We start from the raw sequence: 113747 nt of genomic DNA on the forward strand, positions 1-113747 counted from the left end.
GAGGTGACGGCCTGGGTCTTGGAGATCTTCTTCGACTCCAGCCGGTCGCGCTCGAGCATGTTCTTGAAGTCCATGTTGCCGCCGACGTTGAGCTGGTAGGTGCGGTCGAGCACCACGCCCCGGTCCTCGAACAGCTTGGCCAGCACCCGGTGGGTGATGGTGGCGCCGACCTGGGACTTGATGTCGTCACCGACGATCGGAACGCCGGCCTCCTCGAACTTGGCAGCCCACTCAGGGGTGCCGGCGATGAACACCGGCAGCGCGTTGACGAAGGCGACCTTGGCGTCGATGGCGCACTGGGCGTAGAACTTCGCGGCCGCTTCCGAGCCCACCGGCAGGTAGCAGATCAGCACGTCGACGGCCTGGTCCTTGAGGACCTTGACCACGTCCACCGGCTCGTAGTCGGACTCTTCGATGGTCTCGCGGTAGTACTTGCCGAGGCCGTCGAGGGTGTGCCCGCGCAGCACCGGGACGTCCAGCGGGGGGACGTCGCAGAGCTTGATGGTGTTGTTCTCCGACGCCACGATGGCTTCAGAGAGGTCGCGGCCGACCTTCTTGGCGTCGACGTCGAAGGCGGCGACGAAGTCGATGTCGCTGACGTGGTAGTCGCCGAACTTGACGTGCATCAGCCCGGGAACCATGCCCGCGGGGTCTGCGTCGCGGTAGAAGTGCACGCCCTGCACCAGCGACGCGGCGCAGTTGCCGACGCCGATGATGGCGACGCGGATGCGACCGGCGGCCGACGTTGCGTTTTCCGAACCCATCGGGTTCCTCCTTGTTGTTGGTTGCTTCGCCTGGCTGGTACTCAACTCGGCGTGGCGGTAAGTCATGGGGCGGTGGGGCTAGTTCGGGCCCCGGCGCTCGGTCTCGATCAACTCGGTCAGCCACCGGACTTCCCGGTCCGCCGATTCGAGCCCGTGCTCCTGCAGCTGCAGGGTGTAGCGGTCCATTCGCTCCCGGGTCCGGGCGAGCGAGCTGCGCATGCCGTCGGCCTGCTCGGTCATCCGCTGCTTGCGACCTTCGAGGATCTGCAGCCGGATGTCGGAGCGGGTCTGGGCGAAGAAGGCCAGTCGGGCGCCGAAGCCCTCGTCGTCGTAGGCGTCGGGGCCGACCTCGGCCAGCAGCGCGGCGAAGTGCTCCTTGCCCTCGGCGGTCAACCGGTAGACCCGCTTGCCGCGCCGGGAGCGGGCGCTGAAGCCGCCGGCCGATTCATCCAGTGGCGCGTCCTCGTCGATCCAGCCGGCTTCCTGCAACCGCCGCAACGACGGGTACAGCGAACCGTAGGAGAACGCCCGGAACGCTCCCAGCAGGGTGGACAGCCGTTTGCGCAGTTCGTAGCCGTGCATCGGAGCTTCGTTGAGCAGGCCCAGGATGGGGAGTTCCAACATGGTCGCCGTCCTCCTCTCCGGGTCCGGGGAACGCGCTGGCAACCAGCGGTGTGAGCACCGGCGAGGTACACGCCGATATATCAAGACGATACATCAGATCGAGATATCCATTAACCTGAGCGGGATCTGACGCGCGGCGGGTCAGGCCCCCCGCCGCGGGGTTCGGGGGCTTTGGTGGGCCTTTGTCAGAGCTTGGATGTGAGGTAGGACGGCTCTGCTGTCGGCTCTGGCCCAGGAGGTCCCCGTACCCTCGGTGAGCGGGCCGTCAGTCGCACGCGCGACTGGCCGGCGCTGAAGCGGCCGAGGGCGCCTGGCTGGGGCGCCTGGCCGAGGTCCTCGGCTGAGGTTCCCGGCTGAGGTTCCCCGGTGGGGCGCCGATGAGACGTAGTGCTGAGTTGTCGACGTAGTGCTGAGTAGAGGAGTTCTTCGTGGCGGGTCCCTCCGCGCCCGGGCAGTCCCGGTCCGTTCCCGGTAAGGGCCCGGTCTCGTCCGCGGGCCAAGCGAGCCGTTGGAAGCAGCGCCGGGCGGCCAAGAAGCGCCGGCTGGCCAAGATGAGCCCCGGCAAGCGGGTGCTGCGCCGGATCGGCCTGCTGTTCACCTGGCTGCTCGGGGTGCTGGCGCTGCTGGGGACGCTGCTCGCGGTCAGCGTGTACGCGGTGGTCAAGGTGCCGACCGCCCAGCAGCTCAAGACCAACCAGGCCGCCATCGTGCAGTACGCCGACGGCTCGACCATGGCCACCATCGACGGCGGGGAGAACCGGATCATCGTGCCGCTGTCCAAGGTTCCGGTGCACGTGCGCGACGCGGTGCTGGCCGCCGAGGACCGCGGCTTCTACTCAGAGCCGGGAGTGTCGGTCAAGGGGACCGTGCGGGCGGCGGTCAACGACGTCCGGGGCGGGCCCGTCCAGGGCGGCTCCACCATCACCCAGCAGTACGTCAAGAACGCCTACCTCAACTCTGACCAGACCCTGAGCCGCAAGCTCAAGGAGCTGGTCATCGCGTTGAAGATCAGCCGCCAGTTCTCCAAGGACGAGATCCTGGAGAGCTACCTCAACACGATCTACTTCGGCCGGGGCGCCTACGGCATCGAAGCGGCGGCCCGAGCCTATTTCGGCGTCTCGATCGACAAGGTCGACCTCGCCCAGGGCGCCCTGCTGGCGACGGTGATCAAATCGCCGGAGTACTACGACCCCACGGTCACGCCCTCGGAGTCCAAGGACCGCTGGAAGTACGTGGTCGGCGGCATGGTCGAGACCGGCAAGCTGAGCCAGGCCAAGGCGGACAAGCTGAAGTTCCCGACCACCGTCAAGACCCGCAACACCAGCTCGGTGCTCGACGGCCCGCTCGGCCTGGTCTGGCGCCAGGTCAAGTCCGAACTGGCCGCCGACGGCGTCGACCCGGCCAGCATCAACCCCCGGGGTCTGCGGATTCAGACCACCATCGACCGCGGCGCCCAGGTGGCCGCCCAGGAAGCCATCAAACAGAACTACTCCAACCTGACGCCCAAGCAGCGCAACATGCGTCCGGCGCTGGTCGCCGTCAACCCTGACACCGGCGCGGTGATCGCCTACTACGGCGGGCGCAACGGAGGCGGGCTGGACTACGCCCAGGCCTGGCGCCCGCCCGGCTCCAGCTTCAAGCCCTACGTGACCGCCACCGCGCTCGCCCAGAACCTCAAGGGCGTCAGGCCCGCGTACACGATCCAGTCCGTCTTCGACGGCTCGTCGCCGCAGGTCATCGACAACCTGCCGTTCGCCAACGACCCGACGGACCCCGACTTCGGCCAGTACAGCCTGCGGGAGGCGACCACGCTCTCGCTGAACACGGTGTTCGGCAAGCTGACCTCGCTGGTGAAGCCGGAGAACGTCGTCAAGACCGCCCGGGCGATGGGCATCCCCGCCGTCGAGTCGGCGTCCGGGGCCAACCCTGGCGCGCCGACCCTGATGCGCAACGGCAACGCAGACAACTACGTCGGCATCGGCAACTACCCGGTGCGGATCATGGACCAGGCCGTCGGTTACGCCACGCTGGCCAATGGCGGCCTGTTCCGGCCGGCCTACTTCGTGGAGAAGATCACCGACAGCAAGGGCAACCTGGTCTACCAGCACAAGGACAACGCCAAGCGGGTGCTGGACAAGCGAGTCGCCAACGACACCACCCTGTCGATGCAGGAGGTGGCTCAGCGCTCGCAGATCCCGCTGGCCGACGGACGGCCTGTGGCCGCCAAGACCGGCACGGTGGGCATCCAGGACACCGGCGACTCCAGCGACGGCTGGACGGTCGGTTTCACCCCGCAGGTCAGCGCGGCCTCCTGGGTGGGCTCGGACAAGGTCGAGCCGATCTATGACGCCAACGGCAACTCCGAGTACGGCCGCGATCTGGCCGGCCGCACCTGGAGGGCGTTCATGGACGGCTACCTCAGCGGCAAGCCGGTGCAGCCGCTGGCCACCACCCAGCAGATCGGGATGCCCAGCGACCCAACGCCGTCGGCCACCACCGCCAGCGCCGCCCCGACGCCGTCGCCGACCGAGTCGAGCACGGCGCCGAGCACCAGCGCGGCGCCGAGCACCAGCGCGGCGCCCACCACCAGCGCGCCGCCCACCACCTCCGCGCCGCCGCCACCGCCGACGCCCAGCACCAGCTGCGGCCTGCCGGTCTGCCCGTCCTCCTCAGCCCCGGCGTCCAGCCAGCCGCCCGCACCGAGCGGCAGCCCCACCACCAAGGCAGCCGGCCCGGCCGCGGCGTCACCCGGCTCGACGTCCACGCCGACCAGACGTCCGTGATCGACAGGCGGGAGCTCCCGCCCGCGTGGGAGGAGGCCCTGCCGTCAAGGCAGGACCCGACCATCGCCCGGGCCAGCGCGCTGGTCGGCGGCCCGCTGGGACGCTATGCCCGCCTGGACCCGGGCTGGTGGTCGCCGCTGCGGGTGCTGCTGGCGCTGGGGGCGCTCACGCTGCTGCTGGGCTACGCCGAGAAGCTGCCGTGCGCCGACGGCCAGTGGGTGGCCTCTAAGCAGTACACCCACGCCTGCTACTCCGACGTCATCCCGCTCTGGGGGGCCGAGGGGTTGTCCTCGGGAGCGGTGCCCTACCGCGACCACGCCGTGGAGTACCCGGTGCTCACCGGCGGCTTCATGTGGGCGACCGGCGAGCTGACCCGGGCCTGGTCCACGCTGGCCGAGAGCGGCCTGGCGCCGGGCAGCAATCAGGGCCTGGTCTTCGGCGTGCTGACCTGCATCCTGCTGGCGATCTGCGGCCTGCTGACGATCGCCGCGACCGCGGCCGCCGCCGGCCCGCGCCGGCAGTGGGACGCCGCGATCCTGGCGCTCAGCCCGCTGCTGGTCTTTCACGCCTTCTCCAACTGGGACCTGCTGGCGATGGCGTTCGCCTCCGCAGCGCTGTGGGCCTGGGCTCGCGACCGGCCGGTCGCGGCCGGAGTGCTGATCGGGCTGGGCGCCGCGGCCAAGCTGTACCCGGCGCTGCTGTTCGTGCCGCTGTTCTTGCTGGCCTACCGCACCCGCACCTGGCGGCCGGTGCTGTGGGCCGCCGCGGCGGCGGCCGGCGCGTGGCTGGCGGTGAACCTGCCGGTGGCGCTGGCCTGGACCCCCGGCTGGAAGGAGTTCTACTCCTTCTCCGAATCCCGGCCGGCCGAGGCCAGCACGTTCTGGGCGATGCTCAAGCACTACTTCCCCAGCACCTTCGGCGCCCCCGCCGACTCCGGCTGGTCACCGCCTGGCCTGGCGGTGGCGCTGTTCCTGCTGGCCGCGCTGGCGGGAGTCGGCTGGCTGGCGCTGAGCGCCCCGGTCCGTCCGCGGCTGGCGCAGCTGGCCTTTCTGACCGCGACCGCCTTCCTGTTGACCACGAAGGTGTGGAGCCCGCAGTACTCGATCTGGCTGGTGCCGCTGCTGGCGCTGGCCCGGCCGCGCTGGCGCAGCGCGCTGATCTGGCAGGCCACCGAGATCGCGGTCTGGATCGCCACCCTGCTCTGGCTGCTCGGCGGCAGCGACCCCAACAAGGCGCTGCCCTACGAGGGGCTGACCTGGGTGCTGCTGATCCGCGACGCCACCCTGCTGGTGCTGGTGGCCCTGATCGTGCGTGACATCCGCCGCCCGGAGTCAGACGTGGTGCGCTCGGCGGACGAGCCGGACCCCGGGGCCGGGCTGTTCGCCGCCGCGCCGGCCGACCGGCTGATCGGCGCCCGGGCAGCCAGGCCGTAATCGGCTCGGCCAGTCCACGGGGCTTGGGTAACCTTGCCCTTCTCGGCTCGCTCACGCCGGAGGAACGCGTCCGCCGTGGGGTGAGCTGCCTCGATGTTTGGAGTCTTAGTGCTGCTGCGGATGTCCACGCTGTTCCTGCGCACCCTGCGCGATGACCCTGCCGACGCCGAGGTGCCCAGCCACCGGCTGCTGGTCCGCGCCGGTTACGTCCGGCGGGTCGCTCCGGGCATCTACTCCTGGCTGCCGCTGGGCATCGCGGTGCTGGCCAACATCGAGAAGGTCGTCCGCGAGGAGATGGCCTCGATCGGGTCGCAGGAAGTGCACTTTCCGGCGATGATCCCGCGGGAGATCTTCGAGGCCAGCGGGCGCTGGGCCGACTACGGCGACTCGCTGTTCCGGCTCAAGGACCGCAAGGGTGGGGACTACCTGCTCGGCCCGACCCACGAGGAGCTGTTCACGCTGCTGGTCAAGGGCGAGTACTCCTCCTACAAGGACTACCCGCTCTCGCTCTACCAGATCCAGACCAAGTACCGCGACGAGGCACGGCCGCGTGCCGGCGTGCTGCGCGGACGCGAGTTCATCATGAAGGACTCCTACTCCTTCGACCTGACCGACGAGGGGCTGCAGCAGGCCTACCAGGCTCACCGGGACGCCTACGAGCGGATCTTCAGCCGGCTGGGCTTTGACTACCGGATCGTCTTCGCGGTCTCCGGGGCGATGGGCGGCTCGGCCTCGGAGGAGTTCCTGGCCCCGACACCCTCGGGTGAGGACACCTTCGTGCAGTGCACCGGGTGTGACTACGCGGCCAACACCGAGGCGGTCGAGATCGCCGGGCCGCCCGCGCAGGACGGCAGTGCTTCTGACGGCTCCGTCTACCCGGCCAGCCTGGTGCTCGACACCCCGGACACCCCGACCATCGCGACGCTGGTGGACCGGCTGAACACCCTGGACTGGGCTGAGCACGGGCTGGAGCCGCAGCGGTTCAGCGCGGCCGACACCCTGAAGAACGTGGTGCTCAAGACCCGGCAGCCCGGCTCGGACCGCTGGGAGCTGCTGGTGGTGGGCGTGCCCGGCGACCGCGAGGTCGACATGAAGCGGCTGGCCGGCCAGCTGGAGCCGGTCGAGGTCGAGCAGGCCGACGAGAAGGACCTGGCCGCGGCGCCCGGGCTGGTCAAGGGCTACATCGGGCCGCAGCTGCTGGCCGAGCTGAAGGTGCGCTACCTGGTCGACCCGCTGGTGGTGTCGGGAAGCGCCTGGGTCACCGGGGCGAACGAGCACGGCAAGCACGCCGCCTTCGTGGTGCGCGGGCGGGACTTCGACCCGGCAGGCGAAGTGGGCGCGGTCGAGATCCGCGACGGTGACCGGTGCGCCCGCTGCGGCTCGCCGCTGGAGATCGCCCGCGGCATCGAGCTGGGCCACGTCTTCCAGCTCGGGCGCAAGTTCGCCGAGGCGTTCGGGCTGACGGCGCTGGGCCCGGAGGGCAAGCCGGTGACGATCACGATGGGCTCCTACGGGGTCGGCATCACCCGGGCCGTCGCCGCGCTGGCCGAGCAGACCCACGACGAGGCCGGACTGGTGTGGCCGAGGGTGGTGGCGCCGGCCGACGTGCAGGTGGTGCCCACCGGCAAGGACGTCGCCGCCGTGGCCGAGGCCGAGCGGATCGCCGCCGAGCTGGTGTCCCTGGGGGTGCGGGTGCTGCTCGATGACCGCAAGGCCTCGCCCGGTGTGAAGTTCAAGGACGCCGAGCTGCTCGGGGTGCCCACGATCCTGGTGGTCGGCCGAGGGTTGGACGACGGCGTGGTGGAGTTGCGCGACCGCAAGTCCGGCCAGCGGCGCGACGTGCCGGTGGGCGACGCGGTCAGCGCCGTGCACGCCGAGGTGTCGGGCAGCTAGCCGGCTCGGCCGGTGCTCAGCAGGGCCTCGTGCACAGCGGGGCCGGTGCTCAGCGGGGCTTGGCGCTCAGGCTGCCTTGCTGCGCAGGAAGCTGATGTCCTCGGCCTGACCGGCGGCCGGCGTCTCGACCAGGACGTCGCAGCCGGCGGCCCGCACGATGGCCGCGATCGCCTCGGGCTCGATGAACCCGGCGCCGATGTTGGCGTGCCGGTCAGCGCCGGAGTCGAAGGTGTCGCGGCTGTCGTTGGCGTGGATCAGGTCGATCCGGCCGGTGATCGCCTTGACCCGGTCGACGATGCCGGTCAGGTCCTCGCCTCCGGCGTGGGCGTGGCAGGTGTCGAGGCAGAAGCCGGGGTTGTACTCGCCGATCGCGTCCCACAACCGGGCGATCCGGTCCAGGTGCCGGGCGATCGCGGCGGCGCCGCCGGCGGTGTTCTCGATCAGGATCGGCAGCGGGAAACCGCCGCTGTCGGCCTGGTAGGCGAAGGTCTTGCGCCAGTTGTCGATGCCGACCGCCGGGTCGTCGTCGGCGCCGACGTGGCCGCCGTGCACGATCAGTCCCTTGGCGCCGATCGAGGCGGCCGCCGCGGCGTGCTGGGCCAGGATCTTGCGGCTCGGGACCCTGATCCGGTTGTTGGTGGTCGCCACGTTGATGACGTACGGGGCGTGCACGTAGACGGTCAGGTCGGTGGCCCGCAACGCCTCGGCATGCGGGTGCTCCTTGGGCGCCTTCCAGCCCTGCGGGTCGGCAAGGAAGAACTGGACCGCGGCGGCGTCGACCTGGGCGGCCGCGGCCAGCGGGTCGGTGGAGTCGACGTGCGCGCCGATGACGAGGGTGTCAGCCATGCCTGCCAGGTTACGTCCGGCCCTGAGATCACTCACCGTAGACCTTGTGACGACGGCGGGGTGACGATGGCGGGGTGACGATGGCGGGTTATCCCTTGCCGTCTCCGTCGAACACCACCGGATGCACCTGCAGGTCACACACCAGGGGCTGGGCGCCGTAGGACCTGGTCGCGGTGGTTCCCGGCGGCGTGCTCAGCAGCGTGGCCTCAGAGTGGCACCGCGATCCGCCGTGCTGCGCCGCGACCCACTCGATCACCGCCGATCCGGGCCTGTTGTAGAGCACTACCCGGGGTGCGCTGCCCTCTGAGGTGTACCCGCCCAAGGCGCCGGCCGGGGTCCGGGCAGCGTCGGCCAGCGGTTGGCCTGCCGCGTCGACGATCGCGGCGCCCGGATAGCCGGTGAGCGTGCAGGGTTCCTTGCCGTCGTTGACGTAGGTCAGCAGCATGCCGCGGGCGTCGCCGCTCTGGCTGGTCAACGGGGTGCTGGTCACCGTCAGCTGGTCACCGGTGCACTGGAGCAGTGTGTCGACCTGCGGGCCGGCCACGAAGCGGGACCGAGCGGTGCTCCAGGTGTAGTCCTGGCTGAACCGCAGGCTGCGGCAGCACAGCGCGTCATTCGGCGAGTAGCCCTTCTCTGCGAGGACGAGGTTCTGGCCCTCGCCGTTGATTGCAGTGACCATGATCGAGCGCCGGTCGCCGGGCTCATAGGCCAGCGTCTGCACCAGTCGCGGGCCGTCCGGGCTGTACCGGAAGACCTCGATCGGAAGCGGATGCGAGGCGTTGGTCATGCCGTTGCAGGTGACCGGCAGCAGCCACAGCGGCGCCGGCTCGCCCGGCACCGAGACCGCTCGAGCAGTCAGCCTGTCTGTCGTGCCGATCGTCAGTACCTCTGGGCACAGCCCGGGGGTGTGCGGCAGTGCGTTGACGTCCAGATTCCGGTACCAGTCCTGCGGCGCCGTCGAGCTGGGCGCCGGGTTGGGCGCGGCGTCGGCGGAAGCGGCCCCGGTGCTGGCCGGCGGGGGCTTGGCAGTGGAGCTGGGCGACGGTGACGTCGCGCTGGCGCTCGGGGTGGGTGAGTCCGACGTCGAGCTGACCGCGGGCGGGGTGCGGTCCGGGCCGTCCGAGCGCAGCAGCTTCGGCCCGGCCGTGACACCGAGGGTCACCAGCAGCACGGCGGCCGCGGCCAGCATCGGCACCAGCCAGGCCCGCAGGCCGCCCACGTGCTTGTCCTCCATGGTCAGGGCACGGGCCGCCTGCAGCACATGCGCCTTGACCGGCGCGGAGGCCGGCGCCAGGCGGGCCTGTGCCCGGAGTTCTTCGCGGACAGCGGTGTCGAGCTCGTCGGGCGTCATCGGGTGGCTCCCTGCTGATCGGAGTGGCCGTCGAGGCCGGTAAAGGCGGCGTCGCCGCGCAGCGTGCTGAGTGCCCGGCTGATCAGGCTGCGCACCGTGCCCACGCGGCAGCCCATCGCCTCGGCGACCTGGTCGTCGGACAGATCATGGAAGTAGCGCAGCACCACGGCGGCCCGCTGCCGGGCGGGCAGCGTGCTCAGCACCCGGCGCAACTGGTCGCGGTCATCGATCCGGTGCGCGAAGTCCGGCCCCGGCCGCCGCTCGGGCGCCCGGGCGGCGGTGAAGTCGGTGACCAGCTCAGAAGCCGACCCGCGCCGCTGCTGGTTGAGGTAGCGGTTGATGAGCGACCGGCGGACGTAGGCGATCGGCGACTGCGCCTGGGCCACCTTCGACCACTGCGGATACAGCGCCACCAGGGTGTCCTGCACCAACTCCTCGGCGGCCTGCCGGTCCCTGGTGAGCAGGTAGGCGGTGGCCAGCAGAGAGTCCGTGCAGTCCTGCACGAACTGCTCGAAGTGGGCTGCCGCCCGCGAAATGACCTTCATGCCCCTCAAGACAACTAAACCGATCGAAACATTGCGCGCTGAGTGAATCCGGTCGGCGTTCGGCTGAGGCCAGCGTGCGTGACCAATGGGCGCCTGCCTCGTTGAGTTCTTCGGACGGCGTGGTCGTGGCGCACCCGCTAGGATGGCGCTTTTCGGACGTTCAGGACGCTGCGCGGTCGCTGACCGCCTCAGGGTAGGGAGTGTTGATGAGCCTTCGTCGCATCGCCGGCTTTGCCGTCGCGGCGGTCGTGGCCTCCGGCGCCGGTCTGCTGCTGTCGGGCCCCAGTGGCGCCGTGACGCCTCCGACGCCGATCACCCTGAACCTCACCGGCATGTCCTCGACGTCCTGCCCGCTGCCGCTGAACGGGTCGATGGCGGTCGTGCCGAACACCACGGTGCTGCTGAAGAACGACCCGACCCTGGCCGCGCTGTCCACCGAGAGCGTCACCATCAAGCCGGCCCCGAACTCCCTCGACCCGGCCAGCTCCAAGGTCATCGCTGACATCCCGGACGCGGGCGCGCCGATCGCCTTCACCCGGGCCGCGACGTACAGCCTCAGCTGGCAGATCAGAAGCCTGGGCGGCACGCTGAGCAACACCCAGAAGGGCAAGCTGATCATCACCGGCAGCGTCAAGAACTGCGCGGTGGCGGTGCAGCTCCCGGTGCCGAGCCTGTCCGCCTCGGCGGTGCCCAGCGCTGTGACCAGTGGGATCAACGGCGCGATCGGCGGCGCGGTGAGCAGCGTCAACGGAGCGCTCGGACCGGTCAACAGCGCCCTGCCCACGCTTCCGACGGTCCCGGCGCTGCCGAGCGTCCCCGGCGCGCCGAGCCTGCCGGGCGTCAACCTGCCGGGCGCCAGCGCGCCGGCCGGCAACCAAGGCCCGGGCACCAACTACAAGCCGACCGGGCCGACGGTCGCCGACCGCACCGTGCCCGACGGCTACGGCAGTGGCAGCGGGCTCGGCGGCGTCTTCGTCCCGGCCACCGGCGACTCCGCCGCCGGCTCGGCCGACCGCGGCTCGATCGTCGCCGGACAGCAAACGGGCGTCAGCGACGGCCGGTCCTCCGCTGGCTCCGCCGCGCCGGCCAAGGCTGCCAGCTCGCCCCGGACCACCGAGCTCGCCTCAAGCCAGCCCCGATCCGCCCTCGGCGCGCTGCCCACCCTCGCGGTGATCTTGGCCATCCTGGCGTTGTCGGGCGCGACCGCCTTCTACGCCCGCACCTTCTTGCTGCAGCCGGTCACGGCCCAGGCGAAGGCCATCGCCAAGCACTGACCTCACCGGTCGCCGAGCGCGCCGGGTCAGGTAGTGCTGAGCCCGGCTGCTGCTGAGCCGGCCGATTTCCTTTCCCCGCAGGCCAGCCGGTAACCTGTCAAGGTTGCTGTCTGGGTGCAGAACGTCAGGTGTTCAGCGCCCCCGCGAACTGCCCCGCGCAGTTCCAACAGGCGGCTTCACCCTCCTGCCACGGAACGTCCGTGGCCGCAAAGTCCACAGGAGGCTGGGTTAATCCCATGCGCGATTACGAAGTCATGGTCATCCTCGACCCCGAGCTGGACGAGCGAACCATCGCTCCGTCCCTGGACACCTTCCTCTCCGTCATCAAAAAGGGTGGCGGAACGGTGGAGAAGGTCGACGTCTGGGGCAAGCGCCGGTTGTCGTTCGAGATCAACAAGAAGTCCGAGGGCATCTACGCCGTCATCGACATCAAGGCAGAGCCGGCGTCGGTGATCGAGCTCGACCGGCAGCTGAACCTCAACGAGTCAGTGCTGCGCACCAAGGTGCTGCGGCCGATTCCACAGAAGGCCAAGTCCAAGAAGGCTCAGGACAAGGCCCAGGCCAAGAAGCTCGAAGCCCGAAAGAGCGCCTGATGGCAGGCGAGACAGTCATCACCGTCGTGGGCAACCTGACGGCTGATCCCGAGCTGCGGTTCACGCCGTCCGGCGCGGCTGTCGCCTCGTTCACGGTGGCCTCCACGCCGCGCAACTTCGACAAGAACGCCAACGAGTGGAAGGACGGCGACGCGCTGTTCCTGCGCTGCTCGATCTGGCGTCAGGCGGCCGAGAACGTCGCCGAGTCGCTGCAGCGCGGCATGCGGGTGGTGGTGACCGGGCGGCTGAAGCAGCGCTCGTTCGAGACCCGCGAGGGCGAGAAGCGCACCGTCATCGAGCTTGACGTCGATGAGGTCGGCCCGTCGTTGAAGTACGCCACGGCCAAGGTGAACCGCACCCAGCGCGGCTCCTCCGGCGGTGGCTTCGGCGCCGACAACTCCGGCGGCGGCTCGGCTCCGGCCGATGACCCGTGGGCTTCGTCCGGACCGGCTGCCTCGTCCTCCGGCGGCTTCTCCGACGAACCGCCTTTCTAAACCTTCCTCACTGATCTCAAGACGGAGTATCCGAAGATGGCCAAGCCACCGTTACGCAAGCCCAAGAAGAAGTCCAACCCGCTCAAGACCTCGCGGATCGAGGCGATCGACTACAAGGACACCGCCCTGCTGCGCAAGTTCATCTCTGACCGCGGCAAGATCCGTGCCCGGCGAGTGACCGGCGTCAGCACCCAACAGCAGCGCGAGATCGCCAAGGCGGTCAAGAACGCCCGTGAGATGGCGCTGCTGCCCTACACCTCGACCGCACGCTAAGGGGCAGGACGGCTATGAAGATCATCCTGACTCGTGAGGTGACCGGCCTCGGCGTCCCCGGCGACATCGTCGAGGTGGCTGACGGCTACGGCCGCAACTACCTGGTGCCGCGCGGTGTGGCGATCAACTGGAGCAAGGGCGCGGAGAAGCAGATCACCCAGATCCGTCGCGCCCAGGACTCGCGGGAGATCCGCGGCCTCGACCACGCCAAAGAGATCAAGGCCCAGCTTGAGGGTCTGTCGGTCACGCTCAGGGCGCGTGCCGGCGACGGCGGCAAGTTGTTCGGCTCGGTGACCCAGTCCGACGTCGCCAACGCCGTCAAGGCCGCTGGTGGCCCCACGGTGGACAAGAAGCGGGTGCACCTGCCCGGGCACATCAAGACCACCGGGGCGCACACCGTGACCATCGAGCTGCACCCTGACGTGGTGGCCACCGTGCCGGTCACCGTCGCGCCTAACAAGTAGCAAGACGCGCTGCGTCGAGCTGACGCAGCGCTGCTACCCGAGTCGTCTCACGCTGGCCGCTGGGCTGCGAGCATGACGACTCGAAACCGCTTGTGCTGAAGACCCGGACCCGCCCACGTGCGGGCCGGGCCTTTGGCATGCCCGTCGTACGGACGCGGCGGAACTCACGCCGGCGCCGCTTTCGGTGGGTGGTCCGGATCGGTGGGCGGCTCGTCCACCCCCGGCTTGTTCGACTCGCCCCGCCTGTGGATATGTGATAGCCGAACGTAAGAGCCGCGTTACCGCATGAGCACAGTTCGGCCCAGTAGTAAACCCGACGCTCACAGTTGCCTGAGCGCTCACCTTCTTCAGAATTACTTTTCATCCACAGGCTGAGCACAACACAGCCCAGTAATCACGGGCCCTTCAGCCTTTTCCGCTGAGTTATTCACAGCTCTGTCCCCAGGTCGTGAACAACCGTGAGCGGCGTTGCCCACACGGTCCTCCACAGGTGTGTGCACAGGCTGTATTGCTCTACCGAGGTGGTGTCTCTAACGTCAGCGCGGGCTCGACGCAACAGCGCGTGACGGGCGTGCAAGCAAATTGTCAGACTCTGCCGGTACCAATTCCGTGTGGGGCTGACCACCTGCCCGACACGGGTTTGTAAACGATGGGTGACGGTGTGACTTCAGGTCCAGGGCTGCGTGCGATCGCGGGAGATCCGGACACTTCCGGCCCGAAGTTCGACCGCACCCCACCGCAGGACATCGAGGCTGAGCAGTCGGTGCTGGGCGGCATGCTGCTGTCCAAGGACGCCATCGCCGACGTGATCGAGGTGCTGCGCGGCGGCGACTTCTACCGGCCCGCCCACCAGTTGGTCTACGACGCGATCCTGGATCTGTACGGGCGCGGCGAGCCGGCCGACGCGGTCACCGTGGCCGCCGAGCTGACCCGTGGCGGCGTGATCGCCCGGGTCGGCGGTCATCAGTACCTGCACACCCTGATCTCGGGAGTGCCGACGGCGGCCAACGCCGGCTACTACGCCGAGATCGTGGCTGAGCGCTCGATCCTGCGCAGGCTGGTCGAGGCCGGCACCCGGATCGTCCAGATGGGTTACGGCGCGGCCAGCGGCGAGGGGATGGCCGGCACCGTCGACGACGTGGTCGACCGGGCCCAGGCCGAGATCTACGAGGTCACCGAGCGGCGCACCACCGAGGACTACGTCCGGATCGAGGACCTGCTCGAGGGCACCCTGGACGAGATGGACCGGATGACCTCCAACGGCGGGGTGGGCACCGGCATCCGGACCGGGTTCGAGCACCTGGACGAGATCACCCACGGCCTGCACCCGGGGCAGATGATCGTGGTGGCCGGCCGGCCCGGCTCGGGCAAGTCGACGCTGGCGATGGACTTCGCCCGGTCGGCGGCGATCAAGCAGCACGCCGCGACGGTGATCTTCTCCCTGGAGATGTCGAAGCAGGACATCATGATGCGGCTGTTCTCGGCCGAGGCTCGGGTCAAGCTCAACGACATCCGGTCCGGGCGGATGACCGACGAGGACTGGCGCAAGATCGCGCTGCGGTCCTCCGAGCTGGCCGAGGCGCCGCTGTTCATCGACGACTCGCCGAACCTGACCATGATGGAGATCCGGGCCAAGTCGCGCCGGCTCAAGCAGCGCCACGACCTGAAGCTGATCGTGATCGACTACATGCAGCTGATGACCTCGGGCAAGCGGGTGGAGTCGCGCCAGCAGGAGGTGTCGGAGTTCTCCCGGGCGATGAAGCTGATCGCCAAGGAGCTCGAGGTGCCGGTGGTGGCGCTGTCCCAGCTCAACCGCGGGCCCGAGCAGCGGACCGACAAGAAGCCGATGCTGTCTGACCTGCGCGAGTCCGGCTCGATCGAGCAGGACGCCGACGTGGTGCTGCTGGTGCACCGCGAGGACATGTACGAGCGCGAGTCACCGCGCGCCGGCGAGGCCGACATCATCATCGCCAAGCACCGCAACGGGCCGACCGGGCAGGCGACGGTGGCCTTCCAGGGCCACCTGTCCCGCTTCGTGGATATGCCGTCCTAATGTCTGCCCCGGGTTGTTCTTTAACGAGATCGGACCTTTGCCGCAACACGCTGAGAGGGGCCTTGTGACAGCCGAAAGTGACCTCCGCCGTTATCGCGACGAAGCGGTGCTCCCAGCCCTAGGACGGGGTGAGAACATCGACGCGGCGGGTCACACGCGGGCCATCAGGGTGGTGAGCGCGCGTAGGCCGGCTGATCGCTCGCGGACGTCGGTGGACTCGGCGAGGTCGAGAGCTACCACCGGCAGGCAGGCCCGGAAGGGCTGCTGCAGGTCGACGAGCGTCTCGACGTCCTCGGTCACACGCAGCGTCACGTTGCCGCCGCCATCGGCAACTAAGAAGAACTCGCGTTCCAGCTGCGACAGTTTCTCGGCGGTGATGTAGCCCTCGACCTGGCCGTCCCAGGTTCGGGTGGCCAGCCGTAGCGACCGGGCCAGTTGCTCGCCGCCGTCGCTGCTGTCGAGGGCCGAGGCGGCGGTGACGACGACGCGCTTGCCGACCGCGCGGACGTAGCTGTCCGAGACCCGCCAGCGGGTGATCCTGGCTCGCTTGCGGCTCATGCGCACTAGCGACTCGGCATCCAGATGGCGCAGGCGATTACGCAGGTGCGACAGCTGCGCTTGCTTCGATTCCGAGAGTCCGGTCGACAAGCCTTGGCGGTCATCGAGCAGCGCCATGGCCTGCCATACCGTGCTCGCCTTCCAGGTGCGACCGCGGGCGCTGCCGACGGTGGCGAGTCGGTGCACAGACGCCGAGTCGAGCAGCGCAGAACGGCCGACGACGCCTCGGGTGGCGATCTGGCCGGCCTGGACAAACCGCTGAACCTGCCGGACGCTGACCCCTAGGAGGACGGCTGCCTCAGCACTCGTCATTGTCTCGGCACTTGCGGTCATCATGTCTTATAGCGTCGCATGAGCGACGTTATCCGACAAGAAAAACCCCGCTTGGTCGGTCACCCCACCCTCACGACTCGCCAAGCGGCGGGTCAGTTCGCTCTGCCAGAATGCGCGCATGGCCTACACGATCCCGTTGAACCCGGACGAGCTGCTCACCACCACCCGGTCGGTGCGCAAACGGCTGGACCTGACCCGGCCGGTTCCGAGGGAGCTCATTCGGGACTGCCTGGAGGTGGCGCTGCAGGCGCCGTCGGGGTCAAACCGGCAGGACTGGCACTGGATCGTGGTGACCGACGCCGATCAGCGGCGCGCGGTCGGCGAGGTTTACCGCCGAGCCACCGAGGAATACCTGGCCTCCTCCGGCGCGGCCGGCAAGCTGTTCGCCCACGACCCGGCGCGGGCGGCGATTCAAAGCCGAGTGGGCGACAGCGTCGCCTACCTGGCCGAGCACATGTCCGAGGTGCCGGTGCTGGTGTTGCCTTGCATCCAAACCGCCTCGCTCGGCGAGGGCACCCAGGCCGGGCTCTGGGGGTCGCTGCTGCCGGCGGCCTGGAATTTCATGCTGGCCGCCCGCGCCCGCGGGCTCGGCACCGCCTGGACCTCCCTGCACCTCAACTACGAGCGCGAGGTCGCGACGATCCTCGGACTGCCCGACGACCTGCATCAGGGTGTGCTGATCCCCACCGCCTACTACACCGGCGCCAGCTTCCGGCCAGCCCCCCGGCAGCCGCTCGACGAGGTCCTGCACTGGGACCGTTGGTGATCCCACGCAGTGACTAGCCAGGCGACACTGCGCACCCGACGGCTCAGCCTCGTGCCGCTGGCCGAGGAGCACCTGGACTACGAGGTGGAACTCGACTCCGACCCCGAGGTGATGCGCTATCTCGGCAATGGCACGGCCCGCACCCGCGCCGACGTGCTGCGCTACCACCGTGCCCGGCTAGCCGCGGCTGAGCTGGTGCCAGGGCTGGGCTTCTGGGTCGGCTTGCACGACGGGGATTTCGTGGGCTGGTGGCTCCTCGAACCGCCGCAGCGCGCGGACCAGGGGCCGGTCGAGGGCCAGGCCGAGCTTGGCTACCGGCTGCTACGGCGGCACTGGCGGCAGGGCTTTGCCAGCGAAGGCGCTCGCGAGCTGCTCCGGCACGGCTTCACCGACCTGGGGCTGCGCCGGATCTTCGCCGAGACGATGGCAGTCAACGAAGCCTCCCGGGCGACCATGACCTCGATCGGGCTGCGGCACGTGCGCACCTTCCACGCCGACTGGGACGAGCCGATCCCCGGGGCCGAGCACGGCGAAGTCGAGTACGCGATCACCCGAGAGCAGTGGCAGGCATCGGCGTTGACGGAGACTCCCTGAAGGGGAGCTGAAACTATGGCGCACACAGCTCACACCCGCCGCTGGACGTGCAGCAGGTAGACAGCCCGGTCCAGTGGGTTGGCGTCGGTCCGCGGCCGGCTCGGAAAACCCTCAACCACTGCGTAGTGCGAGAAAGCCGATTCCAGCACGCCCTCGCCACCTGTCAGCCCGGGAAGGCGCTGCTGCAGCTCGTGCACCCGGGCGGCCGGGATAACACCAGTCAGCAGGTACGTCCTGCCGTGCGAAGAAGGCGCTGACGGAACCGCTCCCAGCTGGCCGAGCACCGGCAGCACCGCGCCATAGCTGGCCGTCGGCGCCTCCAGGGTGAAGGCGTGCACCGGCTCGCACACCCTGGTGCCCGCCTGCCGCAGCGCCTGCATCAGCACCAGTGGCGTCAGGTTCCGAAAGTCACCCGCCGTGCTCGACATGCTCTTGTCGAAGCTGCCGTGCATGTGGCTCTGCCGCGGCCAGTACCCGGTGTGCGTCAGCGTCACCACGCAATCGGGAACCTCCCAGCCGTACAGGCCCTGCCGCAGCGTCAGGCGCACGGTCTCCTCGATCGCGCGCATCAACGCGTACGGCATCGACCCGAGTTCCACCTCGAGCCGGTAGCGCACGCCGGCGCCGACCGCGGCCGGCTCGACCCGCAGGCCGACCGTCGCCAGGAACGGGTTCGGCGCGACATCGATGAACTCCACAGCCGCGCCGCTACCGACCAGGCGCTCGACGCAGATCACCCTCGTCTGGCGAAAGCACGCCTTGACGGCGAACTCCCTTTCCAACGTTGCTGATATGACTTGCTTCTGCACCTCGCCGTACAGCGACAGCGAGACCTCGCCGCGCAGCTCGTCCCGGCGCAACCCGATCAGCGGGTCCTGTTCGGCGAGCTGCGCGAGCGCGGCATACAGAGAACCCTTGTCAGCTGTATCTACCGGCTCTACCACGGTCTCCAGCGTCGGAGGCGCGAACTGCCGGGCGCCGGCTGAGGGTGCGGGCAGCCCGATCGGGTCGCCGATCCGCGCGCTGGACAACCCTCGCAGCTGGGCGATCTCACCGGCGACGGCGCAGCCCCGCGGCTCCACGCCGGCACTGGTGAAGACGCCGACGCCGGTGACCTTCTCTCGACGGCCACGCAGCTCCACCCGGTCGCGGACACCCAGCGAACCGGAGAACAGCCGGACGTAGGCGAGCTTCTCACCGGCCCGGCCGCGCTCGATCTTGAACACCGTTCCCGACAGCGGCCCGTCGGCGTGATCGTCAGCAGGGGGCAGCAGGCGGGCGATTCCGGCCAGCAGTTCGGGCACCCCTGCGCCGGTGATCGCTGAGCCGAAGAACACCGGGTGCGCCTGACCACGCCGAGTCCGGCCTGCGAGTGAGTGCAGCAACTGCTCGTGCGTGACGGCCGCCTCGTCCTGCAGGTAGGCGGCCACCAGCGCGTCGTCGTCGGAGCTCAGCAGATCGAGCAACCGCGCGGTGAAGGCATGGTCACCCTGGCCGTACGGTCGAAAGCCAGCCTCGCGGCTGCCGAGCCCGGTCACCGACCCCATCGCCACGATCCGCGGCGTCAGCCGGTCGGCGATGCCTGCCAGCACCGCGTCAGCGCGGGCGCCGCCGCGGTCGATCTTGTTGACGAAGATCAGGGTCGGCACCCGCAGCCGCCGCAGCGCGCGCATCAGCACCAAAGTCTGCGGCTGCACGCCCTCCACGGCCGAGACCACCAACACCGCTCCGTCGAGCACGCCGAGCACCCGCTCGACCTCGGCGATGAAGTCCGGATGCCCGGGCGTGTCCAACAGGTTGACGCCCACGTCACCGATCACGAAGGACGCGACAGCCGACCGGATGGTGATGCCGCGCTCGCGCTCCAGCGCCAGCGAGTCGGTCCGGGTGCTGCCGGCGTCCACGCTGCCGATCGCATCGAGCGCGCCGGTGTCGAACAGCAGCCGTTCGGTCAGGCTGGTCTTTCCGGCGTCAACATGCGCCACCACCCCAAGGTTCAGTCTCTTCACAAAGCGTCAGGCCCTCACGTCGGTCGACAGATGTCAGCTGGGTGGACGTGAGCGCTTGGCGCATCTGGTGCTCCTTGGGATGGGACCTCTGATCAGTGCAGCATCAGCCGGCGGATGAGGCAACCGAATTCTTGGCGCAGCGACTGCTGCTCGCCGGACCAGCGTGCCGCCGTCATCAGGCGCCTCGCGGATAGGCCCTCACACCGGTGGGCGAAACGTTCTATTCTTCAATCCAGCAAGTCCGGCCGGTAGGAAGGCAGAAGATGCACACTCAGGGGCTGGATTCGCTGCCGTATGACAAGCGACGGCTGCTGGTCATGGTTGACAATCCGTCTGAGTGGGCCGTGCCGCACCCAAGCACGACAAGTAGGGTTTTAAGTCGTGCCCTTCGTCTTTCCCCTTTGATTCTCGGGGGTTTCGGTGGCCTGGCGGTGGTCGCGTATGACGAGGTGCGCGATCGTCGGCTCGCGCGTCGTACCGCGTCCGCCAAGCTTGTGCTGAAGATCGACCGCGTCCTTGCGATGCAGTTGAGGTTTCCGCCTGGGCACCCACGGCCTGAGGTTGTCTACGCAGGCCATCCCGTCGACTGGCAGACCTACGTGCCGATGGCCGACATCCATCGGTTCCTTTTCGAGCACAAGGTGGCCGAAGCCCAGCGCTTACTCCGTAGTCTGGGCGCCACTCGCATAGTCGTCGAACACATTGAAGGCTGGGATCAGTCCGCTGGTGTCTCAGCCGACGTGGGCATACCCACGACTGCCACCCACGTCGATGTGGGGGCCTCGGCGCATCGACAAAAGGCCTACGGCACCCAGGTCATGTCGGTCATGGAGCTGACGCCTTCTGGACAACCCCGGGTGCCCGAAGGACTTGTCTGGATGTCTCATGAGCCCTTATGGCAGGAGGTCGCCGAGGCCCGCGTCAACTCGGGCCTCAAGTCATTCGCCCTTGATGTGCGCTCGACGGAGGACTACGGGATCGATGCCAAGGCCAAGGTTGCCCTGTTAGGGGCGGGGCTTGATCTAGGAGGCGAGTTCCGGGAGCACAAGACGACGACGTGGCGGCTTGCTGGCGAGTTCGGGTAGAGAACGAGCGTGGCGCGTTGGCATGAGACCACATCCACGCCTCGGCGCTGCCGGGTGCACGGCGGGTGGCCGCTGCCATGACCGGCGGTGAACCACTCATCAGGGACGCCCGCGAGTCTGACGCTCACGCCTGCGCGGCGATCTACCGGCCCTACGTCACCGACACCGCCATCTCGCTCGAGACCGACCCGCCGTCCCCGGCTGAGATGGCCGAGCGCATCGCCAGCGCCCAACGCAGTCACGCCTGGCTGGTCCTCGAAGATCGCGGTCGGGTGGTCGGGTTCGCCTATGGCGGGCCGTTCAACCCCCGGGCCGGCTACCGGTGGTCGTGCCAGGTCAGCGTCTACCTCGAACTCGGGCTACGTCGCACTGGCGCCGGCCGAGCCCTGTACGGGGCGCTGTTCACCCGGTTGGCCGATCGCGGCTACCGGATGCTGCTGGCCGGCATGACCCTGCCCAACGCCGCGAGCGAGGGCCTGCACCGCGCGCTGGGATTCGAGCCCGCCGGGATCTACCGGCGGGTCGGCCGGAAGCACGGCAGTTGGCACGACGTCGCCTGGGTGCAACGAGGGATCGGCGCCGAGGAGGAGCCACCCGCCGAGCCGCGGTGACCGACGTGCGCCGTGACGAACACGACCCGCTCTGCGAGAGGGGGTTCATCCCCTGACCGGTAGGGGAGTCAAGCGGTTGCGCGCCAGCTCTGCATACCCCCTACGAGTACGTCACCGGGCCGATCAGCTGTCTCCGGTAAGTACCCTCCTGAGGGTATGGACCGAGTGTGACCCTGGAGGCCCCGTGAAACGCACTCTGATCGCCGCCGCCGCGGGCGCCCTCTTGCTCACCGCGTGCGGCAGTGACCACTCCGGCGCCTCATCGGCTGACCATGAGGGACTGTCCGGGACGAGCACATCAGCCTCGGGCGGCGGCTCCGCGGCCGCAGCGCCGATCGGTAAGCCAGCCGCCGGCCCGCACAATATCGCCGATGTCAGCTTCGCCGCCGGGATGATCCCCCACCATGCAAGCGCCGTCACGATGTCAGACCAAGCCCTGACCAAGGCGACCCATCCCAAGGTGAAGGCCCTGGCCGCGGCGGTCAAGAAGGCGCAATCGCCAGAGATCGCGACGATGTCGGGCTGGCTGTCCGGTTGGGGACAACCCGTGCCCTCACCGACGATGGGAATGCAGCACGGCGACCGGCCAATGCCGGGGACGATGAGCGCCGGGAACACGGGGGCTCTGGAGAAGGCGACCGGCAGCGCGTTCGACAAGCTCTGGATCACCCAGATGATCACCCACCACAAGGGCGCCGTCTCCCTGGCGAAGAGCGAACTGACGCACGGGCAGAACCCTGAGGCCAAAGCACTCGCTCAGACGATCATCGACGCGCAGAGCAAGGAGATCGCTCAGCTGACTCAGGCGCTCACCACTATGAAGTAGGGGGTAGGGCTTCCTGTGCGCGTGCCAGTCGGCCGGCGACGGCAGCCCGGACACCCTGGATCTGCTCGCCGAGCCCCGGTGAGCGGCAGGTCGAGCCGCGGTGAGCGGCAGGTCGAGCCCGGTCTGCTTGGATCGGGTCGATCGGATCTTGAGAAGAAGGGCGACTGGTGGACTTCAGCCCTGTCGAACGCGCGCCGGAGGCCTTTCAGCAGTCGGTGACGGCCGACCAGGTCGTGGCGATGTGCCGCCGCGCGTTCGGCGCCGACGTCGGTGTCAGCGCCGCCGTCGAGCTCGGCCTCGGCGCCTACAACAGCACCTACCGGGTGGAGCTGGACGGCCGCGCGCCGGTCATCCTGCGGGTCGCGCCCGAGCCTGCCCGGCAGTTCCGCATCGAGCGCGAGCTGATGCGCAACGAGCACGCCACCGTCCCCTACCTCGCCGGCTTCGGCGAGCTGCTGCCGCGCACGCTGGCGGTCGACTTCACCCATCAGCTGCTCGGTCGTGACTACCTGTTCCAGACGCTGCTCGGCGGGGTGCCCGCGCCCGACGGGTTGGGTGGCTATCCACGTCCGGCGTGGGCGGGTTTCTATGGCCAGCTGGGCAGCATCGCCCGGGCTGTCCACGACGTGCGCGGCGAGCGGTTCGGCCCGGTCGCCGGCCCGGCGTACGACACCTGGAGCCAGGCGCTGATCGGTTACTTCACCGACGCGGCAGCCGACCTGGAAGACGCCGGCCTGGACGCCGAGGACGTGCGCCGGCTGGCCGGCGCGGCAGCCCGGCGCCACGCCGTGCTCGATGAGATCAGCGAGCCCCGGCTGCTGCACGGTGACCTGTGGACCGTCAACGTGCTGCTCGACCCGGCCGCCGCGGAGCCGACGATCACCGGCGTGGTGGACTGCGACCGGGGCTGGTGGGGCGACCCGCTTGCCGACTGGACGATCTATCGCGCGATCCAGCGAGAGGGCGCCGAGCGCGCGGCGTTCTTCAACGGTTACGGCCCACTGCCGGCCACCGCCGGCGACGAGCTGCGGGCGCGGTTCTATCTCGCCCGGCACCTGGTCGGCGTCCGGCTGGAACGCTTCCGGCTGGCCGAGCCAGGTGTGGCCGACACCTATGAGGACATGCGTGAGGTGCTCAGCACGCTGGAATGACCACCGCAGGCGGGACACCTCGCCTGTGCGGCTACCTTAAATCGAACACCTGTGCGATTCTAGGTGAGTGGTTGTCGAACCGTCGATCCTGCACGCCGACCTGGACTCGTTCTACGCCTCGGTCGAGCAGCGCGATGACCCACGGCTGCGCGGGCGGCCGGTGATCGTCGGCGGCGGGGTGGTGCTGGCGGCCAGCTACGAGGCCAAGGCCTTCGGCGTCCGGACCGCGATGGGCGGGCGGCAGGCGCGCCAGCTCTGCCCGCAGGCCATCGTGGTGCCGCCCCGGATGAGCGCGTACTCGGCTGCCAGCAAGGCGGTGTTCGCGGTCTTCCACGACACCACGCCGCTGGTGGAGCCGATGTCGATCGACGAGGCGTTTCTCGACGTTGGCGGCTTGCGCAAGATCGCCGGCCCCGCGCCTGAGATCGCGGCGGGCCTTCGGCGCGCGGTCCGCGACCGGGTCGGCCTGCCGATCACCGTCGGGGTCGCTCGCACCAAGTTCCTGGCCAAGGTCGCCAGCGCGGTCGCCAAGCCCGACGGCCTGCTGGTCGTGCCGGTCGAGGCAGAGCTGGCCTTTCTGCACCCGCTGCCGGTGCAACGGCTGTGGGGCGTCGGGCGGGTCACCACCGAGAAGCTGCGCGATCGCGGGATCTGCACGGTCGCCGAGCTGGCCGAGGTGGACGAGCGGTCGCTGATGGCGATGCTCGGACCGGCTTCCGGGCGCCATCTGCACGCGCTGGCCCACAACCGCGACCCCCGGCCGGTCACCATCGGGCGCCGGCGGCGTTCCATCGGCGCGCAGTGCGCGCTCGGCCGTCGACGGCTGTCACCCGCCGAGCTCGACGGCCGGCTGATCGTGCTGGTGGACCGGGTCTGCCGAAGGCTGCGAACGGCTGACCGGCTCTGCCGGACGGTGGTGCTGCGGCTGCGCTTCGACGACTTCAACCGCGTCACCCGATCCCACACCCTCGCCGCGGCCACCGATGACACCGCCGTGGTGCTGAGCGCGCTGCGCCGGTTGCTGCAGGCCAACTCCGGGCTGATCAGCGAGCAGGGCATCACGCTAATCGGCGTGACCCTGAGCAACCTCGACAACGCCGACGCCATCCAGTTGGAGCTGCCGTTCGAGCGCCGCAGCCCGCACGACCTGGACTCGGTGGTGGACCGGGTGCGGGACCGCTACGGCAGCTCGGCCATCACCCGCGGGGTGCTGCTCGACGTCGACCCGGGTCTCACGGTCCCGCTGCTACCCGACTAGGACTGCAGTCGACTCCCTCGGGTTGCGCCGCTTATCGATAACCCGGCGCGGTGCGCGGCCAGGGGCGCAGCTGCTCCAGCTGGGCGGCCAGGTTGAGCAGGCTGGCCTCGCCGCCCGGTCGGGTGACCAGCTGCACTGACAGCGGCAGGCCGCTGGGCGAGATTCCCGCGGGCACCGCCATCGCCGGCCAGCCGGCCAGGTTCCAGGGTGCGGCGAACGGGGCGTAGCGGGCGTTGGACGCCACATTGGCGACCCAGCTCCGAGCGCTCCAGGCGGTCGCCGGCAGCGGCGGTTGGGCAAGCATGGGGGTGATCAGCACATCGACCCGCTCGAAGTGCTTCTCTACCGCTCGCAGCCAGGACTGCCGGCCGCCGGGACGCGGTCCGCCGAGCGCCAGCACGGCCTTGCCCAGCTGCGCATGCCGGGCGACCCGGGTCTCCAGCCGCGACCGGTCGGCGAGCTCGCGGGCGTCCAGCTCGACGCCGGCGAACCAGCGCGCCATCGCGGCCGGCCCGGCCGCGCTCGGATAGCGCAGCGTGGCCTCGACCACCTGGTGGCCGATGGCGGCGAGTAGCGCGCCGCTGGCCCGGGCGGCGTCGGCGTAGTGCCCATCGACCCGGAGCCCGACAAGCGGCGGATTGACCGAGACGCCCACTCGCAGCGGCGGCTGATCGAGGTCCGGCACGGCCAGCTCCGGTCGGTCGGCCAGCACCGACAGCAGCAGCGCGCAGTCGGCGACGGTGGTGGCCAGCGGCCCGTTCTCGGCCATGCCGAACCAGGATCGGCCGCCGAGGTTCGCCGGGACCAGGCCAGACCCCGGCTTGATGCCGACCAGGCCGGTGCAGGCCGCCGGAATCCGGATCGAGCCCATCCCATCGTTGCCGTGCGCCACGGCGACCATCCCGGCCGCCACCGCCGCGGCGCTGCCGCCGGACGAGCCGCCAGGGCTGCGGTCCAGCCGCCAGGGGTTGCCGGTGATGCCGGCAGCCGAGTCGGTCGCGCCGAATACCGACAGCTCGGGAACGTTTGTCAGGCCGACCACGACCGCCCCGGCGGCCCGTAGCCTGCGCACCACCTCGTGGTCTGCCGGCTGGCGGTGGTCGCTGCTGCCGGCAGATCCGCCGCGCATCGCCTCGCCGGCCACCGCGACGTTGTCCTTGACGGCCAGCGGCACGCCCGCCAGCGGCATCCGCGCCCGGTCGGGGTGGGCGTCGACCTGCTCCGCCTCGGCCAGCGCCCGGTCCTGGCGAACGACCCGGAAGGCTCGGATGTCGGCGTCCCGTTCGGCGATGCGTGCCAGCGCGTGCTGGGTCGCGGCGCGCGCGGACAGCTCGCCCCGCCGCACGGCCGCCGCTGTCTGCACTGCCGTCGGGCACCTTGGGGTGGCGTGCCCTGGGGGCTGGCTCATCCAGGCATTATCGCCCCGATCGTCGGCTCCTGAGCTGGTAGCCCCTCGCGGCGTCGGGTCAGCGGTTATTCGCAGCCGACTCCGTCACCGTCACGGTCAAGGCCGTAGGGATCGCCTCCAGTCACCTGAACCGGCCCGCGCACATAGCGGGGCCCGTTTCCGGACCCGCTAGCGCAGTCGACGTCGCCCGAACCGGACGGGATGCACGGGCTGTACCCGGGCTCACAGGAAGCCGGCGCCGGAGGCGCTGCCTGCTGAGCGGCCGATCGCGACGCCTCAGCCGATCGCGACGCCTCAGCGGACCGCGATGCCGCGGCAGATCTAGAGGCGGCAGCGGAAGCAGCCTGCTGAGCCGCGGCTTTCGAGGCGGCAGCTGACCGGGATGCCGTAGCAGAGCGAGCGGCGGCGGCAGCTTTCGAGGCGACGGCAGCCAGTCGGGCTACGGCAGACTGCGACGCCAGGCCTGCAGCGGCTCGGCTCGCCGCGGCAGCTTCAGCCTGCGACGCACTCGAGTTCGCACTCGGAGACAGCGAGCTGGTCGCCGTCGACTGCGGCGACATGGTGTCTGAGGCTGACCGGGTCTCGGCGGACCCGCAACCGGCGAGGGCTCCGGCCAGCAGCACAAAGGCCCCGATGGCAGCCAGCCCCTTCGGCAGGGACGACTGGCGGACACCGTCACTAGCCCGGGAAAAAGTCACTATGCATGCATCCTTAGATAGTATTTAGCAACAACTTAACCTACGGTCATTGCGGGCACCGGGAATGGCCGGGACTGACAGCCGAAAGGTGACCTTCCCAACCGCCGGAAGCGCCGATAGGCAGGGCTGGCGACGTCGCCTGACCAGGCAGGTGCAGGGTCATAGGCCGTTGAGCAGAGGCGCGCCGGGGAGCCCCTCGGCGGGGGGTCAGGGATCCCAGCAGCGGCCATGCGACTGCGCGATGAAGTCTCAACGGTGACCGACTGCGGCGCCCGGGGCTGGTCTAATGACAGTCCACGACCCCCCGCAAAGGGTGGAAAGGACTGCTGGTGTCAGAGCGCTGGTACAAGGAAGCGGTCATCTACTGCGTCGAGGTCGACACCTATCAGGACTCCGACGGCGATGGCTGCGGTGACCTGCCAGGACTGACCAGCCGGCTGGACTACCTCGCCCGGCTCGGCGTGACCTGCCTGTGGCTGAACCCGATCCATCCCTCGCCCAAGCTCGACGGCGGCTATGACATCAGCGACTACTACGGCGTCCACCCGCAACTGGGCACCCTCGGCGACTTCGTGGAGCTGGCCACCCAGGCCCGCTCGCGGGGCATCCGGCTGGTGCTGGACCTGGTGGTCAACCACACCTCCGACCAGCATCCGTGGTTCCAGTCCGCGCGCAGCGACCCGAAGTCCGCCTACCGCGACTTCTACGTCTGGAGCAAGGACGAGCCGCCGGACCGCCGCCAGGGGATGGTGTTTCCCGGTGAGCAGACCGAGACCTGGACCATGGACGAGGCGGCCAAGCTCTGGTACTACCACCGGTTCTATGAGTTCCAGCCCGACCTGAACTGGGCGAACCCTGCCGTGCGCGCCGAGATCAAGAAGGTGATGGGCTTCTGGTTGCAGCTGGGCGCCTCCGGGTTCCGGATCGACGCCGCGCCGTTCGTGATCGAGCAGACCGTGCCCGGCGTCAACCCGGGCCCGATGGACTTCACCATCCTCGACGACTGGCGTCAGGACATCCAATGGCGCAACGGCGAAGCGGTGTTGCTGTGCGAGGCCAACGTCGACCCCGATGACCTGGCCAAGTACTGCGCGGCGGCGCCGGACGGGCCCAACGACCGCGCCCACCTGATGTTCGCCTTCGGCCTGAACGCCAAGCTGTGGTTGGCGCTGGCCCGCTGCGAGGCCGAGCCGTTGGTCGAGGCGCTGGGCAGCATGCCCAAGATCGCGGCGATGGCGCAGTGGGCGACCTTCCTGCGCAATCACGACGAGCTCGACCTGAGCAAGCTGACCGACGAGCAGCGAAACGACGTGATGGCGGCGTTCGCGCCCAAGCAGGACATGCGCCTCTACGGCCGTGGCATCCGCCGCAGGCTGGCCTCGATGATGAACGGCAACCGGCCCCGGATCGAGATGGCCTACTCGCTGCAGTTCAGCATGCCGGGCACCCCGGTGCTGCGCTACGGCGAAGAGATCGGCATGGGCGAGGACCTGAAGTTGCCGGGCCGGCAGGCGGTCCGCACGCCGATGCAGTGGGACGCCAGCCGGGGCGCCGGGTTCTCCACCGCCCCGGTCGCCGAGCTGGTGCGACCGGTGCAGACCCGGGGCGGGTACTCGGCCAAGCGGGTGAACGTGGAGTCCCAGCGGCTGGACCAGCAGTCGCTGCTGCGCTGGTTCGAGGAGCTGATCAGGGTGCTGCGTGAGTGCCCGGAGATCGGGGTGGGCGAGCCGAGCGTGCTCGACTGCCCGCTGCCGCGCTCGGTGCTGGCGCACCGGTTCGACGCGCCTGAGGGCGCGATCCTGCTGCTGCACAACCTCGCTGGAACACCGGTGACGCTGGATCTGAGCGGCCTGGACACCGGCAAGAAGCCGTACGAGGTCTTCGCCGACGGCCAGTACGAGCCGCCGGCGAAGAACCTGGCGCACCTGAAGCTCAATGCCTGGGGCTACCGCTGGATCCGGTTACGCCGCAGCGCCTGAGCTGTAGAGGTCAGCTGACGGCGCCGGCCAGACCGCTCTTGAGCGCGGAGGCGACCTTCACGACCCGACGGCCCTGGAACTCACCGGCGTTGCGGGCCGCGTCGTCCACCGGCAGGGCGCCCTGGCCCGAGACATGGCTGGTGCCGTAGGGGTTGCCGTCGACGAACTTCACCGGGTCGGTGTAGCCGGGGGGGACGATGATGCCTCCGAAGTGATAGAAGCTGTTGTACATCGCCAGCAGGGTGGACTCCTGGCCGCCGTGCGTGGTGCCGGTCGCGGTGAACCCGCTGTAGACCTTGTCGGCCAGCAGGCCCTGGGCCCACAGCCCGCCGAGGGTGTCGAGGAACTGCTTGAGCTGCGAGGTGACGTTGCCGAACCGGGTCGGCGAGCCGAAGATCACCGCGTCGGCCCACACGATGTCCTCGGCAGTGGCCACCGGCACGTCCTGGGTCTCGGCCGCGTGGCTGGCCCACCCGGCGTTCGCGGCGATGGCCTCCGCGGGCGCGAGTTCGGCGACCTTGAGCAGACGCACCTCGGCGCCGGCCTTCTCGGCGCCTTCGACGATCGACTTCGCAAGCTCGTAGACGGTGCCGGTCGAGGAGTAGTAGACGACGGCGACTTTGGTGGGTTCAGACATCAGAGGAGGCCTTTCGGGTTTCGTGGAACCTGTCGGTGCGGTCATATCCTTGAACGTTCAAGTTCACGCTAGAAGTCCTGACTTGAATAATCAAGTGAGGGCTAGGATGGTGGGATGCCTCACAGCACCGAGCCGGACGTCCAGACCCGCTGGCTGAGCCCCGACGAGCTGACAGCGTGGCGGGCGTTCTCCCGCATGATCGCCAAGCTGCAGTGGGAGCTGGAAAGTCACCTGCAGCAGACGGCCGAACTGAGCTTCGTGGAGTACCACGCGCTGGCGATGTTGTCCGAGCACGCCCGGCACACCATGCGGATGAGTGAGCTCGCCGACCTGACCAACGCCTCGCTGTCCCGGCTGTCACACCTGGTCAAGCGGCTGGAGCAGCGTGAGCTGGTGCGCCGGGAACCCGATCCGGACAACGGCCGGTACACCAACGCCATCCTCACCGAGAAGGGTCACGCGACGCTGGTCGCCGCCGCCCCGGCGCACGTGGCCAAGGTGCGTGCACTCGTGATCGACGCGCTGACCCCGGCCCAGCTACGCCACTTCGGCGCCGGCGCCGAACGGATCATCCGGCGGATCGACGACGCGAGCCCGCTCTCGGACCGGCCCCGCTCCAGGTGAGTGCCAAATGTGTGAGTGAGGCACCCGAACTGTCAGGTGGAACCCTCGTTGTCTATGGCTTCATGCCTAGCAGACGATAGACCGGGAAGGGCTGAGAGCAGGAGACACCGAACGCGGCGCAAACGTCAGGGATCTTGATGCGCTTCTTGGCGTCCGGCGCCGAGGTCTCGCGGGATACGACAGTCGCCTTGAGGACGTGCGCCCGCGCGATGAGGCGGAGGTCGGCAGAGTCCATGAACTCTGCCTTCGCCGCGTCGTTGTACGGACGGGCCGGGTCCGTCGCCCATTCGCCGATTTGTCTCACCGATGCCAGTGACTCGGCAGTATCAGGAAGCCAAAAAGAGGGGGGCATGGACTTCGCCCACTTGACCAGCTCGTCCTCCTTCTTTCCTCCCAGAATTTCGTCATACACGGCCTTCACCGACGCCAAGTCACCGTTGCCGTGCGCCTCCTTGAGCCACTCCCAAAAACCGGGCATTAGGTCGATTGGGTAGTAGGTGCGCTGGGCCTCCATGAAGGTGTTGGCGTCGAAAAGATGCATCACGCGACGCCGAGCTGGCGCGCGTACTCATCGAAGTTACTCAGCGACTTCATGCTCATGAGTCGCATGGCCTCGGCCAGCGTGGTACGGCCCTCAACGGCTTCGCCTATCAAAGCCTTGGACAACCGGTCTCCGACGCGGTAAGGCTGATTTCGGTAGTGATCGCCGCCGGAGGGCTTACGGCCCTCGGCAAGAGTGGCCAGGCGCGCGGCCTCGGCGTCGTAAATCGCGTCGAAGTCTCGGAACTGGGCAAGGTCGGCCCGGTGGATCGCTTGCAGTACAACGAGCGTCCCGCACTTGTAGACCCCGGCTAGGCGGTCTAAACGACGGTCCAACGGCAACGCGGCCACGCCGCCGTAGCGGCTGCGTAAATCTCGCTCTGGCACCAAGAATTCAGACGCGACAGCGTTGCACCACTGCTCTACGGACGTGCTGGGCTGCCTGCGCACGTCCTCGGCGCTGATTCCACTCGTGCCGCGCCAGACGTGCGCGTACTCATGAGCAAGCGTGAATATCTGTCCGTTGAGGGTCTGCGCCGCGTTCACGAACACAAGCGGCGCGAGCGGGTCCACGAGAGAGAAGCCGCGAAACTCATCCGCGTCCAGCGGCCGGTGCGTGTTGTTGCCCACCATGGACGCTGCCACAGTGAGGCCGCCCAACGCTTCAAACGCGCGCAGAAGATGCTTACGAATCTCGCCCCAGGAGCCGGTGCGTGCGTCTACCTGGAACTTCAGGCGGTCCCGCATGTCATCGGCCACTGTGGAAATTGGCTTGTCATCAGCGGAGCCGACTATTTCTAATGCGGGCAGCCCGTTTTCTTCCGCGTACGCGCGGTACCAGTCCTGCCGTCGGATGCTTTGGTGCAGCACTGCAAGAAGGGCGGTGCTCGGCTCGTCCCAGCCGCCGGTGTGACCTTCGCGGAAGTCCGCTATCGGTAGGCCAAGCTCGGGCGGCTTCCGTAGTAGCAGGTAGCCGAACGGGATCCCGGTGTACTTGGCGAACTGTTCTAATTGGGCTGGCGTCGGCCCGTGCTCGGAGTCGGTCCAGTCGTGCCACTTCGGAAACTTCTTGGTCAGGTCGTCAACATCGCGACCGGACCGTGTGACCGCCCAGTCGAGGACTGGCCGGGCGATGGCTACCCGCGTAGTCATCGCCGCCTCCTTGGTCTGGTTGTCGCCGTTCGTGACATCTTGCTATGCCCTGGAGCTGTTCCGCATCCCATCCTCGCGCGTCGCTTGTGATGCATGTAGTTGCAGGGACACCCGTGGGCCAGGTTCGGAGGACGTTCAGTCAGCGGCGGGGAACCAGCGCGCCGTGCCTCGCACCCGCAGTGCCACCTTGGCGCCGGCAGCGGGCGCGGCCGTGCCGGTGTGCCGCAGGCTGATCACGCTGGCGCGTGGCTCGTCCAGCCTGATCCGCAGCATCGTGTCGTGGCCGTAGTAGTCGACGTCCTCGACCACGCCCAGGACTGCCTCGTCATCACCGCCCGCCGACGAGTCGGTGAGCTCGATCTGCTCCGGCCGCAGCAGCACGGTGCCGGCGCCGTCTGCGTAGTCGGCTGCCGCCGGCTGGACCAGCACGCTGCCCAGCGCGCACTCGACCTTCGAGCCGGCCCGCACGCCCGCCAGGGTGACCGCGTCACCGACGAAGGCGGCCGTGGCCAGGTCCACCGGCGCCTCGTAGATCTGGCGCGGCGGCCCGACCTGGGTCAGCCGGCCGGCGCTCATCACGCCCACCTGATCGGCGAAGGACAGCGCCTCGGACTGGTCGTGGGTGACCAGCAGCGTGGTGACCCCCTGCTCGGCCAGCGCCTCGGCCACCGCGGCCCGGGTGCTGGCGCGCAGCCCGGCGTCCAGCGCGCTGAACGGCTCGTCCAGCAGCACCAGGCCCGGTCGCGGCGCCACCGCCCGCGCCAACGACACCCGCTGCTGCTGGCCGCCGGACAGCTGATCGGGCCTGCGGTCGGCGAAGTCCGGGTCGAGGCTGACCAATTCGAGCAGCTCGGTGATCCTGGCCCGCGACCGGCGCTCGTTGCGGGGCAGGCCGAAAGCGATGTTCTGCGCCACCGTCAGGTGGGGGAACAGCGCCCCGTCCTGCGCGACGTAGCCGAGGCCACGCCGGTGCGGGGGCACCCAGACGCCGTCGCCGCAGACCTGCCGGTCACCGATGAGCACCGAGCCCGGGTGGGGGCGCTCGAAGCCGGCGATCACCCGCAGCAGCGTCGTCTTGCCGCATCCGGACGGCCCGACGATCGCGGTGGTGCCGCCGTCGGCGATGTCGAGGTCGATGCCCTTGAGAACCGGCGTCGAGCCGTAGGAGCTGTGGACCTGGCGAACCGTGAGCGCGCTCACCGGCCGGCCATCCGGTGCGACTGGACCAGCAGGAACCACGACACCGGAAGGGAGAGCACGATCATCAGCATCGCGTACGGCGCGGCGGCGGCATAGTCGATCTCCGAGCTGAACGACCAGAACTGGGTGGCCAGCGTGCGGGTGCCGGTCGGCGCCAGCAGCAGCGTCGCGGTCAACTCGGTGACCACGGCCATGAACACCAGTGCCGCGCCGGCCGCCAGGGCCGGCGCGATCAGCGGCAGGGTGACCCGGCCGAACAACCGCAGCGGCGAGCTGCCCAGCGCCTTGGCCGCCTCTTCGAGCTCGGGCGGCGCCTGCTCGATGCCGGCCCGCAGGCTGACCATCGCCCGGGGCAGGAACAGCAGCGCGTAGGCCACCACGATCAGCAGGGTGCTCTGGTAGATCGGCCGGGCATAGCGGATCGCCACGGTCACGAAGGCCAGCGCCACGACGATGCCGGGCATCGCGCTGGCGAGGTAGGTGCAGCGCTCCATCAGGGTCGATCCCCAGCCTCGGTGGCGCACCGCCAGCCAGGCCACCGGCAGCGCGACCGCCGTCGTCAGCGCCGCGGCGTACAGGCCCAGGATGAGCGTGCTGAGCAGGGCCGGCAGCAGTTCCGGGGCAGTCCAGAGATCGCCGCCGCCGAGCACCAGCCAGCGTCCGACGCTCACGAACGGCACCCCGATGGCCGCGCCGCAGACCACCGCCGAGGCCAGCAGGGCCAGCGGCCCCGCTCGGCCCAGCCGGGTCCGCGGAGCCGGCCGCGCCGCGCCCGAGCCCAGCCGCGAGTAGCGGCCCCGGCCGCGCAACAGCACGTCCAGGGTCAGCAGCAGCAGGCACAGGCTGACCAGCACGGTGGCCAGCATGGTGGCCGCGGCGCCGTTGAAGGTGGACTCGTGCTGCTCCATGATCGCGGTCGTGAAAGTGGAGTAGCGAATCATTTGCAGCGCGCCGTACTCGGCCAGCAGGTGCAGCCCCACCAGCAGCGCGCCACCGAGGACGGCGGTGCGCAACTGCGGCAGCACCACTCGAACCAGCACCCGCGCCGAGGAGTGCCCCAGCGAGCGGGCCGACTCCTCCAGCGCCGGGTCCAGCCGCCGCAGCACCGCCGCGACCGGCAGGTACACGAACGGGAAGTAGGCGAACGTGGTGATCAGGGTCGCGCCGCTCAACCCCTCGATCGAGGGGTACAGCGACACCCAGCCGTAGCTGGTGACGAAGGCCGGGATGGCCAGCGGCATCGCGAACAGCACGGCCCACAGCCGGCGCAGCGGCAGGTCGGTCCGCTCGACCAACCAGGCGGCGGCCACCCCGATCAGCACGCTGCCGGTGACGGTGGTGGCCACCAGCGCCGCGGTGTGCCGCAGCAGCTCGCCGACCCGGGGCCGGACGATCAGCGCGTAGGCCTGGTCCCACCCGGTGGCCACGGTCTGCGCCAGGACGTAGCCGAGCGGGATCAGCGACACCGCCGCCACCACGAACGCCGCGATCAGCACCCCGACCGGGGCTCGGCGCCTGCCACGCGGCCCCCGCACGCTCAGCAGGCCCGGCCGGCCCCGACCGCCGCGACCGCCGCGACCGCGGACCGGCAGGCCAGGGCGCTGCTGATCCGCGGTCGCGGCGTAGGGTCGGGAAAGGGCGGTGGGCACGAGCAGATGCTAGAGAAGTCCGGCCTTGGTCATCATCTCGACGACCTCGGGGCCGTTGAGCTTGGCCTCGTCGATGTCCGGCTCCTCCAGCTCGGCCAGCGGCTTGAGCGCGGCATTGGCCGCGACATCGCTGCCGACCGGGTACTCGAACGAGGTGCCGGTCTGCAGGATCTGCTGCCCGGACTTGCCGGTGACGAACTTGAGGAACTTCTGCGCGGCCTCGGTGTTGTCGCTGGACTTCAGCACGCCGCCGCCGGACAGGCTCACGAAGGCGCCCGGGTCCTTGTCGCCGAAGTAGTGCAGCTTGGTGTTCTTGCTGTTCTCCTTGGTCTTGGACTGGTCGCTGGCCCAGTAGTAGTGATAGATGACGCCGCCGTCGATCTGGCCGGCGTTGACGGCCGTCATCACCGCGCGGTTGCCCTTGTAGGCCTTGAAGTTGGTCTTCATCGCCTCCAGCCAGGCCTGGGTGGCATCGGCGCCCTTGAGCTCGAGCATCGCGCTGACGATGGCCTGGTAGTCCGCGCCCGAGGGCGAGGCGCCCCACTTGCCCTTCCACTTCGGATCGGCCAGATCCATCATCGACTTCGGCAGCTGCGCCTCGGTCAGCTTGGCGGTGTTGTAGACGAACACCGTCGAACGGGCGGCGATGCCGACCCACTTGCCGGTGGAGGGCTGGTACTGCTTGGGCACCTGGGCCAGCGTGGCGGCGTCGACGTCGGCGAACAGGCCGGCGTTCTCCAGGATCGTCATGGCCGGGGAGTTCTCGGTGAGGAACACGTCGGCCGGAGTGGCGTCGCCCTCCTGCTTGATCTGGTTGGCCATGTCGAAGTCACTGCCGTTGCGCAGCTCGACCTTGATGCCGGACTCCTTGGTGAAGGCCTCGGCCCACTCCTTGGTCAGCGACTCGTGCTGGGCGTTGTAGACCGTGAGCGTGTCGTCGCCCCCGGCGTCGTTGCTGTCGGAGCCGCAGCCGGCCAGCACCAGGACCGTGGCGACCGCCGAGGCGACCAGCGCGACCTGCTTCGAACGTGACTTCATCGACTCCCCTTCGTGGTTAGGTAAGGCATACCTTACATAGCCGGGTGGCCAGGGTCCACGCGGTGACCGCCTCGATGCGACCCTCCCAGCTAGTTCGCCCGGTTTGCCGTCGTGTGCAACAAATCTCGCCCTCAGGCGTCCATAGCTCACTAGCGTTGCGAGCGAATGAGGTGGACCTCGATGGACTGGACCATGCTGGGCTTGAGCGCGTGATGGACTCGATCGCGAGCCGGCGGGACGGCGACCGGCGTGCGCCGGAGCCGGTGGTCGGCCGCGACTTCGACGAGCTCTACCGAACCCAGTGGTGGCCGATGATCCGGCTGGCCCAGGGCCTCGTCGATGACGTCAGCTCAGCCGAGGACGTGGTGCAGGACGCCTTCGCCGGGCTGTACCGCAGCTCGGGCGGGCTTGCGGAGCCGGGCGCGGCGGTGCGGTACCTGCGGGTGAGCGTCGTCAACGGCGCCCGGTCGGCGCTGCGCCGTCGCCGGACGGCCCGGACCTGGCTGGGGCAGGTGCGCCAGGACGAGCACGCGCCGTCGGCTGACGAGCCGGCGCTGCGAACGGCTGAGCAGGAGACGGCCCGCCGGGCGCTGGCCGCCCTGCCCAGCAGGCAACGCGAGGTGCTCACCCTGCGCTTTCTCGCCGACCTCAGCGACTCAGAGATCGCCGACGTGACCGGGATGTCAGCCGGAAACGTCCGCTCTGCCGCCAGCCGTGGCCTGGCCACCTTGCGCACCACTTTCGGAGGGCAGTCATGAACGACCTCGACACCACCATCAAGAACCTGATCAACTCGGCCGTCGACCACGAGCTGGCCGGCCACCGCTCGGCCCCGCCGCTGGACCTGCCGGCCTTGTCAGACCGCTCGCGCTCGGACCGCCCGCTCGCCCGGTGGGCCGCTCCGGTGCTGGCCGCCTCGGTCGCGGCGCTGCTGACGGTGGGCACGGTGCTGGCAATCGGTTCCGACCGGGACCGGCGTTCGAACCAGGCCGCGAACTCAGCCAGTCCGACGGCGTCGGCATCGCCGTCAGTCTCGATCTCGAAGTCCCTGAGCCCGGACCAGGAGAAAGCGGCGCGCGCCTACGCCGAGGCAGTGGCCGGCGCCCGCGAGGCGAGCGAGGTGGCCGGAGTCTCGGTCGGGCCGCTGCCACCTCGGGAGGCCGCCGGATTGAAGGACACCGGCCTGATCAGCGGCGGTATCCCCAGCAGCACCGAGCCGGAACCGGGCAAGATCTATTCCTTCACCCTGAGCTACCTGGCGGGCCCGAGCGATAACCCGCCAAGCGTCCTGACGACCGGGGTGCAAGACGTCGCCTCGGGCAGCTGCGCCCAGCCCTTCCTGGCGCGACCGGGCCACGCTTACCAGATTCGCTGCCAGGTGATGTTCATGACCCGCCTCATCGGCAAGGCAACGCTCACGCTGCGGACGCCGACCGGGACGACGGTGGGTTCGATGAATCTCACCGAGCCCGGCCTCTACGCCGATGCGGTCGCCAGCGCTCCGGAGGCGAGCAAGGTGGCGGGGGTCTCGGACCGGCCGGCCACTGCCGACGAGCGGCACCCTTGGGAAACGCTTGGGATACTGAAATCCGGTCCGGCCAAACCGGACCCGGGCCGGAGCTATCCGGTAACCCTGCTCTACATCCCGGCCTCTAACGCGCCTCCGGTGACGGTCCTGGCCATCAAGTTCGAGGACGTCGCGGTCGGCCGCTGCCCCGGCCCGTTTCGGACCCGGCCTGGTCACGCCTACCTCCTCCACTGCCAGGTGACCTATCGGGCAGGCGCCAAGGGCATGGCGTATTACGACCTGATCGGACCGCGCGGCGGGAACGCGACCGCCAGGTCGGGCGTCGGCCTCAGCCCTGCGTGAGCTGGCCGGCCAGTCCTCACCGCCCAGCTGGCCGGCTCGGTTCGCTAGTCGGCCGGGATGTCGACGGCGCGCAGCGCCAGTGCCATGAAGGCGTCGGCGCGGCGCTGGTCGCTGGTCCGGTGCTCGAAGCGTCCGTGCGACATGGCGTCGGCGTCCATCAGGATCAGCTCGGCCTCGACCCGCATCAGGGCGCGGATCAACGGGCAGTTCTCCGGCAGGTCCATGTTCAGCCGGACCACGCCGTCGGTGGCGGGTGAGAGCCTGGCTTCCACGAGTGCCGCGATGAGCTCGTCGCGTCGTTCTCCTGCCACGAGGTCGGCGCCGTAGTCCTTCATGCAGCCGAGCCTAGGCGGCGGGGGGTGCAAATAGCGGTTAATTGGCCAGCGACAGCCTCACCCGGAGGGCCGCAGCACCTCGGAAGCTCTCCGGCGGCCGGCTTGGTTACGAGGCGTGCAGGTTGGCGCAGCTGGGGAGCCCGAAGTCGTTGAGGTAGGTCACCAGGCTGCTGTTGTGGTTGGGCACATTCGCCATCTCGTAGGCGTCGTCCTGCACCTTCGCCGCGTCACCGGCGATGCTGTGGGCCACCATCTGATCGGCGATCGGCTTGACCGCGGCGTAGTCGGCCCGCTCCAGAGCGAGCCAGTTCTTCTCCAGCTCGGCCCGCTGCGCGGTTTGGGCGATCAGCCGCTCGGCGTGGGAGATCAACGACGGCACCAGCCGCATCGTCCCGGTGAGATTGAGCCTGATCGTGGCGAAGTCGGTCGTGCCGGCTGGCTTGGGCAGTGCCTGGCGCTGGGCGTCGATGGCCGAGCACACCGCGTTCATCTTGATCAGGAAGTCCGGCTTGGACAGCACCCCCTTCGGGGTGCCGGCCGACGTGGAGGCGAAGGCCGGCACGCTCGGGCCGATGACCCTGCTGCTTGGAGCCGAGGCCGAAGCGGAGGCCGACGCGGCCGGACTGGACGACGATCCGGCAGGCGCGGCCGCCTGGCCGGACGAACCGCCGCAGCCGGTCACCAGCACGCCGAGCAGGGCCAGCGGCGCGAGCCACCGTGCGGTCGGCCGGCGCCTGGCCAGGTCTGGATCTCTCACGACTCTCACCGGCCAATCATGCACCCGCCCGGTGAGGACCTAAGCTGGCAGCCGTCATGACTGCCGCCGGGTACGCCCTTTTCGACACCGCGATCGGCTGGTGCGCGCTCGGCTGGGCCGAGGCTGGGATCACCCAGGTGAGCCTGCCGGAGGCCAGCCCCGCCGCGACCCGCCGCCGGATCGCCGACCGGCTGCCCGGCGCCGTTGAGCAGCAGCCTCCGGCGTCGACGCGAGAGGTGATCCAGCGGATCACGGCGCTGTTCGACGGCTCAGGCGACGACCTGGCCGACGTGGAGCTGGACCTGTCCGGGGTCGGGGGCTTCCACCGCTCGGTTTATGAGGTGACGCGTGCCATCCTGCCCGGGACGACGCTGTCCTACGGGGCGATCGCGGCCGAGTTGCGGCTGCCGGGCGCGGCTCGCGCCGTCGGCCGGGCCCTGGGGCACAACCCCTGCCCGATCATCGTCCCCTGCCACCGGGTGCTGGCAGCCGACGGCTCGATGCACGGCTTCTCGGCCAACGGCGGGGTGGCCACCAAGCGGCGGATGCTGCAACTGGAAGGCGCGCTGCCGGCCGACGAGCCGACCCTGTTCTGAGCGCGCCCTCAGCCGAGCGAGATGAGCCGAGCGCCCTCAGCCGAGCCCTCAGCCGAGCGAGATGAGCCGGGGTGGTGGCGGCGAGCCGGGCGCGGCGTCTGAGGCGGGCGCGGCGTCTGAGGCGGGCTCGGTCACCGACGCAGACCAGGCCAGCAGGCCGGGCACATCGACGCGGTGCGGCGGCCGGTCGGCGTAGGCGGCGAGATTGGCCGCGCCCCGGGCGATCAGGGTCAGCGCGCCTACCCGGTTGCCCCGGGCGTGGTGGGTCAGTCCCACCGCCAGCTGCGCCAGCCCGCGCCACAGCTCGCGCTCAGCGTCCGGCGCGGCCTTCCAGGCGTCTTCGAGCACCTCGTGCGCCTCGAACGGCCGGCCGGCGTCCAGCAACCGCTGCGCCTGGGCCAGCGACTGCGCCGGGGACCGGAACGGGCTCTCCTGAAGCCGGGGCGCTGCCTCGGCGCCGTAACGCAGCGGCCTGCCCAGCGCGTCACGCGGCCGGGCGTTGCGCGGGCGACCCCGCTCGTCACGGTCACGGCTGGCAGGCCTGTCATCCTGCTCGCTCACCCTGGAATCCTGTCACGGATCCTCGCCGCCGCTCCAGCGAGCCGCGATTTTCTGAACTCATATATGAGATATCGTGACTGGCATGGTCGATGAAGTAGGCGCCGCGAAAGACTACGCCCGTCAGGTGGGAACGCTGATCCGCGACTCCCGGAAGAACCGTGGCTGGACGCAGGCCCAGCTGGCCGAGACGCTGGGCACCTCGCAAAGCGCGGTCAACCGGATCGAGCAGGGCAACCAGAACCTCAGCCTGGAGCTGCTGACCCGGATCAGCGAGGCGCTGGACTCCGAGATCGTCTCCATCGGCCGCTCCCGGCCGCCGCACCTGCGCGTCGAGGGCGGCCGGCAGCTGTCGGGCAGCATCGACGTCAAGACCAGCAAGAACGCCGGCGTCGGCCTGCTCTGCGCCTCGTTGCTCAACGAGGGCCGCACGGTGCTGCGCAAGGTGGCCCGGATCGAGGAGGTGCACCGGATCCTCGAGGTGCTCAACAGCATCGGGGTGCGCACCCGCTGGCTCAACGCCGACAACGACCTTGAGATCGTGCCGCCGGCCCGGCTGGACCTGGCGGGGATGAACCTCGAAGCCGCCCGCCGGACCCGCAGCATCATCATGTTCCTAGCGCCGCTGATGCACCACGAGAAATCCTTCGAGCTGCCCTACGCCGGTGGCTGCGCGCTGGGCACCAGGACCGTCGAGCCGCACATGACCGCGCTGCGGCCCTTCGGCGTGCAGGTCGAGGCCGCCGCGGGGGCCTACCGGGTCGAGGTCGACCCGTCGGTCGTGCCACTGAGGCCGATCGTGCTGACCGAGCGCGGTGACACCGTCACCGAGAACGCCCTGATGGCCGCCGCGCGACGGGTCGGCGTCACCGTGATCCGCAACGCCAGCCCCAACTACATGGTGCAGGACCTGTGCTTCTTCCTCATCGAGCTCGGCGTGCGGGTCGAGGGAGTCGGCACCACCACCCTCACCGTGCACGGTGTCCCCGAGATCCGGCGGGATGTGGACTACTCGCCGTCGGAGGACCCGATCGAGGCGATGAGCCTGGTGACGGCCGCGATCGTGACCGGCTCGGAGATCACCGTCAACCGGGTGCCGATCGAGTTCATGGAGATCGAGCTGGCGCTGCTGGAGGAGATGGGGCTGCGCCACGTCCGCAGTCCCGAGTACCCGGCCGCCAACGGCCGCACCCGGCTGATCGACCTGACCGTGCTGCCCTCCACCCTGCACGCGCCGCTGGACAAGATCCACCCGATGCCGTTTCCGGGCCTGAACATCGACAACCTGCCGTTCTTCGCGCTGATCGCCGCCACCGCGCAGGGCTCGACCCTGATCCACGACTGGGTCTATGACAACCGCGCGCTGTACCTCACCGAGCTGACCAAGCTCGGCGCGAAGGTGACCCTGATGGACCCGCACCGGATCTACGTCGAGGGCCCCACCCACTGGTCGGGCACCGAGGTGATCTGCCCGCCGGCCCTGCGTCCGGCCGTCGTGGTGCTGCTGGCGATGCTGGCGGCCAAGGGCACCTCGCTGCTGCGCAACGTCTACGTCATCGACCGGGGCTACGAGCAGTTGGCAGAGCGGCTGAACCTGCTCGGCGCCAGCATCCACACCTTCCGCGACGTCTGACCCGCCCGCCGCCGCCAACCGCCGGCGCAACCCCGGCGTCCGGCCGACGCCGCATCCGCCGGCCGACTGCGTTTTCGCGTCCGCGCGGCATCGGTGACAGGATCGGCCACGTGCTGCTGCCCATGTCACCGACCGATTCGGTGTTCCTGTCCGTGGAGTCACCGCAGACGCCGATGCACGTCGGCGGCCTGGAGTTGTTCGAGCCGGCCGCCGACCTCGGCAGCGCCACCGAGGTCTTCGAGCAGCTGAGTTCCGGCTACACCGCCGATGACGTGGCGCCGCTGTTCAAGAAGCGGGCCCGCCGCTCGCTGGCCAGCGCAGGCCAGTGGGCCTGGGAGGAGGACCGGCAGTTCGACCTGCGCCACCACGTCCGGCACAACTCATTGCCCCAGCCGGGCCGGGTGCTGGAGCTGCTGGCGCTGTGCTCCCGGCTGCACGGCACGCTGCTGGACCGGCAACGCCCGCTCTGGGAGCTGCATCTGATCGAGGGACTGGCCGACGGCCGGTTCGCGATCTACTTCAAGGTGCATCACGCGCTGCTGGACGGGGTGTCGGCGCAGCGGTTGCTGCAGCGGATCCTGACCAAGGACCCGGCCGCCCGCGACCTGCCACCACCGTGGGCCAACCGTCCCGCTCCGGCGCGGCCACCCGCGCAGCCGGAGGTCCCGACGCTGCCTGGGGCCGAAGAAGTGGTGGCCAACCTGTTGCGCGCCACCCGCGAGGTGGCAGCCGACGTGGCCGGCATCCCAGCCGCGCTGGCGCGCACCGTCAACCGGGGCCTGCAGGCCCAGAGCGCGCCGATCTCGTTCGCCGCGCCCCGGTCGATGCTCAACGTGCCGATCTCGGGCTCGCGCCGGTTCGCCGCCCAGTCCTGGCCGCTGGAGCGGATCCACCGGATCCGCCGGGGGGCCGGCTGCACCGTCAACGACGTGGTGCTCGCCGCCTGCTCGGGCGCGCTGCGAACCTACCTGAGCAGCTTCGACGCGCTACCGGAGTCACCGCTGATCGCGATGGTGCCGGTCGCGCTGCGGCGGCGGGACCGGCGGCAGGAGTCCGGCAACGCCGTCGGCGCGGTGATGTGCGACCTCGGCACCCAGTTGACCGAGCCCGCTGACCGGTTGAGCACGGTGCAGCGTTCGATGAGCCAGGGCAAGCAGGCGCTGGCGGAGATGACTCCGCTGCAGATCCTGGCGATGACCGGCCTGGGCATGAGCCCGCTGATGCTGCAGTCGGTTCCCGGTTACGCCGAGCTGCTCAGGCCGCCCTTCAACCTGATCATCTCCAACGTGCCGGGCCCGCGGACCCCGCTCTATCTCAACGGCGCCCGGCTGGCCGGCATCTACCCGCTGTCCATCCCCTATCACGGGCAGGCGCTGAACATCACCTGCACCAGCTACGCCGGTGAGATCTCCTTCGGCCTGACCGGCTGCCGGCGCACGATCCCGCACCTGCAGCGGATGCTCGGCTACCTCGAGGACGAGTTGACCGCGTTGGAGCGGACGGTCGGCTGAGCCCGGCCTCGCTCAGGAGTCGGTGGGCAGCCGAGACCAGATCTGGACGTCGGACCGGGCGCCCTGCTTGAAGTAGGTGGATCGCAGCACGCCCTCCAAGAGGTATCCGGCCCGGGTGGCGACCACCTGCGAGGCCACATTGGCCACGTCGATGAGCAGGGTGGCCCGCAGCGCCTGGCCCTCGGCGAAGGCCCACGCAGTCAGCTGCCGCAGCATCTCGGTGCCCACGCCCCGGCCCCGGGCGGCCGGGGCGACGAGGTAGCCCAGCTCCATCTCGCGGGCTTCGGCGTCGATGTGCGGGGCAAGGGCGACCCCGAGGAAGGTCCCGTCGGGCGCCACCGCCGCGAACGCCTGCCGGCTGCCGTCCTGCCGGCCGGCCTGGTAGCGGGCGTACCACTCGCGGGAGAAGCCCGGCGCCGGCGGATCAGGCAGCCGGGTGAACCTCAGCACGTCCGGGTCGTCGAGCAGTCCCTCGAAGTCGTCGAGGTGGGCTTCGGCCATCAGCTCCAGGCGTAGCTCGCTCACGCCGGGAATTGTGTCAGGCGTCGGGGTCGGCGATGAACTCCTGGAGCAGCGCGGCGAACCGCTCGGGCTCGGCCAGATGCGGAAAGTGCCCGGCCCGCTGGAAGATCTCGACCCGGCAACCGGGAAAGCCGGTTCGCGCGCTGAGGGCATGCCAGGACGGGATGATCCGGTCCTTGGCGCCCCAGACCAGCATCGTCGGCACGCTGGCGGCCATCGGCAGGTGGTCCCAGGCCGTCACGGTCTGCCCGCCGGGGTCGATGACCGATCGAAGGGTGGCCAGAAAGGCGCGCCGACCCTCGGCCTCGTCGAGGCAGCCCAGGCCCCGCCAAGCCTCGCTCACATCCGCGCTTGCCCTGACGCCCAGCCGGGCCAGCCCGCCGGCGAGCGTCGCGGTCCGCTGTCGCAGCCAGCGCGAGGTGATCACCGGCAGCACCAGCTCGGCGCCGGGTAGCGCGGCCGCTCGCAGCAGCGGGCTCAGCTCACGCCCGAGGCCGCCGCTGCTGACCAGCACCAGCCGTTTCACCCGTTCGGGAAACAGGTAACTGAACTGCATCGCGATGCCGCCGCCCAGGGAATGCCCGACCAACGTCACCTCTGCGACCTCGAGCCGGTCAAGCAGGTCGCGCAGGGTCGCGGCGTGGGCGCCGAGGGAGTAGTCGCCGACCGGTTTGGCCGAGGCGCCGTGGCCGAACAGGTCCGGCGCGATCAACCGGCGCTCGGCGGCCAGGGTCTGCATCAGATGCGCCCAGTGCTGGTGCGAGCCCAGCAGGCCGTGGACGAACAGCACGGCAGGCCCGGCGCCGACGTCGGCGTAGCTGAGCGGATGACCGTGCAGCTCAAGCGTGCGGGGCGTCACCGTGGTCATCGCCGGACCTCCTGCCGGAGCATGTTACTGATGCGTAACCTACGCTACCGTAGCTTTCTGGGGCGGGCAACGCGAGACCGGTGGCAAGTGCGGCTGCCTCTACTATCGGTTCTCATGGCCAGCATCGACGCCGCGTTTCTCGCACTGCCGACCTCAAGCCTCGCGGACGCGGCGCTCAGCCGGGCCCGCCAGCTCGGGGCTTCCCACGCCGACTTCCGGCTTGAGCGCGTCCGGGTGGCCTCGCTGGCACTGCGCGACGGCCAACTCGATTCCAGCTCCGATGACGAGAACCTAGGCCTGGCGGTCCGGGTCGTGCACGAGGGCGCCTGGGGTTTCGCCAGCGGCATCGACCGCACGCCCGAGGCCGCCGCCCGGCTGGCCGAGCAGGCGGTGGCCACCGCGAAGCTGAGCCGGGTGCTCAGCTCGGACCCCGTCGAACTGGCCGACGAGCCGGCGTACCCCGATGCCAGCTGGGTCTCTGCCTATGACCTCAACCCCTTCGAGGTCGCGCCGGCCGAGCGGCTCGCCAGGCTGGCGGAGCTGTCTGACCTGCTGCGCGGCGCGGCCGGGGTGGACCACGTCGACGCCAGCCTCATGCAGGTGCTGGAGAACAAGTTCTACGCAGACACCGCCGGCACCACGACCACCCAGCAACGGGTGCGGATGCACCCGCAGCTCACCGCGGTGCAGGTCGACCGGGCCAACGGCGGGTTCTCCTCGATGCGCACCCTGGCGCCGCCGGCCGGACGCGGCTGGGAGTACCTGACCGGCGCCGGCTGGGACTTCGAGGCCGAGCTGACCGAGCTGCCGGAGCTGCTGGCCGAGCACGTCAAGGCCCCCTCGGTGGCGCCGGGCCGCTACGACCTGGTGGTCGACCCGTCCAACCTGTGGCTGACCATCCACGAGTCGATCGGCCACGCCACCGAGCTGGACCGGGCGCTGGGGTACGAGGCGGCCTACGCCGGAACCTCCTTCGCCACCTTCGACAAGCTCGGCAGCCTGCGCTACGGCAGCCCGGTCATGAACGTGACCGGTGACCGCACCGTGCCGCACGGCCTGTCCAGCATCGGCTACGACGACGAGGGGGTGGCCACCGCGGACTTCGACATCATCTCCGACGGCGTCCTGGTCGGGTACCAGCTGAACCGGCAGATGGCGGCGGCCAAGGGGCTGGGCCGCTCCAACGGATGCGCCTTCGCCGACTCCCCGGGTCACATCCCGTTGCAGCGCATGGCGAACGTGTCGCTGCAGCCGAGCCCGGACTCCCGCTCCACCGAGGACCTGATCGGCGGCGTCGAGCGCGGCATCTACGTGGTGGGCGACAAGTCCTGGTCGATCGACATGCAGCGTTACAACTTCCAGTTCACCGGCCAGCGGTTCTTCAAGATCTCCAACGGCCGGCTGGCCGGTCAGCTGCGCGATGTGGCCTACCAGGCGAGCACCACCGAGTTCTGGGGCTCGATGGAGGCTGTCGGCGGCCGGCAGACCTACGTGCTGGGTGGCGCCTTCAACTGCGGCAAGGGCCAGCCCGGACAGGTGGCCGCGGTGTCCCACGGCTGCCCGTCGGCGCTGTTTCGCGATGTCAATGTTCTCAACACCGTGACCGAGGGCGGCCGATGATGACCAGCACCACCGAAGCCGGCGGGACCACCATCCAGCAGCTGGTCGAGCAGGCGCTGGCGCTGTCCAGCGTGTCCGGCTGCGTGGTGATCGGTGAGGAGCTGACCGGCGCGAACCTGCGCTGGGCGGGCAACAGCCTCACCACCAACGGCCAGACGCATTCGCGCAAGCTCACCGTCATCTCGATGGTGGACGGCGAGCAGGGCACCACGTCGGCAGCGGTGTCGCGGGCCATCGCCGACCCTGACGAGCTGGGCGCGTTGGTCGCGGCCAGCGAGGCGGCAGCCCGCGCCGCCTCACCCGCCGATGACGCGGCGCCGCTGATCGAGCCCTACCCCCACTCCGACGACTGGGACGCGCCCGCCACGGCCACCGGCATCGAGGTGTTCAGCGACTTCGCCCCGGCTCTGGGCCGGGCCTTCGCCGCCGCCGAGCAGGCCGACCGGCTGCTCTACGGATACGCCGAGCACCTGATGTCCTCGATCTTCCTGGCCTCCTCCACCGGCCTGCGCCGCCGGCACGACCAGCCCACCGGACGGCTGGAGATGAACGCCAAGTCCCGCGACCTGAGCCGGTCGGCCTGGGCCGGCGCGCAGACCCGGGACTGGAGCGACATCGACGTCGAGGCGATGAACGCGGACCTGGCCAAGCGGCTGGACTGGTCGGCGACCCGGATCGACCTGCCGGCGGGCAGGTACGAGACGTTGCTGCCGCCCACGGCAGTGGCCGATTTGATGATCTACCTGTACTGGACCGCCACCGCGCGCGACGCCGAGGAGGGACGCAGCGTCTTCGCGGCCAGCGACGGCAAGACCCGGCTCGGCGAGGCGCTGGCGCCGCTGGGGATCACCCTGCGCTCGGACCCCGCCGAACCAGGCATGCCCTCCCTCCCGTTCCAGGTCGTCACCGAGGGCGGCGAGGAGTCGGTCTTCGACAACGGGGCGCCGGTGGCGGCCACCCGCTGGATCGACGGCGGCGTGCTGAGCAACCTGCAGCGCACCCGCAACTGGGCCGAGCGCACCGGTCAGCCTCACGTGCCCTTCGTAGACAACCTGATCATGCAAGGCCCCGACGACGCCGACGCCAAGTCCCTGGACGAGCTGATCGCCGGCACTGAGCGCGGCCTGCTGCTGACCTGTCTCTGGTACATCCGGACCGTCGATCCGCAGACCCTGCTGGTGACCGGCCTCACCCGGGACGGGGTGTACCTGATCGAGGACGGCAAGGTCCGCGGCGTGGTGAACAACTTCAGGTTCAACGAATCCCCGGTCGACCTGCTGAGCCGGATCGTCGAAGTGGGCCGCACCGAGAAGACCCTGCCCCGCGAGTGGGGCGATTACTTCACCCGGACCGCCATGCCGGCCGTACGGGTACGGGACTTCAACCTCTCCACTGTGAGCCAGGCCTCATAGGCGGCACTGTGACCTGGGCCATGGTCGGCTGGGTAGCAGAACGTTGAAACGCCCGTATTAACGGGGGTATGGCTGCGGTTGCCTCGCGACCGTGCGGCTTGTGATCGGTGACGCAGGGTTCTGGACGGGCTTGTAAGCGCTCCCGCCTATTACCCTCCGAACATGCCTGTAGGGACTGTGGCGCGAATCCGTCGCCCGTCCGCGGCACCGGCCAGTCACCGTCGACTGACAAGGGAGTTCTCATCATGACGAGCACCGTCGTCCGCCTGGATACCGCCCCCACCGACCACTCCGGCCTGCTGCGCTGGGTACGAGAGACCGCTGAGCTGACCGAGCCCGACCAGATCGTGTGGTGCGACGGCTCGACCGAGGAGTGGAATCGGCTCACCGAGCAGCTCGTCGCGGCCGGCACCCTGATCCGGCTCGACGACGCCAAGAAGCCCAACTCCTTTTACGCCGCATCTGACCCCTCCGACGTCGCCCGGGTCGAGGACCGCACTTTCATCTGCTCGAAGGATCCTGCCGACTGCGGTCCCACCAACAACTGGATGGACCCCGACGACATGAAGGCGCTGCTGACCGAGCGGTTCCGGGGCTCGATGCGCGGTCGCACGATGTACGTCATCCCGTACTGCATGGGCCCCCTGACCGCCGACAAGCCGATGCTCGGCGTCGAGCTCACCGACTCGGCCTACGTGGTCGTCTCGATGCACATCATGACCCGGATGGGCTCCAAGGCCCTGGACCTGTTCGTCAAGGACGGGGTGGACCAGCCCTACGTCGCCGGCCTGCACTCACTCGGCGCGCCGCTGCTGGGACCCGACGCCGTCGACATCGCCTGGCCCTCCAACGAGACCAAGTACATCGTGCACTTTCCCGAGGACCGGCTGATCTGGTCCTACGGCTCGGGTTACGGCGGCAACGCCCTGCTGGGCAAGAAATGCCATTCGCTGCGGATCGCCTCGGCGCAGGCGCGGGGCGAGGGCTGGCTGGCCGAGCACATGCTGATCTTGAAGCTGACCAGCCCGCAGCAGAAGTCCTACTACATCGCCGCGGCGTTTCCCTCCGCGTGCGGCAAGACCAACCTGGCGATGCTCGATCCGACGCTGCCCGGCTGGAAGGTCGAGACCATCGGCGACGACATCGCCTGGATCCGGTTCGGCGAGGACGGCCGGATGTACGCGGTCAACCCTGAGAACGGCTTCTTCGGAGTGGCGCCGGGCACCGACTGGCACACCAACCCCAACGCGATGCGCACCATCGCCAAGGGCAACTCGCTGTTCACCAACGTCGCGCTCACCGACGACGGCGACATCTGGTGGGAAGGCATGGGCGAGCCGCCGGCGCACCTGACCGACTGGAAGGGCCGGGACTGGGCGCCGGACTCGGCCGAGGCGGCTTCGCACCCCAACTCCCGCTACTGCACGCCGATCGAGCAGTGCGACACCAAGGCCGCTGAGTGGGATGACCCGCAGGGCGTCCCGCTGGACGCGATCTTCTTCGGTGGCCGGCGGCGGGACACCATCCCGCTGGTGACCGAGGCCCGCGACTGGCAGCACGGCGTGTTCATGGGCGCCACCCTCTCTTCAGAGACCACCGCGGCCGCCGCCGGCAAGGTCGGCGTGGTCCGCCGGGACCCGATGGCCATGCTGCCCTTCATCGGCTACCACGCCGGGGACTACTTCGCGCACTGGATCGAGCTCGGCAAGAGCGCCGACGCCGTCAAGCTGCCCAAGATCTTCTATGTCAACTGGTTCCGCCGGGACGCCGACGGCGGGTTCTTGTGGCCCGGGTTCGGTGAGAACATCCGGGTGCTGAAGTGGGCGATCGAGCGGATCGAGGGCAGGGCCGCCGCCGTGGACACCCCCATCGGCCGGGTCCCCGCGCCCGACGCCCTCGATGTCGAGGGCCTTGAGCTGAGCCAGGACGAGCTGAGCCAGGCGCTGGCCGTCGATCCCGAGCAGTGGCGCGCTGAGATCCCGGCGATCGAGGAGTGGTTCGACAAGATCGGTGACAAGGTGCCGTCTTCGCTGCGTGACGAACTGGCCTCGCTCAAGCTCCGGCTGGGCTGAGCCCCGCACACGACTGGGCTTGAACCCCGCACACGAGGCAGACAGCAAACGCCCGAGGAGCCGACTGGCTCCTCGGGCGTTGCTGTCTGCTGTCTTACCGCGATCGGTCTGCTGTCTGACGTCCGGCAGAACCTCGGACAGGACTACGGGCAGGACTACGGGCGCTGCGGGAAGATCCCCTCCAGCGCGATGATGAAGGTGACGGTCAGGTAGGGCGGCATGTTGTTGTGCGGCTGGCTGCCACCGGTCGGCAGCACGGTTTGTGAGTTCATCAACATGTCGGGTTGCTGGCTCGAGTACAGGTTCTCGCCCACCCGGCCCTTAAGTGACTGTGCCCAGGTGGCGTTGGCAGGCGACGTGCTGGTGCCACTGTCGTCGAAGGCCAGGGCGGTGTGGGTGTGCAGCGGCATCTCGGAATTGATGAGGGTCACCGTCGAGGAGCCGCCCATCTCACCGAGCGTGCGTGGCGACAGCCCCGGGCCCTGGCCCTGCTGCATCGGGGCACTGCCCTGCAGGTTGGGCAACCCGAAGGTGACCCGGCCGTCGCCACCGTAGGTGACGCCCAGCAGCGCGAACAGCGCGGTGTTCTGCGAGATCGACATCAGCTGGCCGTTGCACAGCGCCCAGCCCCTGGGTGCGAAATTGCCGCCGAAGATCCTGATCTCGGCGAGGAATGGGTCAGTCACGGTCGCGCTCCGTCTCTAGTTCCGGCTCGGAAAGATGCCCACTAGGGCGATGACGTAGTTCAGCACCAGATAGGGCGCCTGGTTCTCGTGCGGCTGGCTGCTCCCGGTGTTGGCCACCGCCGCCGGGTTCATCGGCGTGTTCGGGGCGGGTGCGAAGGCTGCTGAGGGCGCGGTGGCCCAAATCGCGGCGGCCGGGCTGACACCGGGGTTCGATGCCGAGGAACGGGAGACTGCCGGGTGCACGTGGGCCGGCATCTCGTTGATCGTCAGGGTGTGCGCCACTTCGCCGGCGGCCTGGCCGACGTTGTAGGCGCCCTGGTTGACGCCCTGGTGCACCGGCATCCGGCCCTGCAGGTTGGGCAAGGCGAAGTTTGTCTGGCCGTTGCCGCCGTACATGGTGCCCAGGATCGAGAACAGCGCCTGGTTCTGGTTGATCGGCAGCAGTTGGCCGTTGCAGAACGCCCAGCCCCTGGGCGGGTAGGTGAACGAGATCAGCTTGATCTCGCCGATGTAGGGATCACTCATTGCGGTTCGCTCCGTCTCGAGGTCAGTTCGGGGGCGGGTAGATGCCCTCGGTCGCGATGATGAAATTGATCGCGAGGAAGGGCGGCATGTTCTCGTGCGGCTGATTGCCGCCGGACGGGCTCAGCGCGTTCGGCGCCATCGCCGCCGCGGGTGGCATGGGGCTGTAGTTCATGTTGGCGTAACTGGCCCAGAAGTTGTTGTTCGGCGACTGGCTGGAGGCGACTGCGGCGGCGACGGGCTGGTGGGTGTGGATAGGCAGCTGATTGCGGTTCAGGGTCACCGTCTCCGCGCCACCGGTCTGGCCCAGCGGGAAACCGCTGCCCACGTGGATCGGGATCCGGGACTGCAGGTTGGGCAGGGCGAAGCTCTGCTGGCCGTCGCCGCCGTAGGTGGTGCCGATCAGGTTGAACAGCGCGTCGTAGTCCGAGATGGGAAGCGTCTGGCCTTGGCAGAGCAGCCAGCCGACCGGCGCGAAATTACCGCCGAACATCCGGATCTCGCCGATGTAGGGATCACTCATGGCGCATTCTCATTCCTCCGTCAGTTGGTTGAAGACCGCGTGGAACTCCACGCCATCCGGTGTCTCACGTACGGGGACCAGGAAGACCGGTCTCGGGCCGAAGTCCTCGGCGCTGAGCAGGTAGGTGCCCTGCTCGCGCGGCGCGTTCGGGCCGGCCCGGAACAGCAGGCTGAATGACTGCGGCCCGCGGCGCTCGCACTCCAGCAGGACGCTCTCGATCACGTCCTGCTCACCGAAGCGCATCGTGAAGGACTGCCCCACCCGAGCGTGGTAGTCCTCGAACTCCTCGCTCGGCGGCTGGCTCATCGCGCGTCGGCTTGCTGCTTGATCGCGGCGTGCGGGGCAGTCACGGTGGCGTCGGGTGAGAATCTCAGCTCCAGGTAGCCATTGCCGAGGTCTCCGGGCTCCTTGGCCGCGTCGACGTTGGCGGGCACGAAGCCGAACTCGCGGTACAGCGCGATGGCCGGGGTGTTGGCGTGCCAGACCGAGAGTCCGACGCTCTTTCCGACAGCCGTGGCCCGCGCGAAGACGCGGCCGAGCACTGCTCGGGCCACGCCCTTGCGCCGGTGCTCGGCCAACACGGCGATGTCGAGCACCCGAAGCGCTTCGGTGTTCTCACTGAGCCAGCAGCTTCCGAACGCGACTTCGTCGCCGCCGTCGGGGTAGATCAGGTACTCAGCCGCGCCGGGATAAGCGCGGTACTGGGCTTGCCGGGCCTGGAACTGCATCTGGATCAGGCTGGCGTGGGCGCCGGGGTCAAGGCCCAGGCGGTCGTAGTCCGCGCAGTGCGCCTCGGTGAAGATTCGCAGGAGCAACGCCGCGTCCGAAGTCTGGGTAGGCCGCAGTGTGATGGTCAAATCCGCCACTAAGTCGCCTCATCGCTTAGGAAAGCGCGCGACCCGAGTGTCTTGGGCACCAGCGCCTCCTCGGTCTCTGATTCGGCTGGATGCGCGCCAGCTCGGGATCACCTACAAAAACTTGTAGTGATGCAAGCAGCTTTATAACACAAAGATCACCCTGTTTTGGGATTTTTATGTACCGTTTTGCCCAAAAATGCTAGTCTACGGTGTTAAAGTTCTGTGGCAAACCGGGTTACTTATTCCCCCGTATCTAGATACAGTTCGATCGCCCGTTGACATTTGCAGACGCATGCGTTACCGAGCGTGGTCGACCACCTCCATTTCATATTTGCAGCGAGGTAACACTCGCTACGGGGCACCGAAGGACATTTCATGCCGCACATCCGCTCGTCATCGTTTCCTGTCCTACTCGCACGCGCGGGTGTGGCGCTGGCATTGGCAGTGTCCGGTCAGGCGGTGTTCATGCCGACCGCCTCGGCCGCCACCCTGACTGTCACCTCGACGGCGGACGTGGCCACCAACTTCGGCGCCTGCGGCAACCCGGCCCAGACCACCTCGAGTGGAAGCCTGCGCGAGGCGGTCTGCGCGGCCAACAACGCCGGCGCCACCTCCTCCACGATCACCGTGGCGGCAGGCACGTACACCCTCGCCAACGGCGAGCTGCAGATGGGCAAGGTGTCCGGTAGCAACATCACCCTCACCGGCGCCGGCGCGGGCAGCACGGTCATCGACGGCAACAACGCGAGCCGGGTGTTCAACCTGGACCCGACCATCGTCGGCGGGGTGACCACCAGCATCTCCGGCGTCACCATCACCAACGGCGCCGTCACCACCTTCGGCGGGGCGGGCATCATCGCCGGGTCCGGAAACGCGGCCAACCGCGACACCCTGACGATCAGCAACTCCACGATCAGCAACAACGACGTCAACTCCGCGACCACCAACAAGTACGGCGGCGGCCTGCAGTTCTTCGGCGGCTCGCTGACCATCACCAACTCGACCTTCAGCGGCAACACCAGCGGGAGCAGCTCGGGTTCGGCCGTGGCGTACGCGAATCAGGACACCGCCTCCGGGGAGCAGCTGACCGTCTCCGGCGTCACCTTCAGCGGCAACAGCACCAACGCCTCCGTCGCCAACATCAACGTCGGTGGCGCGCTGCACCTCTCCGGTGTCTCCACTGCTCCCGCGAGGACCGTGACCAACAGCCGGTTCATCAACAACACGGTGGCCGGCAGCGGCACCGGCATCGCCCAGGGCGGCGGCATTTTCTCCGAGGGTGGCAGCCTCACCGTCACCGAGTCGACCTTCACCGGCAACTCCGTCACCGGCGGCGCCAACCGCTTCGGTGGCGGGATCTCGGTCATCGGCGGCACGGCCCAGGTGCACCACAGCCGGTTCACCGGAAACGTCGCCACCAACGGCTCTGGCGCGTCCCTGGGCGTCGCCAGCGGCGCCACCCTGAACGCCACCGACAACTGGTGGGGCTGCAACACCGGCCCGGGCACCGCGGGCTGTGACACCGCAGCCGGCAGCCCGACCGTCTCGCCGCGGCTGGTGCTGAGTGCGACCGCCAGCCCGTCCACCGTGGTCGGCCCGAACGCCACCTCGACCATCACCGCCGCGCTCACCCAGAACTCGGTCGGCTCGGCGATCGGCGCCGCCAACCTGGACGCCTTCGCCGGCCTGCCGATCGGCTGGAGTGACCCGTTGCCCAGCGGCGCCACCCTGGCGGCGGCGTCCTCGAACCTGAGTTCAGGTTCGACCAGCACCACCTACAACTCTCAGGCCAGCAGCGGTCCCGGTCACGTGCTCGCCACCCTGGACAACGGCACCGCGACCGCAACCGTCACCGTGAACCGGACGCCGGCCATCACCAGCGCCAACACGGCCGCCTTCACCGTCGGCACGGCCGGCTCGTTCACGGTGACCACCAGCGGCTACCCGGCGCCCGCGATCGGCCGGACCGGCACGCTGCCGGCCGGCATGACCTTCGTCGACAACGGCAACGGCACCGCGACCCTGTCGGGAACCCCGACCGCCGGCGGGTCCTTCCCGCTCAGCCTGACCGCGAGCAACGGGGTGAACCCGAACGCCACCCAGACGCTGACCGTCACCGTCAGCCAGGCGCCGGCCTTCACCAGCGCCAACACCGCCACCTTCACGACCGGCACGGCCGGATCGTTCACGATCACCACCACTGCCACCGCGTACCCGACGCCGGTCACGATCACCAAGACGGGCACCCTGCCGACCGGCCTGAGCTTCACCGACAACGGCAACGGCACGGCGACCCTGTCCGGCACGCCGGCCGCCGGGACCGGCGGGGCGTACTCGCTCAACCTGACCGCCTCCAACGGGGTCAACCCGAACGGCACCCAGACGCTGACGGTCAACGTCAACCAGGCGCCAGCGGTCACCACCAACCCCTCGGACCAGTCGGTCAACCCGGGCGCCTCGGTGAGCTTCACCGCCGCGGCGTCGGGCTTCCCGGCCCCGACGGTGCAGTGGCAGCGTTCGGTCGGCGGCGGCAGCTTCGCTGACATCGCCGGCGCGACCAGCCCCACCTACACCTTCACGGCGGCGGCCGGTGACAACGGCAATCAGTACCGGGCGGTGTTCACCAACTTGGTGAGCTCGGCGACCTCCACCGCGGCAAACCTGACGGTGTCCAGCGCGCCGACCATCAGCAGCGCCAACAGCACCTCGTTCGCGGTGGGGACGGCGGGCTCGTTCACCGTCACCACCAGCGGGTTCCCGAACCCGACGCTGACCACCACCGGCACCCTGCCGGCGTGGCTGAGCTTCACCGACAACGGCGACGGCACCGGCGCCCTGGCCGGCACCCCGCCGACCGGTAGCGGCGGCAACTACAGCTTCACCATCAACGCCGACAACGGCACCGCCCCATCGGACAGCCAGGCGTTCACCCTGACGGTGACCGAGTCGCCAACCATCACCAGCGCCGATCACGCCAGCTTCCAGGCCGGCACGGCAGGCAGCTTCCTGGTGACCACGGCGGCCGGCTTCCCGGTGGCGACCACGCTGAGCAAGACCGGCACGCTGCCGAGCGGCGTGACGTTCACCGACAACGGCAACGGCACGGCGAGCCTGGCGGGGACCCCGGCCGCCGGCACGGCTGGCAGTTACCCGATCACGATCAAGGCCAGCAACGGCGCCAGCCCGGACGCGAGCCAGAGCTTCACGCTGACGGTGGTGGAGTCGCCGGTGATCACCAGCGCCGACCACGCCACCTTCACAGTGGGCACGCCCGGGTCGTTCTCGGTCACCACCTCCGGCGGCGCGGGAACCACGGTGTCCTACACCGGCACGCTGCCCTCCGGGGTGAGCTTCACCCCGTCCGGTAGCGGCGCGAGCATCGCGGGCACCCCGGCCGCGGGCACCGGCGGCACGTACCCGATCACCATCACCGCCAGCGACGGCGTCACACCCGACAGCACCCAGAACTTCACGCTGACGGTCAACCAGCCGCCGGTGATCACCAGCGCCGACCACGACAGCTTCAGCCTGGGCGTGGCGGGCTCGTTCACGGTGACCACGGCTCCGGGAGTTCCGGCCGCCACGACGATCACCAAGACCGGGGCGTTGCCGGCCGGTGTCACCTTCACCGACAACGGCGACGGCACCGCCACCCTGGCCGGCACCCCGACCGCGGCCGGGTCCTTCCCGATCACTATCACCGCCAGCAACGGCGTCGCCCCGAATGACACTCAGTCGTTCACGCTGACGGTCAACCAGGCGCCGGACATCACCAGCGCCGACCACACCACGTTCGCGGTGGGCACGGCGGGCAGCTTCACGGTGACCACCAGTCCGGCCGCCGACACGGTGACCAAGACCGCCGGGACCCTGCCGGCCGGTGTGAGCTTCACCGACAACGGCGACGGCACGGCCACCCTGGCCGGCACGCCGGCGGCCGGGACCGGCGGGACGTACGCCCTGTCGTTCAAGGCGACTAACGCGACCGGGTTCAGCACCCAGTCCTTCACCCTCACGGTGAACGAGCTGGCCGGCATCACCAGCGCTGACCACGCTGCCTTCGTGATCGGCACGGCCGGCAGCTTCACGGTGACCACCACGGCCGGGTACCCGACGGCGACCACGATCACCAAGACCGGCGCCCTGCCGACAGGGGTGAGCTTCACCGACAACGGCGACGGCACGGCCACCCTGGCCGGCACGCCGGCTGCCGGGACCGACGGCAGCTACCCGCTGACGATCACCGCGACCAACGCGGCCGGCGCCCGCCAGCAGTCCTTCACCCTCACCGTGTCGCCGGCGAACGCCTCGCCGGTGATCACCAGCGCCGACCACGCCACGTTCACTTACGGCGTCGCGGGCAGCTTCACGGTGACCACCACGGCCGGGTACCCGACGGCCACCACGATCACCAAGACCGGCGCGTTGCCGGCCGGGGTGAGCTTCACCGACAACGGTGACGGCACCGCCACGATCGCCGGCGCCCCGACCGTGGCCGGAAGCTTCGCGATCACCATCACGGCCAGCAACGGGGCCAGCACCGACGCGACCCAGTCGTTCACGCTGACGGTCACCAAGAAGCCGGTCATCACCAGCGGCAACGCGACCACGTTCGCGATCGGCACGGCGGGCGCCTTCACGGTGACCACCACGGCCGGCTACCCGACACCGACGACGCTGTCGGCGACCGGGACGCTGCCCTCGGGCGTGACGTTCACCGACAACGGCGATGGCACCGCCACGCTGGCCGGCACGCCGGCGGCCGGCACGACCGGCAGCTACCCGCTGACCATCGGCGCCAGCAACACCGCCGGCACCACCCAGCAGGCGTTCACCCTGACGGTGCAGCCGGCGAACTCCTCGCCGGTGATCACCAGCGCCGACCACGCCACCTTCACCAAGGGCGCGGCGGGCAGCTTCACGGTGACCACCACGGCCGGCTACCCGACGGCCACCACGATCACCAAGACCGGCACGCTGCCGGCCGGGGTGAGCTTCACCGACAACGGCAACGGGACTGCCACGATCGCCGGCACCCCGACGGTCGCGGGCGCGTTCACTATCACCATCACGGCCAGCAACGGGGCCACGGCTAACGCCACCCAGAGCTGGACGCTGACCGTCAACGCGCCGCCGGTGATCACCAGCGCCAACACCGTCACGTTCACCTCAGACGTCGCGGGGCAGAGCTTCACGGTCACCACGACCGCCGGGTACCCGACCGCCACCACCATCACCGAGACCGGCGCCCTGCCGGCCGGGATGACCTTCACCGACAACGGCAACGGCACCGCGACCATCGCCGGAACCCCGTCGGTGACCGCCAGCGCCAACTACCCGCTGGTCATCACGGCCAGCAACGGCATCTCACCCAACGCCACCCAGAACTTCACGCTCAAGGTGACCAAGGTGGCCGCGGTCGCGCTGCCGGCCTCCAAGCCGAAGCCGGCCGGCAAGCTGGGCGGCGTGCCGTCGAAGATCTACGTCAACCAGGTGATCACGGTTACCGGCACCGGCTACAAGCCGGGGGCGCCGATCGAGCTCGGCTGGTACTACAGCAGCAGCGGCAAGGCAATGAAGCTGACGGTGCTCGCCCGGGGATTCGCCAACGCTGCCGGCAACTTCAGCATCACCCTCACGGTGCCCAACAACACCGGCTCCAAGACGATGATGTCGGCTGGCCTCGGTTCGGACGGCAAGGCGCGATACCTGAGCGCCGAGACGGTGGTCAACCCGCCCTTGGGCACTAGCACCGGAACGACCAACCCGATCCTCGGCACGAGCACTGGCGGCGGGGGACTGACTGGCGGCGGGGGCTCAACTGGTGGCGGCGGGCTAGCTGGTGGCGGGGGGCTGGCCAACACCGGCCTGGGCGTCAATCAGCGTGCCTCGGCTGCCTCAGCGGGGGCGCTGGCGCTGACCGGACTCGCGCTGATGTTCTTCAGCCGTCGCCGCCGCACCGAGGACAAGTAGAGACGCAGCGAGGACAGGTAGCACTGAGCCGAGGCTGAACCAGCCTGGCTGAGCCGGTGATCGACCCGGCCCCGTGACCACACGGGGCCGGGTCGATCGCCGTTGGGTGGTCGAGCCGTGGTGTCGAGGGGCCTAGTCGATGGTGGGCGCCCATCGCCGCACGGTGGAAAGCCGCACGGTGGAAAAGCCGCACGGCAGCAAGCCGCACGGCGGAAAATAAGTTGCGGGCAGGTCTAGCGTTGACAAATCGTGAGTGACGATCCGCTACTGCTGGCCGAACGACGGCACCTGATCGAGTCACTGGCCTGCCTGGAGCAGATGCGTGAGGCGGCCGACCGGATAGCCGACTACGGCGTGGACGCCCTGGCCAGTGAGAGTCTGGGCCGGCTGCGTGCCGACCGGTTGCTGCAGCTGTCGGCTGACAGCGCCGCGCCCCTGTTCTTCGGCCGCACCGACCGTGACGCCGACAGCCAGCACCCGGCCGGCGAGGTGTTCCACATCGGCCGCCGGCACATCCGCGACAGCTCCGGCGATCCGATGGTGATCGACTGGCGGGCGCCGATCGCCCGGCCGTTCTACCGGGCCAGCACCGCTGACCGCCAGGGCGTCCGGCTGCGGCGGCGGTTCGGCTTCGCCGACGGCGACCTGACCTCCTTCGAGGACGAGCACCTGGACGCCGGTGAGGAGCTGGGGCTGGCCTCGGACCTGCTGCGCGGTGAGATCGAGCGGCCGCGGGTCGGTCCGATGCGCGACATCGTGGCCACCATCCAGCCCGATCAGGACGAGCTGGTGCGCGCCGACCTGGACACGTCGCTGTGCATTCAGGGCGCCCCCGGCACCGGCAAGACCGCGGTGGGGCTGCACCGGGCGGCCTACCTGCTCTACAGCTACCCGGAGCGGCTGCGCCGGTCAGGGGTGCTGGTGGTGGGGCCGAACTCGGCGTTCCTGCGTTACATCGCCCAGGTGCTGCCTGCCCTGGGCGAGAACGGCATCCAGCAGAGCACCGTCGACCAGCTGGTCTCTGACCTGCCGGCACGCGGCAGCGAGCCGGTGCCGGTCGCGATCCTCAAAGGCGACGCCCGGATGGCCGAGCTGCTGCGGCGAGCGGTGTTCAGCCACATCGCCAAGCCGACAGAGGACGTGGTGCCGATCGTGGGCACCCGTCGGCACCGGATCGCGGTGGAGCGGCTGCGTCGCTATGTCGATGACGCGCGCCGGAGCATGGCCGCAGGCGAGCTCCGCTGGGACAGCGCCCGTGAGCGGCTGCGGCAGCTGCTGGCTCAGGACGTCCGGCGCCAGCGCGAGGACGCCGGTGGCGCGCCCTCGGACGCCGAGACGGCCAAGGTGGCCCGCAGCGTCGCAGTCCGGGAGTTCCTCGACTCGGTGTGGCCGGCGCTGGACCCGCGCGCCGTGCTGGTGAGGCTCTACACCGAGGGAGAGTTCGCCCGCCGCTGCGCCGGCGGCCAGTTCAGCGCCGAGGAGCTGGACCTGCTCAGCTGGGCCGCGGCAGCTCAGCCGGCGCCGGTCAGGCAGCCGGCCAAGCGGACGAGGGCCGCCGACTACGCCAGGTTCACACCGGCTGACCTGGTGTTGCTCGACGAGCTGGCCGGGCTGATCACCGGCGTCGACGGCTACGTCCATGTCGTGGTCGACGAGGCTCAGGATCTGTCCCCGATGCAGTGCCGGGCGGTGGCTCGCCGGTGCCCGCTCGGCTCGCTGACCGTGCTGGGCGACCAGGCTCAGACCACCGCGCCCTGGGCAGCCGGCTCCTGGCCGGCGGCGCTGGCCCACCTGGGCCACCCGGCGGCTCAGATCAAGCCGCTGACGATTGGCTACCGGGTGCCCGCCGAGGTGCTGCAGGTCGCCAACCGGTTGCTGCCGCACATCGCCGCTGACGTGCCGCCCGCGTCCTCGATCCGGGCCGGTGACCAGGCGTTGAGCTACGGCGCCGACCTGGTCGAGGCGCTGCGACGCTGTCTGGCTGCCGAGGGGTCGATCGCGGTGATCGCGCCCGACGCCCGGGTGGCCGGGGTGCTGGCCGAGCTGGCCGCGGCCGGCGTTCGGGCCGCCGCGGTGGACCAGGAGGCCGCGGGCCGGGTCACGGTGGTCCCGGCGACGGCGGCCAAGGGCCTGGAGTTCGACTCGGTGGTGCTGCTGGAGCCAGCCGAGATCGTGGCCGCCGAGCCGAGCCGGCTGGCCGGCCTGCGCCGGCTCTACGTCTGCTGGACCAGGGCGGTGTCGCGGCTGGCCGTCGTGCACAGCCAGCCACTGCCGGCGGAGCTGGCCGGCTGAGCGCGCCGCTGGACCTGCGCGCCCGGCTCAGCCCTGGGTGATGTAGCTCTCAAGCTGGCCCTGGGCCTGCTCGAGGTCGGCGATCCTGGCCGCCACCACGTCGCCGATCGTGACGATGCCCGACAGCTCGCCCTCGGTGAGCACCGGCATGTGGCGGATGCGCCGCTCGGTCATCGCCGCGGCGATGTCGTCCACCTTGTCCGTCGGGCCGCAGCTGATCACCGAGGTGGTCATCAGCTCCGAGACCGACAGGTCCAGCACCTGGCCGCCGGTCTGGTGCAGCCGGCGCACCACGTCGCGCTCGGAGACGATGCCGACCGTCTGGCCGTCCTCGACCACGATCAGCGCTCCGATCTTGTGCTCGGCCAGGCTGGCCACAAGTTCGGTCACCGTCGCGTCGGCGGAGATGGTGACGACGGTCGAACCTTTGCGCCGCAAGATATCGGAGATGAGCATCTGGCCTCCTGGTTGGTCGCTGGTTGGCCCCCGAGCACAGACGCTAGTGCAGTGCTGCCAGCCTCGAAAGTCTCCACCAGCCCCGCGCCTGGCAGACCTGACCTACCCCGGGCACGGAATTCACCGCCATCGCGCGTCGGTGTTACCGTCCGGTAGCCAGAGCGGCCCACAGCTGCGGGTAGTTCATGCGACTATGAGGCACGCAGTCACCACGGGTGCTCGCCATCCTTGAGCTCGCCCGGGGCCAGACTCGCCAGAAAATAACATCATTGCGCCTGGCAGAGCCGCCTCAGCCAGGCCAGGCAAGCCAGACGGCACCCGCGGTGATCCCGCGGCCGGTGCTCGAGACGCGAGGAGACCTGATGTCGCTGCATGGAGGCGTCCCCCCGGAGCCGGACCTGGTCCAGCTCCTGACTCCCGAAGGCGTCCGGGTGGAGCATCCGGACTTTCCGCTTTCCATCACCGACGACGAGATCACCTCGCTGTACCGCGACCTGGTGCTGGTCCGCCGCTTCGACGCCGAGGCCACCGCGCTGCAGCGGCAGGGTGAGCTGGGACTGTGGGCGTCCTGCCTCGGCCAGGAAGCCGCCCAGGTCGGCGCCGGACGGGCGCTGCGCACCCAGGACATGGCGTTTCCGACCTACCGCGAGCACGGGGTGGCCTGGTGCCGCGATGTCGACCCGGTGACCCTGCTGGGAATGTTCCGGGGGGTCAGCCTCGGCGGCTGGAACCCGAACGAGAACAACTTCAACCTCTACACGATCGTGCTGGGCGCTCAGACCCTGCACGCGGTCGGCTATGCGATGGGCGTGGCCCGCGACGGCGCGGTGGGCTCGGGCGAGCCTGACCGCGACACCGCCGTGATGGCCTTCTTCGGTGACGGAGCCTCCAGCCAGGGCGACGTGAACGAGGCCTTCATCTGGGCGGCGGCGGGAAACCTGCCGGTGGTGTTCTACTGCCAGAACAACCAGTGGGCGATCTCGGAGGCCGTCGAGCGCCAGAGCCGGGTGCCGCTGTTCCAGCGCGCCTCCGGTTTCGGCTTTCCAGGCATCCGGATCGACGGCAACGACGTGCTGGCCTGCCTGGCGGTCAGCCGGCTAGCGCTGGACGAGGCGCGCTCGGGCCAGGGCCCGACGCTGATCGAGGCCTACACCTACCGCATGGGCGCGCACACCACCTCCGACGACCCGACTCGCTACCGGCTGACCGACGAGCTGGAGACCTGGCGGCTGCGCGACCCGGTCGAGCGGGTGCGTGCCTACCTGGTGCGCGAGGCGGGCATCGGCCAGGACTTCTTCGACGGCCTGGACGCCGAGTCAGAGGCGCTGGCGGAGCGGATCCGCGAGGCTTGCCGCACGCTGGAGGACCCCGGTCCGCTGTCACCGTTCGACCATGTCTACGCGGAGCAGACCGATGAGCTGGCAGAGCAGCGGGCCGGCTACGCCGAGTACCTGAACTCCTTCGAGGAGGCCCGATGAGCGAGCATCGCAGCGAAGCGAGGAGCGGAGCGAGTTCAGCGATGAGCGCTCGCGCGAAGAGCCAGAGACGCATGAGCGAGCATCGCAGCGGAGCGAGGAGCGGAGCGAGTTCAGCGATGAGCGCTCGCGCGAAGAGCGAGGAGGCCCGATGAGCACCATGAGCATGGCCGCGGCGCTGAACGCGGCGCTGCGCAACCGGATGGAAGCCGACCCCAAGGTGCTGGTGATGGGGCTGGACGTCGGCAAGCTCGGCGGCGTCTTCCGGATCACCGACGGCCTGCAGAAGGACTTCGGCGAGGACCGGGTGATCGACGCGCCGCTCGGCGAGTCCGGCATCCTGGGCTCGGCGGTCGGGCTGGCGATCCGCGGCTACCGGCCGGTCTGTGAGATCCAGTTCGACGGCTTCGTCTACCCGGCCTTCGACCAGATCGTCTGTCAGCTGGCCAAGTTCCACAACCGGTCCCTCGGCCAGGTGAAGATGCCGATCACCGTCCGGATCCCCTACGGAGGCGGGATCGGGGCGGTGGAGCACCACTCGGAGTCCCCGGAGGCCTATTTCGCCCACACCGCCGGGTTGAAGGTGGTGACCTGCTCCAACCCCTCGGACGCCTACTGGATGCTGCGCCAGTCCATCGAGTGCGATGACCCGGTGATCTTCTTCGAGCCCAAGCGCCGGTACTGGGCCAAGGGCGAGGTCGACACCGACGCCACGCCCGCGGCGCTGCACAAGGCGCACGTGATCCGTCCCGGGCGCGACGCCACGCTGGTCGCCTACGGTCCGATGGTCGCCACCGCGCTGGACGCCGCCCGCGCCGCTGCCCAGGACGGTTCAGAACTCGAGGTCATCGACCTGCGCTCGCTGTCGCCGCTGGACACCGACACCGTGGTGCAGTCGGTGCAGAAGACCGGCCGGCTGGTCATAGTGCACGAGGCCTCGGTGACCCTGGGCATGGGCGCTGAGGTCGCGGCCCGGGTGCAGGAGCGGGCCTTCTTCTCACTCGAGGCGCCGATCCTGCGGGTCGGCGGCTTCGACACCCCGTACCCGGCCAGCCGCATCGAAGAGGAGTGGCTGCCCGACGTCGACCGTATCCTCGACGCCGTCGACCGCGCCCTGGCCTACTAGCGCGCCTGCCGTACCGCGCCAGACAAGCCGCACGAGCCCCACAGAGCCGACACCGCTCACTGAGCTGATTCCAGGAGAGACCGCAATCGTGGCTGAGCTGAAGCAATTCAAACTTCCCGACGTAGGGGAAGGGTTGACCGAGGCCGACATCCTGCGCTGGGACGTCAAGGTCGGCGATCCGGTGGTCGTCAACCAGGTGCTGGTCGAGGTCGAGACCGCCAAGGCAGCGGTGGAGCTGCCCTCGCCCTATGCCGGCGTGGTGCACGAGATCCACTTTGAAGAGGGCGTCACCGTCGATGTCGGCCAGCCGATCATCACTCTCAAGGTGGGCAGCGGAGAGCTGACCGGCGGGCCGGCCGGCAGCAGCCAGCCGCCTCCGGCCGTCCCCGAGACTCCAGTCGGTGGAGGCGCTGAGGACCTGATTCCGACGCCGCCACCGGACGGCGGTGTCGACGGCACCGCCTCCAACGGCGCAGGCGCCGCAGCCGGCGGTGAGCGGCAGGCCGTGCTGGTGGGCTACGGCGTCTCCGGTGAGCGCGGCCGGCGGCGCAAGCGCGAGCAGCCTTCGGCCGCGGTGCCGGCGCCCACAGCCAACGAGGCGTTCAACCTGACTCCGGGCACGGGCGCGGCGACCGCCGTCCTCAGCCCGCACCGCGGGGTGCTGGCCAAGCCGCCGGTCCGCAAGCTCGCCAAGACCTTGGGCGTCGACCTCGGCGCCGTGGTGGCGACCGGCCCGAACGGCACCATCACGCGCGCCGACGTCGAGCAGGCCGTCAGCACCCCCGTCGCGGCCATCGCCGTGCCGGCCCGCGACGCTGAGACCCGCATCCCGATCAAGGGTGTGCGCAAGCACACCGCCGCCGCGATGGTCGCCTCCGCGTTCACCGCGCCGCACGTCACCGAGTTCGTCACCGTCGACGTCAGCGAGATGATGGACCTGCGCAAGCGGATCGGCGCCCGGCCCGAGTTCGCCGGCGTCAAGGTCTCGCCGCTGCTGTTCGTCGCCCGAGCGGTGCTGTGGGCCGCCAAGCGAACTCCGATCATCAACTCCACCTGGGACGAGGCAGCCGGGGAGATCGTGATCAAGCACTACGTCAATCTGGGCATCGCGGCGGCCACCGAGCGGGGCCTGATCGTGCCCAACATCAAGGGCGCGGAGTCGATGTCACTGCTGGAGCTGGCTCAGGCGATGGGCACGCTCACCGACACCGCCCGGGCCGGCAAGACCTCACCGGCCGACATGAGCGGCGGCACCTTCACCATCACCAACATCGGGGTGTTCGGCATAGACACCGGCACTCCGATCCTGAACCCCGGCGAGGCCGCGATCCTGGCCTTCGGCGCGATCCGCCGGCAGCCGTGGGTGGTGGGCGCCGGAGACGACGAGCGCATCGAGCCGCGCTGGGTCACCCAGCTGGCGATCTCGTTCGACCACCGCTCGGTGGACGGCCAGCAGGGCTCGCAATTCCTCGCCGACGTCGCGGCGGTGCTGCGCGACCCCGGCCTGGCACTGCTCTAGGCCAATGCGGCCTCGATAGCCGCGACCACCTCGGCGGACTCCGGCGTGGTGGCCGGGGCGAACCGGGCCACCACCTGTCCGGACGGGTCGATCAGGAACTTCTCGAAGTTCCACCGGATGTCCCCGGTGTAGCCCTCGGCGTCGGGCACGTCGACGAGTTCGGCGTACAGCGGGTGCCGTTGCGGGCCGTTGACCTGGACCTTCTCGGTCAGCGGAAAGGTGACTCCGTACGTGGTGGAGCAGAACTGCGCGATCTGCTCGCTGCTGCCCGGCTCCTGGCCGTTGAACTGGTTGCACGGCACTCCCAGGACGGTGAAGCCTCGGTCTGCGAACTGACGCTGCAACCACTCCAAGCCCTCGTACTGCGGAGTGAGCCCGCACTGAGAGGCGACGTTGACAACCAGGGTGGTGACGCCGGGTTGGGGCGCGAGGGTGGCCGCGCTGTCGGCGCCGGTTGCCTGCGGGGCGATCAACGGGGCTATCTGCACATCTGAGATCGACATGCGGGCCAGCCTAGCCAGCGCGGGCCCAGCCCCGGCCCACGCCTGTCTCAGGCGGCTGCCGGTAGGCGCCCAGCCCGCCGGCGGAATATCTGGCCGAGCTAATGGCGTTAGGCATAACGTGGTCAGCAGGTTGGATCTGTTAAGAGAATCTGATATGCTGGTTAACAGATCGAGGCAGCACGGCCCAGCTGGACGAACGAAGCTTGACGTACGATCGCCCGCCCAGCCAGCCCCGATGAAGACAGCGACGTCACTCATCAGGCCGCAAGGCAGTAGGGAGCTCGAAATGGACATCAAGCGGAAGTTCCGTGCACGGCGGGCATACCGGCAGTACGAGCGCGCGCTAGTGAGCGCGTCGCCGGCGATGCGCAGCGAACTGCTGGCGATGGCAGCACACCAGAACTACCACGGCCAGCAGAAGTCCTACAGCGCCTGAGCGCTCAGGCCGCGCCAGCCGCAGCCGCCAGGACACCAGGCCCGTCCGGTCATCCTCACCGATGCCGGACGGGCCTTCGCCGTCTGGCCGGCAGGTTGCTCTCCTAGCGGCTCAGACCAGCCGGCTCAGACCAGCCGGCTCAGACCAGCACGGCGGGGTCGCCCGCGCGCACGGTCCCGCCTCGCAGCACGTCGACCGTCATCCCGAGCATCAGCTGGTGCTGGTCGCCCAGCAGCTTCAGGATCCGGCCGTCCGGGCCGAGCGCGCCCTGGGCCATATCCACCATCACGCAGCGCACCATGCCGGCGTCAAGCCGGAGGACGACATCCTCACCGAGGCGCAGTTCGCGACCGTCCCAGTCGTCCTCGACGAAACCGGCGCCCGGCACGTCCAGCACCACGTTGGGGCGAAACCGGTCCACGTCGACGGGCTCACCGAGCAACTGTGAGAGTGCGCGCAGGGCGGCGGTGGTGATCAGGTGCAGCCCCGAGTCGTCGAAGTGCGGCACGTCTGTCTCGCGGCCCAGCCGCAGTGGCCGGCGCAGCGCGTCGCTGAGCAACTCGGCGGCCTGCGGGTCATCGGCTGAGAACCGCTGCCCGGTCGGCGACTCGATCAGTGGGACCGGCCCGTCCAGGGTGGCTTGGTAGCCGAGCAGGCCGTCGACCCGGCGAAACCGCCGGCTGGTCTTGCCGCTGCCGAGGCCGCCGTCGGGCGTGTAGACCGCCCACTGCCGGTCACCGACGATGCCCCGGCCGTCGATTTCCGCAGTCGTCAGCCGCTCACCGCGCATCGACTTCACCGGATATCGGGCCAGTAGCGAGACGGCGCCGACCTGGCCGGTCGTTGGTCGCATCCGCATATGGTGCCATCTCGGGCTCGACTGTGGTTCCAGCGGCGGGCGCGGCAGACTGTACCGGTGACGACGGCCAGACAAGCGCGGGTGCGGGCTCCGGAGTTTCCCTCGGGCAGCTGGTTCAACGTGGGCGCGCCGTTGAGCCTGAAACAGCTGCGCGGCAAGATCGTGCTGCTGGACTTCTGGACGTTCTGCTGCGCCAACTGCCTGCATGTGATCGAGGAGTTGCACACCCTGGAACGGGATTTCGGCGACGAGCTGGTCATCATCGGCGTGCACTCGCCCAAATTCGAGCACGAGAAGTCCGACCACGCGGTGGCTGCGGCGACCGAGCGCTACGGGGTGGCGCACCCGGTGTTCAACGATCCCGAGCTGCACCTGTGGCAGCAGTACGCGGTCCGAGCCTGGCCGACGCTGGTGCTGATCGATCCGGACGGCTACGTCGTGGCCCAGGCCGCCGGCGAGGGCCAGGCCAGCGGGCTCGCCCTGATCGTCGAGGAGCTGATCGCGCGTTACGACGCGGCCGGCGCGCTGCGCCGCGGCGACAACCCCTACCGCCCTGCCGAGCCCAGCCCCGGCGCGCTGCGGTTTCCGGCCAAAGCGATCCGGCTGGGCGGCGCAACGCCGGACGGCAGGTTGCTGATCGCTGACAGCGGGCACCATCAACTGGTCGAGACCGAGCTGGACGGCGCCACCGTGCGGCGCCGCATCGGCTCAGGCGAACGGGGCAAGGGCGGCCAGCGGTTGGCCGAGCCGAACGGGCTCACCCAACTGCCCGCCGACGTGGCCGCCGAGGTGGGGTTCGACATCGTGGTGGCCGACACCGCCAACCATCAGCTGCGCGGCGTCCGGTCAGCCGACGGCAGCATCACCCACACCGTGGACCTGGCCGCAGGCCTCGCCGGGACCACCACCGTGACCGGCCCGGTGCCGGCGGTGCTGTCGCCCTGGGACGTGGCCTGGTGGCCTGCGATCGGTCAGGTGGCGATCGCCGCCGCGGGGGTGCACCTGCTACTCGGCTGGCAGCCGCGCACCGGGGTTCTGAGCATCCTGGCCGGAACCACCGTCGAAGGCCTGAAGGACGGTCCGGCGGCCGACGGCTGGCTGGCTCAGCCGTCCGGGCTGGCCGTGCAGGGGGACAAGCTCTGGTTCGCCGACTCGGAGAACTCCGCGCTGCGCTACCTGGACACCGACGGCCGGCTGCACACCGTCGTCGGCGAGGGGCTGTTCGACTTCGGCCACCGCGACGGCCCGGCGGGCCAGGCCCGATTGCAGCACCCGTTGGGGCTGGCCGTCCTCGACGACGGCTCGATCGCGATCGCCGACACCTACAACGGCGCGATCCGCCGCTACGACCCGGCCACCGACCTGCTCAGCACGCTGGCAGGAGAGCTGGCCGAGCCCTCCGGGCTCGTGATGGTGGACGGCGAGCTGGTGGTGGTCGAGTCCGGCGCCCACCAGCTGGTACGGCCGGTCACCGCCGGCCAGCTGAGCCAGGTGCTCGGCGCCGCGCTGCAGACCCGCCGCCCGGTCACGGAGCTGGCCGCCGGCAAGCTCGAGTTGACGGTGGAGTTCACGCCGCCGCCGGGCCGCAAGCTCGACGATCGGTACGGCCCCTCGACGCAGCTGACGGTCAGCGCCTCACCGCCGGAGCTGCTGTCCGACGGCGCCGGTTCGACGATCGAGCTGGCGCGGACGCTGGTGCTGACCGGCCCGCCCGGTCGCGAGGGCGTCCTGCACATCACCGCGCAGGCCGCCTCGTGTGACTCTGACCCTGCCGTCGAGCACCCGGCCTGCCACCTGGCCCGGCAGGACTGGGGGGTTCCCATCCGGTTGAGCCAGGACGGCAGCGCGCAGCTGCACTTGCCGCTCCTGGGCTAGCGAGGCCGGGTTAGCCGCCGGCGAGCCTCGCCGGGCCAGCAGCCGTCTCACGGTGGTGCTCTGGCGCCTGTGATCGCCTTCACCGCGGTTTCTCTGCGACGCCGGCAAGCGGCTGACAGCCAGGCAACGCCTGAGAAGGCAGCGGGGAGACACGGCGGCGAAACTGACAGATCAGATGACCGGCACCCATTAGGGCACGAATCACTTGCGGCGCCTACTCGCCAGTAATACTCTTACGCTACTGACCAGTAACAAGGAGAAGCACCGCAATGGGCCACTACAAGAGCAACCTCCGTGACATCGAGTTCAACCTGTTCGAGGTGCTCGGCACCGGCGAGCGGCTGGGCGTAGGACCGTTCACCGAGATTGACGCCGACACCGCCCGCGGAATCCTCTCCGAGGTCCGCACGCTCGCCGAGGGCCCGCTGGCCGAGTCCTACGTCGACTCCGACCGCAACCCGCCGGTGTTCGACCCGGCGACCAACACGGTGACGATGCCCGAGTCGTTCAAGAAGTCCTACGCCGTCTGGCAGGACGCCGAATGGTGGCGGCTGGAGACCCTGCCCTCGTTGGGCGGCACCCTGGCGCCCCGGTCGCTGGTCTGGTCGATCGCCGAGATGGCGCTGGGCGCCAACCCGGCGATCTGGATGTTCAACTGCGGCCCGGCCTTCGCCAACATCGTCGACCAGGTGGGCACCCCCGAGCAGCGCAAGATCGGCCAGCTGATGATCGACAAGCGCTGGGGCGCGACCATGGTGCTGACCGAGCCGGACGCCGGTTCCGACGTCGGCGCCGGCCGTTCCAAGGCCATCAAGCAGGACGACGGCACCTGGCACATCGAGGGCGTCAAGCGCTTCATCACCTCGGCCGAGCATGACATGGCCGACAACATCATCCATTACGTGCTGGCTCGCCCGGAGGGCGCCGGCCCCGGCACCAAGGGCCTGTCGTTGTTCATCGTGCCCAAGTACGACTTCGACTGGGACACCGGTGAGCTCGGCGCCCGCAACGGGGCGGTGGTCACCAACGTCGAGCACAAGATGGGCCTGAAGGCCTCCACCACCTGCGAGGTCACCTTCGGCGAGCGGACGCCGGCCAAGGGTTGGCTGCTCGGCGAGGTGCACGACGGCATCGCCCAGATGTTCAAGATCATCGAGCACGCACGGATGATGGTCGGCACCAAGGCCTACTCCGAGCTGTCCGCCGGTTACCTGGCGGCCCTGGACTATGCCAAGACCCGGGTCCAGTCCGCTGACCTGACACGGGCCAACGACAAGACCGCGCCGCGGGTGACGATCATCCACCACCCCGACGTCCGCCGGCAGTTGATGCTGCAGAAGGCCTACGCCGAGGGGCTGCGAGCGCTCGCGCTCTACACCGCCAGCGTCCAGGACCGAATCCAGGTCGCGGAGTACCAGCAAGCGCTCAGCGCCGGCGCCTCGCCGGACAGCTCAGCGGACAGCGTGCCCGCCGGCGGGCTGGCCGACGGCACCGGCGGGCAGCCGCAGCGCTCGTCGAGGCAGGCGACCAGCACCGACGAGCGGCTCAACGACCTGCTGCTGCCCATCGTCAAGGGAGTCGGCTCCGAGCGCTCCTACGAGCAGCTGGGCCAGGCGCTGCAGGTGTTCGGAGGGTCGGGTTTCCTGCAGGACTACCCGCTGGAGCAGTACATCCGGGACAACAAGATCGACTCGCTGTATGAGGGCACCACCGCGATCCAGGGCCAGGACTTCTTCTTCCGCAAGATCGTGCGGGACAAGGGGGTCGGCCTGGGCGCGCTGTCGACCGAGATCCAGGGTCTGCTGGACTCGATCGCCGGCGAGGGCCGGCTCAAGGTCGAGCGTGAGGCCGTCGGCCAGGCGCTGACCGAGGTGGGCTCCATGGTCGCGGCGATGATCGCTCAGCTGACCTCGGCGCAGGACGACATCCGCAACCTCTACAAGGTCGGGCTCAACACCACCCGGCTGCTGATGTCGTGCGGCGACCTGGCGATCGGCTGGCTGCTGCTGCGCCATGCCCACGTCGCCCTGGGCAAGCTGGACGGCAACGGGGTGAGCGCCTCGGACAAGTCCTTCTACGAGGGCAAGCTGGCGGTCGCCCGGTTCTTCGCCACCACCGTGCTGCCCGAGCTGACGGCCCGGCGCAAGGTGGTCGAGGCCACCGACAACGCGATCATGGACGTCTCGGAGGACGCCTTCTAGCCGGCGTCGCGGCCTGCGTCGGCGAGGCTGCCGGCAGCGGCGCGCGGTTTATTAGGGTGAGCGGATGACGGTCGGCGCGGCGAACTGGATCCCACTGCAGGGGGCGGTCAACGCCCGTGACGTCGGTGGGCTGCCCACCGCCGACGGCAGTGCTGTCCGGCCCGGGGTGCTGATCCGCTCGGCCAGCCTGGGGCACCTCACCGACGCCGATGTCAGGCATCTCGTCGGCGACCTCGGGGTGCGCCGGGTGGTGGACCTGCGCACCGATGTCGAGGTCGGCCGGGACGGGCCGGGGGCGCTGCACGCCCTGCCGGACGTGGTGGTGCACCACCTGTCGTTGTATCCCGACACCGTTGACACCGTCGACGTCGCTGAGCTGCCGACGGGCCCCCTGGCTCAGACGCCCAATCCCACGCTGCCCTGGCAGGGCGAGCGGTTCGCCGCCGAGCACGGCCCGGTGGTCGCTGCCTACCTGCGGTATCTGGAGCAGCGGCCGGACTCGATCGTGGCGGCGCTGCGTGCGATCGCCGAACCCGCCGGCGCCACACTGGTGCACTGCGCCGCGGGCAAGGACCGCACCGGTGTCGTGGTGGCGCTGGCCCTCACCGTGGCCGGAGTCCCCCGCGAGGTGATCGCCGCCGACTACGCCCACACCCAGTCCCAGATCGCGGCGATCGTGGACCACTTGGCCCGCAGCGACCTCTACGGCTTCGAGGTCGGGCAGCCTGACCGCATCCCGCCGGCCTCGGCCTCGGTGATGATGGCGGTGCTCCAGGCGATCGACACCGACCTCGGCGGGGTGCTGGCCTGGCTGGCTCGGCACGGTTGGACCGAGGACGACACCGAGCGGCTGCGCGGCAAGCTGCTCGACGGCGACCGCTGATCGGACCGTCACGGCCCCGGCAGAACCTGCTGATCATCCGGGGCCCGGGGCAGCGCTAGCCTCGAAGGCATGCGACTGCGTGTGTTCACCGAACCCCAGCAAGGCGCGGACTACGAGGACTTGCTGCGGGTGGCCCAGGCGGCTGAGTCACTCGGGTTCGACGGCTTCTTCCGCTCAGACCACTACCTGAGCATGGGAGACGCGACCGGGCTGCCCGGTCCGTCCGACGCCTGGACGACGCTGGCCGGCCTGGCTCGCGAGACCAGCCGGATCCGGCTGGGCACCCTGGTCAGCCCGGCCACCTTTCGGCTGCCGGGACCGCTGGCCATCACCGTCGCCCAGGTCGATCAGATGAGCGGCGGCCGGGTGGAGCTGGGTTTCGGGGCAGGCTGGTTCTCCGCCGAGCACACCGCCTACGGCATCGCCTTTCCCGACGTGAGCACCCGCTATGACCTCTTCGCCGAGCAGCTGGCCATCATCGACGGCCTCTGGCAGACGCCGACCGGTCAGCGGTTCGACTTCGCCGGCGAGCACTACCGGTTGCAGGACTCACCGGCCCTGCCCAAGCCGGTGCAGCAGCCCAGGGTGCCGATCATCCTCGGTGGCGCGGGGAAGAGGCGCTCGGCGGCGCTGGCCGCTGCCCACGCCGATGAGTACAACAGCGCCTTCGCGCCTGTGAATGAGAGCGGCCAGGTCTTCGACCGGGTCCGGACGGCGGTCGCCGAAGCAGGCCGGCCCGCGGACTCGATGACGTACTCAGTGGCCCAGATCGTCTGCGTGGGCCGCACCGACGCCGAGCTGCGGCGCCGGGCTGAGGCGCTGGGACGCGACCTGGACGAGCTGCGCGCCAACGGGCTGGCCGGCAGCCCGGCCGAGGTGGTCGACAAGCTCGGCGAGTTCGCCGGCGTCGGGGCCAGCCGGGCGTACCTGCAGCTGATGGACCTGACCGACTCCGACCAGTTGGAGCTGATCGCCGCCGAGGTCGCCCCGCAGCTGTGAGCGCCCCGCAGCGGTGAGCGCCCCGCAGCGGTGAGCACCCTGCAGCCACAGGCCTACCAGCGCCTCGGCTTCAGATCAGGACGCGGAGCCGGATCGTCTCGGGCATCGCGCGGATCTGGTTCACGATGGCCTGAGTGGTGCCGCTGACGCTGTCGGTGACCAGGTAGCCGACGTCGCCGCGGGTGCCCAGCAGCTGAGCCTCGATGTTGACCTCGTGCTCGGCCAGGATGCCGTTGACCCGAGCCAGCACACCCGGCACGTTGCGGTGCAGGTGCACCAGCCGCAGGGTGTCCTTGCGGCGGGGCAGCCCCAGGCCGGGCAGGTTCACCGACAGCGCGGTGGAGCCCTCGCTGACGAAGTCGAGGAACTTGGCCGCGACGAACTGGCCGATGTCCTTCTGGGCCTCTTCGGTGGACCCGCCGATGTGCGGGGTCAGGATCACGTTCGGCAGCCCGCGCAGCTCGGAGACGAACTCATCGCCGCGGCCCTTGGGCTCGATCGGAAAGACGTCCACCGCCGCGCCGGCGACATGGCCGCTCTCGATGGCGTGGCGCAGCGCCGCGTAGTCGACGACGAAGCCCCGCGACAGGTTGAGGAAGAGGCTGCCCTCGCGCATGGCGGCGAACTCCGCCGCGCCGAAGATCTGCTTGTTCTCCGGCCGGCCGTCGACGTGCAGGGTCACGACGTCGGAGTCCTGCAGCAACTGCTTGAGGCTGCCGCAGCGGTGGGCGTTGCCCAGCGCGAGCCGGTCGGCGGTGTCGTAGAACAGCACCCGCATGCCGAGGTTCTCGGCCAACACCGACAGCTGGGTGCCGATGTTGCCGTAGCCGACGATGCCCAGGGTGCGGCCGCGGACCTCGTGCGCGCCGTCGGCGGACTTGTCCCAGACGCCGGAGTGCATCAGCTCGTTCTTCTCGGTCAGCCGCCGGGTCAGGGCGATCAGCTCGGCGATCGCCAGCTCGACCACGCTGCGGGTGTTGGAGAACGGGGCGTTGAACACCGTCACGCCGTGCTCGGTGGCTGACAGCAGGTCGATCTGGTTGGTCCCGATGCAGAAGGCGCCGACGGCCAGCAGGTTCGGCGCCGCGCTGAGCACCTTGTCGGTGACCTGGGTCTTGGACCGCAGGCCGAGCAGGTGCACGTCGCCGATCGCGTCGATCAGCTCTGCCTCGTCCAGCGCCCGGTCCAGGCTGGTGACCTCGTAGCCGGCCGACTGCAGCCGCTGGACTGCCTGGGGATGGATCTGCTCGAGCAGCAGTACGCGGATGGGGTTGGCGTGCACGTGTCACCTTCTTGGAAAACGCCGGAGCTGCGGCGCGCGCCAGGCTGCATGGCTGACCGGTCTTTCACCGGACCTGAGGAACGTGGGGTCAGCCGGCTTCGGGGCTGCGCAACTGTGGGCAGAGGGATGGGGTGAGCAGTCGCGGCGGGCGGCGTTGCCCGCCGAGGCGTGAGTCTAGTCGCCGGCCGCGGGCTGGGCCCAGCCTCGCGCCCGAGGGCCGAAGAGGCTGAAGTTTGGCGGCGCTGAGGAAGGCCGCCGAGCGCCTCGGGTGGATATGGTGGGATCTAGCCCGGCGCCGGCGCGAATCCGCTGGCGGCGCCGAGCGGAGCTCCGGGTGGGGACATGACGCAGACACGCTGGCTCAACGCCGACGAGCAGGTCGCCTGGCGGTCATTCGTGGACGGTTTCCGCGCCCTGATCGACGTCCTGGACCGGCAGCTGCAGGCCGACAGCAACCTGCCGCACACCTACTTCGAGATCCTGGTGCCGCTCTCGGAGGCCGAGGGCCGGACGTTGCGGATGAGCGAGCTCGCCGACGCGGCCCGATCCTCGCGCAGCCGGCTCTCCCATGCGGTCGCCCGGCTGGAGGAGCGCGGCTGGGTACGCAGGCTCAACTGCCCGACCGACCGGCGAGGCCAGCTGGCGCAGCTCACCGACGAGGGCTTCGCCATCGTCGAGGCCGCCGCCCCCGGTCACGTCGAGGCGGTCCGCAGGTACCTCATCGACCGGCTCACCCCCGAGCAGCTCAAAGTGATGGGCGAGATCGGCGAGGTGCTGCTGACCAGCACCGGTGAGAGCGACCTGCCGCCCCGACCGGGCTGAGGCGGGGCCGCGGCAGCTCGCCGTCACGACACGATCATGGAGTATCGGTCAATCTCGCAGCTGGCCTAGAGAACCGGATACGGTCCAAGCCATGGATCCGGTGCGCAACCCCTACGCTCCCGGAGCAGGCCAGCGACCGCCCGAACTGGCGGGCCGCGACGCTGAGCTGCTCGCTTTCGACGTGGTGCTGGAACGGGTTTCCCACGGCCGGGCCGAGCGCTCTATCGTGCTGACCGGATTGCGCGGCGTGGGCAAGACCGTCCTGCTCAATGCCCTGCGCTCAGCCGCCGTACGGGCCGGCTGGGGCACTGGAAAGCTCGAGGCGCGGCCGGAGCAGTCGTTGCGCCGGCCGCTGGCCGCCGCGCTGCACGTGGCGGTCCGCGAGCTGGGCGGTGGGCACCCGGGCGCCACCGAGCACGTCCTGGGGGTGCTGCGGTCCTTCGCGCAGAAGGACTCGCCCGGCGCGAAGCTGCGCGAGCGGTGGCAGCCCGGCATCGAGGCCGCGGCGGTGCCCGGCCGGGCGGACTCCGGTGACATCGAGATCGACCTCGTCGAGTTGTTTAGCGATGTGGCGGGACTGGCCGCCGACGCCGGCCGGGGCATCGCCGTCTTCATCGACGAGATGCAGGACCTGGCCGCCGAGGACGTCTCGGCGCTGTGCGCGGCCTGCCACGAGCTGAGCCAGAACGGGCTGCCGCTGGTGGTGGTGGGCGCCGGCCTGCCGCACCTGCCGGCGGTGCTGTCGGCCAGCAAGTCCTACAGCGAGCGGCTGTTCCGCTATGCCCGCATCGACCGGCTGGACCGCGCCGCGGCCGACCGGGCGCTGCAATCACCGGCCCGGGACGAGGGGGCGGACTTCACCGGAGAGGGCCTGGCCGCCATGTATGAGATCACCGCCGGCTACCCCTACTTCATCCAGGCCTACGGAAAGGCGGTGTGGGACGTCGCGCCGGGCTCGCCGATCACCGCCGCCGACGTCAGGGTCGCCGCGCCGGAGGCCGAGGCCGAGCTCGCCGTCGGCTTCTTCGGTTCCCGTTTCGAGCGGGCCACCCCGGCCGAGCGGGAGTACCTGCACGGCATGGCCGCGACCGCGTCGGCCGATCAGGGCGCCGCCGCCTCGCACGTCGAGCCCGAGTCGGTGCCGACCGCGGCGGTGGCGGAGTACCTCGGCCGCAAACCGCAGTCACTGTCCCCGGCTCGGGACGCGCTGCTGAAGAAGGGCTTGATCTACTCAGGCGCCCGGGGGCAGATCGCCTTCACGGTGCCGCACTTCGGCCGTTATCTGCGCGCCCAACACCTCGACTGAGCTGACCCGGCACGGGGCATGAGGCGTGAGTGAGCGATAGCTTGCCCTCTCTAAGCGTCTATAGGGTTGGCTAGGTATGTATTCAGCAGGTGCTAGTCGATGTTAGCCGCAGCTAGCCCGGGTCAGCCCCAAGGTGGAGTTGTAGCCGGCTGGTCACGCCTCGGTTGCAGTTCGAACCCAGGGCTTCTGCCCGGCGGTCGCCGGCCCGAATCTGAGAAGGTGACACTCAGCGCCGGCCACTGGCGAGCCCGTCGCGTGCCCGGTGCGGGTGCGGCGGTCAGCCCGCATGGGTCGCCGGCTGCGCATGGGTCCCGAGCTGCGCATGGATCCCGAGCTGCGCATGGGTCGCCAGCTGCGCATGGGTCGCCAGCTGCGCATGGGTCGCAAGCCGCGCATGGGTCGCGAGCTGCGCAGCCCGACCCGGTAGGCGCCTCGGCTCGCCAGCAGCGCCGCCATGCCCGGGCCGACCGGGCCGGCGTCGCCGCCGCGGTCAGCGATCGCTTTCTGGACGTGATCGTGATGGTCTCGGTCCTGGTGTTCGTGGTGCTGGTGATGGGCTTCGGCCTGCTCGTCCTGCAGAGCGCGCTGCAGCGCTGACCCGGACCCCGGTGAGACCCGCGCCGGTCCATCTCTCACCGGGGCTCTGTCAGGATGGCGGCTACCAGCTTTGCCCCGCGGTAGGCCGCTACCGCCGAACGAGGTGAGACTTCGTGGTTCAGCCGCCTTACGGTGGGATTCCGCCCGTCAGTCCGTACTACCGCGCGATGGCGCCCAAGCCCGGCTGCATCCCGCTACGTCCCCTGGACGTCGGCGAGGTCCTCGGCGGCGCTGTCGAGGCGATCCGGCGTAACGCCCGCACCGTGCTCGGGCTGTCGGCGGTCGCCGCGGTCGCTCAGGCGCTGATCGGGCTGTTCGTCCAGCGCTATGCCAACCTGCAAGGCGGCCGGGCGATCGATCAGAGTGACCCGGCCAACCCTCAGGTGTACTGGGGCCAGCTCGGCAAGGTGCTGGCCAGCACGCTGGGGTTGTCGCTGCTGAGCAGCGTCTTCGCCGCCGTGCTCACCGGCATGATCGTCGTGGTGGTGACCGAGGACGTCGTCGGACGCAAGGCCAGCCTTGAGCTGGTGTGGTCGAAGGTGCGTTCCCGCATCTGGCGGTTGGTCACGCTGTCGCTGCTGGTCGGCGTGCTGGCGGCTGTCGGGTTGGTGCTGTGCCTGGCGCCCGGGATCTGGCTGTGGGGCATCTGGGCGGTCGCGGTGCCGGCGCTGATCATCGAGAACCGTGGCATCGGGCAGGCGCTGCGACGATCGCAGAACCTGGTCCGCGGCACGTTCTGGCGAGTCTGGGGGATCCGGGCGTTGGGCTTCGGCATCACCCTGGCGCTGGGCGGGGTGCTCAGCGCGGTGGCCGGCGCCACCGCCGCCGCGATCACCGGAGATCGACCGGCCGGCCTGCTGGGAGCCGGCGCCGGCTCGCTGTCCTGGACCTACCTGCTGATCTCGGCGATCGGCACTGCCCTGGCGGTGACCCTCACCGCGCCGTTTCAGGCCAGCATCGACTCGCTGCTGTACGTGGATCTGCGGATGCGCAAGGAGCAGCTGGCGGTTGATCTGCAGCAGGCCGCAGCCGGCGTCCAGCAGCCCCCGCGGCACTACGGATAGCCCTCAGGCGCAGAGGCGGCGCGCGAAAGTGAGGGCTTGGCCGTTCGGGCGCAGCCGTGTCCCGGTTGACGCGGGACCGACCCGGACGTTAGCGTCCGCGATGCGTGATGGCGTGCGGAAGCCGGTGAGATCCCGGCACGGTCGCGCCACTGTGAGTCGGCCACCCATGTGGCCGGCGAGTCAGGTTGCTTCGCCATCACGACGCCCCAACTGACAAGGGACGCAGAATCCCTGAAGGAGGCACTACATGAGCAGCACTTCCACCTCGCCCACCGCCACCGCCACCCCGGTCGTCGTACCGGTCAGCGTGGCCGCGCTATGGATGGTCGGCGCCCTGTTCCTGGCACTGGCGATGTACTTCCTGATCGGCGTCGACCAGGGCGCGGTCTCGGTGTTCGGCCAGAACAGCAACATCCACGAGTTCGTGCATGACGCTCGTCACCTGTTCGGGTTCCCCTGCCACTGAGCCTCTGCGCCGCAGAGCCTCTGAGCTGCAGACAACTCGACATGGAAAAGGACCTCATCGGCCGCGGTGCCCTCTGCGGCGCGATAGCGGGGTTGCTGGCCTTTCTGTTCGGCCGCGTCTTCGCCGAGCCGCACATCCAGAAGGCCATCGATTACGAGGCCGGCCGTCACGCTGCCCAGGAACTGCTCGACAAGGCCGCTGAGGAGCACAGCCACTCAGAGCTCTTCGGCCGCGCCATCCAGGCCAACGTCGGCATGGGTGTCGGCATGATCGCCTTCGGCATCGGCATGGGCGTGCTGTTCGCGCTCGTCTACGCCATCTGCCTCGGCCGGGTCGGCCGGCTGGGACCGCGCCCGTTGGCGCTGCTGGTCGCCGCGGCCGGCTTCGTCGGGCTCTACCTGGCGCCGTTCCTGCGCTACCCCGCCAACCCGCCCGCGGTCGGCCAGGCCGAGACCATCAGGGAACGCACCAGCATGTACCTGCTGATGGTGTTGTGCTCGGTGGTGTCGCTGGCCCTTGCCGTCTGGCTCGGCCAGCGGCTGAGGACGCGCTTGGGCAACTGGAACGCCAGCCTGCTGGCCGGCGCGGCGTTCGTCGTCGTGATCGGCGTCGTGATGGCGGTGCTGCCGTCCTTCGGCCAGCCCGGCTCGGCGTACGAGACGCCCCTGCCGCTCACCGACGCCACGGGCGCGATCCGCTACCCCGGCTTTCCCGCTGACGTGCTGTTCTACTTCCGGCTCTACTCCGTCGCCGGACAGGTGGTGCTGTGGGCGGCGATCGGCCTGCTGTTCGCGCCGATGGCCGACCGGCTGCTCAGCCCGGTCATGGTCGGGGCCGACCACGCCGGCGCGGGGGGTTCAGACGTGCTCGGCCGCAGGCCTCGCTGACCGGCCAACCCCGGCGGCCGGCGGTGACCGACGGCGCCCTCCTGACCGAGCTGGCCGGGCTCGGGCCGTTCTTCGCCCTCGGCTGGCACCCGGCGGGTTCTGCGCCCAGCGACGGCTGGCGCCCGCTGGAAGAGCTGCTGCGGCAGCCCGGCGTGCTGGGGACCCGGGTCGCGGCAACGCGCGCCGCGCTCGCTGAGGCCAGCGGGCAGCCACCGGGTGACGTGGAGCTACGAGTCGCGGCCTCGATGACCCAGCTGGGGCTGGCCGCTCGGCTGGTCTGCCCGGCGCTGGGGGCAGCCGCGCTCACCGGCCGGCCGCCGAGGATCGACCCGGCTCGGATGCGATGGCGACCGGGTCCTGGCGGCGCTGTCGCCCTCTCGATCTCCGACGGCGCCCTTCTGCCTACGAGCAGCGCCGCGGCGGACCCAGCGGCGCTTGCCGGCGCGCTGGCCGACTCGGTGCTGAATGGCCCGGTGCGCGCGCTGGTCCAGACCAGCGCGCAGTTCGGGGTGTCGCCGCAGGTGCTCTGGGGCAACGTGGCCTCGGTGGTCAACGGAGCGCGAGCCCTGATCGGCGTCGCCGCGCCGGGCTTGAGCGGACCTGCCGAGCAGATCGTCAGCGGCCTGCTGGCTCGGCCACCGCTGCACGGCAGGCATCAGGGCAGCGCAGCGGCTGGGTTTCGCCGCCGCAGCTGCTGCCTGGTGTACCGGCTGGTGGCAGCTGCGGCGCCGGTGTGCGGCGACTGCGTGTTGACCCGAGGACCGACGCGGGCCGACCGGGGAGCGACGCGGGCCGACCGGAAAGCGACGCCTGCCGACCGGGGACCGGGCGCCTCGACCGATTGGAGCGGGTGACGGGAATCGAACCCGCGCCGTCTGCTTGGGAAGCAGAAACTCTGCCATTGAGCTACACCCGCGTGCGCCACCGGCGCAACCGCCTCATCATGGTAGCGAACGGAGTTCTCCACTCCAGCCGGTCCAGGCCTGGTCAGCCCGTGCGGCTGAACTGCATCCAGTCCGCGTCGGTGTCGGGAGCGAACAGCACACCCGGGCCGCAGTCGAAGACCCGCTCGATGGCTCGGGCTGTCCCGAGTGAGCAGGTGGTGCGCCGGCCGGTGAACAGGTGGTTCACCGTGGCATGGCCGAGGCCGGCGGCACGGGCCAATTGCCGCTCGGAAAGGCCCGCGGCATCCAGGAAATCAATCAGCGTCTGACGACTACGAAGCTGCATGGGTTCTCACCTCGACCACGCGCCGCAACGCTAAGACCCACCTATTCGTCATGTTGTCTTCCCCCTCGTGCAGCTGGCTCGGCGGTGACATCGGAGATGGCGACCGCAGAGTTGGATGTGTTCCATGCTGGAAAGTCCTGGCCGTCCAGTGACAGCCTGACTAGGCAGTTCGTCTACCGGCGTCTATACTGTCTATAGTCGCCAGCGACCCGCGACGTGATACTAATCAGGACATCTCGGCACAAGCAAGAGCTGTTCTTTGGAAAGCGGTCCCTCTACGCTGTCGCTTGCTGTGTCGATCACCGTCGAAGGAACCCGCCGCTATTGAGCACGCTGTCTGAGTACCTCAACGAGCACCTACCAGCCGGGTGGCAGAAGCCGCAGTTGGTAGAGGCTCTCAGCGGCACGCTCGACCGGGCGACGGTCTACCGGTACCTGGCTGGAAGCCATCCGAGAAGTCCGGCGGAGTCAGTGCTGGAGGCGTTTGCCGCAGTGCTTCCCGGGGTGTCGGTGGTAGAGCTGCGAGCCGCGGCGAACCTGTCGACCGGCGCCGAGGAGCCGTGGGTGCCGCCGGTCGAGGCCAACCGGCTCAACTACGCGCAGCGGCGAGCGCTGGAGACGTTCATCAAGGCGACGGTGGGACCGGTCGATGACACCGACGAGCCGGCGGACCACGAGTCGGTGGACCCCGGGCCGGCGGATGCGCAGCCACCGCTGGCCGTGCGCCCCAGCGCCCCGGCGTTGACCGAGCAGGAGCGAGCAGAGGTGGGCAGCTACATCCGCCGGCTGCGTGCCTCGGGCCGTAAGGATCTGGCCGACCGGGTGGCGGCGTCGCTGGCGGCCAACCCGGCTGTGGAGGCCAGCGAGGTCGCCAGGCGCCCGGCTGACGCCTGACGTCGCGAGCCCGTTCACCGGTTCGGTACTGTCCGCGCCATGCTGTTGAGCGATCGAGACATCCGGGCTGAGGTCCAGGCAGACCGCTTGCGGTTGCAGCCATGGGATCCCGAGCTTGTCCAGCCGTCCTCGATCGACGTCCGGCTGGATCGCTACTTCCGGGTCTTCAACAACTCCCAGTACACCCACATCGACCCCGCCCTGCAGCAGGATGAGTTGACCTCCCTGGTGGAGCCGGCCGGCGACGAGCCGTTCGTGCTGCATCCCGGCGAGTTCGTGCTCGGCTCCACGCTCGAGGTCGTGACCCTGCCCGACGACCTGGCCAGCCGCCTGGAGGGCAAGTCCTCACTCGGCAGGCTCGGCCTGATCACCCATGCCACCGCGGGCTTCATCGACCCGGGGTTCTCCGGTCACATCACGCTGGAGCTGTCGAACGTCGCCAACCTGCCGATCACCTTGTGGCCCGGCATGAAGATCGGCCAGCTGTGCGTGTTCCGGTTGTCCTCGCCGGCCGAGCATCCCTACGGCAGTGAGCGCTACGGCTCGCGCTACCAGGGCCAGCGAGGGCCGACGCCGAGCCGGTCCTATCGCAACTTCACCCGGTGGCCCACGTCCTGATCAGCTGAGCTCGTCTCGGGAGCGGGGCTGAGACCGGGGCGGCTAGCCTCGTCCGGACCGGACCGTGAAGTCCTGCTGCCACCGGTCAGCCAGCGTCAGGTCCCCGCGCAGGGCCACGTCGTCATCGCCGGCCCGGTTCCAGATCCACTGGTAGAGGTCGCTGGCCAGGCCGAACACGGTCAGGTCGGCGCCGTCCACGGCAGCCGGCCGGCAGCTCAGCAGGTCCGGGCCGACGCTCAGCGTCCAGGACGCGTTGGAATCCAGCGGGGTCAGTGAGATCGTCCGGTCTTGGGACAGGCCGCTTCGGTCGAAGCGGGTGGCCTGGCCGGTGAGCAGCTCGTCGATGCCGTCGGCCGCGAACTCCGGCTCGAAGCCCTCGACGCCGAAACCGGCCGCCAGCTGGGCGTCGACCCGGTGGATGGCCGTCTCGTGCGCCATCCGGCGGGCCCAGAACAGCTTGCCCGACGGCGCCGGCGCCATGGTCCAGACCGCCGCGGAGGCCGACGTCGCCCGCAGCCGGCTCACCACCTCGCGCAAGCCGGCGTCATAGACCTCGAACAGCTCCTCCTCGGCCGGCGCGCTGAACTCGAAGGCCTCAGGCCGGCCACCGCACAGGACCGAGTTCGCCCAGCCGTACACCCTGATGACGTGCGCCAGCAGCTGGGCAACGCTCCAGCCGGGGCAGGACGGCACACCGGCGCTCAACGCCGACTGGCGGGCCGAGTCCCGCAGCAGCCGGCCCTGCCGCTCCAGCTCATCGAGGTAGTGCTCGAAGCCCAACACTCAGCTGAGCCGGTGCATCCAGCCGTGCGGGTCAGGAGCCTTTCCGGTCTGCAGGTCTAGCAGCGTCTTGCGCAACCGCATGCTCACCGGTCCCGCCCCGCCGTCGCCGACCGTCCACTCCGACTCGGCGCTCTTGACGTGACCGACCGGTGTGATCACCGCGGCGGTGCCGCAGGCGAAGACCTCGGTCAGCTCGCCGCTGACGTTGCCGGCCTGCCAGTCCTCGACCGAGATGACGGCCTCGTCCGTGCCGTAACCCAGGTCCCGGGCCACCGTGAGCAGCGACTCCCGAGTGATGCCCGGCAGCAGCGTGCCGGTCAGCTTCGGTGTCACCAGCCGGGCGTCGGCGCCGCTGCCGTAGACGAAGTACAGGTTCATGCCGCCCATCTCTTCGACGTAGCGGTGCTCCACGGCGTCGAGCCAGACGACCTGGTCACAGCCCTGCTGGGCGGCCTGGGCCTGGGCCACCAGCGATGCGGCGTAGTTGCCGGCGCACTTGGCGTCGCCGGTGCCGCCCGGGGCGGCCCGGCTGTACTCGGTCGACAACCAGACAGTCACCGGCTGCACGCCGCGCGCGAAGTAGGGCCCGACGGGCGAGGCGATCAGCAGGTAGGAGTAGGTGTTGGCGGCCCGGACACCCAGCGCGGCCTCGGTGGCGATCATGAACGGGCGCAGGTACAGCGACGCCTCCGGGCCGTCGCCGACCCAGGCCTGGTCGATGTCCACCAATGCCTGAACGGACTCCAGAAACAGCTCGGCCGGCAGTTCCGGCATCGCCAGCCGGGCGGCCGAGCGGGCGAACCTGGCGGCGTTGGCCTCAGGGCGGAAGGTCGCGATCGAGCCGTCCGGCTGGCGGTAGGCCTTGAGCCCCTCGAAGATCAGCTGCCCGTAGTGCAAGGCGCTGGTGGCCGGGTCAAGGGACAGCGGGCCGTAGGGCAGCACCTCGCCAGGACCCCAGCCGGCCTCCGCCGTCCAGTCGATCTTGACCATGTGATCGGTGCGGAACCGGCCGAAACCGGGGTCAGCCAACGCAGCAGCCCGGTCGGCGTCGGAGAGCGGGTTCGGGTTGCGATGCACGGTGAAGGCCATGGTTCGTCATCCTAATAACCCAGCAGCATGGCGTCACGCCAACGGATGCTCTCGGCCCCGTGGGCAGCGGGCCGGTCAGCCAGGCAGCCCGCCGACAGCGCTTGGCAACGTGGCGGTGAGCGCCCGCGGCGACTGCTGCGCTGCGCGCGGGTGTGGCCGAGGTCCTAGGCTGGCGGTCATGATCGGCCCAGAGACCGTGGCGGAGCCAGCGGCGCTGCCCCGACAGGTGGCGGTCCTGATCATCGGAGCGGGCTTTGCCGGACTGGCCAGCGCCATCAAGTTGGCAGCCAGCGGAGAGCAGGACTTCTTGTGCGTCGACCGGGGGCCTGAGGTGGGTGGCACCTGGCGCGACAACACCTATCCGGGCGCGGCCTGCGACGTGCCGTCCCAGCTGTACTCCTTCTCCTTCGCGTTGAACCCGGACTGGACGCGGTCGTTCTCGACGCAGCCGGAGATCCAGGACTACCTGCGTGAAGTCGCCCGCGACTCCGGCGTCACGGACCGCTTCCGGTTCGGGGTGGAGGTTCTCGCCGCCTCCTGGGACTCCGAATGCGCGCTGTGGCGGGTCGAGACCTCCGCCGGCCCGGTCGCGGCCAACCTGCTGGTGTCAGCCGCCGGGGCGCTGTCGGAGCCGAAGCTGCCCGAGGTGCCCGGCCTTGAGGACTTCGGCGCAGCGGTGTTCCACTCGGCCCGGTGGGACCACGGCCAGTCGCTGGCCGGCAAGCGGGTGGCGGTGATCGGCACCGGGGCCTCGGCGATCCAGATCGTGCCGGCCATCGCCGGCCAGGTGGCCCAGCTGCAGGTGTACCAGCGGACCGCGCCGTGGGTGCTGCCTCGCCACGACCGCGAGTACCGGCGGCTGGAGAGGTCGGCGATGCGCCGCGTTCCCGGTCTTCAGCGACTGCTGCGAAACCTGGTCTACCTCGGCAGGGAAGCCACCGTGCCGATGTTCATCGCCGCGCCGAAGCTCGCCTCGCTGGTGAGCAGGTCCGCCACCGCCAACATCAACCGCGCGATCGCCGACCCGGTGCTGCGCGAGAAGGTGCGCCCGCACTTCGCCTTGGGGTGCAAGCGGGTGCTGATCTCCAACGACTGGTACCCGGCGCTGGCCCGCGACAACGTCGAGCTGATCACCGAGCCGATCTCACACCTCACCCGCGACACCATCGTGACCGCGGACTCGACGGCGCGCGAGGTCGACGTGCTGATCGTGGCCACCGGATTCCAGGCCACCGAGCAGCCGATCGCCGACCTGATCAAGGGCAGGGACGGCCAGACGCTGGGCCAGGCCTGGTCCGAACGCGGCGTCCAGGGCTACAAGGGCGCCACCGTGCACGGCTTTCCCAATCTCTTCTTCGTGGTCGGGCCCAACACCGGCTTGGGTCACTCGTCCATGGTGTACATGATCGAGTCGCAGGTGGCCTACCTGGTGGACGCCTGGCGGCAGATGCGCCGGCACGGCCTGGCCACCGTGGAGCCGCTCGCTGCCGCCGAGCAGGCCTGGAACGCCGACCTGCAGCGGCGGATGCGTCGGACGGTCTGGAGCACCGGCGGGTGCCGCAGCTGGTACCTCGACGCCCACGGCCGCAACGTCGCGCTGTGGCCCCGGACCACCTACAAGTTCCGCCGGCTCACCTCGTCCTTCGATCTGGGGGCCTACCGCAGCACCGCACTCGCCGACCGGCCGGAGCCGGCGAGCATCCCATGACCCGACTGGCGGGCAAGGTGGTGGTGATCACCGGCGCGGGGTCCGGCATCGGCCGGGCGCTGGCGCTGGCGGCGGCCGGCCGCGGCGCCCGACTGGCGCTGTCGGACATCGACCAAGCCGGCCTGTCTGAGACGGTCCGGCTGCTCGGTGGCGCCACAGCGCGGGCGGACCGGCTCGACGTCCGGGACCGGGCGGCGATGTCGGCGTACGCGGCGTCGGTGGCCGCGGAATTCGGACAGGTCAACGTGGTCGTCAACAACGCCGGCGTCGCTTTGACCGGTGGGGTGCTCGAGGTGGCCTATTCGGACTTCGAGTGGGTCATGGACGTCGACTTCTGGGGCGTGGTGAACGGCACCAGGGAGTTCCTGCCCTACCTGATCGCCGGCGGGGACGGCTACCTGGTGAACGTGTCGAGCCTGTTCGGACTGCTCAGCGTGCCGGGTCAGAGCGCCTACAACGCCGCGAAGTTCGCGGTTCGCGGCTTCACCGAGTCGGTGCGCCAGGAGATGCTGGTCGCCGGGCACCCGGTTCGGGTCTCGTGCGCGCACCCCGGCGGGGTCAGGACGTCGATCGCCCGCAACGGCAGGGTCGCGCCGGGCCGGGACCAGGCGGCGCTGGCCGACTTCTTCGACCGCAGGCTGGCCCGCACCAGCGCAGGCAAGGCGGCCGAGGTGATCCTGGCCGGAATGCTGGCAGGCAAGCCGCGGATCATGGTCGGCGCGGACGCCAGGGTGCTCGACGCGCTGGTCAGGGTGCTGGGCGCCCGCTACCAGCGGCTGGTGGCCAGGGCGGTCGCCCGCGTCGCCCCGTACAGCGAACCTGCCCCGCTCACGCCTGGGACGAGCACTGCCCAGGGCGGCGCATCGGCAGATGGCTGATGCCGTCCTCGAGGTACTGCGGGCCGGCCGGCTCGAAGCCGAACCGCTGATACCAGCCTGCCAGCGGCGACTGCGCGTCCAGCACTACCTCGATCCCGGCCGGCAGGTCAGCCGACGCGGCGTCGGAGTCCAGAACCTCCAGCGCCCGGCGCAGCAACAGGCTGGCGACTCCGCTCGCCCTGGCCTGCCGGGCAGTGGCGACCCGGCCGATCCGGGCGGTGGCCCGGTCCTCGCGCAGGATTCGCAGGGTGGCCACGACCGCTGCCCCCTCGGCCGCCCATAGCCAGCGGGCGCCTGGCTCCAGGTCCCGGCCGTCCAACTCGGGATACGGGCACTGCTGCTCCACCACGAAGACGTCGACCCGCAGCTGAAGGATCCGGTAGAGGGTGGCGGCGTCAAGGTCAGACGGCGCGGCCAGGCGCAGCTCAAGGCTCACGCAGCTCAGCGTAGTCAGCGGCCGCTGCCGTTCGAGCCGAGCCCGAACACAACCCTGACACTTCTCTGCTTCCGGGCGAACCTTGACGCGCCACCGTTGACAGGGTCCACTCATGGCAGCTTTCGACAGGGAGATCACATGCTGAAGAAGATCGTGTTCGCGACCTCGGCTGCGGCCCTGGTGCTCGGAGCCGGCACTGCCGCGCTGGCCACCTCGGGCAGCGCCGGTTCGCCCAGCGCTTCGACCTCGTCCAGCGCTTCGACCTCGTCCAGCGCTCCGAACTCGTCCAGCGCCGGGCCGGGCGCCGCCGCGCCGGGCGTGGCAGCTCGCGCGAAGGCGCGCAAGCCCGCGCTCCGGGCGCTCGGCCGGTCACTGCACGCCGAGTGGGTGACCCGCGATCGCGACAACGAGAACGCCTTCGTCACCCATCACGCGATTCGGGGCGAGGTCACCGCGGTCTCGGCCACCGCGGTCACCGTGAAGGCCCTGGACGGCTTCACCCAGACCTACGCGATCACCAGCGACACCAAGGTGCGCCTTCGGAAGAACCTCCAGGGCCAGAGCCAGGGCCAGGGCAAGGGTCAGGGCCAGGGCCAGGGCAATGGCGGCGCTGCCGGGACGATCAGCGACGTGCGGGTCGGCGACAAGGTCGCCGTCACCGGCGTCGGAACCAGCAGCCTGACCGCCACGCACGTCGTGGCCGCAACGAAGTAGGGCCTGCCGGTCCGAGTCAGACCAGCCAGGGCAGAAGTGCGTCTCTGGAGTAGCTCAGCCCACCGGCAGCCGCACCGTGAAGCGGGCTCCGCCCTCCGGGGCGCGGCCCGCTTCGATGCTGGCGCCTAGCCGGTCGACCAGGCCGGCGACGATGGCCAGGCCGAGCCCGGTGCCGACCCGGCGCACTCCCCGGTACCGCTGGTAAAGCGCCGAGCGCTCAAAGGCGACCGCGAAGTCGGCCTCGGCCAAGCCGGGGCCGCCGTCGCGCACCTCTGCCACCACCACCGGTCGGCCGTCGGCGGCCTGCTCCACCCGCGCCGCCAGCACGATCGGGGCACCGGCCGGGGTGACGCGCAGCGCGTTCTCCAGCAGTCCGTCGAGCACCTGCCGCAGCCGCGCCGGATCCGTTCTGACGGTGCCCTGACCTGGCTGGTCGGTCGTGTCCAGGTGAAGCTCGAACCCGACGCCGACCGCCGCGCAACGCCCGGACCAGACCTGGCCGGCGGCCCGGCACAGCTCCAGCACATCGACGTCGAGAAGGTCGATGCGGAACTCCTGGGCGTCCAGCCGGGCCAGATCCAGCAGATCGGCCACCAGCCGGTCCAGCCGCAGTGACTCGGTGAGCACGATCGAGCCCACCTCGGCGGCCTGCTCGGGCGCCACCACCCCCTCGGCCAGCGATTCGGCGTAGCCGGTGATCGCGGTGAGCGGCGTGCGAAGCTCGTGCGACACCGAGAGCAGGAACTCCCGTTGACGAGCCTCGGAGTGCGACAGCGCGGTGGCCAACGAGTTCAGCGCCGCCCCCACCTCGGCCACCTCGGCAGGACCCTCAGCCAGCACTGCCACGTCACGATGCCCCTGGGCCAGCGCGTGAGCGGCCTCGGCGGTCCGGCGCAGCGGCCGGGAGATCCGGACCGCCACCAGCAACCCCAGCAGAACGGCGATGCCCACCGCGACCAGAAGCGCCCAGACGATCTGCCGGACGGTCCGGTCAGCAGCCGCGTTCGCCTCCGAACGTCGCTGCGCCAGCGCGATCCCACCCACCCGGGTGCCCCGTGCCTCGATCAGCACCCGTTGGCCCTGGATTCGCCGCTCGGCCGACAGCGAGCCGCTGGCCAGCACGGTGCGGACGTCGGCGTCACTGAGCGCCACCCGCAGCAGCGGGCTGTTGGTGGTCACGGCGCCGGCGCTGTCGATCGACGCCGACTGGATGCCCAGGCTTCGCAGGCTGACGCGGGCTCGGGCCTGGCTGTTCCGGGCGTTAGGACCCTGATCGGCCACCACACGGGCCACGTCGGCGAGGTTGCCCAAGGTGGTGCGGGCAGCGGCCGTGGTCGAGCGGTGCACCAGGTTGATCGCCAGCACCCCCGCCAGCAGCGCGGTGATCACCGCTACCCCGACCGCCAGTGCGGAGATGCGCTGGGCAAGTGTGGTGGGCGGCAGCCTCATCAGGCTCCGGCCTGACCCGGCGCCCGGTTCGGCTCGACGGCGTAGCCGACCCCGCGCACGGTCCGGATCGGACTCGCCTCGCGCAGCTTGGCGCGGACTTGGGCGATGTGCACGTCAACGGTGCGCGCCCCGGCGATGGCGGAGTAGCCCCACACCTCGCTGAGCAGCTGGTCGCGCCCGAACACCCGGCCGGGCCGGCGCATCAGATAGGCCAAAAGGTCGAACTCGGTGGCGGTCAGGCTGATCTCGTGGTCACCGGCGTGCACTCGTCGCTCGACCGGGTCCAGCCGGATCGAGCCGACCTGCAGTGTCGCCGGAGCCTCGGTGACTCGTTGGGTCCGGCGCAGCACCGTCGCCACCCGGGCCACCAGCTCGCGGGGCGAGAACGGCTTGGTGACGTAGTCATCGGCGCCCAGTTCCAATCCGACGATCCGGTCCACCTCGTCGTCACGGGCGGTCACGAACAGCACCGGCGTCCAGTCCTGAGCGGCCCGCAGCCGCCGGCAGACCTCGATGCCGTCGATTCCGGGCAACCCGACGTCCAGGATCACCGCCGCCGGGCTGTGCCGGCTGATGGCGGCCAGCCCGGCCTCGCCGTCGCGTTCGAGCCGGACGGCGAAGCCGGCCGCGACCAGGTTCAGCCGGATGAGCTCGGCGATAGCCGGCTCGTCCTCGATCACCAGGATCAGCCCGCGGGCGGGCGCGTCGGTCGGCACAGCGGAACTGTACGAGGCCGGGGCCTCGCCCAGGTCACTCGCAGATCAGGATCAGGTACGAGCCGGCGGGATCGCCGATCAGGCGTCGGCTGCCGGCTGGACCGGATCGAGCACGACGACCGGGATCGGCCGGTCGGTCTTGGTCTGGTACTCCTCATACGCCGGCCAGATCTGGCACATCATCTTCCACAGCTCCGGCTTCTCCGACTCATCGGCCGTCCGGGCGATGGCGACGAGGTCCTCGGCGCCGACCTGCAGCGCGACCTCCGGGTTCTCGGCCAGGTTCAGGTACCAGGCCGGGTGGTTGTCAGCCCCGCCGCTGGAGGCGACCACGACGTAGGACGAGCCGGACGTGCCGTAGATCAGGGCGGTGCGGCGCAGCTTGCCGCTCTTGCGGCCCTTGGTGGTGAGCAGCAGGGTCGGCACCCCGTGCCAGTGGTGCCCTTCCTCGCCGTCGGTCTCCACGTAACGCTGGATGTGCTCGGAGACCCAACCCTCGGGACTGTCGTAGACGTGCGCGTCGTCAGTGGTCATGAGTCCACCGTACAAAGTCACCGCACCTTGGTGAAGAACTGGCCGGCCAGCGGAACGGCCCCGGTGGTCGAGCTCTCGCCGCCGTAGATGAACACCGCGACGGCCAGGTCGCCTCGAACGCCGGCGAACCAGGAGTGGCTCTTGGGCGGGTTGTCGGTTCCGAACTCCGCGGTGCCGGTCTTGCCCCGGAGCTGGCCGGGCAGCTCGTTCAGAGCGTGCGCGGTGGCGCCCGGCATGGCGACGACGGCCCGCATCAGCTCGTTGAGCTGGGTGCTCACCCTCGCGTCCAGCGCCGGTCCGGCAGTGGCCTGCTGGCCGGCCACCAGAGACGGCCCGACTCCGACGCCCGAGGCGGCGGCGCCTGCCATCGAGGCCATCAGCAGCGGGCTGACCAGCACCTTGCCCTGGCCGATCGCCTCGGCGGCCTGCTCCGTTCCGGCGGCGGTGGCCGGCATCGATCCCGAGAACGCCGGCACCGGCAGCTTCCAGTCGCCTCCCAGCCCGAGAGCGCCGGCCGTCTCGGCCAGGGCGCCGGGCGCCAGCTTCATCCCGAAGTCGATCGCGGTGGTGTTGCAGGAGTAGCCGAACGCCGCGCTCAGCGGGATCCGGCCGTGCTCGGACTTGTCGTGGTTCTGAAAGGTCCGACCGTTGACCGTGACGGTGGGCGGGCAGTCCACGGCGGTGCTTGCGGCCAGGGAGGGATCGGCCTGCAACGCCGCGGCGTAGGTGGCGATCTTGAACGTCGAACCGGGTGGGTACTGCCCGGTCAGCGCGATGTCGCCAGGTGCGTCGGCGCTGTTGGCGACCGCCAGGATCTTGCCGGTCGACGGTTGCAGCGCCACGATCGACGCCGGTCGCGACACCGTGTCCAGGGTGGCGTCAGCGGCTGACTGGAGGCGGGAGTCCAGCGTCAGCCGGACCGGCTTGCCGGCCACCGGCGGGGTCACCGTGCCGAGCTTGGCGCCCAGCGTCGCGTGGGCGTCGCTGGCGGCGTGGACGTCGACGCCGGGGACGCCGCGCAGTTGCGGGTCCAGCGCTCGCTGCAGCCCGGACAGCCCTACCTCGTCGCCGGCGCGGACCTGCCCCTGCGAGCCCTCGACGATCTCTGCGGTGGCCGTTCCCACGCTGCCCAGCAGCGGCCGCGCGAAGTCCGAGGTGGGCGGCAGCAGCCGGGTTCCGGACTGGAACTGGGTGCCGGGCAGGTCGAAGATCTGGGCCTTGACCTGCTCGTAGGCAGGCCGGCGCAGGGTGATGATCGGCACGAACTGGTCCTTGCCCGCCGCGGTCACGGCGCTGGTCACCTCGCCGGCGGTGGTCTGCAACGCCGGCACCGCGGCCAGCCGGCTGGCCAGGGCGCCCAGATCGCCGACGCCGGCCGGATTGACGCCCACGGTGACCACCGCGGTCGGCTTGAACAGCGCGGCGCCGCTGCTGTCCTGCAGCGCGGCCCGGGCTGGCTGGCTGCGCTTGAGCGCCAGGTGCGAGCCGTTGGCAAGTCGCGGATGGATGGCGCCGGCAGACCAGCTCACCCGCCAACCCTGCGCCTGCTTCACCATCGGCAGCGTCCCGGTGTACCTCCACGGGGTGGTCAAGCCGGGTAGCTGCCAGCTGGCGTCATAGCTGGCGGTGGCCGATTCCGGCTGCCGGTCGGTGAGGCCGGTGACGCGCAGGCTGCCTCGAAGCCCACTGCCGCCGTCCGCCAGGCCGGCCAGGCTCCTGGTGATCGCGGCGGTCGCGGCGGCGGCGTCGGTGGTGCGCTGGCCGGCGGTGGCGCTGTCAGCGGCGCCGAGGGCATCCAGGTAGGCCTGCGCCGCCTGCTGCTCCGCGGGAGGTTTCTTCGACTGGCTGCAGGCGGTCAGCCCCAGGGCGGCGACGAGGAGCGCGGCCAGGCCCGCTGACCATCTCAGCCGGGCACTGCGACTTCTCAGCCGGGCACTGCGACTTCTCAGCCGCCGCGGGCCATTGCGAGTGCGCGTGAGCATGACCTTGATTCAACCAAGTCGGCCGAGTGCTCGCCGCGTCCGGGCCGAGCGAGGCCCAGCCGGACGACTACGGTAGCCGGGTGACAGGGATCGGCGCCGCCGCGGTCGTAGCGCTCGCCGGCGTGGCCGCCGGAACGATGAACACCGTGGTGGGTTCAGGCACGCTGATCACCTTTCCGGTGCTGCTCTCTCTCGGCGTGCCGCCAGTGACCGCCAACGTCAGCAACACCATCGGACTGGTGCCCGGGACCTTCAGCGGCGCCTACGGTTACCGCCGCGAGCTGACCGGCCAGCGGGATCGGCTGCTGCGGCTGGGCTCGGCGTCGCTGATCGGCGGGATCGCCGGAGCGCTGCTGCTGCTGGTGCTGCCTGCCAGCGTGTTCCGGGCGGTGGTGCCGATCCTGATCGTGCTGGCGGTGGCGCTGGTGATCGCCCAACCCCGCTTGTCCCGGCGCTTCGTGGGACAGGCGCACGAGGGATCACATGGCCGGCATCCGGTCCTGTTGTGGGTGCTGGTGCTGCTGACCGGGGTGTACGGGGGATATTTCGGCGCCGCTCAGGGGGTGCTGCTGGTCGCGACGATGGGCGCCCTGCTCGACCGCGACCTGCAGCGGGTCAATGGGCTGAAGAACGTCCTGTCCGGCGTGGTGAACGCGGTCGCGGGATTGCTGTTCGTGCTGCTGGCCGACCCGAACTGGGTGTACGTGGCCCTGATCGCGGTCGGCTCCACGATCGGCGGGCAGCTCGGGGCAGCGGTCGGGCGGCGGCTGTCGCCGACCGTGCTGCGCGCGGTGATCGTGGTGGTCGGGTTGGCCGCCCTGACCAAGTTCCTCTTCTTCCCCTGAGCCCTTTCGCGCGGAGACCCCTGCCAAGCCATAGTGCGGCCCGAAACCGCGGCTGCGAGCAGCGATACCGCGGATTCGGGCCGCACTATGGCCGCAGGCCTCAGGCCTCAGTCGGCCGGCACGGCCTCCGGCTGGCCGGCCAGAGCCGGCCGTCCCATCGACTGCTGCAGGATCTGGGCGACGTCGAGCACCTGGACGTGGTCAGAGGCCGTGCCGTCGGCCTTCTTGCTGGTCACCGCGTCAGAGAGCATCACCATGCAGAACGGGCAGGCGGTCGAGATCAGGTCGGGGTCAAGGCCCAGCGCCTCGTCGGTGCGCTCGACGTTGATCCGCTTGCCGATCTTCTCCTCCATCCAGAACCGCGCGCCGCCGGCGCCGCAGCAGAAGCCGCGGTCCTTGCACCGGTGCATCTCCTCCGAACGCAGCTGCGGGATGGCGCCGAGGACCTCGCGCGGCGGGGTGTAGACCTTGTTGTGCCGGCCCAGGTAGCACGGGTCGTGGTAGGTGACCTTCTTGTCGACCGGCTCGACGGGGGTGAGCCGGCCGTCCTCGACCAGCTTGGCCAGCAGTTGGGTGTGGTGCACCACCTCGTACTCGCCGCCGATCTGCGGGTACTCGTTGGCGATGGTGTTGAAGCAGTGCGGGCAGGTGGCCACGATCTTCAGCGGCCGGCCCTCAGGCTTGATCGAGTTCAGCTTCTCGACGTTCTCCGCGCCCAGCATCTGGAACACGAACTCGTTGCCGAGCCGGCGGGCCGAGTCGCCGGTGCAGGTCTCGTCCGAGCCGAGGATGGCGAACTCGACCCCGGCCACGTTGAGCAGCTCGGCGAAGGCCTTGGTGACCTTCTTGGAACGGTCCTCCAGCGCGCCGGCGCAGCCGACCCAGAACAGGTACTCGACCTCGTCGGGCAGCGGCTGGCCCGGGGAGACCCGGCGGACGTCGAAGCCCAGGCCTTCGGTCCACTCCTCGCGGTTCTTGGCGGGCAGTCCCCACGGGTTGCCCTTGTTCTCCAGGTTGCGCAGCATCGTGCCGGCCTCGGACGGGAACGAGGACTCGATCAGCACCTGGTAGCGGCGCATGTCGACGATGTGGTCGATGTGCTCGATGTCGACCGGGCACTGCTCGACGCACGCCCCGCAGGTGGTGCAGGACCACAGCACGTCCGGATCGATCACGCCGTGCGAGGCCAGGTCGCCGACCAGCGGCCGGGTGGCCTGCTCGATGCCCGACCCCTGCACCCGGGGATAGCCTGCCTCGGGCACATGGGTGCCGTGCGAGCCGCCCTCAGCGGCGGGGGTGGAGAAGTTCGGCACCGCGTCGTCGGGGACCGCCTTGCCGCCGATCAGGTACGGGGCCTTGGCGAACAGGTGGTCGCGCAGGTCCATGATCACCAGCTTGGGCGACAACGGCTTGCCGGTGTTCCAGGCCGGGCACTGCGACTGGCAGCGGCCGCACTCGGTGCAGGTCGCGAAGTCCAGGTAGGCCTTCCAGCTGAAGTCCTCGACCTTGCCCTTGCCGAACACGGTGTCCTCGGACAGGTTCTCGGCGTCGAGGAAGTCGATGGTCTTGCCCTGGGCGTCGGTGACCGGCGGCAGCGCCCCGAGCGCCAAGGGCTGCCGCTTGAAGTACACGTTGATCGGGGCGGTGGCGATGTGCAGGTGCTTGGAGTAGGTGACGATGATCAGGAAGACCAGGACGACCGCCACCTGCGCCAGCAGGAAGATGGTCGCCAGGCCGGCGTTGTACTCGCCCTCGCCCAGGGCCTTGGCGGTCAGGTAGGAGGCGAAGGTCCACTTGGACTCCCCGAACGGGAACTCGCCGGCGTTCATCTGGGCGCCGCGCAGCAGGAACAGCGTCAGGATGACCAGCGTGATCATGCCCAGGATCACCCAGGCCGGGCCGGTGTGCGAGCCGTAGAAGCGGGAGTCGCGCTGCTTGTGCTTGGGGGCGTTGCGAAGGCGCAGCACCGCGAAGGTGGCCAGTCCGGCCAGCACGGCGACGGCGAAGAAGTCCTCGAGAAAGCCCAGGACCTGCCACTTGCCGATCAGCGGGATGTGGAAGTCGCGGTCGATCAGCAGCGCGCCGTAGGCCTCGAGGATGGTCAGGTTCAGGATCAGGAAGCCCCAGAACGTGAAGAAGTGCGCCAGGCCGGGGACGGACCACTTGAGCAGCCGGGTCTGGCCCAGCACCTCCTCGGCGTCGTTGGCGGCGCGGCCGATGGCGTTCTTGCCTCGTCCGGGAGCGGCTGTGCCGGAACGGATGAGCTTCACCAGCCACAGGACCCGCCAGCCCGCGATCACCGCGGTCGCCGCGGTCATGAGCACGGTCAGGATGATGCGCAGTGCCACTGCGGCCTCCAGCGTCGGTCGACTCTTGCGTCGTCAAGGCGTGACGAGGCAAGAATACTCAGGGTTACCAACGGGTAACCAAGGCCGCCGGTCACCGACTAGGTCACATCGGCCCGTCGCATCCGCCTGCCGCTGCCTCACCGGGCGGTTGGAACCGGCGCGCCGCTCTCATCCAGAGGCAGCTGGTATTCCAGCTCGCTCAGCTGGGGGTCGCTGGGCAGGGGTCTCACCGCCGCGGTGGCGACAAAGCCCAATCGCTCGTAGAGCCCGATCGCGGCCGCGTTTCCCGGGGTGACCCACGCGCTCAGCCGCCGGCGATGACTGGCTCGGGCCCAATCGAGGACGGCTGAGACGAGCGCTTTGCCGACCGCCAGCTCACGGTGCTCCGGATCGACCCACAGCGCGACCAACTCGGCCTCGGCGCCGTCCTCGCGGTCCGCTCCGGCGGCCAGCCCGATGGCCTGCTCGGCGCCGCCGTCGGACTCCCAGGCCAGAAAGCACGCGCTGGCCTGGGGCCACTCGCGCCACCGGTCCTCTGAAAAGGCCAGTTCGCGGTCCAGGCTCGAGCCGAAGGCCGACGGGTCGGCTTGCAGGGCGGTGAGCCGGAGATCGCGCAGGGCACGCCAGCCTGCGTCCTCGACACGCTCCACACGCCAGTTCCGAGCCACCCCCGAAGTCTGCAACAACAGGCGGCCGAACCGTTAATTGTGACGGAGGCCACGATCCGAGAGGGAACTTGAGCGTACCCGACTCAGTTCTTTTGACAGAAGGCCGATCCAGGTAGCACCATCGGAGCTGCCCGGTATCGGCTGGCAGGCCACCCGCACGAGGCCGGCGCACCACCAGCAAGCGGTAAACCACAGACAACACAGAGCACTCACTGAGGAGTTCACCATGGCACGCGCGGTCGGAATCGATCTCGGCACCACCAACTCCGTCGTCGCCGTCCTGACCGGTGGCGAGCCGGAGGTCATCGCGAACGCGGAAGGCTCCCGGACCACCCCGTCCGTCGTCGCCTTCGCCAAGAACGGCGAGGTGCTGGTGGGCGAGGTCGCCAAGCGCCAGGCCGTCACCAACGTCGACAGGACGATCCGGTCGGTCAAGCGCCACATGGGCACCGACTGGTCGGTCGACATCGACGCCAAGAAGTACACCGCCCAGGAGATCAGCGCCCGCGTCCTGCAGAAGCTCAAGCGTGACGCCGAGGCCTACCTGGGCGAGACCATCACCGACGCGGTGATCACCGTTCCGGCGTACTTCAACGACGCCGAGCGCCAGGCCACCAAGGAGGCCGGCACCATCGCCGGCCTGAACGTGCTGCGGATCGTCAACGAGCCGACCGCGGCCGCGCTGGCCTACGGCCTGGACAAGGGCGAGAAGGAGCAGACCATCCTGGTCTTCGACCTCGGCGGCGGCACCTTCGACGTCTCGCTGCTCGAGATCGGTGACGGCGTCATCGAGGTCAAGGCGACCAACGGTGACAACCACCTCGGCGGTGACGACTGGGACCAGAAGATCATGAACTGGCTGGTCGACAAGTTCAAGGCCGCGCACGGCATCGACCTGACCAAGGACAAGATGGCCCTGCAGCGCCTGCGCGAGGCGGCCGAGAAGGCCAAGATCGAGCTGTCCTCCAGCCAGCAGACCTCGATCAACCTGCCCTACATCACCGTAGACACGGAGAAGAACCCGCTGTTCTTGGACGAGCAGCTCTCGCGCGCGGAGTTCCAGCGGATCACCTCCGACCTGCTCGAGCGCACCAAGGTGCCGTTCCAGAACGTGCTGCGCGACGCCGGCATCCCCCTGGACAAGATCGACCACGTGGTCCTGGTCGGCGGCTCGACCCGGATGCCCGCCGTGGTCGACCTGGTCAAGGAGCTGACCGGTGGCAAGGAGCCCAACAAGGGCGTCAACCCCGACGAGGTCGTCGCGGTCGGCGCCGCGCTGCAGGCCGGCGTGCTCAAGGGCGAGGTCAAGGACGTCCTGCTGCTCGATGTCACCCCGCTGTCGCTGGGCATCGAGGTCAAGGGCGGCATCATGACCAAGCTGATCGAGCGCAACACCACCATCCCGACCAAGCGCTCGGAGATCTTCACCACCGCTGACGACAACCAGTCCAGCGTGCAGATCCAGGTCTACCAGGGCGAGCGCGAGATCGCGGCCTACAACAAGAAGCTCGGCGTCTTTGAGCTGACCGGCATTCCGGCCGCGCCGCGCGGCGTCCCCCAGGTCGAGGTCACCTTCGATATCGACGCCAACGGCATCGTGCACGTCTCGGCCAAGGACCTGGCCTCGGGCAACCAGCAGGGCATGACCATCACCGGCGGCTCGGGCCTGTCCAAGGACGAGATCGACCGGATGATGAAGGACGCCGAGGCCCACGCCGCCGAGGACAAGGCGCGTCGCGAGGCGACCGAGATCCGTAACTCCGGCGAGCAGCTGGTCTACCAGACCGAGCGGTTCATCGCCGACTCCGGCGAGAAGATGCCTGCCGAGTCCAAGACCGAGCTCGAAGCGGCGCTGGCTGAGCTGAAGACGACCCTGGCCGACGCCAACGCCAGCAACGAGACGATACAGGCCAAGACCACCGCTCTCAACGAGGTCAGCGGCAAGGCGGCGACCGCTGTCTACGCGGCCGAGCAGTCGGCTCCCTCGGCTGACGGCGCCGGTCCTGACGGCAGCAGCAGCGGCCCGGCTGCCGACGGCGCCGATGACGTGGTCGACGCCGAGGTCATCGACGAGCAGCGGTAACGGTGATGAACCAAGAAGATCCGGTTGCCGCAGAGCAGGAGTCCGACATGACGACCCCAAGTCCGGCGCCTCAGGATGAGGCCGGTGCTGGCCCTGACAAGCCAGCGCCGGGCTTCACCTTCGCCGACAAGCGAAAGATCAGCCCGGACGGCTCACCGGTGCCGCCGGCAGGCGGGGCGGCCACCCCGCCTGCCGGCGAGGCAGCGGCGGCCGAGACCGGCAGCGCCGGCGACCCGGCCGCCGCGCAGTCGCCCGATCCCCACGAGCTGCTGGCCGCCGAGCGGCTGGCAGACCTGCAACGCCTGCAGGCCGAGTACGCCAACTACCGCAAGCGGGTGGACCGCGACCGGGCGGTGAGCCGGGAGCTGGCGGTGGCCTCGGTGATCGAGTCGCTGCTTCCGGTGCTCGACGACATCCACCTGGCTCGCCAGCACGGCGACCTGGAGGCCGGCCCGCTGGCCAGCATCGCCGAGAAGCTGGAGACGACGCTGGCCAAGTACGGCGTCGAGCGCTTCGGCGAGCCGGGCGCCGCTTTCGACCCGGCGGTGCACGATGCGCTGATGCACGTCGAGGAGGAACTCGCCGAGGGCACCGAGGTCACCACCGTGGTGGGCGTGCTGCAGCCGGGGTACCGGATCGGCGACCGGGTGGTGCGCCCGGCGAGGGTCTCGGTCGCCGACCCCGCTTAGCGCGGGGTAGCGCCGATCCGCCCAGCGCGGGGTAGCGCCAATACCATCTAGCGGGGTTCGGCAGCGTCACCGAAGCGACAGCAGCGCCATCGAAGCGACAGGGCAAGAGCAGTGAAGGAGGCATGACGTCATGGCAAACCAGGATTGGTTCGACAGGGACTTCTACAAATCCCTCGGCGTCGCCTCTGACGCGACGGCGGCCGACGTCAAGAAGGCCTACCGCAAGCTGGCCAAGGATCTGCACCCGGACAAGAACCCCGGTGACGCCCAGGCCGAGAAGCGGTTCAAGGAGATCAGCGAGGCCTACTCGGTGCTGTCGGACCCCGACCAGCGCAAGGAGTACGACGCGGTACGGGCGATGAGTCACGGCCGAGCCCGTTTCACCGCTGGCAGCGGGCCTTCGGGCGGTTTCTCCGACGACGTGTTCTCCGGCTTCTTCAGCCGCCAGTCCGGGCGCCAGGCGCCGGGCGGCTTCAGCAACCAGGGCGGGAACATCAGCGTCGAGGACCTGCTGTCGGGGATGTTCACCGGCGGCGGCGGCCCCGGTAACTTCGGGCAGGCGCCGCCTCGGGTCGGAACCGACGTCGAGGCCACCACGACGCTGACCTTCCGGCAGGCGGTCGAGGGTGACACCGTGAGCCTGCGGCGCGGTGACGGCTCGACGATCACCGCCCGGGTGCCGGCCGGTGTGAAGGACGGTCAGAAGATCCGGCTGCGCGGTAAGGGCAATCCCGGCCCGGCCGGCAACGGTGACCTGATCCTGATCGTGTCGGTGCAGCCGCACCCGCTGTTCGGTCGATCAGGTGATGACCTCACCGTGACGGTTCCGGTCACCTTCGCCGAGGCCGCCCTCGGCGCCCAGATCGCGGTGCCGACCTTCGACGGCTCGACGGTCACCCTCAAGCTGGCGCCCGGCACCCCGTCCGGCCGGGTGCTGCGGGTCAAGGGCAAGGGCGTCGCGCGCAAGGACGGCTCGGCAGGCGACCTGCTGGTCAACGTCTCGGTGGCGGTTCCGCAGAAGCTGGACGGCGCCGCCCGCGAGGCCGTCGAGGCTTATGCCGCGGCCACCGCGGGCGATGACCCTCGAGCCGGGTTGCTGGAGGCGGCGAGGTCGGCATGAGCGCGCCACGGTTCGCCGAGTCGGCCGCGGTCTTCGTGATCTCGGTGGCGGCCGAGCTTGCCGGGATGCACCCGCAGACGCTGCGCCAGTACGACCGGCTCGGCCTGGTGTCACCGCACCGGACCCCAGGCCGTGGCCGCCGGTACTCCCCCCGTGACATCGAGCAGTTGCGTGAAGTGCAGCGGCTCTCGCAGGAGGAGGGCGTGAACCTGGCCGGCATCAAGCGCATCCTGGAGCTGGAGAACGAGGTGCACGCGCTGCGCACCAGGGTGGCCGAGGTCGAGGAGGACCGCCGCCGCTCCAGCCGTCTGCAGTCCAAGCTGAGCGCCCGTCGGTTGTTCGCCGCCGGGCCGGCCGGCGACATCGTCTCGGTCCCGCTGAACCGGCCCTACACCAAATCGTCCGGTGAGCTGGTGGTCTGGCGACCGCGGAGCTGACCGCCTCGCTCACGCGAAGCTGACTGCCTCGCTCAGCGGGCCGGCTGGTGCGTATACCCAATAAGAATATGGGTGTTCAGCGCCGGCGCCCCGTCCAGCGGCGCACCCGGATCGGTCGGATCGACGCCACCTGCCGCGATCCGGTCCAGCGTCCGCAGCCCGACCGGCAGGATGCGCCCGAAGATGGTGTAGTTCGGCCGCAGCCTCGAGTCCTCATAGACCAGGAAGAACTGGCTGCCGTTGGTGTCCGGGCCGGCGTTGGCCATCGCCAGCGTGCCGCGGGCGTAGACCTTTCGCTGGCTGTCAGCCGGGTCGCCCGGCCAGACCGGCAGATCGGTCGGCAGCTCGTCGGCATACCGGTAGCCCGGTCCGCCCTCTCCGATGCCGCTCGGATCGCCGCACTGCAGCACCGACAGCGTCGGGTACGTCGTCAACCGATGGCAGCTGGTGTCGTCGTAGAACCCGGACGTGAGCAGGTGCAAGAAGCTCTGCACCGTGCACGGTGCCGCGGCCCGGTCCAGCAGCATCGGGATCGGTCCGCGGTTGGTGACGAGGGTGACCAGCACCTTGCCGTGGTCGCGGGTGTCCGCAGGGTCCGGCGGCAGCGAGACCGGCCGGACCGCGGGGTCATCCGGGGTGGGCGTGTACTGGCACGGACCCTGGGTCGGGGCGCTCGGCGTGCCGCTGGCAACTGCCTCGGCGGTCGCGGGTGCGAGGGTGAGAAGCAGGGCGGCGGCGGCGATGAGGCTTGCGGTTCGGCGTGACTGCGGCATGACGGGATTCCTCCATCTCCGATGGGATGCCCGGATTGTCGCAGCTCGGGGCTAGCCTGAACAGCGGCGAGGTCTACAGGCGGGCGTTCAGCGGATGCTGTTGCCGATCTTCAGCAGCATCGCCTTGTCCAGCTGGGTGATGCCGGTGCCGTTGTAGGACTCCTGCATGATGGACCACAGGTACGCGCCGTCCCGCCAGAAGATGCCGGTGTACTGGTAGAGGGCCGGATGGCCGAGGACGGTTTCCGGGCCCGGTGCCCGATCGAAGAGGGACGCGTCGTACGGCCCGCGGCTGATGCTGAACTTGCCCTTGCTGTTGGCGTAGGTACGGCGGTAGGACTCGACCCCGGTCGCCTCGCTCCAGTGCACACCCCGGTCGGTGAAACCGGCCGGCAGGTACGTCGCCCGCGGCACGGTGCTGGCCGCCAGCACCGGATGCCGCCGCCCGTCGGCGGCATCGACGAGCTGCCGCTTGCCGAGCGGCTCGTCGAGCACGACGGCAACCGGGTAATCCCCGAGCTCCCCCCGCCCGCCTGGCTCGGTGCAGATCAGTGAGTCCGGCGCAGGCCGCTGGTCGGATTCGTAAGCGGTGGCGCTGATGACCACCCGGTCGGCGGTCTGCGAGGTGATCTCGGCCCGCAGCACCGGATAACCCTGGTCGCACCGCACCGACCCCTCCGGGAAGCGGTGGGTCACCACCACGGTCCTGCCGTCGTCCTGCAGGACCGCGCCGTTCCACGCGGCCTTGCCGAGCGGCCTGACCAGCTGGACGTCGGGGCGCGCAGGTGCGGAGTGTTCCCGGTGGTGGGCGCGCAGCAGGGTGATCAGCGGGATGACCAGCAGCAGCGCCGCCGCGACGGCCGGCCACACCCAGCGCCGCAGGCGGTGGCCGGGGTCGGAGGTGGCGACGGCAAGCATGCCCTCCAGCGGCGGGGCGGTGAAGTCCTGCTGCCAGTGCTGCCCCCGCCGGGTGAGCAGGTCGTCCAGCCGCTGGTCGTCGAAGTCGAGGGTCATCGGTAGTCCTCTCCGAGCAGGCTGCGGATCCGGCTACGCGCGTCGGACAGGGTCGACTTGACGGTGCCCTCGCTGCAGGCCATCACGGTCGCGACCTCGGCGACCGGCAGGCCGATGAAGTAGCGCAGGTTGACCGCCAACCGCTGCCGGGGTGGCAACGCGGCGACGGCCCGGTCCAGGTCCAGCTCGAGTGCCTGATCGACCGTAGGGGCCGGATGGTCGTCCTGGCCGGTGAAGGGCAGCGCGCGGATCCGGCGGTGGCTCTTGCGGGCCTGGTCGGCGGTGATCGCCAGCAGCCAGGCCCGGCTGGTACCGCGCGCGGGGTCGAACTGGGCCCGCTTGCGCCAGGCCGAGCTCAACGCCTCCTGGAGCACGTCCTCCCAGTCGGCGGTGTCGGACAACCGCCTGGCCAGGGCGGCCATCGCCGTCCAGTGCGGTCTCACCCAGTCGCCGAAGCCGGCCGGTGACGCGTCGAGGACGGTGCCCGTGGGTCGGCTCGTCGGCGCCGGGTCCGAAATGGCATACACACCCCTATCTACCCGGACGGAAGCCGATCGGTTGGGTAGGCGCGGGCAGGTTCTGCCGATCTTCCCGACGCCTCAGCCTGTGACGAACTCCGCGGCGCCGCGACAAGGACAGGAATGCTCCCTCGCGCTAGAGTTGAGCGGAACAGACTCAACTTGTTCGCCGTTGAACCGAGCAGAGAACGCGCCAGGCGCCTCCGTCCCGAACATCCAGTCGAGCAAGCACAAGAGGTAGAGACAGCTATGGACCTGACCACCCGCAGCCAGCAGGCCGTCTCCGCGGCCGTCCGGACAGCTGCCGACAAGGGCAACCCCGCCGTAGAGCCCGCCCACCTCGCGGCCGCCCTGCTCAGCGACGAGCAGGGGCTGGCGCGTCCGATGACGCAGGCGGTGGGCGTCGACCCGGCAAGGCTCACCCGGGAGATCGCCGCCCAGGTGGGCGCGCTTCCCGCGGCTGCCGGCTCGACGGTGTCGGCCCCGCAGCCGTCCCGAAACCTCTACAACGTCCTGGCCGCCGCCGAGCGGATCGCCAAGGACGCGACCGACGAGTACGTCTCCGGCGAGCACCTGCTGCTCGCCCTGGCCGAGGTGCCCTCCGAGGTGGCGACCACGCTCGCCCGGCTGGGCGCCAATCCCACCGCGCTGCGCGCGGCGCTGACCCAGGTGCGCGGCTCGACCCGGGTCACCAGTCCGGATCCCGAGGGCACCTACCAGGCGCTGGAGAAGTACGGCGTGGACCTGACCGCCGCCGCCCGCGAGGGAAAGCTCGACCCGGTGATCGGGCGTGACTCCGAGATCCGCCGGGTGATCCAGGTGCTGTCCCGGCGCACCAAGAACAACCCGGTGCTGATCGGTGAGCCCGGCGTCGGCAAGACCGCTGTCGTTGAGGGCCTGGCCCAGCGGATCGTCGCCGGTGACGTCCCCGAGTCCCTGCAGGGCAGGCGGCTGGTCTCCCTGGACCTGGGCGCGATGGTCGCCGGCGCCAAGTACCGCGGCGAGTTCGAGGAGCGGTTGAAGGCGGTGCTGACCGAGATCAAGGACTCGGCCGGCCAGATCCTGACCTTCATCGACGAGTTGCACACCGTCGTCGGGGCCGGCGCGACCGGCGAGGGCGCGATGGACGCCGGCAACATGCTCAAGCCGATGCTGGCGCGCGGCGAGCTGCACATGGTCGGCGCGACCACGCTGGACGAGTTCCGCGAGCACATCGAGAAGGACCCTGCCCTGGAGCGCCGCTTCCAGCAGGTGCTGGTCGGCGAGCCGTCCGTCGAAGACACCATCGGCATCCTGCGCGGGCTGGCCGGCCGCTACGAGGCGCACCACAAGGTGCAGATCTCCGACGGCGCCCTGGTGGCCGCGGCGACCCTGTCCGACCGTTACATCACCTCGCGGTTCCTGCCCGACAAGGCCATCGACCTCATCGACGAGGCCGCGTCCCGGCTCCGGATGGAGATCGACTCCCGGCCGGTCGAGATCGACGAGCTGCAGCGCTCGGTCGACCGGCTGAAGATGGAGGAGCTGGCGCTGTCCAAGGAGTCAGACCCCGCCTCGGTGGCCCGGCTGGAGGTGCTGCGGGCTGAGCTGGCTGATCGGACCGAGTCCCTGGAGGCGTTGAACGCCCGGTGGGAGCGTGAGAAGTCCGGGCTGAACCGGGTCGGCGAGCTGAAGGAGAAGCTGGACGAGCTGCGCACCCAGGCCGAGCGGGCCCAGCGCGAAGGCGACTTCGAGACCGCGTCCCGGCTGATGTACGGCGAGATCCCGCAGACCGAGAAGGAGCTGGCCGAGGCGGCTGCCGTCGAGCAGCCGGCTGACGTGATGGTCAAGGAAGAGGTCACCGCCGACGACATCGCCGAGGTGGTCAGCGCCTGGACCGGCATCCCGGCGGGCCGGCTGATGGAAGGTGAGACCGCCAAGCTGCTGCGGATGGAGGAGGGGCTGGCCCTGCGGGTGAAGGGCCAGAAGCAGGCCGTGCAGGCCGTCTCGGACGCGGTTCGCCGGGCCCGGGCCGGCATCAGCGACCCGAACCGGCCGACCGGCTCGTTCCTCTTCCTGGGCCCGACCGGTGTCGGAAAGACCGAGCTGGCCAAGGCGCTGGCCGCGTTCCTGTTCGACGACGAGCGGGCGATGGTCCGCATCGACATGAGCGAGTACTCCGAGAAGCACTCGGTGGCCCGGCTGGTCGGCGCCCCGCCCGGCTACGTCGGCTACGACGAGGGCGGTCAGCTGACCGAGGCGGTGCGCCGCCGGCCGTACTCGGTGGTGCTGTTCGACGAGGTCGAGAAGGCGCATTCAGACGTCTTCGACGTCCTGCTGCAGGTGCTCGATGACGGCCGGCTGACCGATGGCCAGGGGCGGACGGTGGACTTCCGCAACGTCATCCTGGTGCTGACCTCGAACCTGGGATCGCACATCCTGGTCTCGGAGCTGGACGACATGCTGAAGAAGGACGCGGTGATGGACGCCGTCCGGTCGCACTTCAAGCCGGAGTTCTTGAACCGCCTCGACGACATCGTGGTGTTCGACCCGCTGACCACCGCCGAGCTGGCCGGCATCGTCGACGTGCAGTTGGGCCTGCTGCAGAACCGGTTGGCCGGCCGCCGGCTGGTGCTGCAGGTGACCGAGGCGGCCCGGGAGTGGCTGTCGATCAACGGTTTCGACCCGATGTACGGGGCTCGACCGCTGCGCCGGTTGATCCAGACCGCGATCGGGGACCGGCTGGCTAAGGCGCTGATCGCCGGCGAGATCACCGATGGCGATCAGGTGCAGATCGACGTCACCGAGGACCGGTCGGCTCTGACCGTCTCGGCCCCGTCGGTGGCCGAGATCGTTGTCGGGTAACGGCGCCGGTCGCCAAGGACGCTTTCAGGCGAGCGCGGTCACTCGGGTTGGGCGGCGGGCAGCACGCCCAGCCACCGGGTGACGCTTGCCTGGTAGCACAGGGCCAGCATGCTGAGGCTGAGCAGCGCGAAGCCCGCCGGCGCCAGGTCGGTCACCGCGGCCTGCAACCACCAGAATGCGCACAGGGTGATAACCGTCCAGCCCGCGATGGTGATCACCAGCCGGCCTATCAGCCGACCGGTCAGCAACGAGACGCCGCCGACTGCAAGCCAGGCCCCGAGGACGAAGTTCAGCAGCGCCAGCAGCAGGTAACTGGAGTCGCTGCCCTGGTAGAACGAGCGGTCCGGCGCCCCGAACTCGTCCTGCAGGCTGACGATCGCCAGCAGCAGCAGGCCGAAGAGTCCCAGCGCCGCGCCGAGGCCGATCGCGATGATGCCGGCCATGACCGCCGGCACGGGAGTGCGGTTGCCGGCCGGCAGCTGGCCGTGATCGGGCGTAGAACCCCAACGGGGCGTGGCCTGGGCCACCGGACGGGGCTCGCTGGACGCCCCGCCGGCCTGGGGCGAGGCGGGCGGGCCGGCCGCCTGGCCTGGACGCCCCGCCTGAGCGCTATACGGGTCGGTCAGCGCGCCCCGGTAGGGGTCAGGCGGCCGGGTGGTGGCCAGCTCGCGGGCGTCACGGCGCGCTCTCTTACCTTCAGCCGCCATCATGATGTCAACGCTAGTCGCCGTTCTTGGCGCTGCGGGTGCCCGGCCGGCTGGTTTGGCGATAGGTTTTGCGGGCAGCAGCCGATGGGCACGTCGATGACTCAGCGGACTTGTTCGGCGTAGCCGACACTAAGCAAGGGGAAAGCCATGACGCAGTGGGGCACCGGCCCGAACGGGGAATCAGGCGACGAACAGCCGGCTCAACCCGACCCGTGGGCGAAGCCGTCCGGCGCTCAGCAGCCGGCACAACCTGACCCGTGGGCGCAGCCGCCCGGCGGGTCTCAGCAGCCGGCTCAACCCGACCCGTGGGCGCAGCCGCCCGGCGGCGGTCAGCAGCAGCCCGGTTACGGCCAGCAGCCCGGTTACGGCCAGCCGCAGCCGGGGCAGACCGATCCGTGGGCGCAGCCGCCCGGCAATCAGCCGCCCGGTTACGGCCAGCCGCAGGGTTACGGCCAGCCGCCCGCCTACGGCCAGCCGCAGGGCTACTACCCGCCAGCACCTGGTTACAACCAGCCTGGCGCGATGGCAGGCACAGGCGCGGTGGCCAGCATGGGCACCCGATTCGGCGCCTTCGTCATCGACATCGTCATCCTGGCGATCATCAACTTCATCGTCGGCGCCGTGTTCGCCTCGGCCGGCGGCAACGACGGTGTGAGCTCCCTGCTGCAGCTGATCATCGCCTTCGGATACTTCGGCTACCTGATCGGCGTCAACCAGCAGACGCTCGGCATGCGGCTGCTCAACATCCGGGTCGTCGACGCCACCACCGGTGGCCCGATCGGCATCGGCCGGGGACTGCTGCGCTACCTGGTGCAGATCCTCACCGGCATGCTGTGCCTGGTGGGTTACTTCTCCCCGTTCTTCGACAAGACCAAGCGATACCAGGGCTGGCACGACAAGGCCGCCGGCGATTTCGTCGTCCGGGCCGGCTAGCTCCCGCTGGTCCGATGATCGCCGCGCGTCTCGGGCACAGGGCTGCTCCCGTCCTCATGGCGGGGGCGGCCCTGGCTGCCGGCGCGGCGCTGTGGTTCGTCGATCCGAGCACCCGGGGGATCCCGCTGTGCCCGCTGCACGCGATGACCGGCCTGTGGTGCCCGTTCTGCGGCAGCACCCGAGCCAGCCACGCGCTGATCCACGCCGAGCTGGCCAACGCCTTGCGCTACAACGCGTTGTTCGTGGCAGCGCTGCCGCTGCTGGCGCCGCTCTGGTGGCGACGGTTGCGCTCACCCGATCCGCGCCCGGCTGCCCGTCCGCTGCCTCGTCCGGTGTTCTGGGCGGGAATCGCCCTGGTGTTGGCGTTCGGCGTGGTGCGCAACCTGGGCGTGGGCCGCTGGCTGGCGCCGCCGTCCTGAGCCGCCGGTAGGCTCGTCGGGATGACAGCGAACACCGCCCCAGAATCTGACTCCGGCGTTGGCCGGCCGGCCCGGCCGCGAAGCGTCGACCTGGCGCTGGGCGCGATCCTGCTGCGCTGCCTGCTGGCGCTGGCCGCGGCGTTCGCGTTGTACGGCGCCAAGGACGAGGTTCGGGCCAACGCCGCGCAGTTGCACCCGGAATGGTCGCCGGCCACGCTGGCCGAGCGGGTCGACGGCGAGTTGCGCTCGAACGTGTGGTTGACCCTCATCTACATCGGCCTGGTGCTGCTGATCGCCAAGTTCATCCGGGACGGCCGTAACTGGGCACGCTGGCTCTATGCCTTCGTCGCGTTCCTGGTAGCCGGCGACGTGCTGCGGGTGAGCGGGTTCTTCACCGGCGACAACCTGCTCTTCCGGCTGCTGTCCGGATTCACTGGCGTGGCGGCCATTGTGGCGATCGTGTTCCTGTTCTCCCCGGCCAGCAGCGCCTACTTTCGACGGACGGCAGGCTCGGGCACGGGTTCGCCGTTCCGGACGCTGTTCGGCGGTCGGGCGGCGGCAACCGCCGCCGCCGGTAACGACGTCAGCCGGCCGGGTGGCAACCAGGCCGGGACGCCCGCGGCGGAGCCGGTGTCGCTGACCAAGTCAGGAGCCAAGCGGTCTCCCAGCCGGCGTCCGAACGGCTCCAAACGGCCGGCGCCGCGGGCCAAGTCCCGCAAGCAGGCCGCTGAATGACCGCCTCGGCGCAGCCGTTGCACGGCTATGCCCTGGTCACCGGCGCCACCGCCGGGCTGGGCGCGTCCTTCGCCCGCCAGTTCGCCGCCGAGGGCCGCGACCTGGTGCTGGTGGCGCGGACGGCGCAGCGGCTGGAGAGCATGGCCGCCGATCTGCGGGACCGGTTCTCGGTGCAGGTCGAGGTGCTGCCCGCGGACCTGAGCACCCCTGAGGGCTGCGCGGCAGTGGCGGCACGGGTCGCTGAGACCGAGCGGCCGGTCGACACCCTGGTCAACAACGCCGGCATCGGCCTCTACCGCTCCTTCGGCGAGGCGCCGCTGGCCGACGAGCAGCGGTTGCTGGACCTCAATGTCGGCTCGGTGCTGACGCTCACCCACGCCGCGGTCGGCGCGATGACAGCCCGTGGCCGGGGTGAGATCATCAACGTCTCCTCGGTCGCCGGCTTCGTCCCACGAGGCGCCTCGGCCACCTATGCCGCGGGCAAGGCGTGGGTCACCTCGTTCAGTGAAGGCATCTCGCTGCTGCTGTCGGGCACCGGCGTCCGCATCACCGCGATCTGCCCCGGCTTCACCCACACCGAGTTCCACGCCCGGGCCAAGGCCGACATGAGCGGCACGCCGTCCTGGATGTGGCTCGACGCCGACCGGGTGGTCGCCGAGGGCCTTGCCGACGCGCGCGCAGGCGTCGTGATCAGCGTGCCCAGCAAGCGGTACAAGGCCCTGCTGATGCTCGTCAGGGTGCTGCCCCGCTCCGTCGTCCGCTGGGTGGTGAGCCGTCGATAGGGTAGGCCGCATGAGCGAGCATCGCAGCGAGGGACGAGCGAGGAGCGCAGCGAGTTCAGCGATGAGCGCTCGCGCGAAGAGCGGGCAGCTCATGAGCGAGCATCGCAGCGAGGGACGAGCGAGGAGCGCAGCGAGTTCAGCGATGAGCGCTCGCGCCAAGAGCGGGCAGCTCATGAGCCAGGCGGGGACATGAGCGATCGCGACGAGTTGCAGGCCCTGATCAAGGAGCTTGCCGTGGTGCACGGCCAGGTGACCCTGTCATCAGGGCAGCAGGCCGACTACTACATAGACCTTCGCCGGATCACCCTGCACCGCCGGGCCGCGCCGCTGGTCGGGCGGGTGTTGCGCGAGCTCACCGCGGACTGGGCCTACGAGGCGGCAGGCGGGCTGACCCTGGGCGCTGACCCGGTCGGAGCCGCGATCATGCACGCCAGCCAGGGCGCTGTGGACGCCTTCGTGGTGCGCAAGGCCGAGAAGCGCCATGGCATGCAGCAACGGGTCGAAGGGCCGTCGGTGGCCGGCCGCCGGGTGCTGGTGGTGGAGGACGTCTCCACCACCGGTTCGAGCCCGCTGACGGCGGTCCAGGCGCTGCGCGAGGCCGGCGCCGATGTGGTGGGGGTGGCGCTGATCGTCGACCGGGGCGCCGGCCCGGCGATCGAGGCGGCTGGTCTGCGATGCCGCGCGGCGTACTCACTGGCCGACCTGGGCCTGGCTTAGAGAGGCTGGGCGTTGCCAGCCGAGACCGGCGCGCACGAGTCCGAATCCGCGCCCGCGGACGCCACCCCCGACCTGGCAGTCGGCGTCGGGCCGCATCCGCGTCCCTGGCCGGTTGGAGCGCACTATGACCGGCTGCTGCTCGAGCAGGGCGATCACCGCAACGTCAGCGACCGTTACCGCTACTGGAGCGTCCCGGCGATCGTCGCCGACCTCGACACCCGCCGGCACGAGTTCGCGGTGGCGATCGAGAACTGGCAGCACGATGCCAACATCGGCACCGTCGTCCGCACGGCGAACGCCTTTCTGGCCCGCGAGGTGCTGATCGTCGGGCGCAAGCGCTGGAACCGGCGCGGCGCGATGGTGACCGATCGCTACCAGCACCTGCGGCACCTGCCGACGATCGAGGACCTGACGTGCTGGGCGGCCGAGAACGACTACTCGATCGTGGCCGTCGACAACACCCCGGGCGCTGCTCCGATCGAGACGGCTGAGCTGCCCCGCAACGCGTTGTTCCTGTTCGGTCAGGAGGGTCCGGGTCTCACTGCGCAAGCGCAGGCCAGCGCCACGATGACGCTGTCGATCGCCCAGTTCGGCTCGACCCGGTCGATCAACGCCGGGGTCGCGGCCGGCATCGCGATGCACGCCTGGATCCGGCAGCACGCCGCCATCGACGCCGGCTGAGGCGGCACGCCGCCACCGGGGCCGGCTGGGGCGGACCTGTGCCGCCGGAGCGGTGATCGTGGGATCGTTCTGGCATGCCTCTTCAGTTGCAAGGCCTGCGCACCGTGATCTACCCCGTCGCCGACCTGGCAGCCGCCACGCTCTGGTGGAGCACCCTGCTCGGTTATGAGCCGTACTTCAACCAGCCGTTCTACGTCGGCTTCGAGGTAGCCGGCTACGAGCTCGGGCTGCTGCCCGAGGCCAGCCCCGCCGACGGCGCGCTGACCTACTGGGGTGTGGAGTCGGTGCAGGAGGCGATGGACGCCGCGATCGCGGTAGGCGCCGTGGAGCACGTCGCGGCGACCGAGGTAGGCGAGGGCATCGTCACCGGCTCGGTGCTGACGGCGACCGGCAACGTCGTGGGGTTCATCCGCAACCCGAACTTCAGGTTGCCCGGCTGATCAATCCTGGCATCAATAGCTGACTGGCGGTCAAGCGGCCGGTGATGTGTGCAGGAGCTGGTCAACCCGGTCTGCGACCGCGCGCAACCATGCACCGTAAGTTTCCCAGCCAGCGGTAGTGGCCGCGTAACCCAGGCCCAGCCTGTCTAAGCGCCTTTCCAGCTCTTGGTCGGAGCCGGCTTCGGCAACTGCCAAGTCGATGTCCGCGCGCAGGGCCGGCGCGTCATCGGGTTCCTCACGCACAAAAGCTTCGACGGCCTTCCATGGGTCGCCGTACTCGAGGTACCAATCTTCGTTGAGGTAGCAGCCCAACAGCTGGTTCAACGATTCCAGATTGCTCATTCGGTCACCATCGCAGTATGTATGTAGAAGCCCATGTTCAGGGTGTCCGCTCTCCGCAGAATAACTCTGATCCCGCTTGCTTCAGCGCCAACCGCGGACTTGGGAAGGACCAGTGTGCCCAGCGGTTCGCTATATCTGCCTTCTAACTTGAGGTATGCACGCCTTCCTGAAAGCCAGCGATTGATCGCTGCCTGATTCGCCCCCAGCAGTCCGGAGACCGCGTTCTCCGCCGCCTGTCGGTCGTAAAAGGTAGACGCGCCTTTGATGTGCGGCTCGGTGGCGAGTCGGGTGCGAAGGAACGTCTCGGACTTGCCGACGTGCTTGCGCAGAGTGTGTCCGCCGGCGACTTCGTGAGCCATCAACCCGCCGCCCGGCACCAGGTGGACCACATCGTCAGCTGCCCGCAGGGCGCGAAAGGCGTTTCCGCCGAGCGGGACGGCCGCAGCCAGCGACAGGCCCAGGCTGGCGTTGCTGACGGATTCGCCCTGGGCTCGACGGGTGCTGTCCACCGCCAGCTGGGCCACGGCCAGCACCGTGGCGGCGGCCAGGCAGGCCGCCCCGGCCGGCGGGCAGATGAACAGCAGGCCCAGGCCCAGCACCGACAACCCGACATTGAGCTCGCCGAGGCAGGCCGAGACATCGCGCAGGGACGGGTGCCGCACTGCCTGCTCGAACGGGCTCAGCGCCACCGCCGCGACATGGCCCAGCTGATGGGCTAACGCCCGGAACCCGTGCCGGTCTCGAGCGGGATCCTCGCCCGAAACACGCAGCAAGGCCCCTAGGCAGCGGTCCAGCGCGTCGGCCCACCGGTCATAGCTGGCTTTGAACGCGCGGGCGACGGGCAGCAGGTCAGCACCCGGGTCGTGCCCGGTGCCCGGCTGCCCGCCGGGCGTCGCGGCCATCGGTTGCGATGAGGCGTAGTGCTGCCGGCTGGCCAGCTCGGCGCAGCCTTGCCGCAACTGGCGGTGGGCGGCCCTGAGCGGGGCGGCGGTCTCGTCCAGGGCGACGGCATAGCTGATCAGGGCCTGGGCGAAGTCGCTGTAGCAGTCCGCGGTGGCTGTCAGCTGGGGCGCGTGCGACCGGAGCTGCTCGGACAACGCTCGGTGCGCCGGACCGCGCCACAAGCTGGACTCGGCGCTGGACAGCAGCACGTCGGCGCCATGACGAAGCTCAGCGGCGAAGGCGTCGGCCCGGCGGGCGGCTGTCCGAAGCTGCGCCGGATCACCGGCGGGCACCCGGTGCGCCAAGCAGAGCTGCGCCGCGGGCAGGCCCGCACCCGGCAACTCGAACCGGTCAAGCGCCATTGCTGTGCCCGGAGATCGTTCGCATGGCGTGGGACGTTAAGCAATCGCGGCTGAACGGCGCGGAAGTTATCCACAGCACGCGCTCATTGCGGTAGGCGAAGCCTGAGCCGCCGCAGCCTGAGCCGCCGCAGCCTGAGCCGCGCAGCCTGAGCCGCTGGCTCAGGCCACCGCGGCAGCGGCAGTCCGGCCGGCGACCCGGCCGGAGAAGATGCAGCCGCCGAGGAAACTGCCTTCCAGCGACCGGTAGCCGTGCATGCCGCCACCGCCGAAGCCGCTGGCCTCGCCCGCGGCGTAGACCCCGGCCAGCGGCTGACCGCCCGGTGCGAGCACCCGGCCGTCCAGGTCGGTCTCCAGCCCGCCGAGCGTCTTGCGGGTGAGCACGTTCAGCCGGACGGCGATCAGCGGCCCGGCCGCCGGATCGAGCAACCGGTGCGGCTTGGCGACCCGGATGAGCCGGTCGCCGATGTAGCTGCGGGCCCCTCGGATAGCGGTGATCTGCAGGTCCTTGGTGAAGCGGTTGTCGATCTCGCGGTCGCGCGCCTCGACCTGCCGCTGCACGTCGGCAAGGTCGAGCAGATCCTCACCGGTCAGGGTGTTCATGCCCGCGACCAGCTCGCGCAGCGTCACGGCGCTGACGAAGTCCACGCCGTGTCGCTGGAACGCCGCCACCGGCGCCGGCGCCCCGCCCCGCCCCCGGCTGAGCACCTGGCGCACCGACTTGCCGGTCAGATCCGGGTTCTGCTCCGATCCGGAAAGGGTGAACTCCTTGTCGATGATCCGCTGGGTGAGCACGAACCAGCTGTAGTCATAGCCGGTCTTCATCAGGTGGGTCAGCGTCCCCAGGGTGTCGAAGCCTGGGAACAGCGGCACCGGCAGCCGCTGGCCCCGGGCGTCGAGCCAGAGCGAGGAGGGCCCGGGCAGGATCCTGATCCCGTGGTCGGCCCAGATCGGGTCCCAGTTCTGCAGGCCCTCGGTGTAGTGCCACATCCGGTCGGGGTTGATGACGCTGCCCCCGGCGGCTTCGGTGATGCCCAGCATCCGGCCGTCCACGTGGGCGGGCACGCCGGACACCATCCGGGCGGGCGCCGGGCCCAGCCGGGCCGGCCAGTTGCGGCGCACCAGCTCGTGGTCTCCGCCGATGCCGCCGGAGGTCACGATCACTGCTTGGGCGCGCAGCTCGAACTCGCCGGCCGCGGCGCGTGAGCTGGGCCGGCCGCGCTCCACCGCGCTGGGCTCGAGCACCGCGCCCCGGACGCCGTCGACCGTCCCGCCGGTGCTGGTGAGACCGTCCACGCGGTGCCGGAACTTGATGGTCACCAGGCCATCGGCCTCGGCCCGGCGCACCCGCCGCTGAAACGGCGCCAGCACGCCCGGCCCGGTGCCCCAGGTGACGTGAAAGCGCGGCACCGAGTTGCCGTGCCCGGTGGCGAGGTAGCCGCCACGCTCGG

At 69.9% G+C, this 113747-nt stretch carries 104 protein-coding genes, 1 tRNA gene, 1 pseudogene and 1 riboswitch (1 of these 107 running past the window's edge); of the genes and pseudogenes, 60 read left to right on the top strand and 46 right to left on the bottom strand.

Annotation, left to right across the window (positions count from 1 at the left end; translation table 11 throughout):
• Positions 1-764: inositol-3-phosphate synthase (locus tag VGB75_04475; GenBank protein HEY0166279.1), on the bottom strand; the 764-nt coding region annotated here is incomplete at its 3' end.
• Positions 765-842: 78 nt separating this feature from the next.
• Positions 843-1388: a PadR family transcriptional regulator gene (locus tag VGB75_04480; protein ID HEY0166280.1), complete on the bottom strand. Its 546-nt coding sequence runs from the start codon at positions 1386-1388 to the stop codon at positions 843-845.
• A gap of 428 nt (positions 1389-1816) precedes the next feature.
• Here VGB75_04480 and VGB75_04485 point away from each other — a divergent pair, with 428 nt between their 5' ends.
• The 3 genes from VGB75_04485 to VGB75_04495 all read left to right on the top strand — a co-directional run bounded on the left by VGB75_04485 (position 1817) and on the right by VGB75_04495 (position 7497).
• Complete coding sequence (locus VGB75_04485; GenBank protein ID HEY0166281.1) at positions 1817-4171, top strand: transglycosylase domain-containing protein; 2355 nt, start codon at positions 1817-1819, stop codon at positions 4169-4171.
• A complete protein-coding gene (locus tag VGB75_04490) occupies positions 4168-5604 on the top strand; it encodes a glycosyltransferase 87 family protein (GenBank protein ID HEY0166282.1) in 1437 nt (478 codons plus the stop codon). Before VGB75_04485 ends, VGB75_04490 begins: the two co-directional genes overlap by 4 nt.
• 93 nt (positions 5605-5697) lie before the next feature.
• Complete coding sequence (locus VGB75_04495) at positions 5698-7497, top strand: proline--tRNA ligase (GenBank protein ID HEY0166283.1); 1800 nt, start codon at positions 5698-5700, stop codon at positions 7495-7497.
• 66 nt (positions 7498-7563) lie between these two features.
• On the opposite strand, the gene VGB75_04500 is transcribed toward VGB75_04495, so the two are convergent.
• The 3 genes from VGB75_04500 to VGB75_04510 all read right to left on the bottom strand — a co-directional run bounded on the left by VGB75_04500 (position 7564) and on the right by VGB75_04510 (position 10239).
• Complete coding sequence (locus VGB75_04500) at positions 7564-8343, bottom strand: deoxyribonuclease IV (GenBank protein HEY0166284.1); 780 nt, start codon at positions 8341-8343, stop codon at positions 7564-7566.
• 88 nt (positions 8344-8431) lie between these two features.
• Entirely contained in the window at positions 8432-9694 is a 1263-nt protein-coding gene (locus VGB75_04505) for a DUF4232 domain-containing protein (protein HEY0166285.1), read from the bottom strand.
• Complete coding sequence (locus tag VGB75_04510; protein HEY0166286.1) at positions 9691-10239, bottom strand: SigE family RNA polymerase sigma factor; 549 nt, start codon at positions 10237-10239, stop codon at positions 9691-9693. Before VGB75_04510 ends, VGB75_04505 begins: the two co-directional genes overlap by 4 nt.
• Before the next feature lie 206 nt (positions 10240-10445).
• Here VGB75_04510 and VGB75_04515 point away from each other — a divergent pair, with 206 nt between their 5' ends.
• The 6 genes and pseudogenes from VGB75_04515 (at position 10446) to dnaB (ending at position 15390) form a co-directional block, all read left to right on the top strand.
• Complete coding sequence (locus VGB75_04515; protein HEY0166287.1) at positions 10446-11513, top strand: hypothetical protein; 1068 nt, start codon at positions 10446-10448, stop codon at positions 11511-11513.
• Between the two features lie 236 nt (positions 11514-11749).
• A pseudogene (rpsF, locus tag VGB75_04520) lies at positions 11750-12028 on the top strand (30S ribosomal protein S6).
• Between the two features lie 77 nt (positions 12029-12105).
• A complete protein-coding gene (locus tag VGB75_04525) occupies positions 12106-12600 on the top strand; it encodes a single-stranded DNA-binding protein (GenBank protein HEY0166288.1) in 495 nt (164 codons plus the stop codon).
• A gap of 36 nt (positions 12601-12636) precedes the next feature.
• Positions 12637-12873 carry a 30S ribosomal protein S18 gene (rpsR, locus tag VGB75_04530; protein HEY0166289.1) on the top strand — a complete coding sequence of 79 codons (237 nt, stop codon included), beginning with the start codon at positions 12637-12639 and terminating at the stop codon, positions 12871-12873.
• Positions 12874-12887: 14 nt separating this feature from the next.
• Positions 12888-13337, top strand: coding sequence for a 50S ribosomal protein L9 (gene rplI, locus VGB75_04535; GenBank protein ID HEY0166290.1), 450 nt, complete (start codon positions 12888-12890; stop codon positions 13335-13337).
• A 661-nt stretch (positions 13338-13998) separates the two neighbouring features.
• A complete protein-coding gene (gene dnaB, locus VGB75_04540; GenBank protein ID HEY0166291.1) occupies positions 13999-15390 on the top strand; it encodes a replicative DNA helicase in 1392 nt (463 codons plus the stop codon).
• 150 nt (positions 15391-15540) lie between these two features.
• Here the strand turns inward: dnaB and VGB75_04545 are convergent, their stop codons facing one another.
• Positions 15541-16065: a hypothetical protein gene (locus tag VGB75_04545; GenBank protein ID HEY0166292.1), complete on the bottom strand. Its 525-nt coding sequence runs from the start codon at positions 16063-16065 to the stop codon at positions 15541-15543.
• Between the two features lie 334 nt (positions 16066-16399).
• Here VGB75_04545 and VGB75_04550 point away from each other — a divergent pair, with 334 nt between their 5' ends.
• Both VGB75_04550 and VGB75_04555 read left to right on the top strand, forming a co-directional pair.
• Positions 16400-17047 carry a nitroreductase family protein gene (locus VGB75_04550; protein HEY0166293.1) on the top strand — a complete coding sequence of 216 codons (648 nt, stop codon included), beginning with the start codon at positions 16400-16402 and terminating at the stop codon, positions 17045-17047.
• A 9-nt stretch (positions 17048-17056) separates the two neighbouring features.
• Positions 17057-17641, top strand: a complete 585-nt coding sequence (locus tag VGB75_04555) for a GNAT family N-acetyltransferase (GenBank protein HEY0166294.1) — start codon at positions 17057-17059, stop codon at positions 17639-17641.
• A gap of 29 nt (positions 17642-17670) precedes the next feature.
• Here VGB75_04555 and VGB75_04560 read toward each other — a convergent pair whose 3' ends face one another.
• Positions 17671-19650, bottom strand: a complete 1980-nt coding sequence (locus VGB75_04560; protein ID HEY0166295.1) for a translation factor GTPase family protein — start codon at positions 19648-19650, stop codon at positions 17671-17673.
• A 206-nt stretch (positions 19651-19856) separates the two neighbouring features.
• On the opposite strand from VGB75_04560, the gene VGB75_04565 reads away from it, so the two are divergent.
• The 5 genes from VGB75_04565 to dinB all read left to right on the top strand — a co-directional run bounded on the left by VGB75_04565 (position 19857) and on the right by dinB (position 24581).
• On the top strand, positions 19857-20735 hold the full coding sequence (locus tag VGB75_04565; protein ID HEY0166296.1) for a hypothetical protein: 879 nt from the start codon (positions 19857-19859) through the stop codon (positions 20733-20735).
• Between the two features lie 77 nt (positions 20736-20812).
• On the top strand, positions 20813-21346 hold the full coding sequence (locus VGB75_04570) for a GNAT family N-acetyltransferase (GenBank protein HEY0166297.1): 534 nt from the start codon (positions 20813-20815) through the stop codon (positions 21344-21346).
• A 184-nt stretch (positions 21347-21530) separates the two neighbouring features.
• Positions 21531-22172, top strand: a complete 642-nt coding sequence (locus tag VGB75_04575) for a DUF305 domain-containing protein (protein HEY0166298.1) — start codon at positions 21531-21533, stop codon at positions 22170-22172.
• 167 nt (positions 22173-22339) lie between these two features.
• Entirely contained in the window at positions 22340-23323 is a 984-nt protein-coding gene (locus VGB75_04580; protein ID HEY0166299.1) for an aminoglycoside phosphotransferase family protein, read from the top strand.
• A 67-nt stretch (positions 23324-23390) separates the two neighbouring features.
• Positions 23391-24581 carry a DNA polymerase IV gene (gene dinB / locus VGB75_04585; GenBank protein HEY0166300.1) on the top strand — a complete coding sequence of 397 codons (1191 nt, stop codon included), beginning with the start codon at positions 23391-23393 and terminating at the stop codon, positions 24579-24581.
• A gap of 31 nt (positions 24582-24612) precedes the next feature.
• Here the strand turns inward: dinB and VGB75_04590 are convergent, their stop codons facing one another.
• On the bottom strand, positions 24613-25989 hold the full coding sequence (locus VGB75_04590) for an amidase family protein (protein HEY0166301.1): 1377 nt from the start codon (positions 25987-25989) through the stop codon (positions 24613-24615).
• Positions 25990-27016: 1027 nt separating this feature from the next.
• On the opposite strand from VGB75_04590, the gene VGB75_04595 reads away from it, so the two are divergent.
• A complete protein-coding gene (locus VGB75_04595) occupies positions 27017-28666 on the top strand; it encodes an alpha-amylase family protein (protein HEY0166302.1) in 1650 nt (549 codons plus the stop codon).
• Between the two features lie 10 nt (positions 28667-28676).
• Here VGB75_04595 and wrbA read toward each other — a convergent pair whose 3' ends face one another.
• Complete coding sequence (wrbA, locus tag VGB75_04600) at positions 28677-29303, bottom strand: NAD(P)H:quinone oxidoreductase (protein HEY0166303.1); 627 nt, start codon at positions 29301-29303, stop codon at positions 28677-28679.
• Positions 29304-29417: 114 nt separating this feature from the next.
• On the opposite strand from wrbA, the gene VGB75_04605 reads away from it, so the two are divergent.
• Positions 29418-29927 (top strand): MarR family transcriptional regulator, encoded by a 510-nt coding sequence (locus VGB75_04605; GenBank protein ID HEY0166304.1) that lies wholly within the window; start codon positions 29418-29420, stop codon positions 29925-29927.
• A 52-nt stretch (positions 29928-29979) separates the two neighbouring features.
• Here VGB75_04605 and VGB75_04610 read toward each other — a convergent pair whose 3' ends face one another.
• From VGB75_04610 to VGB75_04630, 5 genes are all read right to left on the bottom strand, one after another.
• Entirely contained in the window at positions 29980-30468 is a 489-nt protein-coding gene (locus VGB75_04610; protein HEY0166305.1) for a DUF4411 family protein, read from the bottom strand.
• The gene (locus tag VGB75_04615) at positions 30468-31619 is read right to left on the bottom strand and encodes an ImmA/IrrE family metallo-endopeptidase (GenBank protein ID HEY0166306.1); all 1152 of its coding nucleotides are present in this window, start codon (positions 31617-31619) and stop codon (positions 30468-30470) included. Before VGB75_04615 ends, VGB75_04610 begins: the two co-directional genes overlap by 1 nt.
• Before the next feature lie 135 nt (positions 31620-31754).
• The gene (locus VGB75_04620) at positions 31755-32819 is read right to left on the bottom strand and encodes an ABC transporter ATP-binding protein (GenBank protein ID HEY0166307.1); all 1065 of its coding nucleotides are present in this window, start codon (positions 32817-32819) and stop codon (positions 31755-31757) included.
• A complete protein-coding gene (locus VGB75_04625) occupies positions 32816-34468 on the bottom strand; it encodes an iron ABC transporter permease (protein HEY0166308.1) in 1653 nt (550 codons plus the stop codon). The genes VGB75_04620 and VGB75_04625 overlap by 4 nt, the downstream gene beginning before the upstream one ends.
• 9 nt (positions 34469-34477) lie before the next feature.
• Positions 34478-35506 (bottom strand): iron ABC transporter substrate-binding protein, encoded by a 1029-nt coding sequence (locus VGB75_04630; protein HEY0166309.1) that lies wholly within the window; start codon positions 35504-35506, stop codon positions 34478-34480.
• A 212-nt stretch (positions 35507-35718) separates the two neighbouring features.
• On the opposite strand from VGB75_04630, the gene VGB75_04635 reads away from it, so the two are divergent.
• Both VGB75_04635 and VGB75_04640 read left to right on the top strand, forming a co-directional pair.
• Complete coding sequence (locus VGB75_04635) at positions 35719-36264, top strand: sigma-70 family RNA polymerase sigma factor (GenBank protein ID HEY0166310.1); 546 nt, start codon at positions 35719-35721, stop codon at positions 36262-36264.
• Positions 36261-37376 (top strand): hypothetical protein, encoded by a 1116-nt coding sequence (locus tag VGB75_04640; protein ID HEY0166311.1) that lies wholly within the window; start codon positions 36261-36263, stop codon positions 37374-37376. The genes VGB75_04635 and VGB75_04640 overlap by 4 nt, the downstream gene beginning before the upstream one ends.
• A gap of 44 nt (positions 37377-37420) precedes the next feature.
• Here the strand turns inward: VGB75_04640 and VGB75_04645 are convergent, their stop codons facing one another.
• Together VGB75_04645 and VGB75_04650 are read right to left on the bottom strand one after the other, a co-directional pair.
• On the bottom strand, positions 37421-37711 hold the full coding sequence (locus VGB75_04645) for a hypothetical protein (GenBank protein HEY0166312.1): 291 nt from the start codon (positions 37709-37711) through the stop codon (positions 37421-37423).
• Positions 37712-37817: 106 nt separating this feature from the next.
• The gene (locus VGB75_04650) at positions 37818-38477 is read right to left on the bottom strand and encodes a hypothetical protein (GenBank protein ID HEY0166313.1); all 660 of its coding nucleotides are present in this window, start codon (positions 38475-38477) and stop codon (positions 37818-37820) included.
• A 47-nt stretch (positions 38478-38524) separates the two neighbouring features.
• On the opposite strand from VGB75_04650, the gene VGB75_04655 reads away from it, so the two are divergent.
• A complete protein-coding gene (locus VGB75_04655; protein ID HEY0166314.1) occupies positions 38525-39064 on the top strand; it encodes a methylated-DNA--[protein]-cysteine S-methyltransferase in 540 nt (179 codons plus the stop codon).
• 48 nt (positions 39065-39112) lie between these two features.
• Here VGB75_04655 and VGB75_04660 read toward each other — a convergent pair whose 3' ends face one another.
• Entirely contained in the window at positions 39113-39625 is a 513-nt protein-coding gene (locus VGB75_04660; protein HEY0166315.1) for a DUF309 domain-containing protein, read from the bottom strand.
• Between the two features lie 82 nt (positions 39626-39707).
• Between VGB75_04660 and VGB75_04665 the strand changes: the two genes are divergently transcribed.
• Together VGB75_04665 and VGB75_04670 are read left to right on the top strand one after the other, a co-directional pair.
• Complete coding sequence (locus VGB75_04665) at positions 39708-41255, top strand: UDP-N-acetylglucosamine 1-carboxyvinyltransferase (protein ID HEY0166316.1); 1548 nt, start codon at positions 39708-39710, stop codon at positions 41253-41255.
• Positions 41256-41365: 110 nt separating this feature from the next.
• Entirely contained in the window at positions 41366-42766 is a 1401-nt protein-coding gene (locus VGB75_04670) for a wax ester/triacylglycerol synthase family O-acyltransferase (GenBank protein HEY0166317.1), read from the top strand.
• Positions 42767-42778: 12 nt separating this feature from the next.
• On the opposite strand, the gene VGB75_04675 is transcribed toward VGB75_04670, so the two are convergent.
• A complete protein-coding gene (locus tag VGB75_04675) occupies positions 42779-43291 on the bottom strand; it encodes a GNAT family N-acetyltransferase (GenBank protein HEY0166318.1) in 513 nt (170 codons plus the stop codon).
• 13 nt (positions 43292-43304) lie between these two features.
• Entirely contained in the window at positions 43305-44156 is an 852-nt protein-coding gene (locus VGB75_04680) for an alpha/beta fold hydrolase (protein HEY0166319.1), read from the bottom strand.
• Between the two features lie 114 nt (positions 44157-44270).
• On the opposite strand from VGB75_04680, the gene VGB75_04685 reads away from it, so the two are divergent.
• From VGB75_04685 to VGB75_04695, 3 genes are all read left to right on the top strand, one after another.
• A complete protein-coding gene (locus VGB75_04685; GenBank protein ID HEY0166320.1) occupies positions 44271-45776 on the top strand; it encodes a TldD/PmbA family protein in 1506 nt (501 codons plus the stop codon).
• Complete coding sequence (locus tag VGB75_04690; protein ID HEY0166321.1) at positions 45776-47188, top strand: metallopeptidase TldD-related protein; 1413 nt, start codon at positions 45776-45778, stop codon at positions 47186-47188. Before VGB75_04685 ends, VGB75_04690 begins: the two co-directional genes overlap by 1 nt.
• Before the next feature lie 245 nt (positions 47189-47433).
• Positions 47434-49260, top strand: a complete 1827-nt coding sequence (locus tag VGB75_04695) for a phosphoenolpyruvate carboxykinase (GTP) (protein HEY0166322.1) — start codon at positions 47434-47436, stop codon at positions 49258-49260.
• 155 nt (positions 49261-49415) lie between these two features.
• Here the strand turns inward: VGB75_04695 and VGB75_04700 are convergent, their stop codons facing one another.
• From VGB75_04700 to VGB75_04720, 5 genes are read right to left on the bottom strand one after another with little or no spacing between them, the layout of a single operon-like run.
• The gene (locus tag VGB75_04700; GenBank protein ID HEY0166323.1) at positions 49416-49946 is read right to left on the bottom strand and encodes a tail fiber protein; all 531 of its coding nucleotides are present in this window, start codon (positions 49944-49946) and stop codon (positions 49416-49418) included.
• 15 nt (positions 49947-49961) lie between these two features.
• Entirely contained in the window at positions 49962-50471 is a 510-nt protein-coding gene (locus tag VGB75_04705; protein ID HEY0166324.1) for a tail fiber protein, read from the bottom strand.
• A gap of 22 nt (positions 50472-50493) precedes the next feature.
• On the bottom strand, positions 50494-50991 hold the full coding sequence (locus VGB75_04710) for a tail fiber protein (GenBank protein ID HEY0166325.1): 498 nt from the start codon (positions 50989-50991) through the stop codon (positions 50494-50496).
• A 9-nt stretch (positions 50992-51000) separates the two neighbouring features.
• Positions 51001-51297, bottom strand: coding sequence for a hypothetical protein (locus VGB75_04715; protein ID HEY0166326.1), 297 nt, complete (start codon positions 51295-51297; stop codon positions 51001-51003).
• Positions 51294-51848 carry a GNAT family N-acetyltransferase gene (locus VGB75_04720; protein ID HEY0166327.1) on the bottom strand — a complete coding sequence of 185 codons (555 nt, stop codon included), beginning with the start codon at positions 51846-51848 and terminating at the stop codon, positions 51294-51296. The genes VGB75_04715 and VGB75_04720 overlap by 4 nt, the downstream gene beginning before the upstream one ends.
• Before the next feature lie 375 nt (positions 51849-52223).
• On the opposite strand from VGB75_04720, the gene VGB75_04725 reads away from it, so the two are divergent.
• Together VGB75_04725 and VGB75_04730 are read left to right on the top strand one after the other, a co-directional pair.
• Positions 52224-57821, top strand: coding sequence for a putative Ig domain-containing protein (locus VGB75_04725; GenBank protein ID HEY0166328.1), 5598 nt, complete (start codon positions 52224-52226; stop codon positions 57819-57821).
• A gap of 249 nt (positions 57822-58070) precedes the next feature.
• Positions 58071-60113 (top strand): AAA family ATPase, encoded by a 2043-nt coding sequence (locus VGB75_04730; GenBank protein ID HEY0166329.1) that lies wholly within the window; start codon positions 58071-58073, stop codon positions 60111-60113.
• 27 nt (positions 60114-60140) lie between these two features.
• Here the strand turns inward: VGB75_04730 and VGB75_04735 are convergent, their stop codons facing one another.
• Entirely contained in the window at positions 60141-60569 is a 429-nt protein-coding gene (locus VGB75_04735; GenBank protein ID HEY0166330.1) for a CBS domain-containing protein, read from the bottom strand.
• Positions 60570-60931: 362 nt separating this feature from the next.
• On the opposite strand from VGB75_04735, the gene VGB75_04740 reads away from it, so the two are divergent.
• The 3 genes from VGB75_04740 to VGB75_04750 all read left to right on the top strand — a co-directional run bounded on the left by VGB75_04740 (position 60932) and on the right by VGB75_04750 (position 64689).
• Entirely contained in the window at positions 60932-62047 is a 1116-nt protein-coding gene (locus tag VGB75_04740) for a thiamine pyrophosphate-dependent dehydrogenase E1 component subunit alpha (GenBank protein ID HEY0166331.1), read from the top strand.
• Positions 62048-62195: 148 nt separating this feature from the next.
• A complete protein-coding gene (locus VGB75_04745) occupies positions 62196-63170 on the top strand; it encodes an alpha-ketoacid dehydrogenase subunit beta (protein HEY0166332.1) in 975 nt (324 codons plus the stop codon).
• A gap of 88 nt (positions 63171-63258) precedes the next feature.
• A complete protein-coding gene (locus VGB75_04750; GenBank protein HEY0166333.1) occupies positions 63259-64689 on the top strand; it encodes a dihydrolipoamide acetyltransferase family protein in 1431 nt (476 codons plus the stop codon).
• On the opposite strand, the gene VGB75_04755 is transcribed toward VGB75_04750, so the two are convergent.
• Positions 64686-65192, bottom strand: coding sequence for a glutathione peroxidase (locus VGB75_04755; protein HEY0166334.1), 507 nt, complete (start codon positions 65190-65192; stop codon positions 64686-64688). The two genes, VGB75_04750 and VGB75_04755, sit on opposite strands and share 4 nt — an antisense overlap.
• A 286-nt stretch (positions 65193-65478) precedes the next feature.
• Between VGB75_04755 and VGB75_04760 the strand changes: the two genes are divergently transcribed.
• Entirely contained in the window at positions 65479-65628 is a 150-nt protein-coding gene (locus VGB75_04760) for a hypothetical protein (protein ID HEY0166335.1), read from the top strand.
• A 139-nt stretch (positions 65629-65767) separates the two neighbouring features.
• Here VGB75_04760 and VGB75_04765 read toward each other — a convergent pair whose 3' ends face one another.
• Positions 65768-66481 carry an MOSC N-terminal beta barrel domain-containing protein gene (locus tag VGB75_04765; GenBank protein HEY0166336.1) on the bottom strand — a complete coding sequence of 238 codons (714 nt, stop codon included), beginning with the start codon at positions 66479-66481 and terminating at the stop codon, positions 65768-65770.
• Between the two features lie 63 nt (positions 66482-66544).
• Here VGB75_04765 and VGB75_04770 point away from each other — a divergent pair, with 63 nt between their 5' ends.
• From VGB75_04770 to VGB75_04785, 4 genes are all read left to right on the top strand, one after another.
• Positions 66545-68362 (top strand): thioredoxin-like domain-containing protein, encoded by a 1818-nt coding sequence (locus tag VGB75_04770; GenBank protein ID HEY0166337.1) that lies wholly within the window; start codon positions 66545-66547, stop codon positions 68360-68362.
• Between the two features lie 269 nt (positions 68363-68631).
• A complete protein-coding gene (locus VGB75_04775) occupies positions 68632-70563 on the top strand; it encodes an acyl-CoA dehydrogenase (GenBank protein HEY0166338.1) in 1932 nt (643 codons plus the stop codon).
• 64 nt (positions 70564-70627) lie between these two features.
• A complete protein-coding gene (locus VGB75_04780) occupies positions 70628-71446 on the top strand; it encodes a tyrosine-protein phosphatase (protein HEY0166339.1) in 819 nt (272 codons plus the stop codon).
• Positions 71447-71515: 69 nt separating this feature from the next.
• On the top strand, positions 71516-72445 hold the full coding sequence (locus VGB75_04785; GenBank protein ID HEY0166340.1) for an LLM class F420-dependent oxidoreductase: 930 nt from the start codon (positions 71516-71518) through the stop codon (positions 72443-72445).
• A gap of 70 nt (positions 72446-72515) precedes the next feature.
• Here VGB75_04785 and serA read toward each other — a convergent pair whose 3' ends face one another.
• On the bottom strand, positions 72516-73727 hold the full coding sequence (gene serA, locus VGB75_04790) for a phosphoglycerate dehydrogenase (GenBank protein HEY0166341.1): 1212 nt from the start codon (positions 73725-73727) through the stop codon (positions 72516-72518).
• Between the two features lie 342 nt (positions 73728-74069).
• Here serA and VGB75_04795 point away from each other — a divergent pair, with 342 nt between their 5' ends.
• The 6 genes from VGB75_04795 (at position 74070) to VGB75_04820 (ending at position 79723) form a co-directional block, all read left to right on the top strand.
• Positions 74070-74549: a MarR family transcriptional regulator gene (locus tag VGB75_04795; GenBank protein HEY0166342.1), complete on the top strand. Its 480-nt coding sequence runs from the start codon at positions 74070-74072 to the stop codon at positions 74547-74549.
• Between the two features lie 91 nt (positions 74550-74640).
• Positions 74641-75855, top strand: coding sequence for an ATP-binding protein (locus VGB75_04800; GenBank protein HEY0166343.1), 1215 nt, complete (start codon positions 74641-74643; stop codon positions 75853-75855).
• Positions 75856-76565: 710 nt separating this feature from the next.
• Positions 76566-77516 carry a hypothetical protein gene (locus tag VGB75_04805; protein HEY0166344.1) on the top strand — a complete coding sequence of 317 codons (951 nt, stop codon included), beginning with the start codon at positions 76566-76568 and terminating at the stop codon, positions 77514-77516.
• Positions 77517-77619: 103 nt separating this feature from the next.
• Positions 77620-77717, top strand: a riboswitch (adenosylcobalamin (AdoCbl) riboswitch).
• A 46-nt stretch (positions 77718-77763) separates the two neighbouring features.
• Positions 77764-77982 (top strand): CbtB-domain containing protein, encoded by a 219-nt coding sequence (locus tag VGB75_04810; GenBank protein HEY0166345.1) that lies wholly within the window; start codon positions 77764-77766, stop codon positions 77980-77982.
• 41 nt (positions 77983-78023) lie between these two features.
• Entirely contained in the window at positions 78024-78869 is an 846-nt protein-coding gene (locus VGB75_04815; GenBank protein ID HEY0166346.1) for a CbtA family protein, read from the top strand.
• Positions 78870-78892: 23 nt separating this feature from the next.
• On the top strand, positions 78893-79723 hold the full coding sequence (locus VGB75_04820; GenBank protein HEY0166347.1) for a (2Fe-2S)-binding protein: 831 nt from the start codon (positions 78893-78895) through the stop codon (positions 79721-79723).
• On the opposite strand, the gene VGB75_04825 is transcribed toward VGB75_04820, so the two are convergent.
• Together VGB75_04825 and VGB75_04830 are read right to left on the bottom strand one after the other, a co-directional pair.
• Positions 79712-79785: transfer RNA gene (locus VGB75_04825), tRNA-Gly, on the bottom strand. The two genes, VGB75_04820 and VGB75_04825, sit on opposite strands and share 12 nt — an antisense overlap.
• A gap of 71 nt (positions 79786-79856) precedes the next feature.
• The gene (locus VGB75_04830; GenBank protein ID HEY0166348.1) at positions 79857-80099 is read right to left on the bottom strand and encodes a helix-turn-helix transcriptional regulator; all 243 of its coding nucleotides are present in this window, start codon (positions 80097-80099) and stop codon (positions 79857-79859) included.
• 324 nt (positions 80100-80423) lie between these two features.
• Here VGB75_04830 and VGB75_04835 point away from each other — a divergent pair, with 324 nt between their 5' ends.
• Positions 80424-80993 (top strand): hypothetical protein, encoded by a 570-nt coding sequence (locus VGB75_04835; GenBank protein HEY0166349.1) that lies wholly within the window; start codon positions 80424-80426, stop codon positions 80991-80993.
• A gap of 39 nt (positions 80994-81032) precedes the next feature.
• Positions 81033-81611: a dCTP deaminase gene (gene dcd / locus VGB75_04840; GenBank protein ID HEY0166350.1), complete on the top strand. Its 579-nt coding sequence runs from the start codon at positions 81033-81035 to the stop codon at positions 81609-81611.
• A 42-nt stretch (positions 81612-81653) separates the two neighbouring features.
• On the opposite strand, the gene VGB75_04845 is transcribed toward dcd, so the two are convergent.
• Together VGB75_04845 and VGB75_04850 are read right to left on the bottom strand one after the other, a co-directional pair.
• Positions 81654-82394: a maleylpyruvate isomerase family mycothiol-dependent enzyme gene (locus VGB75_04845; GenBank protein HEY0166351.1), complete on the bottom strand. Its 741-nt coding sequence runs from the start codon at positions 82392-82394 to the stop codon at positions 81654-81656.
• Positions 82395-83483: a branched-chain amino acid aminotransferase gene (locus tag VGB75_04850; protein ID HEY0166352.1), complete on the bottom strand. Its 1089-nt coding sequence runs from the start codon at positions 83481-83483 to the stop codon at positions 82395-82397.
• Positions 83484-83661: 178 nt separating this feature from the next.
• Between VGB75_04850 and VGB75_04855 the strand changes: the two genes are divergently transcribed.
• Together VGB75_04855 and VGB75_04860 are read left to right on the top strand one after the other, a co-directional pair.
• Entirely contained in the window at positions 83662-85191 is a 1530-nt protein-coding gene (locus tag VGB75_04855) for an NAD(P)/FAD-dependent oxidoreductase (protein HEY0166353.1), read from the top strand.
• Positions 85188-86069, top strand: a complete 882-nt coding sequence (locus VGB75_04860; GenBank protein ID HEY0166354.1) for an SDR family NAD(P)-dependent oxidoreductase — start codon at positions 85188-85190, stop codon at positions 86067-86069. Before VGB75_04855 ends, VGB75_04860 begins: the two co-directional genes overlap by 4 nt.
• On the opposite strand, the gene VGB75_04865 is transcribed toward VGB75_04860, so the two are convergent.
• The gene (locus VGB75_04865) at positions 86020-86505 is read right to left on the bottom strand and encodes a GNAT family N-acetyltransferase (GenBank protein ID HEY0166355.1); all 486 of its coding nucleotides are present in this window, start codon (positions 86503-86505) and stop codon (positions 86020-86022) included. The genes VGB75_04860 and VGB75_04865 overlap by 50 nt on opposite strands.
• 138 nt (positions 86506-86643) lie before the next feature.
• Between VGB75_04865 and VGB75_04870 the strand changes: the two genes are divergently transcribed.
• Positions 86644-87219: a hypothetical protein gene (locus tag VGB75_04870; protein ID HEY0166356.1), complete on the top strand. Its 576-nt coding sequence runs from the start codon at positions 86644-86646 to the stop codon at positions 87217-87219.
• A 54-nt stretch (positions 87220-87273) separates the two neighbouring features.
• On the opposite strand, the gene VGB75_04875 is transcribed toward VGB75_04870, so the two are convergent.
• The 4 genes from VGB75_04875 to VGB75_04890 form a co-directional block, all read right to left on the bottom strand.
• A complete protein-coding gene (locus VGB75_04875) occupies positions 87274-88668 on the bottom strand; it encodes a HAMP domain-containing sensor histidine kinase (protein HEY0166357.1) in 1395 nt (464 codons plus the stop codon).
• On the bottom strand, positions 88668-89384 hold the full coding sequence (locus VGB75_04880; GenBank protein ID HEY0166358.1) for a response regulator transcription factor: 717 nt from the start codon (positions 89382-89384) through the stop codon (positions 88668-88670). Before VGB75_04880 ends, VGB75_04875 begins: the two co-directional genes overlap by 1 nt.
• A 78-nt stretch (positions 89385-89462) precedes the next feature.
• A complete protein-coding gene (locus VGB75_04885; protein HEY0166359.1) occupies positions 89463-89918 on the bottom strand; it encodes a nitroreductase family deazaflavin-dependent oxidoreductase in 456 nt (151 codons plus the stop codon).
• 17 nt (positions 89919-89935) lie between these two features.
• A complete protein-coding gene (locus VGB75_04890) occupies positions 89936-91900 on the bottom strand; it encodes a penicillin-binding transpeptidase domain-containing protein (protein HEY0166360.1) in 1965 nt (654 codons plus the stop codon).
• A gap of 80 nt (positions 91901-91980) precedes the next feature.
• Between VGB75_04890 and VGB75_04895 the strand changes: the two genes are divergently transcribed.
• Positions 91981-92745, top strand: a complete 765-nt coding sequence (locus VGB75_04895; protein ID HEY0166361.1) for a sulfite exporter TauE/SafE family protein — start codon at positions 91981-91983, stop codon at positions 92743-92745.
• Between the two features lie 107 nt (positions 92746-92852).
• Here the strand turns inward: VGB75_04895 and VGB75_04900 are convergent, their stop codons facing one another.
• Together VGB75_04900 and VGB75_04905 are read right to left on the bottom strand one after the other, a co-directional pair.
• Positions 92853-95093 (bottom strand): (Fe-S)-binding protein, encoded by a 2241-nt coding sequence (locus VGB75_04900; GenBank protein ID HEY0166362.1) that lies wholly within the window; start codon positions 95091-95093, stop codon positions 92853-92855.
• A 137-nt stretch (positions 95094-95230) separates the two neighbouring features.
• Positions 95231-95761, bottom strand: coding sequence for a GNAT family N-acetyltransferase (locus VGB75_04905; protein HEY0166363.1), 531 nt, complete (start codon positions 95759-95761; stop codon positions 95231-95233).
• A gap of 226 nt (positions 95762-95987) precedes the next feature.
• Between VGB75_04905 and dnaK the strand changes: the two genes are divergently transcribed.
• From dnaK to VGB75_04925, 4 genes are all read left to right on the top strand, one after another.
• Positions 95988-97844, top strand: coding sequence for a molecular chaperone DnaK (gene dnaK, locus VGB75_04910; GenBank protein ID HEY0166364.1), 1857 nt, complete (start codon positions 95988-95990; stop codon positions 97842-97844).
• Between the two features lie 47 nt (positions 97845-97891).
• A complete protein-coding gene (grpE, locus tag VGB75_04915) occupies positions 97892-98533 on the top strand; it encodes a nucleotide exchange factor GrpE (GenBank protein ID HEY0166365.1) in 642 nt (213 codons plus the stop codon).
• Between the two features lie 130 nt (positions 98534-98663).
• Positions 98664-99653, top strand: coding sequence for a DnaJ C-terminal domain-containing protein (locus tag VGB75_04920; protein HEY0166366.1), 990 nt, complete (start codon positions 98664-98666; stop codon positions 99651-99653).
• A complete protein-coding gene (locus VGB75_04925; GenBank protein HEY0166367.1) occupies positions 99650-100090 on the top strand; it encodes a helix-turn-helix transcriptional regulator in 441 nt (146 codons plus the stop codon). The genes VGB75_04920 and VGB75_04925 overlap by 4 nt, the downstream gene beginning before the upstream one ends.
• Positions 100091-100122: 32 nt before the next feature.
• Here VGB75_04925 and VGB75_04930 read toward each other — a convergent pair whose 3' ends face one another.
• The 3 genes from VGB75_04930 to VGB75_04940 form a co-directional block, all read right to left on the bottom strand.
• Positions 100123-100863 carry a peptidylprolyl isomerase gene (locus VGB75_04930; protein ID HEY0166368.1) on the bottom strand — a complete coding sequence of 247 codons (741 nt, stop codon included), beginning with the start codon at positions 100861-100863 and terminating at the stop codon, positions 100123-100125.
• Positions 100864-100950: 87 nt separating this feature from the next.
• Positions 100951-101877: a hypothetical protein gene (locus tag VGB75_04935; GenBank protein HEY0166369.1), complete on the bottom strand. Its 927-nt coding sequence runs from the start codon at positions 101875-101877 to the stop codon at positions 100951-100953.
• Entirely contained in the window at positions 101874-102404 is a 531-nt protein-coding gene (locus VGB75_04940) for an RNA polymerase sigma factor (GenBank protein HEY0166370.1), read from the bottom strand. Before VGB75_04940 ends, VGB75_04935 begins: the two co-directional genes overlap by 4 nt.
• A 240-nt stretch (positions 102405-102644) precedes the next feature.
• Here VGB75_04940 and clpB point away from each other — a divergent pair, with 240 nt between their 5' ends.
• Positions 102645-105239, top strand: coding sequence for an ATP-dependent chaperone ClpB (gene clpB / locus VGB75_04945; protein ID HEY0166371.1), 2595 nt, complete (start codon positions 102645-102647; stop codon positions 105237-105239).
• Positions 105240-105277: 38 nt separating this feature from the next.
• Here clpB and VGB75_04950 read toward each other — a convergent pair whose 3' ends face one another.
• Positions 105278-105949 (bottom strand): hypothetical protein, encoded by a 672-nt coding sequence (locus VGB75_04950; protein ID HEY0166372.1) that lies wholly within the window; start codon positions 105947-105949, stop codon positions 105278-105280.
• Between the two features lie 144 nt (positions 105950-106093).
• Here VGB75_04950 and VGB75_04955 point away from each other — a divergent pair, with 144 nt between their 5' ends.
• From VGB75_04955 to VGB75_04985, 7 genes are all read left to right on the top strand, one after another.
• Positions 106094-106879: an RDD family protein gene (locus VGB75_04955; GenBank protein HEY0166373.1), complete on the top strand. Its 786-nt coding sequence runs from the start codon at positions 106094-106096 to the stop codon at positions 106877-106879.
• Between the two features lie 14 nt (positions 106880-106893).
• A complete protein-coding gene (locus tag VGB75_04960) occupies positions 106894-107298 on the top strand; it encodes a DUF2752 domain-containing protein (GenBank protein HEY0166374.1) in 405 nt (134 codons plus the stop codon).
• Positions 107299-107319: 21 nt separating this feature from the next.
• Positions 107320-108033, top strand: coding sequence for a hypothetical protein (locus VGB75_04965; GenBank protein ID HEY0166375.1), 714 nt, complete (start codon positions 107320-107322; stop codon positions 108031-108033).
• The gene (locus tag VGB75_04970) at positions 108030-108815 is read left to right on the top strand and encodes an SDR family oxidoreductase (protein ID HEY0166376.1); all 786 of its coding nucleotides are present in this window, start codon (positions 108030-108032) and stop codon (positions 108813-108815) included. Before VGB75_04965 ends, VGB75_04970 begins: the two co-directional genes overlap by 4 nt.
• Before the next feature lie 189 nt (positions 108816-109004).
• Positions 109005-109532, top strand: a complete 528-nt coding sequence (locus VGB75_04975; GenBank protein HEY0166377.1) for an orotate phosphoribosyltransferase — start codon at positions 109005-109007, stop codon at positions 109530-109532.
• A 12-nt stretch (positions 109533-109544) separates the two neighbouring features.
• The gene (locus VGB75_04980; GenBank protein ID HEY0166378.1) at positions 109545-110213 is read left to right on the top strand and encodes an RNA methyltransferase; all 669 of its coding nucleotides are present in this window, start codon (positions 109545-109547) and stop codon (positions 110211-110213) included.
• Positions 110214-110287: 74 nt separating this feature from the next.
• Positions 110288-110653, top strand: coding sequence for a hypothetical protein (locus VGB75_04985; GenBank protein HEY0166379.1), 366 nt, complete (start codon positions 110288-110290; stop codon positions 110651-110653).
• Between the two features lie 30 nt (positions 110654-110683).
• On the opposite strand, the gene VGB75_04990 is transcribed toward VGB75_04985, so the two are convergent.
• From VGB75_04990 to VGB75_05000, 3 genes are all read right to left on the bottom strand, one after another.
• Positions 110684-110995 (bottom strand): contact-dependent growth inhibition system immunity protein, encoded by a 312-nt coding sequence (locus tag VGB75_04990; protein ID HEY0166380.1) that lies wholly within the window; start codon positions 110993-110995, stop codon positions 110684-110686.
• Positions 110992-112299: an RNase A-like domain-containing protein gene (locus VGB75_04995; GenBank protein HEY0166381.1), complete on the bottom strand. Its 1308-nt coding sequence runs from the start codon at positions 112297-112299 to the stop codon at positions 110992-110994. The genes VGB75_04990 and VGB75_04995 overlap by 4 nt, the downstream gene beginning before the upstream one ends.
• 159 nt (positions 112300-112458) lie before the next feature.
• Positions 112459-113747, bottom strand: partial view of an FAD-binding dehydrogenase gene (locus VGB75_05000; protein HEY0166382.1) — the 3' portion only. It continues 364 nt past the right edge of the window; the window shows 1289 of its 1653 coding nt (coding positions 365-1653); its start codon lies off the right edge, out of view; the stop codon is at positions 112459-112461.

It is taken from the genome of Jatrophihabitans sp. (assembly GCA_036399055.1).
In the GTDB taxonomy this organism is placed as follows: Bacteria; Actinomycetota; Actinomycetes; order Mycobacteriales; family Jatrophihabitantaceae; genus Jatrophihabitans_A.

What these genes read in the sequence shown, in the direction of transcription:
- VGB75_04935 (HEY0166369.1), bottom strand. Translation starts at nt 101,877, where the DNA reads ATGACCCTCGACTTCGACGACCAGCGGCTGGACGACCTGCTCACCCGG.
- VGB75_04855 (HEY0166353.1), top strand. Translation starts at nt 83,662, where the DNA reads ATGATCGGCCCAGAGACCGTGGCGGAGCCAGCGGCGCTGCCCCGACAG.
- VGB75_04610 (HEY0166305.1), bottom strand. Translation starts at nt 30,468, where the DNA reads ATGCATCTTTTCGACGCCAACACCTTCATGGAGGCCCAGCGCACCTAC.
- VGB75_04995 (HEY0166381.1), bottom strand. Translation starts at nt 112,299, where the DNA reads ATGGCGCTTGACCGGTTCGAGTTGCCGGGTGCGGGCCTGCCCGCGGCG.
- VGB75_04635 (HEY0166310.1), top strand. Translation starts at nt 35,719, where the DNA reads ATGGACTCGATCGCGAGCCGGCGGGACGGCGACCGGCGTGCGCCGGAG.
- VGB75_04645 (HEY0166312.1), bottom strand. Translation starts at nt 37,711, where the DNA reads ATGAAGGACTACGGCGCCGACCTCGTGGCAGGAGAACGACGCGACGAG.
- VGB75_04830 (HEY0166348.1), bottom strand. Translation starts at nt 80,099, where the DNA reads ATGCAGCTTCGTAGTCGTCAGACGCTGATTGATTTCCTGGATGCCGCG.
- VGB75_04725 (HEY0166328.1), top strand. Translation starts at nt 52,224, where the DNA reads ATGCCGCACATCCGCTCGTCATCGTTTCCTGTCCTACTCGCACGCGCG.
- VGB75_04630 (HEY0166309.1), bottom strand. Translation starts at nt 35,506, where the DNA reads ATGAAGTCACGTTCGAAGCAGGTCGCGCTGGTCGCCTCGGCGGTCGCC.
- VGB75_04515 (HEY0166287.1), top strand. Translation starts at nt 10,446, where the DNA reads ATGAGCCTTCGTCGCATCGCCGGCTTTGCCGTCGCGGCGGTCGTGGCC.
- VGB75_04955 (HEY0166373.1), top strand. Translation starts at nt 106,094, where the DNA reads ATGACGCAGTGGGGCACCGGCCCGAACGGGGAATCAGGCGACGAACAG.
- VGB75_04795 (HEY0166342.1), top strand. Translation starts at nt 74,070, where the DNA reads ATGACGCAGACACGCTGGCTCAACGCCGACGAGCAGGTCGCCTGGCGG.
- VGB75_04735 (HEY0166330.1), bottom strand. Translation starts at nt 60,569, where the DNA reads ATGCTCATCTCCGATATCTTGCGGCGCAAAGGTTCGACCGTCGTCACC.
- VGB75_04800 (HEY0166343.1), top strand. Translation starts at nt 74,641, where the DNA reads ATGGATCCGGTGCGCAACCCCTACGCTCCCGGAGCAGGCCAGCGACCG.
- VGB75_04960 (HEY0166374.1), top strand. Translation starts at nt 106,894, where the DNA reads ATGATCGCCGCGCGTCTCGGGCACAGGGCTGCTCCCGTCCTCATGGCG.
- rpsR (HEY0166289.1), top strand. Translation starts at nt 12,637, where the DNA reads ATGGCCAAGCCACCGTTACGCAAGCCCAAGAAGAAGTCCAACCCGCTC.
- VGB75_04765 (HEY0166336.1), bottom strand. Translation starts at nt 66,481, where the DNA reads ATGCGACCAACGACCGGCCAGGTCGGCGCCGTCTCGCTACTGGCCCGA.
- dnaK (HEY0166364.1), top strand. Translation starts at nt 95,988, where the DNA reads ATGGCACGCGCGGTCGGAATCGATCTCGGCACCACCAACTCCGTCGTC.
- VGB75_04860 (HEY0166354.1), top strand. Translation starts at nt 85,188, where the DNA reads ATGACCCGACTGGCGGGCAAGGTGGTGGTGATCACCGGCGCGGGGTCC.
- VGB75_04780 (HEY0166339.1), top strand. Translation starts at nt 70,628, where the DNA reads ATGACGGTCGGCGCGGCGAACTGGATCCCACTGCAGGGGGCGGTCAAC.
- VGB75_04605 (HEY0166304.1), top strand. Translation starts at nt 29,418, where the DNA reads ATGCCTCACAGCACCGAGCCGGACGTCCAGACCCGCTGGCTGAGCCCC.
- VGB75_04655 (HEY0166314.1), top strand. Translation starts at nt 38,525, where the DNA reads ATGACTGCCGCCGGGTACGCCCTTTTCGACACCGCGATCGGCTGGTGC.
- VGB75_04685 (HEY0166320.1), top strand. Translation starts at nt 44,271, where the DNA reads ATGGCCAGCATCGACGCCGCGTTTCTCGCACTGCCGACCTCAAGCCTC.
- VGB75_04615 (HEY0166306.1), bottom strand. Translation starts at nt 31,619, where the DNA reads ATGACTACGCGGGTAGCCATCGCCCGGCCAGTCCTCGACTGGGCGGTC.
- VGB75_04590 (HEY0166301.1), bottom strand. Translation starts at nt 25,989, where the DNA reads ATGAGCCAGCCCCCAGGGCACGCCACCCCAAGGTGCCCGACGGCAGTG.
- VGB75_04710 (HEY0166325.1), bottom strand. Translation starts at nt 50,991, where the DNA reads ATGAGTGATCCCTACATCGGCGAGATCCGGATGTTCGGCGGTAATTTC.
- VGB75_04990 (HEY0166380.1), bottom strand. Translation starts at nt 110,995, where the DNA reads ATGAGCAATCTGGAATCGTTGAACCAGCTGTTGGGCTGCTACCTCAAC.
- VGB75_04665 (HEY0166316.1), top strand. Translation starts at nt 39,708, where the DNA reads ATGGTCGATGAAGTAGGCGCCGCGAAAGACTACGCCCGTCAGGTGGGA.
- VGB75_04525 (HEY0166288.1), top strand. Translation starts at nt 12,106, where the DNA reads ATGGCAGGCGAGACAGTCATCACCGTCGTGGGCAACCTGACGGCTGAT.
- VGB75_04785 (HEY0166340.1), top strand. Translation starts at nt 71,516, where the DNA reads ATGCGACTGCGTGTGTTCACCGAACCCCAGCAAGGCGCGGACTACGAG.
- VGB75_04950 (HEY0166372.1), bottom strand. Translation starts at nt 105,949, where the DNA reads ATGATGGCGGCTGAAGGTAAGAGAGCGCGCCGTGACGCCCGCGAGCTG.
- VGB75_04715 (HEY0166326.1), bottom strand. Translation starts at nt 51,297, where the DNA reads ATGAGCCAGCCGCCGAGCGAGGAGTTCGAGGACTACCACGCTCGGGTG.
- VGB75_04510 (HEY0166286.1), bottom strand. Translation starts at nt 10,239, where the DNA reads ATGAAGGTCATTTCGCGGGCGGCAGCCCACTTCGAGCAGTTCGTGCAG.
- VGB75_04640 (HEY0166311.1), top strand. Translation starts at nt 36,261, where the DNA reads ATGAACGACCTCGACACCACCATCAAGAACCTGATCAACTCGGCCGTC.
- VGB75_04740 (HEY0166331.1), top strand. Translation starts at nt 60,932, where the DNA reads ATGTCGCTGCATGGAGGCGTCCCCCCGGAGCCGGACCTGGTCCAGCTC.
- clpB (HEY0166371.1), top strand. Translation starts at nt 102,645, where the DNA reads ATGGACCTGACCACCCGCAGCCAGCAGGCCGTCTCCGCGGCCGTCCGG.
- VGB75_04985 (HEY0166379.1), top strand. Translation starts at nt 110,288, where the DNA reads ATGCCTCTTCAGTTGCAAGGCCTGCGCACCGTGATCTACCCCGTCGCC.
- VGB75_04755 (HEY0166334.1), bottom strand. Translation starts at nt 65,192, where the DNA reads ATGTCGATCTCAGATGTGCAGATAGCCCCGTTGATCGCCCCGCAGGCA.
- VGB75_04970 (HEY0166376.1), top strand. Translation starts at nt 108,030, where the DNA reads ATGACCGCCTCGGCGCAGCCGTTGCACGGCTATGCCCTGGTCACCGGC.
- VGB75_04810 (HEY0166345.1), top strand. Translation starts at nt 77,764, where the DNA reads ATGAGCAGCACTTCCACCTCGCCCACCGCCACCGCCACCCCGGTCGTC.
- grpE (HEY0166365.1), top strand. Translation starts at nt 97,892, where the DNA reads ATGACGACCCCAAGTCCGGCGCCTCAGGATGAGGCCGGTGCTGGCCCT.
- VGB75_04925 (HEY0166367.1), top strand. Translation starts at nt 99,650, where the DNA reads ATGAGCGCGCCACGGTTCGCCGAGTCGGCCGCGGTCTTCGTGATCTCG.
- dcd (HEY0166350.1), top strand. Translation starts at nt 81,033, where the DNA reads ATGCTGTTGAGCGATCGAGACATCCGGGCTGAGGTCCAGGCAGACCGC.
- VGB75_04850 (HEY0166352.1), bottom strand. Translation starts at nt 83,483, where the DNA reads ATGGCCTTCACCGTGCATCGCAACCCGAACCCGCTCTCCGACGCCGAC.
- VGB75_04505 (HEY0166285.1), bottom strand. Translation starts at nt 9,694, where the DNA reads ATGACGCCCGACGAGCTCGACACCGCTGTCCGCGAAGAACTCCGGGCA.
- VGB75_04775 (HEY0166338.1), top strand. Translation starts at nt 68,632, where the DNA reads ATGGGCCACTACAAGAGCAACCTCCGTGACATCGAGTTCAACCTGTTC.
- wrbA (HEY0166303.1), bottom strand. Translation starts at nt 29,303, where the DNA reads ATGTCTGAACCCACCAAAGTCGCCGTCGTCTACTACTCCTCGACCGGC.
- VGB75_04500 (HEY0166284.1), bottom strand. Translation starts at nt 8,343, where the DNA reads ATGGCTGACACCCTCGTCATCGGCGCGCACGTCGACTCCACCGACCCG.
- VGB75_04680 (HEY0166319.1), bottom strand. Translation starts at nt 44,156, where the DNA reads ATGACCACGGTGACGCCCCGCACGCTTGAGCTGCACGGTCATCCGCTC.
- VGB75_04495 (HEY0166283.1), top strand. Translation starts at nt 5,698, where the DNA reads ATGTTTGGAGTCTTAGTGCTGCTGCGGATGTCCACGCTGTTCCTGCGC.
- VGB75_04570 (HEY0166297.1), top strand. Translation starts at nt 20,813, where the DNA reads ATGACCGGCGGTGAACCACTCATCAGGGACGCCCGCGAGTCTGACGCT.
- VGB75_04885 (HEY0166359.1), bottom strand. Translation starts at nt 89,918, where the DNA reads ATGACCACTGACGACGCGCACGTCTACGACAGTCCCGAGGGTTGGGTC.
- VGB75_04890 (HEY0166360.1), bottom strand. Translation starts at nt 91,900, where the DNA reads ATGCTCACGCGCACTCGCAATGGCCCGCGGCGGCTGAGAAGTCGCAGT.
- VGB75_04760 (HEY0166335.1), top strand. Translation starts at nt 65,479, where the DNA reads ATGGACATCAAGCGGAAGTTCCGTGCACGGCGGGCATACCGGCAGTAC.
- VGB75_04920 (HEY0166366.1), top strand. Translation starts at nt 98,664, where the DNA reads ATGGCAAACCAGGATTGGTTCGACAGGGACTTCTACAAATCCCTCGGC.
- VGB75_04875 (HEY0166357.1), bottom strand. Translation starts at nt 88,668, where the DNA reads ATGAGGCTGCCGCCCACCACACTTGCCCAGCGCATCTCCGCACTGGCG.
- VGB75_04745 (HEY0166332.1), top strand. Translation starts at nt 62,196, where the DNA reads ATGAGCACCATGAGCATGGCCGCGGCGCTGAACGCGGCGCTGCGCAAC.
- VGB75_04480 (HEY0166280.1), bottom strand. Translation starts at nt 1,388, where the DNA reads ATGTTGGAACTCCCCATCCTGGGCCTGCTCAACGAAGCTCCGATGCAC.
- VGB75_04930 (HEY0166368.1), bottom strand. Translation starts at nt 100,863, where the DNA reads ATGCCGCAGTCACGCCGAACCGCAAGCCTCATCGCCGCCGCCGCCCTG.
- VGB75_04815 (HEY0166346.1), top strand. Translation starts at nt 78,024, where the DNA reads ATGGAAAAGGACCTCATCGGCCGCGGTGCCCTCTGCGGCGCGATAGCG.
- VGB75_04870 (HEY0166356.1), top strand. Translation starts at nt 86,644, where the DNA reads ATGCTGAAGAAGATCGTGTTCGCGACCTCGGCTGCGGCCCTGGTGCTC.
- VGB75_04695 (HEY0166322.1), top strand. Translation starts at nt 47,434, where the DNA reads ATGACGAGCACCGTCGTCCGCCTGGATACCGCCCCCACCGACCACTCC.
- VGB75_04975 (HEY0166377.1), top strand. Translation starts at nt 109,005, where the DNA reads ATGAGCGATCGCGACGAGTTGCAGGCCCTGATCAAGGAGCTTGCCGTG.
- VGB75_04690 (HEY0166321.1), top strand. Translation starts at nt 45,776, where the DNA reads ATGACCAGCACCACCGAAGCCGGCGGGACCACCATCCAGCAGCTGGTC.
- VGB75_04545 (HEY0166292.1), bottom strand. Translation starts at nt 16,065, where the DNA reads ATGGCGCTGCTCGATGACCGCCAAGGCTTGTCGACCGGACTCTCGGAA.
- VGB75_04550 (HEY0166293.1), top strand. Translation starts at nt 16,400, where the DNA reads ATGGCCTACACGATCCCGTTGAACCCGGACGAGCTGCTCACCACCACC.
- VGB75_04965 (HEY0166375.1), top strand. Translation starts at nt 107,320, where the DNA reads ATGACAGCGAACACCGCCCCAGAATCTGACTCCGGCGTTGGCCGGCCG.
- VGB75_04705 (HEY0166324.1), bottom strand. Translation starts at nt 50,471, where the DNA reads ATGAGTGATCCCTACATCGGCGAGATCAAGCTGATCTCGTTCACCTAC.
- rplI (HEY0166290.1), top strand. Translation starts at nt 12,888, where the DNA reads ATGAAGATCATCCTGACTCGTGAGGTGACCGGCCTCGGCGTCCCCGGC.